This window comes from Streptococcus sp. CF8-6, from assembly GCF_024295845.1.
Classification (GTDB): Bacteria; Bacillota; Bacilli; order Lactobacillales; family Streptococcaceae; genus Streptococcus; species Streptococcus oralis_BO.
In genome coordinates this window covers 1-103,028 of the sequence record NZ_JANCOF010000006.1, presented here as the reverse complement: position 1 = coordinate 103,028, position 103,028 = coordinate 1, and the positions used below count along the sequence as shown (strand labels likewise).

General features: G+C 40.0%; 87 protein-coding genes, 4 tRNA genes, 3 pseudogenes and 1 riboswitch. Of the genes and pseudogenes, 65 read left to right on the top strand and 29 right to left on the bottom strand.

The window, feature by feature from the left end; translation table 11 throughout:
• Positions 1 to 181 precede the first annotated feature (181 nt).
• From NML69_RS08905 to NML69_RS08825, 17 genes and pseudogenes are all read right to left on the bottom strand, one after another.
• A tRNA-Glu gene (locus NML69_RS08905) sits at positions 182 to 253 on the bottom strand.
• A gap of 67 nt (positions 254 to 320) precedes the next feature.
• A pseudogene (locus tag NML69_RS08900) lies at positions 321 to 557 on the bottom strand (23S rRNA (uracil-5-)-methyltransferase RumA); the annotation flags it as partial.
• Between the two features lie 54 nt (positions 558 to 611).
• On the bottom strand, positions 612 to 2,570 hold the full coding sequence (ftsH, locus tag NML69_RS08895; RefSeq protein ID WP_084856359.1) for an ATP-dependent zinc metalloprotease FtsH: 1,959 nt from the start codon (positions 2,568 to 2,570) through the stop codon (positions 612 to 614).
• A 15-nt stretch (positions 2,571 to 2,585) separates the two neighbouring features.
• Positions 2,586 to 3,128, bottom strand: a complete 543-nt coding sequence (gene hpt / locus NML69_RS08890) for a hypoxanthine phosphoribosyltransferase (protein WP_254726423.1) — start codon at positions 3,126 to 3,128, stop codon at positions 2,586 to 2,588.
• A 4-nt stretch (positions 3,129 to 3,132) separates the two neighbouring features.
• Positions 3,133 to 4,410 (bottom strand): tRNA lysidine(34) synthetase TilS, encoded by a 1,278-nt coding sequence (gene tilS, locus NML69_RS08885; protein ID WP_254726422.1) that lies wholly within the window; start codon positions 4,408 to 4,410, stop codon positions 3,133 to 3,135.
• Positions 4,407 to 5,675 carry a serine hydrolase gene (locus tag NML69_RS08880; protein WP_254726419.1) on the bottom strand — a complete coding sequence of 423 codons (1,269 nt, stop codon included), beginning with the start codon at positions 5,673 to 5,675 and terminating at the stop codon, positions 4,407 to 4,409. Before NML69_RS08880 ends, tilS begins: the two co-directional genes overlap by 4 nt.
• Positions 5,668 to 5,790, bottom strand: coding sequence for an SP_0009 family protein (locus NML69_RS08875; protein WP_000429344.1), 123 nt, complete (start codon positions 5,788 to 5,790; stop codon positions 5,668 to 5,670). Before NML69_RS08875 ends, NML69_RS08880 begins: the two co-directional genes overlap by 8 nt.
• 4 nt (positions 5,791 to 5,794) lie before the next feature.
• Positions 5,795 to 6,163, bottom strand: coding sequence for a septum formation initiator family protein (locus NML69_RS08870; protein WP_000041922.1), 369 nt, complete (start codon positions 6,161 to 6,163; stop codon positions 5,795 to 5,797).
• The gene (locus NML69_RS08865) at positions 6,156 to 6,422 is read right to left on the bottom strand and encodes an RNA-binding S4 domain-containing protein (RefSeq protein WP_001234975.1); all 267 of its coding nucleotides are present in this window, start codon (positions 6,420 to 6,422) and stop codon (positions 6,156 to 6,158) included. Before NML69_RS08865 ends, NML69_RS08870 begins: the two co-directional genes overlap by 8 nt.
• 57 nt (positions 6,423 to 6,479) lie before the next feature.
• Entirely contained in the window at positions 6,480 to 9,983 is a 3,504-nt protein-coding gene (gene mfd, locus NML69_RS08860) for a transcription-repair coupling factor (RefSeq protein WP_254726416.1), read from the bottom strand.
• Positions 9,984 to 10,553, bottom strand: coding sequence for an aminoacyl-tRNA hydrolase (gene pth / locus NML69_RS08855; protein WP_254726413.1), 570 nt, complete (start codon positions 10,551 to 10,553; stop codon positions 9,984 to 9,986).
• A 72-nt stretch (positions 10,554 to 10,625) separates the two neighbouring features.
• Entirely contained in the window at positions 10,626 to 11,741 is a 1,116-nt protein-coding gene (gene ychF, locus NML69_RS08850) for a redox-regulated ATPase YchF (RefSeq protein WP_198459025.1), read from the bottom strand.
• An 84-nt stretch (positions 11,742 to 11,825) separates the two neighbouring features.
• A complete protein-coding gene (locus NML69_RS08845; RefSeq protein WP_198459026.1) occupies positions 11,826 to 12,020 on the bottom strand; it encodes a DUF951 domain-containing protein in 195 nt (64 codons plus the stop codon).
• Between the two features lie 64 nt (positions 12,021 to 12,084).
• Positions 12,085 to 13,221, bottom strand: a complete 1,137-nt coding sequence (gene dnaN / locus NML69_RS08840) for a DNA polymerase III subunit beta (protein ID WP_198459027.1) — start codon at positions 13,219 to 13,221, stop codon at positions 12,085 to 12,087.
• A 158-nt stretch (positions 13,222 to 13,379) separates the two neighbouring features.
• On the bottom strand, positions 13,380 to 14,741 hold the full coding sequence (dnaA, locus tag NML69_RS08835; RefSeq protein WP_000660625.1) for a chromosomal replication initiator protein DnaA: 1,362 nt from the start codon (positions 14,739 to 14,741) through the stop codon (positions 13,380 to 13,382).
• A 216-nt stretch (positions 14,742 to 14,957) separates the two neighbouring features.
• Positions 14,958 to 15,716, bottom strand: coding sequence for a ParB/RepB/Spo0J family partition protein (locus tag NML69_RS08830; RefSeq protein ID WP_254726411.1), 759 nt, complete (start codon positions 15,714 to 15,716; stop codon positions 14,958 to 14,960).
• A 57-nt stretch (positions 15,717 to 15,773) separates the two neighbouring features.
• Positions 15,774 to 16,970: a S1C family serine protease gene (locus NML69_RS08825; protein WP_254726409.1), complete on the bottom strand. Its 1,197-nt coding sequence runs from the start codon at positions 16,968 to 16,970 to the stop codon at positions 15,774 to 15,776.
• 185 nt (positions 16,971 to 17,155) lie between these two features.
• Between NML69_RS08825 and rlmH the strand changes: the two genes are divergently transcribed.
• The 7 genes from rlmH (at position 17,156) to NML69_RS08790 (ending at position 20,333) form a co-directional block, all read left to right on the top strand.
• Positions 17,156 to 17,635, top strand: a complete 480-nt coding sequence (rlmH, locus tag NML69_RS08820) for a 23S rRNA (pseudouridine(1915)-N(3))-methyltransferase RlmH (RefSeq protein WP_254726408.1) — start codon at positions 17,156 to 17,158, stop codon at positions 17,633 to 17,635.
• A 43-nt stretch (positions 17,636 to 17,678) separates the two neighbouring features.
• Positions 17,679 to 17,752, top strand: a tRNA-Arg gene (locus NML69_RS08815).
• Between the two features lie 164 nt (positions 17,753 to 17,916).
• Positions 17,917 to 18,042, top strand: coding sequence for a competence-stimulating peptide ComC (comC, locus tag NML69_RS08810; protein WP_254726406.1), 126 nt, complete (start codon positions 17,917 to 17,919; stop codon positions 18,040 to 18,042).
• 20 nt (positions 18,043 to 18,062) lie between these two features.
• A complete protein-coding gene (comD, locus tag NML69_RS08805) occupies positions 18,063 to 19,382 on the top strand; it encodes a competence system sensor histidine kinase ComD (protein WP_000362883.1) in 1,320 nt (439 codons plus the stop codon).
• Positions 19,379 to 20,131, top strand: a complete 753-nt coding sequence (comE, locus tag NML69_RS08800; protein WP_000866079.1) for a competence system response regulator transcription factor ComE — start codon at positions 19,379 to 19,381, stop codon at positions 20,129 to 20,131. The genes comD and comE overlap by 4 nt, the downstream gene beginning before the upstream one ends.
• 51 nt (positions 20,132 to 20,182) lie before the next feature.
• A tRNA-Glu gene (locus NML69_RS08795) sits at positions 20,183 to 20,254 on the top strand.
• A gap of 5 nt (positions 20,255 to 20,259) precedes the next feature.
• Positions 20,260 to 20,333: transfer RNA gene (locus NML69_RS08790), tRNA-Asn, on the top strand.
• Between the two features lie 34 nt (positions 20,334 to 20,367).
• Here NML69_RS08790 and NML69_RS08785 read toward each other — a convergent pair.
• Positions 20,368 to 20,910 (bottom strand): TetR/AcrR family transcriptional regulator, encoded by a 543-nt coding sequence (locus tag NML69_RS08785; protein WP_033630549.1) that lies wholly within the window; start codon positions 20,908 to 20,910, stop codon positions 20,368 to 20,370.
• 129 nt (positions 20,911 to 21,039) lie between these two features.
• Between NML69_RS08785 and NML69_RS08780 the strand changes: the two genes are divergently transcribed.
• Positions 21,040 to 23,694: a YhgE/Pip domain-containing protein gene (locus NML69_RS08780; protein WP_254726404.1), complete on the top strand. Its 2,655-nt coding sequence runs from the start codon at positions 21,040 to 21,042 to the stop codon at positions 23,692 to 23,694.
• A gap of 21 nt (positions 23,695 to 23,715) precedes the next feature.
• Here NML69_RS08780 and NML69_RS08775 read toward each other — a convergent pair whose 3' ends face one another.
• Both NML69_RS08775 and NML69_RS08770 read right to left on the bottom strand, forming a co-directional pair.
• Positions 23,716 to 26,268, bottom strand: a complete 2,553-nt coding sequence (locus tag NML69_RS08775) for a YfhO family protein (RefSeq protein WP_254726402.1) — start codon at positions 26,266 to 26,268, stop codon at positions 23,716 to 23,718.
• 61 nt (positions 26,269 to 26,329) lie between these two features.
• Positions 26,330 to 27,952: an ATP-binding cassette domain-containing protein gene (locus NML69_RS08770; RefSeq protein ID WP_254726400.1), complete on the bottom strand. Its 1,623-nt coding sequence runs from the start codon at positions 27,950 to 27,952 to the stop codon at positions 26,330 to 26,332.
• A gap of 195 nt (positions 27,953 to 28,147) precedes the next feature.
• Between NML69_RS08770 and trpS the strand changes: the two genes are divergently transcribed.
• Complete coding sequence (gene trpS, locus NML69_RS08765; RefSeq protein ID WP_254726398.1) at positions 28,148 to 29,173, top strand: tryptophan--tRNA ligase; 1,026 nt, start codon at positions 28,148 to 28,150, stop codon at positions 29,171 to 29,173.
• A gap of 162 nt (positions 29,174 to 29,335) precedes the next feature.
• On the top strand, positions 29,336 to 30,814 hold the full coding sequence (gene guaB / locus NML69_RS08760) for an IMP dehydrogenase (RefSeq protein WP_125412861.1): 1,479 nt from the start codon (positions 29,336 to 29,338) through the stop codon (positions 30,812 to 30,814).
• A gap of 52 nt (positions 30,815 to 30,866) precedes the next feature.
• On the opposite strand, the gene recF is transcribed toward guaB, so the two are convergent.
• On the bottom strand, positions 30,867 to 31,964 hold the full coding sequence (gene recF / locus NML69_RS08755) for a DNA replication/repair protein RecF (protein ID WP_254726397.1): 1,098 nt from the start codon (positions 31,962 to 31,964) through the stop codon (positions 30,867 to 30,869).
• Between the two features lie 2 nt (positions 31,965 to 31,966).
• Positions 31,967 to 32,335: a S4 domain-containing protein YaaA gene (gene yaaA, locus NML69_RS08750; RefSeq protein ID WP_198459036.1), complete on the bottom strand. Its 369-nt coding sequence runs from the start codon at positions 32,333 to 32,335 to the stop codon at positions 31,967 to 31,969.
• Positions 32,336 to 32,495: 160 nt separating this feature from the next.
• On the opposite strand from yaaA, the gene NML69_RS08745 reads away from it, so the two are divergent.
• The 12 genes from NML69_RS08745 (at position 32,496) to tsf (ending at position 43,672) form a co-directional block, all read left to right on the top strand.
• Positions 32,496 to 33,746, top strand: coding sequence for a pitrilysin family protein (locus tag NML69_RS08745; RefSeq protein WP_254726396.1), 1,251 nt, complete (start codon positions 32,496 to 32,498; stop codon positions 33,744 to 33,746).
• The gene (locus NML69_RS08740; protein ID WP_254726394.1) at positions 33,743 to 35,026 is read left to right on the top strand and encodes a pitrilysin family protein; all 1,284 of its coding nucleotides are present in this window, start codon (positions 33,743 to 33,745) and stop codon (positions 35,024 to 35,026) included. Before NML69_RS08745 ends, NML69_RS08740 begins: the two co-directional genes overlap by 4 nt.
• Before the next feature lie 35 nt (positions 35,027 to 35,061).
• Positions 35,062 to 35,883: a cytoskeleton protein RodZ gene (gene rodZ / locus NML69_RS08735; RefSeq protein WP_254726392.1), complete on the top strand. Its 822-nt coding sequence runs from the start codon at positions 35,062 to 35,064 to the stop codon at positions 35,881 to 35,883.
• Between the two features lie 10 nt (positions 35,884 to 35,893).
• Positions 35,894 to 36,439: a CDP-diacylglycerol--glycerol-3-phosphate 3-phosphatidyltransferase gene (gene pgsA / locus NML69_RS08730; protein WP_254726390.1), complete on the top strand. Its 546-nt coding sequence runs from the start codon at positions 35,894 to 35,896 to the stop codon at positions 36,437 to 36,439.
• Positions 36,436 to 37,263, top strand: coding sequence for an energy-coupling factor ABC transporter ATP-binding protein (locus NML69_RS08725; protein ID WP_254726388.1), 828 nt, complete (start codon positions 36,436 to 36,438; stop codon positions 37,261 to 37,263). The genes pgsA and NML69_RS08725 overlap by 4 nt, the downstream gene beginning before the upstream one ends.
• Positions 37,248 to 38,087 (top strand): energy-coupling factor transporter ATPase, encoded by an 840-nt coding sequence (locus tag NML69_RS08720; protein ID WP_254726386.1) that lies wholly within the window; start codon positions 37,248 to 37,250, stop codon positions 38,085 to 38,087. The genes NML69_RS08725 and NML69_RS08720 overlap by 16 nt, the downstream gene beginning before the upstream one ends.
• Positions 38,080 to 38,874 (top strand): energy-coupling factor transporter transmembrane protein EcfT, encoded by a 795-nt coding sequence (locus NML69_RS08715; protein ID WP_061452229.1) that lies wholly within the window; start codon positions 38,080 to 38,082, stop codon positions 38,872 to 38,874. The genes NML69_RS08720 and NML69_RS08715 overlap by 8 nt, the downstream gene beginning before the upstream one ends.
• A gap of 60 nt (positions 38,875 to 38,934) precedes the next feature.
• The gene (mreC, locus tag NML69_RS08710) at positions 38,935 to 39,750 is read left to right on the top strand and encodes a rod shape-determining protein MreC (RefSeq protein ID WP_254726384.1); all 816 of its coding nucleotides are present in this window, start codon (positions 38,935 to 38,937) and stop codon (positions 39,748 to 39,750) included.
• 2 nt (positions 39,751 to 39,752) lie between these two features.
• Complete coding sequence (mreD, locus tag NML69_RS08705) at positions 39,753 to 40,247, top strand: rod shape-determining protein MreD (protein ID WP_198459044.1); 495 nt, start codon at positions 39,753 to 39,755, stop codon at positions 40,245 to 40,247.
• Positions 40,248 to 40,340: 93 nt separating this feature from the next.
• Positions 40,341 to 41,549: a peptidoglycan hydrolase PcsB gene (pcsB, locus tag NML69_RS08700; RefSeq protein WP_000726991.1), complete on the top strand. Its 1,209-nt coding sequence runs from the start codon at positions 40,341 to 40,343 to the stop codon at positions 41,547 to 41,549.
• A 224-nt stretch (positions 41,550 to 41,773) separates the two neighbouring features.
• A complete protein-coding gene (gene rpsB, locus NML69_RS08695) occupies positions 41,774 to 42,553 on the top strand; it encodes a 30S ribosomal protein S2 (protein ID WP_000268477.1) in 780 nt (259 codons plus the stop codon).
• A gap of 78 nt (positions 42,554 to 42,631) precedes the next feature.
• Positions 42,632 to 43,672 carry a translation elongation factor Ts gene (gene tsf / locus NML69_RS08690; protein WP_254726382.1) on the top strand — a complete coding sequence of 347 codons (1,041 nt, stop codon included), beginning with the start codon at positions 42,632 to 42,634 and terminating at the stop codon, positions 43,670 to 43,672.
• 103 nt (positions 43,673 to 43,775) lie between these two features.
• Here the strand turns inward: tsf and cysK are convergent, their stop codons facing one another.
• The 3 genes from cysK to NML69_RS08675 all read right to left on the bottom strand — a co-directional run bounded on the left by cysK (position 43,776) and on the right by NML69_RS08675 (position 45,893).
• Positions 43,776 to 44,702: a cysteine synthase A gene (gene cysK / locus NML69_RS08685; protein WP_001029449.1), complete on the bottom strand. Its 927-nt coding sequence runs from the start codon at positions 44,700 to 44,702 to the stop codon at positions 43,776 to 43,778.
• A gap of 96 nt (positions 44,703 to 44,798) precedes the next feature.
• Positions 44,799 to 45,242 carry a PH domain-containing protein gene (locus tag NML69_RS08680; RefSeq protein ID WP_254726380.1) on the bottom strand — a complete coding sequence of 148 codons (444 nt, stop codon included), beginning with the start codon at positions 45,240 to 45,242 and terminating at the stop codon, positions 44,799 to 44,801.
• 15 nt (positions 45,243 to 45,257) lie between these two features.
• On the bottom strand, positions 45,258 to 45,893 hold the full coding sequence (locus NML69_RS08675) for a YigZ family protein (RefSeq protein ID WP_254726378.1): 636 nt from the start codon (positions 45,891 to 45,893) through the stop codon (positions 45,258 to 45,260).
• 56 nt (positions 45,894 to 45,949) lie between these two features.
• Between NML69_RS08675 and NML69_RS08670 the strand changes: the two genes are divergently transcribed.
• The 22 genes from NML69_RS08670 to NML69_RS08570 all read left to right on the top strand — a co-directional run bounded on the left by NML69_RS08670 (position 45,950) and on the right by NML69_RS08570 (position 72,752).
• Positions 45,950 to 47,248: a DEAD/DEAH box helicase gene (locus tag NML69_RS08670; RefSeq protein ID WP_254726376.1), complete on the top strand. Its 1,299-nt coding sequence runs from the start codon at positions 45,950 to 45,952 to the stop codon at positions 47,246 to 47,248.
• Positions 47,245 to 47,907: a ComF family protein gene (locus tag NML69_RS08665; RefSeq protein ID WP_254726374.1), complete on the top strand. Its 663-nt coding sequence runs from the start codon at positions 47,245 to 47,247 to the stop codon at positions 47,905 to 47,907. Before NML69_RS08670 ends, NML69_RS08665 begins: the two co-directional genes overlap by 4 nt.
• Before the next feature lie 79 nt (positions 47,908 to 47,986).
• Entirely contained in the window at positions 47,987 to 48,535 is a 549-nt protein-coding gene (gene raiA, locus NML69_RS08660) for a ribosome-associated translation inhibitor RaiA (protein WP_000599111.1), read from the top strand.
• 81 nt (positions 48,536 to 48,616) lie between these two features.
• Positions 48,617 to 49,795, top strand: a complete 1,179-nt coding sequence (locus tag NML69_RS08655; RefSeq protein ID WP_198460230.1) for an acetyl-CoA C-acetyltransferase — start codon at positions 48,617 to 48,619, stop codon at positions 49,793 to 49,795.
• A 146-nt stretch (positions 49,796 to 49,941) separates the two neighbouring features.
• Entirely contained in the window at positions 49,942 to 51,915 is a 1,974-nt protein-coding gene (locus tag NML69_RS08650) for a DHH family phosphoesterase (RefSeq protein WP_254726372.1), read from the top strand.
• Positions 51,912 to 52,364: a 50S ribosomal protein L9 gene (gene rplI / locus NML69_RS08645; RefSeq protein ID WP_000864211.1), complete on the top strand. Its 453-nt coding sequence runs from the start codon at positions 51,912 to 51,914 to the stop codon at positions 52,362 to 52,364. The genes NML69_RS08650 and rplI overlap by 4 nt, the downstream gene beginning before the upstream one ends.
• Before the next feature lie 43 nt (positions 52,365 to 52,407).
• Positions 52,408 to 53,760, top strand: a complete 1,353-nt coding sequence (dnaB, locus tag NML69_RS08640) for a replicative DNA helicase (protein WP_096421437.1) — start codon at positions 52,408 to 52,410, stop codon at positions 53,758 to 53,760.
• Position 53,761: 1 nt separating this feature from the next.
• Positions 53,762 to 54,037, top strand: a complete 276-nt coding sequence (locus NML69_RS08635; protein WP_001278166.1) for a Veg family protein — start codon at positions 53,762 to 53,764, stop codon at positions 54,035 to 54,037.
• Between the two features lie 90 nt (positions 54,038 to 54,127).
• On the top strand, positions 54,128 to 55,249 hold the full coding sequence (locus tag NML69_RS08630; protein WP_254726370.1) for a CHAP domain-containing protein: 1,122 nt from the start codon (positions 54,128 to 54,130) through the stop codon (positions 55,247 to 55,249).
• Positions 55,250 to 55,365: 116 nt separating this feature from the next.
• A complete protein-coding gene (locus NML69_RS08625; protein ID WP_254726368.1) occupies positions 55,366 to 57,435 on the top strand; it encodes an SIALI-17 repeat-containing surface protein in 2,070 nt (689 codons plus the stop codon).
• Between the two features lie 129 nt (positions 57,436 to 57,564).
• The gene (gene polA, locus NML69_RS08620) at positions 57,565 to 60,198 is read left to right on the top strand and encodes a DNA polymerase I (protein WP_254726366.1); all 2,634 of its coding nucleotides are present in this window, start codon (positions 57,565 to 57,567) and stop codon (positions 60,196 to 60,198) included.
• 103 nt (positions 60,199 to 60,301) lie between these two features.
• A riboswitch (TPP riboswitch) is annotated at positions 60,302 to 60,404 on the top strand.
• A 69-nt stretch (positions 60,405 to 60,473) separates the two neighbouring features.
• Positions 60,474 to 60,764, top strand: a complete 291-nt coding sequence (locus tag NML69_RS08615; RefSeq protein WP_198459053.1) for a thiamine-binding protein — start codon at positions 60,474 to 60,476, stop codon at positions 60,762 to 60,764.
• Positions 60,727 to 61,485, top strand: a complete 759-nt coding sequence (locus NML69_RS08610) for an ABC transporter permease (protein WP_254726364.1) — start codon at positions 60,727 to 60,729, stop codon at positions 61,483 to 61,485. Before NML69_RS08615 ends, NML69_RS08610 begins: the two co-directional genes overlap by 38 nt.
• Before the next feature lie 36 nt (positions 61,486 to 61,521).
• On the top strand, positions 61,522 to 62,529 hold the full coding sequence (locus NML69_RS08605; RefSeq protein ID WP_049520566.1) for an ABC transporter substrate-binding protein: 1,008 nt from the start codon (positions 61,522 to 61,524) through the stop codon (positions 62,527 to 62,529).
• Complete coding sequence (locus NML69_RS08600; RefSeq protein WP_254726362.1) at positions 62,529 to 63,257, top strand: ABC transporter ATP-binding protein; 729 nt, start codon at positions 62,529 to 62,531, stop codon at positions 63,255 to 63,257. Before NML69_RS08605 ends, NML69_RS08600 begins: the two co-directional genes overlap by 1 nt.
• A gap of 203 nt (positions 63,258 to 63,460) precedes the next feature.
• Complete coding sequence (locus NML69_RS09920) at positions 63,461 to 63,808, top strand: hypothetical protein (RefSeq protein ID WP_302851716.1); 348 nt, start codon at positions 63,461 to 63,463, stop codon at positions 63,806 to 63,808.
• On the top strand, positions 63,783 to 66,920 hold the full coding sequence (locus NML69_RS08595) for an FctA domain-containing protein (protein ID WP_302851715.1): 3,138 nt from the start codon (positions 63,783 to 63,785) through the stop codon (positions 66,918 to 66,920). Before NML69_RS09920 ends, NML69_RS08595 begins: the two co-directional genes overlap by 26 nt.
• A 171-nt stretch (positions 66,921 to 67,091) precedes the next feature.
• Entirely contained in the window at positions 67,092 to 67,550 is a 459-nt protein-coding gene (locus tag NML69_RS08590; RefSeq protein WP_001211263.1) for a CtsR family transcriptional regulator, read from the top strand.
• Position 67,551: 1 nt separating this feature from the next.
• Positions 67,552 to 69,984 (top strand): ATP-dependent Clp protease ATP-binding subunit, encoded by a 2,433-nt coding sequence (locus NML69_RS08585; RefSeq protein ID WP_254726360.1) that lies wholly within the window; start codon positions 67,552 to 67,554, stop codon positions 69,982 to 69,984.
• A 145-nt stretch (positions 69,985 to 70,129) separates the two neighbouring features.
• On the top strand, positions 70,130 to 71,188 hold the full coding sequence (locus tag NML69_RS08580; protein ID WP_254726358.1) for an AAA family ATPase: 1,059 nt from the start codon (positions 70,130 to 70,132) through the stop codon (positions 71,186 to 71,188).
• A 9-nt stretch (positions 71,189 to 71,197) separates the two neighbouring features.
• Positions 71,198 to 71,977, top strand: a complete 780-nt coding sequence (pnuC, locus tag NML69_RS08575) for a nicotinamide riboside transporter PnuC (protein ID WP_000860150.1) — start codon at positions 71,198 to 71,200, stop codon at positions 71,975 to 71,977.
• A 1-nt stretch (position 71,978) separates the two neighbouring features.
• A complete protein-coding gene (locus tag NML69_RS08570) occupies positions 71,979 to 72,752 on the top strand; it encodes an NUDIX hydrolase (RefSeq protein WP_254726356.1) in 774 nt (257 codons plus the stop codon).
• 49 nt (positions 72,753 to 72,801) lie between these two features.
• Here the strand turns inward: NML69_RS08570 and NML69_RS08565 are convergent, their stop codons facing one another.
• Positions 72,802 to 73,032, bottom strand: coding sequence for a hypothetical protein (locus NML69_RS08565; protein ID WP_049520563.1), 231 nt, complete (start codon positions 73,030 to 73,032; stop codon positions 72,802 to 72,804).
• A gap of 265 nt (positions 73,033 to 73,297) precedes the next feature.
• Here NML69_RS08565 and NML69_RS08560 point away from each other — a divergent pair, with 265 nt between their 5' ends.
• Positions 73,298 to 73,981, top strand: a complete 684-nt coding sequence (locus NML69_RS08560; protein ID WP_049520562.1) for a hypothetical protein — start codon at positions 73,298 to 73,300, stop codon at positions 73,979 to 73,981.
• Positions 73,982 to 74,046: 65 nt separating this feature from the next.
• On the opposite strand, the gene dusB is transcribed toward NML69_RS08560, so the two are convergent.
• Together dusB and hslO are read right to left on the bottom strand one after the other, a co-directional pair.
• Positions 74,047 to 75,027 (bottom strand): tRNA dihydrouridine synthase DusB, encoded by a 981-nt coding sequence (gene dusB, locus NML69_RS08555; protein WP_000183318.1) that lies wholly within the window; start codon positions 75,025 to 75,027, stop codon positions 74,047 to 74,049.
• Positions 75,014 to 75,886 carry an Hsp33 family molecular chaperone HslO gene (hslO, locus tag NML69_RS08550; protein WP_125397991.1) on the bottom strand — a complete coding sequence of 291 codons (873 nt, stop codon included), beginning with the start codon at positions 75,884 to 75,886 and terminating at the stop codon, positions 75,014 to 75,016. Before hslO ends, dusB begins: the two co-directional genes overlap by 14 nt.
• A gap of 288 nt (positions 75,887 to 76,174) precedes the next feature.
• Here hslO and NML69_RS08545 point away from each other — a divergent pair, with 288 nt between their 5' ends.
• From NML69_RS08545 to NML69_RS08495, 11 genes and pseudogenes are all read left to right on the top strand, one after another.
• On the top strand, positions 76,175 to 76,306 hold the full coding sequence (locus NML69_RS08545) for a teichoic acid D-Ala incorporation-associated protein DltX (protein ID WP_000730286.1): 132 nt from the start codon (positions 76,175 to 76,177) through the stop codon (positions 76,304 to 76,306).
• Positions 76,307 to 76,326: 20 nt separating this feature from the next.
• The gene (gene dltA, locus NML69_RS08540) at positions 76,327 to 77,877 is read left to right on the top strand and encodes a D-alanine--poly(phosphoribitol) ligase subunit DltA (RefSeq protein WP_254726354.1); all 1,551 of its coding nucleotides are present in this window, start codon (positions 76,327 to 76,329) and stop codon (positions 77,875 to 77,877) included.
• Positions 77,874 to 79,118, top strand: a complete 1,245-nt coding sequence (gene dltB / locus NML69_RS08535) for a D-alanyl-lipoteichoic acid biosynthesis protein DltB (protein ID WP_254726352.1) — start codon at positions 77,874 to 77,876, stop codon at positions 79,116 to 79,118. Before dltA ends, dltB begins: the two co-directional genes overlap by 4 nt.
• Before the next feature lie 13 nt (positions 79,119 to 79,131).
• Positions 79,132 to 79,371: a D-alanine--poly(phosphoribitol) ligase subunit DltC gene (gene dltC / locus NML69_RS08530; protein WP_000351968.1), complete on the top strand. Its 240-nt coding sequence runs from the start codon at positions 79,132 to 79,134 to the stop codon at positions 79,369 to 79,371.
• Positions 79,364 to 80,632, top strand: coding sequence for a D-alanyl-lipoteichoic acid biosynthesis protein DltD (gene dltD, locus NML69_RS08525; RefSeq protein WP_254726350.1), 1,269 nt, complete (start codon positions 79,364 to 79,366; stop codon positions 80,630 to 80,632). Before dltC ends, dltD begins: the two co-directional genes overlap by 8 nt.
• 143 nt (positions 80,633 to 80,775) lie before the next feature.
• The gene (nt5e, locus tag NML69_RS08520; protein WP_254726349.1) at positions 80,776 to 82,827 is read left to right on the top strand and encodes a cell surface ecto-5'-nucleotidase Nt5e; all 2,052 of its coding nucleotides are present in this window, start codon (positions 80,776 to 80,778) and stop codon (positions 82,825 to 82,827) included.
• A 149-nt stretch (positions 82,828 to 82,976) separates the two neighbouring features.
• Entirely contained in the window at positions 82,977 to 83,417 is a 441-nt protein-coding gene (gene adcR / locus NML69_RS08515) for a zinc-dependent transcriptional regulator AdcR (protein WP_235097510.1), read from the top strand.
• On the top strand, positions 83,417 to 84,121 hold the full coding sequence (locus NML69_RS08510) for a metal ABC transporter ATP-binding protein (protein ID WP_001269482.1): 705 nt from the start codon (positions 83,417 to 83,419) through the stop codon (positions 84,119 to 84,121). The genes adcR and NML69_RS08510 overlap by 1 nt, the downstream gene beginning before the upstream one ends.
• Entirely contained in the window at positions 84,114 to 84,920 is an 807-nt protein-coding gene (locus NML69_RS08505) for a metal ABC transporter permease (protein WP_084922180.1), read from the top strand. The genes NML69_RS08510 and NML69_RS08505 overlap by 8 nt, the downstream gene beginning before the upstream one ends.
• 9 nt (positions 84,921 to 84,929) lie before the next feature.
• Positions 84,930 to 86,435: a zinc ABC transporter substrate-binding lipoprotein AdcA gene (adcA, locus tag NML69_RS08500; RefSeq protein WP_254726347.1), complete on the top strand. Its 1,506-nt coding sequence runs from the start codon at positions 84,930 to 84,932 to the stop codon at positions 86,433 to 86,435.
• A gap of 520 nt (positions 86,436 to 86,955) precedes the next feature.
• Positions 86,956 to 88,584, top strand: a pseudogene (locus NML69_RS08495) (alpha-L-fucosidase); the annotation flags it as partial.
• Here the strand turns inward: NML69_RS08495 and NML69_RS08490 are convergent.
• The gene (locus NML69_RS08490) at positions 88,575 to 90,650 is read right to left on the bottom strand and encodes a GH92 family glycosyl hydrolase (RefSeq protein ID WP_254726346.1); all 2,076 of its coding nucleotides are present in this window, start codon (positions 90,648 to 90,650) and stop codon (positions 88,575 to 88,577) included. The pseudogene NML69_RS08495 and the gene NML69_RS08490 overlap by 10 nt on opposite strands.
• 158 nt (positions 90,651 to 90,808) lie before the next feature.
• Here NML69_RS08490 and NML69_RS08485 point away from each other — a divergent pair, with 158 nt between their 5' ends.
• From NML69_RS08485 to NML69_RS08445, 9 genes and pseudogenes are all read left to right on the top strand, one after another.
• Complete coding sequence (locus NML69_RS08485; RefSeq protein ID WP_254726344.1) at positions 90,809 to 92,167, top strand: hypothetical protein; 1,359 nt, start codon at positions 90,809 to 90,811, stop codon at positions 92,165 to 92,167.
• Between the two features lie 129 nt (positions 92,168 to 92,296).
• On the top strand, positions 92,297 to 93,577 hold the full coding sequence (locus NML69_RS08480; RefSeq protein ID WP_254726342.1) for a glycoside hydrolase family 125 protein: 1,281 nt from the start codon (positions 92,297 to 92,299) through the stop codon (positions 93,575 to 93,577).
• A gap of 56 nt (positions 93,578 to 93,633) precedes the next feature.
• Positions 93,634 to 96,279: an alpha-mannosidase gene (locus NML69_RS08475; protein ID WP_254726341.1), complete on the top strand. Its 2,646-nt coding sequence runs from the start codon at positions 93,634 to 93,636 to the stop codon at positions 96,277 to 96,279.
• Between the two features lie 99 nt (positions 96,280 to 96,378).
• Positions 96,379 to 97,248 carry an ROK family protein gene (locus NML69_RS08470; protein WP_084859689.1) on the top strand — a complete coding sequence of 290 codons (870 nt, stop codon included), beginning with the start codon at positions 96,379 to 96,381 and terminating at the stop codon, positions 97,246 to 97,248.
• Positions 97,242 to 99,122 carry a beta-N-acetylhexosaminidase gene (locus tag NML69_RS08465; RefSeq protein WP_254726339.1) on the top strand — a complete coding sequence of 627 codons (1,881 nt, stop codon included), beginning with the start codon at positions 97,242 to 97,244 and terminating at the stop codon, positions 99,120 to 99,122. Before NML69_RS08470 ends, NML69_RS08465 begins: the two co-directional genes overlap by 7 nt.
• Positions 99,123 to 99,322: 200 nt before the next feature.
• Positions 99,323 to 100,252 carry a sugar ABC transporter permease gene (locus NML69_RS08460; RefSeq protein WP_000714584.1) on the top strand — a complete coding sequence of 310 codons (930 nt, stop codon included), beginning with the start codon at positions 99,323 to 99,325 and terminating at the stop codon, positions 100,250 to 100,252.
• 13 nt (positions 100,253 to 100,265) lie between these two features.
• The gene (locus NML69_RS08455; protein ID WP_084859687.1) at positions 100,266 to 101,189 is read left to right on the top strand and encodes a carbohydrate ABC transporter permease; all 924 of its coding nucleotides are present in this window, start codon (positions 100,266 to 100,268) and stop codon (positions 101,187 to 101,189) included.
• Between the two features lie 108 nt (positions 101,190 to 101,297).
• The gene (locus tag NML69_RS08450; RefSeq protein WP_254726337.1) at positions 101,298 to 102,782 is read left to right on the top strand and encodes an ABC transporter substrate-binding protein; all 1,485 of its coding nucleotides are present in this window, start codon (positions 101,298 to 101,300) and stop codon (positions 102,780 to 102,782) included.
• A 160-nt stretch (positions 102,783 to 102,942) separates the two neighbouring features.
• A pseudogene (locus NML69_RS08445) lies at positions 102,943 to 103,028 on the top strand (CPBP family intramembrane glutamate endopeptidase); the annotation flags it as partial.

Genomic DNA, 103,028 nt, shown 5'->3' with positions numbered 1-103,028 from the left:
ATTGTTCAGTACTATAACCTTAGTTATAGTGCCCTGCACATTGGTTCGTCTTGTTCAGTTTTCAAAGGTCTTTGTCACTCATTCTCTCTCGAGCGACAACTATATTAGTATATCACAGCTACCTGCCTCTGTCAACAGATTTTTTAAACTTTTTTCAAGTTTTTTTAGCCGCAATACACCATAGTCCGTACGGGATTCGAACCCGTGTTACCGCCGTGAAAAGGCGGTGTCTTAACCCCTTGACCAACGGACCTTGAGCTTTTCAACTCTTTCTATTATACCTACTTTTCAAACTTTGTCAAGGACTTTTTTCAGTGAAGTTAATTTTTTCTTTTCTTCACTAACTTAACCACTGCTTCTGTCCGTGCAGTGTGGGGAAACATATCGACCGACTGGATATACTGGAGGTCATAAACTTTTACCAGCTTAACCAAATCTCGTGCCAAGGTTGAAACATTGTAGGATACATAGACCATTTTTTCTGGGACATAGGTCAGGATGGTATCCAGTAGCTTATCATCTAAGCCTGTACGAGGAGGGTCGACTATCAATGCATCTGCTCGGTAGCCATCACATTAGAACATAAAAAGAGAGGCTAAACCTCTCTAAATTTATTTTTCTTCACTCATTTTTGATTTCACTTCATCATAAGATAGTGCATGGGATTCCTCTTCTACGGTTTCAGGCATTTTTCCTGTTTCGTAAAGAGATTTAATCTGTGTACTATCTAATGTTTCGTATTTCAACAATGCTTCTGCAATCAGTTTGTGGGTTTCACGATTTGATTGGATAATTTCAGCTGCTTTGTTTCGTGCCTCATTTAATAATGAACGAACTTCCTCATCAATCTCATAGGCTGTTTGTTCTGAAATTGATTTTTGAGGACTTTGTGCACCAAACATAGCATGATTACCTTCGTATTGGACTGGGCCAAGTTTTTCACTCATACCATATTCAGTGACCATCGCACGCGCCATCTGTGTAGCTTGTTCAAAGTCATTTGAAGCTCCTGTCGTTTGGACATTAAAGATAATTTCTTCAGCTACACGACCACCCATCAAACCTGCTAATTGTTCTTTCATATCTTCTTTAGAAAGAAGCATTTGATCCTCTTTCGGAAGCGCAATCATGTAACCACCTGCACGTCCACGTGGTACAATGGTAACTTTATGAACAACACGGGCATTTGACAAGACTAAACCAACAATGGTATGTCCAGCCTCATGATAAGCAACCAATTCACGTTCTCTTTGTGATACTGTTTTATCTTTCTTAGATGGTCCAGCAATCACTCTGTCCTCTGCCTCATCAATATCTGAAGCATCAATGATTGATTTGTTGCGACGAGCAGCAACTAAGGCTGCTTCGTTTAGAACATTTTCTAAGTCAGCTCCCACAAAACCTGGAGTTTGTTGGGCAACTAGTTTCAAATCAACATCGTCTGCCAGAGGTTTATTTTTAGCGTGAACTTTCAAGATTGCTTCACGACCTTTAACATCAGGGCGACCAACCAAGACTTTTCTATCGAAACGTCCTGGGCGGAGAAGAGCTGGATCTAGAACATCTGAACGGTTCGTCGCAGCGATAACGATGATTCCTTCATTTCCTTCAAAACCATCCATTTCAATCAAGAGTTGGTTCAAGGTTTGTTCACGTTCATCATTTCCTCCACCGAGGCCGACACCACGTTGGCGACCAACAGCATCAATTTCATCGATAAAGATGATAGCTGGTGCTGCTTTTTTGGCATCTTCAAAAAGAGAACGAACACGACTAGCTCCAACTCCGACAAACATTTCTACAAAGTCAGAACCTGAGATACTAAAGAATGGAACACCAGCTTCTCCGGCTACTGCCTTAGCAAGCAAAGTTTTACCTGTTCCCGGAGGTCCCTCCAAAAGAACACCCGCAGGAATGCGCGCACCAAGTTTTGTAAATCGTTTTGGATCTTTTAGGAATTCAACAACTTCTACTAATTCTTGTTTTTCTTCCTCGGCACCAGCAACATCTGAGAACCGTACCTTGATATCTTCTTTGTTTGCAGCTTTAGCCTTGCTACGTCCAAAACTCATTGGATTTCGGCCACTATTTCCTCCCATATTTCCCATCATAGAGAATAGGAAGAAGAAGAGAATAGCAAATGGCACAACAGAGACAAGGATATTGATCCACATACCGCTTGAACTCTCATGTTTGACTGTTACTTCTGCCTGATGTTCAGAAGCAAGTTTTTGCAATTCTGAAACTGTTGAATCAGACGGAAGGATAGTACTTGAGAATCTTTCTACTGTTGTAGCTGTAGGAGGGAAAAATTGAATTCCTGTTTCTTCTTTACTAGTCTTAGGATTTTTATAAATACCAGACACTTCAATAATGCTACCATTTGGCTGATAGGTTAATTCTTTTACATTGTCTGCTGTAATTTCTTTTACCAATTCTGTATAGTTAATTTTTTCGCTTCGTCCAGCAGTATTTCCAGAGTAAAAATACTGGAATCCTGTCACAAGGAAGAAGATAATTAACAAGTAGAGAAATGGATTTCTAACTAAACCGTTATTTTGTTTTTTCATTAAAGATAGATCTTTCTAATTTGAATAAACTTCTTCTTTCAATACTCCGACATAAGGAAGGTTACGATAATTTTCCTTATAATCCAGACCATAACCTACTACAAACTCATTTGGAATAGTAAAACAAGTATAATCCGCTTCAATTTCAACAACACGTCCCTCTGGTTTGTCCAACAAAGTCGCGATTTTAACAGAAGCTGCTTCTCTTGCAATAAACATATCTCGCAAATTCTTCAAGGTTTGACCTGTATCGATGATATCCTCTACAAATAAAACATGTCTTCCTTTGATATCTTGAGTCACGTCTTGCTTGATATTGATGACACCACTACTTGCTGTTCCACCATGGTAACTAGATACCATCATGAAGTCCATCTCAATATGCGTATCAATATGTTTGACCAATTCAGCCATAAAAGGAATCGATCCTTTCAAAATTCCAATAAGAATTGGATTTTTCCCCTCATAGTCTCTGGTTAATTGTTCACCTAGCTTTTTAGCCGCTTCTGTAATTTCATCATGTGAAACGAGGATTTTTTTTATATCGTGTTCTAACATCTTTTTACCTATCTATTTTTTCTATATAAATTACAGTGTTCATTATATCATTTTTCGTGTTTTTACTCAAATCACTGGTCGCAATTCCTAAAATTGAGACAATTTCTCCAAATTGCTCAATAATAAGGGTTGTTTTTCGTTTTTCAATAGGGATTTTCAAATCTATAAATAAACGTCTCAGTTTCTTTCGATGACCATTTAGGATAATAACATCACCAGGTTTTCGACATCTAATATGTACAGATGTTTCCCGTGAAACCGTTACTTTTTGAACAAAATCCCCTTCAATAGGGATGCCAAAGGAAAATAAATAGCCCATATATCGAACTTGATTTTGATAGTGTAACACAAGTTCATCTTCCTTTTCATCAGCCTGTGGACTGATTTTGCAAACTCGAAAATTCTGATACTCCTTTATCAATTCATAACCATTTTTAAGAGAATGACGATACTGGCTTTTAGTTGCTAAAATCTGTTGAAGTTCAGCAAACTGAGCCTTTGTCAGATTTAAGTCTGGAAATTGATTAAGATAGTTCTGGAGCAAGATTCCTTGAGTTTGTTGAGAGTATGAAAATAGCTCATTCAAATCTTCCACATCAATTTGTTTAGAAAGCTCCGTTATTGTTGCTTGGTAATCTGAAATTTCCCTTCCTAAATCTAAAAGGGCGGATTTAAGACGAGGATTTTCTTTTTCAAGTTCTGGTAAATACCTATTCCGAATGCGATTGCGAAAATAGGTACTTTCTTGATTTGTTTGATCTTCGAAGTGAACAATTGGTGGAAAATCCTTTTTATGAAAATGCAACAAGGGACGGATGATTTCAATTCCATCAACTACTTGACTTTCTTTTATTCCTGTTAAATGACGTAGCCGACTTCCTCGAATCAAGCGCATCAAAATCGTTTCAACCTGATCATCTGCATGGTGGGCAGTAACCAAGGCAGTTGCTCCAACCTCTTTCATGATTTTCCTAAAAAAATCATAACGAAACTCTCGAGCACGCGCTTCTGAAAATTCTCCTGAAAAGCTTGTGATATAAATAGGAAGTTCAGCTGCATCAGCTAACTTCCTTAGTTCATTTTCCTCCCAATCAGACTCCCTTCTCTGCTTATGATTTACATATGCTAAAATCAACTCAATTCCCAACTCTTTTTGATAAGTAGACAATAGCTGGAATAAAAACATTGAATCCAGTCCACCAGATAAAGCTAACACGACTTTAGAATGTTTTTTGAAATACTCTTTTTGGAGAAAATGATTTAAAAAATCCCGTTCCCTCATTTTAGAACCTCATAGACATCCTTAGCTATCTTAGCAATAGTGTCATAATCAGAATTTTTGGTGAAAATGGAAAGAACGAAAGGAGAATCCGTATAGACAATGGCAGTGTCATGTTTAAACTCGTCGGCATCTCCAATTTTATGAGCTACCTTAACCGAAACACCTTTTGCTATTCGTTGGTTGTCAAAATCAGTCTTACCTAGAGACTCTAGGACAAAACCATTCTGATTATAAATAGCTTCCATGACCTTTCCAGCCATTTTTGAAGAAGTCAGTTTATCATTCACATCCCAATCTTCACCCATAATAGTGGACATTTTTTCTTTGAAAGCCCCATCAGATTGATTGGTCACATAATAACCTAAAATATTATGAGCAACATTATCTGACTCTTTTGTTACCTTGGTAATTAACTGTTGAAGACTGTATTCTTTGTTATCTTCTTTTTTAGGCAAGCTACCACTACCCTCTGGTTTATAGGACCCAGGAAAACTATTTACTTCCGGAACATACTTGAAGCTACTGTCTAACGTATACTCTCCTTGATTTATCTTATCTTGAGCATAATAAAGATAGGCTAGTTTCAAGATGCTGGCTGCATAAAGTTTGCTGTCTTCATTCACCCCAGCCTCTTTACCTGTACTCAGTTGTTTAACATAAATAGAATAATTTTCATTCTGATAGTTGTTTGATAAAACTTCTTGAACCTTCTGGATGCGATTGTCTTCTTCTGAGGTGAACTCTTTTGATACCCACCCAACTTGATCGATATGAAGAAATTCTTGTCCCTCAGCAAAGAGAGCTCTATCCACCGTTACGCGTTGATAGGGAGAGAGGGATGAAGAAATTTCTTTAGTGTCATACGGGCTGTTATAGATAACAAACCCTGGCTCCAACCATACTTGTCTATTTTGAGTTTGAACTTGACTTTGATCATAGACCAACCGCTTATCTGCAAGGATAAACTGGTGATTATCTAATTTAAAAACAGGAACACCTTGTCTATTCAAACGCCATTCTACGATTTTAAAGGCGTTTCCAGGAGTCAATTTACCAGACTCCCTGACAAGATCCTCATTAGCGTAGACAGCTGTTTCTCCGTATACCATTGGAGATTCCAGAGTTTCTTTATAGTAGAATCCATAATCAGACTCGGTTAGATAATAAATTTCTTGTGAAGAGTAAGGAAGCTGTTTTTCTGTGCTAACTACTCTTGAGGTTATGATAAAAGCAGGTAGCAATAAAACTACTAAGAACTTACGCATTCTTCTCTTCCCTTTCTTCTTGTAATCGTAATAAATGGTTTTTAGTTGCCAATTCCTCTAATTTTTCATCTGATAAACTTAGAAATTGCTCAACAACTTCCAATAAATTTTCCATGACATTACCTCGGAAGCAAATCAGGAATTGTGTAAATTGCTTCTCGTTTCTTTGAGTAATAGTACTTGGCGCGTGCATATTTTGCTACATAGTCTTCATCTTTCAACTTTGCAGCAAAAGCAGATTCCTTATCCTTTTCGTCACTAAGAGTTTGGTACTGCTCTTTCAATTCTGTCAATTGCTGACGGCGTTGCAGTAACTGATCATAGCTTTGAGCCAAGTTATAAGTTGGTAAAATAAACAACAAGATCATCAAAATAAGGACCCAACCCATAAAACGATTTCGTTTTTGTCTCTCCTTCATCAGGTAACGACGACGTTGATGTTCATTTTGAATAAAAGAATTATTCATCTGTACAATATTTTTAGACATTTTCTTCTACCCGTGTTTCACTGAGAATTTCATACATACCTGCTGCGTCTTCTTTTTTTGTACTATCTTTCATTTCTAGTACTTTAACAAGCAACAACTTATTTCCAAAGCGAATTTCAACTTGGTCATCAACTTTCAAATCCGTTGAACTTTTGGCCAAGATTCCGTTCACCTTGATTCTACCTTTATCTGCTACTTCTTTTGCGACTGTGCGGCGCTTAATAATTCGTGATACTTTTAAATACTTGTCTAATCTCATTTTTATTACCTCAAATTATTATTGTACCATTTTTATCCTTTTTATAGAAGAAAAATGTTAAATGGGATTTGCTTCCTTTGATTCTTTTATCTCTAATAAACTTTCTCCAAAAATCAGCAAACCTTCTAAAATTTCATAATCCTTCTTGTTTCGGACATCGAATACAACTTCCATTAATACCTTATTCTCAGCTATGGCTGCTTTTAAGTTCGTTGCGGATAAAGCTTTAAAATAATCTTGAGCCAAGAATAGTCGTTGAGTGACTTTTTCAAATTGAACTGTAATCTTATTTTCTTTTCTTTCCACACGTTCTACAAATACCTTGTCAAAATATGACTTGACCAAACCAATCTCTAAAAGATATGCTACTACATCTGGGTATTCTCCAAAACGATCCATCAATTCTTCTTGTAGTTCTTCATAGTTTACACGATTGTCAATTTGACGAATTTTCTTGTAAATTTCAATCTTATGTCGTTGGTCAGAAATATAAGTGTCAGGAAGATAAGCATCAATTTGTAAAATCAACTCAGCATTTCCTTTGGTTCTTTTATTACTATTACCCTTCCGTTTAGCAATAGCTTCTTCTAATAACTGTGAATACAATTCAAAACCAACAGAATCAATGAAACCTGATTGGGATTTTCCTAGGAGATTTCCTGCTCCACGAATCGAAAGATCTCGCATCGCAATCTTAAATCCAGAGCCCAATTCTGTAAATCCTTTGATCGCTTCTAATCTCTTCTCAGAAACTTCACTGATTGATTTTTCTGGACGATACATGAGATAGGCATAAGCAATGCGATTGCTACGACCAACTCTTCCTCTTAATTGATACAAGGTTGACAAGCCCATATGGTCCGCATTTTCGATAAATAAGGTATTGGCGTTTGGAATATCTACCCCTGTCTCAATAATAGTAGTTGTCACCAAAATATCATATTGTCCTTCAATAAAGTCCAGTAGAGTATTTTCTAACTGAATTTCACTCATTTGTCCATGAACATACCCAATCGAAGCCTCTGGAATCAAATCCTGTAATTCTGAAACCTTCTGATCAATCGTGTCAACTTTATTGTAAAGATAGTAAACTTGACCTCCACGCTCCATTTCACGCAAAACAGCATCACGAATCACACTATCATTCTTCTCCAATACATAGGTTTGCACTGGATAGCGATTAGTTGGAGGAGTTTCAATAACAGACAAATCTCTGATTCCCAGCATAGACATGTGGAGAGTACGAGGGATTGGTGTTGCTGTTAAGGTTAGAACATCTACTTGTTTTTTCAGTTCTTTCAAAGTTTCCTTATGCTTAACACCAAATCGTTGTTCCTCATCAATAATCATCAATCCCAAATCTGAAAACACAACATCTTTTGACAAAACACGATGCGTTCCAATCAAAATATCGACTTGACCATTTTTTAATTTTTCAAGTGTCTCTGCCTGCTCTTTTTTACTTCTAAAGCGACTCAACACATCAATATTAACTGCAAAATTTTGGAATCTTTCCTTAAAATTCGTATAGTGTTGTTGTGCTAAAACCGTCGTCGGAACCAGAACGACCACCTGTTTGTGATCATTGACCGCCTTAAAGGCTGCACGCATTGCAACCTCAGTCTTCCCAAAACCAACATCTCCAACTAGAAGTCGATCCATGGGATGGGAATCCTGCATATCTCTCTTAATTTCCTCAATACTACGAAGTTGATCATCCGTTTCAACATAAGGGAATGCATCATCAAAAGCATGTTGATCATCATCATCATTTGAGAAAGCAAAACCCTTCAACTGACTACGCTCAGAATACAATTTGATTAAATCGTCAGCTATATCCTCTACCTGGTTCTTAACTTTTTGCTTGGCCTTTTTGAAATGACCATCATTTAATTTATTGAGTTTAGGAGGTTTCCCATCACTTGAAACATATTTAGACAGTAAATGAATCTGTTCTACTGGGATGGAGATTTGATCACCATTTTGGTATTGGACGCTGACATAATCACGGTGAATGCCTTGGATTTCAATTGTTTCGATTCCTAGATATTGGCCAATTCCATGGATATGGTGAACAACGTAGTCCCCTTTTTCAAGTTCATTATAATCTTTTAATCGCTCTGCATTTGACGTATGTTGTCTTCGAAAACGACGTTTTAATTTCTTTTGAAAAATCTCATGTTCAGTAATCAAGAGAATTTTTTCATCTACAAAATGAAAACCATGTCTTAGATTACCCTCAATCAAGTTTACAGATTCTTTACAGATACTTGACTTATCTCTGAAATCCAATTTGATCTGATATTCCTCTAAAACATCCTCCAATGTTTTACTTCCCATTGAATTGCTAGACTGCAAAACAATGGTGTAGTCCATTTTTTTGTATCGCTCAATTTCTTCTTTAAGAAATGAAAACTGATTGAAAAACTCCTGCATAGGATATTGATTAAATTGATAAATATGATCAAACTTGAGATTTCCTAAACCCTTTTGAAGATTGGAGAAAAAGGTAACTGGACTTTGTTTTTTATAGGTTTGCTCTGTATCTGCAAAATACTGCATCTCAGAAAATGATTTACTATTCTGTAAATCTTCTGTAAAGTATTGTGCTAATTCTCTTTCAAATGCTTCATACTGATTCATCAATTTTTGATAATCATCAAAGAATACTGGTGTATTTTTTTCAGTATAATCAAATATAGTCCATGTTTTTTCATAACATAAAGACAAAAACTTTCGACTATCTGAATGTACTTGTTTTTGATGAAAACTTGACAAAATTTCTTCTAGATAGGATTTCAAAATCGGTGATAGAGTCTTCGAAATTTGCTTTTCTAAAGCTGACTGTCCTCGTTGATAATCTTTTTCTCTCAAAAGTATGTCGCTAGCTGGAAAGATAGTGAGGTTTGTCTGATTTTCTTTCGATAATTGTGTTTCGACTTCAAAAGTACGAATACCATCTACTTCATCACCAAAAAACTCAATTCGGAAAGGTTCTAACTGAGACATCTCAAAAATATCTAAAATATCTCCTCGAATACTAAACTCACCTTGTGTCTGTACTTGAGTAACTTTTCGATATCCAATTTCCTTTAATTTGTGAAGTAGCTCGTGTTGGTCATATTCTTCACCAACCGCAATCCTTATAATACTTTCTTTAAATCTAGTCGGAGAGGGTAAGATCAACCGACTCGCTGCGATATTACAAACTAAAATCCCTTTCTTAGACGGATCACTCAAAAAACGCAAGGCATCAACCCGCGAAATGATTTTTTCTTGCGAAGACATCAAAAACTCTACCATAGGAGAGTCATCTACCAAAAAAGGATAGACAACTTCCTCTCCTAAGAGAGAAAGAAGATCACTGATAATTCGTTCTGCTTCTCCATAAGTTGAAGTCAGTAACACAATCTTATTTTCTTTTTCTAGACTGCTTGCAATTGCAAGAGCCTTGGTAGACGTTGATAAACCAAGTATTAGTTGTCTTTTCTTATTTATAAGATTTTGATGCCATTTTTTTATCTGGTCATTTTCTGAGAATAAATCTAATAAAGTCACCATTTATCCATTATACCTCTGCATTGTTTTCTCAAAGTTTTTCTCTTGTAAATAGTAGTTTACAGCATCGTCAACCTTGTCAATAGACTGTAAAATACCCACATAGTCATCCTGATCAAACTTACTTAAAACATGATGAAAAACCGACATGCCTTTTTTAGGTCTTCCAATACCTATTTTAACACGGTTAAATACTTGGGTTCCAATATGTTGAATAATAGACTTGATGCCATTATGACCACCTGCTGAACCCTTTGCTCTTAAACGAATTTTCCCAACTTCCATGTCAAGATCATCGTAAATGACGAGTAAATCTTCAATATCCAAACCATAGTAAGTCAATAAAGCATGAACCGCTTTTCCACTTTCATTCATAAATGTTGTTGGTTTGACGAGATAAATTTTTTCTCCATTTAAGAAAAAAGATGCTAGGTAAGCTTGAAATATCTTGTCATGTATAAAGGTGACATTTTGTTTTTTAGCTAGTTGGTCAATCAACATAAAGCCAACATTGTGCTTAGTTTCAAAATATTTATCCCCTGGATTTCCTAATCCAACAAGTAATTTAGTCATTTATTTTCCTTTCAAAAGCCAAAAGGGTTGGAATTTTTTTCCAACCTAATTGACACTATTTATTAAATGTTATTAAACGTTAAAGCGGAATTCCATGATATCGCCATCTTGAACGATATATTCTTTTCCTTCTTCACGCAAACGCCCAGCTTCTTTTACAGCCTTTTCAGATCCATATTTCACTAGATCCTCATATGACATGGTGACTGCACGAATAAACCCTTTTTCAAAGTCTGAGTGGATAATACCAGCTGCTTGAGGAGCTTTCATCCCTCGCTTAAAGGTCCAAGCACGGACTTCTTTTTCACCAGCTGTGAAGTAAGTTCCAAGCCCAAGCAAGTGATAGGCTGCACGAGTCAACTTGTCAACACCTGATTCTGTCAAGCCAAGTGCTTCAAGAAACTCTTGCTTATCTTCATCATCTAACTCAGAAATTTCTTCCTCAGCACGCGCAGAAATAACTACTACTTCAGCATTTTCTGTCGCTGCAAATTCACGAATTTGCTTCACATATTCGATAGAATCTGGATCTCCAACAACATCCTCATCCACATTAGCAACATAAAGAACTGGTTTAGTGGTCAAAAGGAAGAGATTTTTGACTACTTTTTGCTCTTCATCTGTAAATTCAATTGTACGAGCTGATTTTCCATCTTCAAGGACTGGTTTAATCTTTTGAAGAACGTTAAACTCTGCTACTGATTCCTTATCTTTTTGCGTACGTGCCATCTTTTCTACACGCGCATAGCGTTTATTAACTGATTCTAAGTCAGCAAGAATCAACTCCAGGTTAATGGTATCAATATCTGCAAGTGGATCCACAAAGGCGTCTTCACGTCCTTGCTCACGCATCACATTTTCATCATCAAAAGCACGAACTACGTGAACAATTGCGTCTACTTCACGGATATTGGCCAAGAATTTATTACCTAGACCTTCTCCTTTTGATGCTCCTTTTACAATCCCTGCAATATCTGTAAATTCAAAGGTTGTTGGGACTGTCTTTTTAGGTGTAATCATTTCTGTTAGTTTTTGTAGGCGTTCATCTGGAACTTCCACCATCCCAACGTTTGGATCAATAGTCGCAAATGGGTAGTTTGCCGCCTCTGCTCCTGCTTTTGTAATTGCATTAAAAAGGGTTGATTTACCAACGTTTGGCAAACCAACGATACCTGCTGTTAAAGCCATAGTTTCTCATTCTCCGTTCTCATTTCAATCCCTAACATTATAACACAAAAAGGGAAAACTTGCTAACCCTCTAACTAAGGGTTCTTAGTCAAGAATCTTATTCATTTTTCGTTCAAAATCATGGCGACTCATCATGACAAGGTGGTCACAATTGCTACATTTGATTTTAATATCTGCCCCTACACGTGTAATTTCCCAACGATTGGCTTTTTTACCAGTTGATTTAATTGTGCAAGCATGAGGCTTTTTCATCTCAACAAAATTTCCAACTTGATACATACTACTCTCCTTTTCTGTTTTGATTATATCATAAAAGAGGCGAGCTAGGCTCAACCTCTTTCACTTAATTTGTTCGAACTGGTGTAATAAGCTGCATGAAGTCCTCGTCAGTATCTGCTGGCACAAGAGTAAATGGACGAACAGCTGAGATAAAGCTAATAGTCACCTTTTCACTATTTAAAGCCTTGAGAGAATCAATCAAGTAAGTTGGGTTGAAACTAATAGTCAAATCATCACCAGTCACCTGCTCCGTATCGATTTCTTCGTTTACTTTACCAACTTCTGGAGAATGAACATGGGCGCTAACAACCCCGCCTTTAATTTCAAGCTTCACAGTACCATTTTGAGTCGCACTTGATAAGAGACGTGCACGCTCCATAGATTGACGTAAATTAACAACATCAAAAGTAATTGTAGTGTTAAAGTCTGTTGGAATCAAACGATCTGTATCAGGATAGTTTCCTTCTAGGAGACGAGTGTAGAAGCTAATATTTTCACTTCTAAAGAGGATTTGATTATTTGCAAAGAAAATCTCTACAGTTTCAATATCATCTGTAAATACCGCTGAAAATTCGCGTAGAGAGCGGCTAGGAATCACCACATCGAAATCATCTCCATTTTTTTCAAGAGTCAATTTCTTCTGGCTAAGGCGGTGTGAGTCTGTCGCAACTGTTTTTAGTTCCTTGTGTTTGTTCAATACAAAATGAACACCTGTTAAGATTGGACGACTTTCTTGCGTACTTGCAGCAAATGCTGTTTCATTGATAATTTTCTTGAGAAGTTTGGTTTCAAGAACCAAAGGTGTGCTTGCAGAAATTTCTTGGATTCGTGGGTACTGTTCGCTATCTTTTCCTTTTAGAGTAATTTCTGATTTGCCACTGGTTAAGACAATTTGTTTTTGTTCAATCTCTTTGAAATCTAGCGTTACATCTGGAAGACTAGATACCACATTGATAAAGAAAGAAGCTTCAAGAAGAATTGAACCCAAAGAAGTAATCAAGAGACCAGCATCTTCATTCTTTTGAGAAATGAAATTCTCAATAGAAATTTGACCGTTTGATCCAATTAAAGTAATTCCTTCATTGGTAACGTCAATTTTGATTGTTGATAAAATTGGAATAGCATTTTTAGAGCTTATTGCTCGTTTTGTGGTATTTAAGGCTTGTAGAAATAAATTTTTATTGATTGAAAAATGAATCATGGATTCTCCTTTATTTATTTTTAGTATTAGAAAGTTAATAGTAATAATAGAGTGTGTGAATTCTGTGGAAAACTGGGTACTATTTAGTAAACTTAAGCTTCTAAGCTTGTTTAAAAAATGTGGATAAAAAAGATAAGAAATAAAAAATTATCCACAAGCTACTTAATTTTCTTTTTGATTGCTTCTATTTCTAAACGTAAATTATCGTCTTCGTCAATCAATGATTTGATTTTAGCATGGGCATGAATAACGGTGGTGTGATCCTTTCCGCCAAATTCTTTTCCGATTTTTGGAAGACTGTTATCTGTCAGTTCTCTAGCTAGATACATAGCAACTTGACGCGCTAAAACGATGTTTTGAACTCGTCTCGTCCCCTTCATTTCTTTGACACTCACTCCATAAAAATTACCAACTTCAGTTTGGATTTTCTCAATTGGAATAACAAGTATCTGTCGGGCGTCTTGCTTACGTGCTCTAATAGCTTCTGCAGCAATATCAATGGTAATATCCTTAATTTTCTTTACTCTGGCAATTAAAGTGATATCGTTGATCGCTCCTTCCAATTCTCGAACATTTGAATCAAATTGGCCAGCCAAGTATTCCAAAGTATCACTTTGGAAATGGTAATCCAAGTGCTCTGTTTTACTTTGAAGAATGGCGATACGTGTCTCAAAGTCAGGAGGAGTGATATTTTGCGTCAATCCCCAGCTAAAGCGTGTGACAAGTCTCTCTTCAAGTCCTTCTAGGTGTTTAGGACTTCGATCACTGGTTAGGACAATCTGTTTCTGCTTATCATGAAGAGCATTGAAGGTATTAAAAAATTCTTCCTGGGTCGCGACTTTTTTGCCACTGAGAGATTGGATATCATCGATCAACAAGAGATCAAGACTACGGTAAGTCTTTTTGAACTTTTCCATTTCTCCAAGTCGCAAGTGTTCAAGAAAGTCATTGATAAAGCTTTCGGCAGGAATGTACTTGACACGCGCATCAGGAATATTTTTCAAAATCTCATTTCCAATCGCATTGAGCAAGTGAGTCTTTCCAAGACCAGGTCCTCCATAGATGAAAAGAGGATTATAGGTCAGAGCTAAATCTTCAGATACAGCTAGTGCAGCAGATACCGCCCAAACATTCCCATCACCTTGAATAAAGTTATCAAAGGTATATTTTTCTTTTAACCCTGTTTCGGAATAGGGAATCGTTGGTAGTGCAGGCGTGTAATCGTAAGTAGAGACACTATTCGTATCATTTACTTGAGGAGATTCTGTACTCTGAGGTTTAGTGAAAATATAGTGAGGTTTGATTTCAGAATCATAAATTTCAAAACCAGCAGCAATGATAATATCTTTTAATTGCTTTTCCCACACCATTTCCATCTCTGATCTCGGTAGAAATATAGTAGCTGTGTTTTCTTCTACTTTGATGAGTTCAGCAGGTGTAGCATAGAAATCATACATAGATCGAGTTAATCTTTCTTGAGCAAATTCTAAAATACGATTCCAAAATTGCTTTTCTTTCAACTATTTTTCCTCCTTTACTATGATTTTAGTAGTTTAGTGCTAGACTTATTTTACCATAGATAGTAGGATTTTTCCACAGATTGGGGAAAAGAATCCACAATGTTAGCAGTATTTATCCACAGGTTGGGGATAAATAGGAAAATCCTTGATTTAATAGGGTTTTTGATAAAAAAATTGGTGGATAAATTTGTGGGTTGAGAAAATAAAAGAACAGCCTTATTTCAGGCTGTTAATAATTCTATCGTATTCTTCTTGACTTGAAAAGGAGATAATAATCTTTCCAGTATCTTTTTTTGAAAGTTTAATTTCTACACTTAAACCGAGTAGTTTTTTTATTTTATCTTCTTCGTCTTTGATGAAAGAATCACTTTTTTTTTGCTTCTTTCGTTTTTTCTCTGTAAGAAGTGCTTCTAGCTTTCTCACAGAAATATCTTCATTTTTGATTAGTTGAAAGAAATAGTCTTGCTGCTCTTTGTCCAAACCAACTAGTGAACGTGCATGCGCTTGAGAAATTTTTCCATTTTCTACTTCAGCTAAGATATATTCTGGTAGGGAAAGTAAACGAATAAAATTAGTGATATAAGGACGAGATTTCCCCATTTTATCCGCTATCTCAGTGTGAGTAAATCCTTTTTCTACTAAAGATTCGTAGGCGCGTGCTTCTTCAATAGGATTTAAATTTTCTCTCTGCAAATTCTCAATGATAGACTGAATCATCATTTCCTGATCTGAGAGGTGCTTTACAACGGCTGGAATAGAGGTTAGACCAGCCAAGAGAGAAGCTCGATATCGTCTCTCTCCTGCAAGGATTTCATAACCAATTACAGGAGATTGACGAACGATAATTGGTTGAATGAGCCCATTTTCTTTGATTGACTGAGCTAATTCCTTTAGTTTATCTGTATCAAATTCTTTCCGAGGTTGGTAAGGATTCTTTTGTATTTCAGAGATAGAAATCATTTCAAATTTTTCCATGATTCTACACTAACATATCTTTTACTTTCTGTAAAGTTTTCTTTACACTGATGTCAATTAAGACTCTAAATCAGCAGAATTCTTATCTAGTTTTATAGAGGTTGTTTCCTCCTTACCGTTACGGTAGTAGGTTACTTTGATAGTATCTCCAATAGCATGATTGTAAAGAGCGTGTTGTAGGTCTGTTGATGAAGCAATCTCTTTGTCGTCAACTTTGGTAATGACATCGTATTTTTGAAGATGTCCATTTGCTGGCATATTATTTTGAACAGATCGAACAACTACACCTGAAGTGAGGCCACTTGGAATGTTAAGTTTTCTAAGATCACTAGCTCCAACATTTGACAGATTGACCATTTGAATTCCAAGAGCAGGACGAGTCACTTTACCATCACTTTCAAGCTGTTTAATGATATTTTGTGCATCGTTTGAAGGAATTGCAAAACCAAGACCTTCTACAGATGTTCCACCATTACTTGCAATTTTACTTGATGTAATACCAATTACTTGTCCTTGAATGTTTACAAGTGGACCACCAGAGTTACCAGGGTTAATGGCTGTATCTGTTTGAATGGCTTTTGTTGAAATAGCTTGACCATCTTCAGATTTTAGAGAAACATTTCGATTAAGACTTGAAATAATCCCCTGTGTAACTGTATTAGCATATTCTGAACCTAGAGGACTACCGATAGCAATCGCTGTTTCTCCAACACTAAGTTGACTTGAATCCCCAAATTCTGCTACTGTTGTAACTTTTTCTGAAGAAATTTTAACGACAGCAATATCAGAGAAGGTATCAGATCCGACAATTTCACCAGGAACCTTGGTACCATCTGCCAAGCGAATATCAACTTTTGAAGCTCCATTGATAACGTGAGTATTAGTTACAAGATAGGCATCCTTATCATCCTTTTTATAGATAACACCTGATCCCTCACTTGCGATTTGTTGATTGTCTGAATCAGAATTAGTGTCATCAGCGTTAAATACACTACTTTGTCTACTGCTAGAAGAAGAATAAGTAATGATTGAGACAACAGCATCCTTAACTTTATTTACTGCTTGAGTGGTTGAGTTTTCATTTTTATAGGATGTTTGAGTGACAGTGCCAGAATTATTATTCGTAGCTTGATTTCCTTGTTTTTGATAAAGTTGTAATGTTACGAAACTTCCTAAGGCACCACTTAAAAATCCTATTAGAATGATTACAAGAACTTTAACTCCTTTTTTGTAAAATTTTTGTAAGTGTTTCATAAACGCCTCCGTTTGTTATTTATTTACTCAGATTATAAACCTATTAACTTAATCCAAACTTAAAAGATTAAAGTTTTTCACAAGTTGTGGATAACTCGCTTTATTCTGTGAATTCACTAGTATTTTTGAATGATTTTTGTGTGTATAAGATGTGAAATGAAGTGTGGATATGATAGAATAGAAGAATGAAAATAAAAATTGTAACAGTAGGAAAAATAAAAGAAAAATACCTTAAAGATGGAATTGCTGAATATACCAAACGAATTTCACGTTTTGCCAAATTAGAAATGATTGAGCTCACTGATGAGAAGACACCTGACAAAGCCAGTGAATTAGAAAATCAAAAAATCTTGGAAACAGAAGGTGAAAGAATTCTTTCTAAGGTTGGAGAAAGAGACTTTGTCGTTGTACTAGCCATTGAAGGAAAAACATTCTCCTCAGAGGAATTTAGTAAGCAACTAGAGCAAGCTTATATAAAAGGATACTCAACGCTTACTTTTATCATTGGAGGAAGTTTGGGTCTAGCTCCTGTTGTAAAAAATAGGGCTAATCTTTCTGTTAGTTTTGGACGTCTGACATTACCACATCAGTTGATGAGATTGGTTTTAGTTGAACAAATTTACCGTGCTTTTACAATTCAGCAGGGTTCTCCTTACCACAAATAGAAGATTGACTTAGCTCTTGTTTTTTGATAGAATGGTCGTGTTAGGTCTCATAGCTCAGCTGGATAGAGCATTCGCCTTCTAAGCGAACGGTCGCAGGTTCGAATCCTGCTGGGATCAATTTTAGATGTGAAGCTGGGATAGATCCCAGCTTTTTTCTTAAAAAAGTGCATTTCAGGTGCAAAAATGCACAGTTGGGAAGAATTTTTTCTTACATGGTCTTCATTTTGTATAATAGGTGTGTAAGTTAACTTACAAGAAAAAATAATACAGGAGATTTCATTATGAAAAATACAGTAAAGTTGGAACAATTTAAAGAGGTAACAGAGTCAGAATTGCAGGAGATTCGGGGTGGAGATTGGAGAATTTCAGAAACAATTCGTAATCTTATTTTTCCAAGAAGAAAGTAATGAAATAAAGGTAGAGAGTAATGGATTTATTTGGATTAGGGATAGCTATTTTTTATTTTATCATTATTAGCAAAATTTATGAATGGATCTGTAAAATAAATAGAAAAGAACAAATTGTTTTTTTCTGTTATACATGCATCTCAGTTTTTATACTTGAAGAAATTATTACACTAGTATTTTCTAATAGTTTTGCTTTGTCTAAATTTTTATTTCCTTTGGTTGTGTACCTTTATTTAAGAAAGTTAAAGAAGTCTGAAAAATACAAAGCTATTTTTATCAGTTTACTATTATCTTTATTATATCACAGTACTCATACTTTTATATCCGTAACCTTATCTTCTATAACAGGAGATGAAGTAGTATTACACTATAAAAGTACATTCCTTTTCGTAGTATTGTTGATGACTTATTTTTCTATTCTAATAATAATTCGTTATTTTCATCTGGATATTAAATATTTTGATAAAGATTATCTGTACCCTTTTTTAAAAAAAGTAATAGTTGCTTTCTTTGGTTTGCATATCTTATTATTTATTTCAGATATAGTAAGTACAACTCATCATTTAAATAGTTTCGGAAGTATTTTATCAACCATTGTTTTTATTTGCTTGTTATTGATTTTCTTTGCAATGAATTCTCACAAGGTTCAAATTGAAAAAGAGATTGCTCTAAAACAAAAGAAATTTGAACAAAAACATTTACAGACTTATACTGACGAAATTGTGGAGTTGTATAATGAAATTCGAGGTTTTCGTCATGACTATGCAGGGATGCTTGTTAGCATGCAAATGGCGATTGACAGTGGAGATTTACAAGAAATTAACAGGGTTTACAATGAAGTCTTAGTAAAAGCAAATCAGAAATTGAGGTCAGAAAAATATACTTACTTTGATTTAAATAATATAGAAGATTCTGCTTTACGAAGTTTAATTGCTCAATCGATTGTCTATGCACGAAAAAATGATGTAGAGTTTACATTGGAAGTAAAGGATATCATTACTAGACTGTCAATAGATTTACTTGATCTTGTTCGTATCATGAGCATTTTATTAAACAATGCTGTTGAAGGTGCTGCAGATAGTTATTTGAAACAAATGGAAGTTGCAGTCATTAAAATGGATTTTGAAACAGTTATAGTTATCCAGAATTCATGCAAAATCACTATGACGCCTTCAGAGGACCTATTTGCCTTAGGTTTTTCTACCAAGGGAAGAAATAGAGGTCTAGGACTTAATAATGTCAAAGAGATTTTAGATAAGTATGACAACATTATTTTAGAAACAGAGATGGAAGACAACACATTTAGACAAATTATTAGATTTAAGAGGGAATTCGAATGAAAGTATTAATTTTAGAAGATGTTATTGAACATCAAGTGAGACTAGAGAGAATATTAAATGAAATCTCGGAAGAATCGAATATTCCTATTTCATATAAGACAACAGGAAAAGTTCGTGAGTTTAAGGAATATATCGAAAATGATGAAGTAAACCAGCTTTATTTCCTAGATATCGATATTCATGGAATCGAGAAAAAAGGCTTTGAAGTGGCTCAATTTATCCGTCATCACAATCCTTATGCTATTATTGTCTTTATTACCAGTAGATCTGAATTTGCTACCTTAACTTACAAATACCAGGTATCAGCCCTAGATTTTGTTGATAAAGATATCAATGATGAGTTGTTCAAAAAACGCATCGAGCAGAGTATTTTTTATACTAAGAGCATGCTGCTTGAAAACGAAGATGTTGTAGACTATTTTGATTACAACTATAAAGGAAATGATTTGAAAATTCCTTACCATGACATTTTGTATATCGAAACCACAGGAGTTTCTCATAAACTTCGGATTATTGGTAAGAATTTTGCAAAAGAATTCTATGGAACTATGACAGATATTCAGGAAAAGGACAAACATACCCAGCGATTTTATTGCTCCCATAAATCTTTCCTTGTCAATGTGGGAAATGTGAGAGAAATTGATCGAAAGAATTTAGAAGTTGTTTTTTATGAAGATCATCGTTGTCCAATTACTCGTTTAAAAGTCCGCAAACTAAAAGATATTCTAGAGAAAAAATCTAAAAAGTGATTGACAATTAGTAAGAAATTGATATAATGGTTATATCTGCTACAGATAGATGGTCCGTTGGTCAAGGGGTTAAGACACCGCCTTTTCACGGCGGTAACACGGGTTCGAATCCCGTACGGACTATTTTATCCGCCATAGCTCAGTTGGTAGTAGCGCATGACTGTTAATCATGATGTCGTAGGTTCGAGTCCTACTGGCGGAGTCAGATAAAAAAAGAACACCATTGGTGTTCTTTTTTAGTTAACATCACCTAACATTTTCATAAGGAAGTCTGTCATTTCTTGCGGACTTTCTTTTTTTCCGTGAGCAATCCAAGTCTGGCAAACACCAAATAGGGCATTTGTTAGATAAATACTGCTGTATTCTAATTCAATTGGAGTGAGTTGTAATTTCATAAAGCGTTTCTGAAGGTCGGTGCTAAGCATAATGTGAAGCTTATTTCTCAAGAAATTTTGGATTTCTTTTGTCCCATTTTCAGATAAGAGTGCAGCCAAGAGTGGCTCAGACTCTAAATATTCAAATACTTCTAAAATAGCATCTCTTTTGCGATGAGCATGTTTTTGGAAAATATACTCAAAGGTATGAAATAGCTTACTTTGGTAGAGTTCAATCATATCATACTTATCCTTGTAGTGAGTGTAAAAGCTGGAACGACTAATTCCGGCTTTTTCTGCTAACTTGACAGTAGAAATTTGATCAAAGGGCTGGTCCATCAATAATTGAACCATGGCATTTTCGATAATTCGTTTTGTTTTTAAACGTTTGTTACTTTCTTTCATAATTTCTCCTCGTATACAAAAATAGACTATGTGTCTAAAAAAGTAGTTTTTTATCTTGTAATTTGGATTTTTTGATGTATAATCTATTATATCAAAATTTTAGACAATATGTGTAAAAAAGGAGGAAACATGTTTAAAGAATGGAAAGCAATATTTAAAAAACCGACCTTTATCATTGTAATGATAGGGATTTCTCTCATTCCAGCTTTATACAACATTATATTTTTATCATCCATGTGGGATCCATATGGTCAAGTATCGGAGTTACCTGTGGCAGTTGTCAATAAAGATAAGGAAGCTTCTTATAATGGACAGACAATGACAATTGGTGAAGACATGGTGTCTAATTTAAAAGAAAATAAGGCTTTAGATTTTCACTTTGTTAATGAAGAGGAAGGGGAAAAAGGGCTAGAAGATGGTGACTACTACATGGTAGTAACTTTACCAAGTGACTTATCTGAAAAAGCTACTTCTATCCTAACGAATCATCCTGAACAGATGCAAATTGATTATCAGACGTCAAGTGGGCATAGCTTTATTGCAAGTAAGATGAGTGATTCTGCAATGACACAATTAAAACAAACCGTCTCTACTAATGTTACTGAAACGTACACTAAGGCTTTATTTCAAAAAATGAATGATTTGAAGTCTGGAATAAATAAAGCAGCTGAGGGAAGTGAACAATTGGCTAATGGAGCCAATCAGTTGGTGACGGGAAGTCAAACGTTGACAACAAATCTTAATACTCTAGCTAACTCAAGTGTAACTTTTTCAAATGGAGCGGATCAATTTACAAAAGGCTTATCTAGCTATGTGTCTGCTATAGAGCAATTACATATTGGTTTAGGAACTTTTAATAGTGGTTTACAAAGTTATACAAATGCTGTCTCACAAGTTGACACTGGACTTGGTCAATTAGCTTCAAAAACTCCTGAGTTGGTGACAGGTGTAAATCAGCTAAATACAGGTATAAAGTCTTATACAGGTGGCGTTTCACAACTGGATACAGGTCTCAATCAATTTTCAGTTGGTGTAAATGCTTATATAAGTAGTGTGAAAGAACTTTCTAACGGAACAAGTCAATTATCCAATCAATCAGATACACTAAGAGATGGAATGGAGCAATTAAATACTGGTATTAAAGAAATTTCAAGCCAATTAGAGTCCTCATCTCAACAAAGTGAAGAAATAGCGCAAATGGCAAAAAGATTAGGAGAACTAAATAAAACACTACAAGCTCTTACAATATCAGATAATACTCAACTGAAAAGTACATTGTCAGAAGCTTTGCCAAATCTAACAACTCTTGCTCAGGATATTGTGACCAAAAGTCAGACAGAACAAGAGAAAACTATTGCTAGCCTTCAATCAACAGCTACTTATCAATCTCTTACAGAGGAACAAAAGAAAGAACTGACAGAAGCTATTTCTAAAAATTCTAATTCTACTATTGAGTCAGCAAAAACAATTTTAACGACAGTAGGGGGATTAAAAGAAAGTATAGAGAATTCAGAACAACAAGTAACTAACCTATCTGATGTGCAGACGAAAGCAAATCAACTCTTACCTGCAGCATCTAGCTCCTTGACAACCTTGTCAAATGGATTTGCAACATTACAAACTTCTGTAGATAATCAGTTAGTTCCTGGAAGTCAGTCAATTGAAAAAGGAGTTGTAAACTATACTAAAGGACTGGATACTATTTCTATAGGTGCTAATCAACTAAGTGAAAAGAATGCAAGTTTAACAACTAGTCTAGATCAATTAGTTTCTGGATCAAGTAAGTTGACAGAAAATACATCAACCTTGACAGCTGGAGTAGATGCGTTAGCTGGAAAAGCTCCAGAATTAGTATCAGGTATAGAAAGCTTGTCAACAGGTTCTGCACAATTGAATAATAAGAACCCAGAGCTGATAGCAGGTATTACTACATTACAATTTGGCTCTGGTCAATTAACAGATAAATCAACACAGTTACTTTCTGCAGCATCTCAACTAGGAAGTGGCGCTATGAAGATTGCAGATGGTGCTGGAAAACTAGCAGATGGTGGAACAACCTTAACCTCTAGTCTTGAAGATTTACAGACAGGAGTTGATTCATTAGGACAAGGATTAGGCAATGCAAATACTCAACTTAAATCAGCTTCAACAGAATCTAAAAATGCAGAAACATTATCTGAACCTCTAGTTCTTTCAAAAACAGATAACGACCAAGTTCCTGTAAATGGGATTGCCATGGCTCCTTATATGATATCAGTTGCTCTTTTTGTTGCTGCTATATCTACCAATATGATTTTTGCTAAGTTACCTTCTGGACGTCATCCAGAGAGTCGTTGGGCTTGGTTGAAGTCTCGCTCTGAAATAAATGGGATTATAGCTGTCTTAGCAGGTGTTTTAGTTTATGGAGGTGTCCATCTTATTGGATTGACTGCGAACCATGAGATGAGGACCTTGATTCTAATTGTAATCACAAGTTTAGCTTTCATGTCTATGGTGACAGCTTTAACAACTTGGAATAGCCGTATAGGAGCTTTCTTCTCTCTTATTTTACTTTTATTACAATTAGCATCAAGTGCAGGGACCTATCCCCTTGCTTTGACAAATGATTTCTTCAAAGGTGTCAATCCTTGGTTACCAATGAGTTATTCTGTATCAGGCTTACGACAAACAATCTCTATGACAGGAAATATTCATCATCAAGTTATTTTCCTTATTATAACTCTAGCTTTCTTTACTGCTTTAGGTATGCTAGCTTATCAACCTAAGAAAATGGAAGAAGATTAAAAAGATTGGCCAAGAAATTGGTCAATCTTTTTCTGTCTTAGATAAATTTCGTCTGTGATTATAGATCCCAAAAAGAAGAAGGGCAGTTAGTGAGCAGGCTGCTCCAATAACAAAACCATTGGGGATAAAGGAAAGTGTAATGGTGCCTTTTCCCTTTGGAACATCAACTTTCATAAAACCAGTTTGAGCCTGCTTGATTTCAAGTTTTTTCCCATCCTGGTATGCAGACCAACCTTTGTCATAAGGAATAGTGAAGAAAATAGAGGTATCTTGTTTTACTTCATATGTAGCAAAGACTTTATTTTTAGAGGTGGATACTTCAACAGGTTGTTCTTTAATCTTTTGAATTGCCTCAGTAAGAGCCTGAGTATCTAAACGATAGAAGGTCGGAGATTCAAATGACACCTGAGAATTTCCAGGGAAACTAACACTGATATTGAAAGTTTTTTGTTCTTCAGTATAACCCAAATTAAAGAAATTAAATGCATTGTCAGTTGTAAAAGTCTTCTTTTCTCCATTGACAATGATGTCAACTTTCTTTTGTTTATCGTTTGTAAAATGAAGATTTGAAAAAGAGAGATAGACTTGGCTATTCTGAGGAACCTCAATTTGATAATCAATCTTTGCATCTTCATTAGCAGAACCTGTGATGCTCGTTAAACCATCTGAATTATCTGTTTTATCATATGCTATTTGGGAGAAGTAATCTAAGTTGAGATTAGCAAGCTGGTTTATAAATAAAGCCTGATTATCTAGAGTGTGATTGTTAAAGTTTACATCTGTGTAAATAGATTGAGTGGCAAAGGCAATGGGTAAAGAGAGTTGATTTTTATATAAGGTTAAATGATCCTTTTGATAAATCTCTTGAAAGCCATACTTATCAAGTGAAGTTTCAGAAATATTGTACTGGATTCCAAATAAACTGTCTGCTAAAAGACTGTTATTAGCATAACGGAGATTGAGGTTGGTTCCAGAGGATTTGAATCCCAGTTTATCCAAACTAGTGCTAGCTGAACGATTTCGTACAGACGAAAATTGAGAGATTCCATTGTAGTTAAATTTCATACTGTCATTCCCAGTCTGAATTTGCAGTTTTTCAGTACGTGTAAATGGATTGTCAATTTGGTTTAGAATGGATTCCATAGCGGTGATATCTCTATTATAGGCGCTACGAGAAGCAAAGGCCCATTCTTTAGCTATTCCTTCCATTTGAGATGAAGCATTTAAGCTTATCTCAGCTGTTATAAATAAAGACAAAAGAATTGCAAATAGATTTACAGAGATAAATTTTTTAATGACTGCAAGAAGTAAAAGAGCATAAACCAGTAGAAATTCAAGAGTGAGTAGGATATTCAAATCAGTTAAAAAAGAATAGTGTGATTTAAAATAGACAGTAGCCAAAAATCCTGTTAGTACAAGAAAAAGTGAGACAAATAGATTCCAGAGTTTCAGTTCTTTCAGGCGATTTAAGACTTCTGCTGCAGTATAAATTAACAGAGTAGAAAAGATCCAAGCATAGCGATGTAAAAACATATTTGGGGTATGCATCCCTTGCCAAAATAAATCGAGGGCCTCTATATAAAAGCTTGTTATTAAAAAAGTGAAAAAAATTGCATAGGTAAGTTTCACGTGAAACCTTATGGATTTTATTGTGAAAAATAGAATGGTCAAAATAAAAGGAAGCAATCCAACAAAAATCATTGGTATAGATCCATACTTAGTTGTATCAAAAGATCCAATGAATTGTTTTGCGAAAATATCCAGATACCAGCTACTATCTGTTTTTAATTTTGTGATGGCAGTTAACTTCTCCCCATGAGTTTGTAAATCAAACAGTGTAGGAAGAGTCATAATCAAACTAGCCATTCCAGCTAAAAAGGAGGTAACAACAAAATCAAGAAAAGATGATTTTCGAGTTTTAAAGTCCCAAGAAATTTGGCAGAGATACCAGAAAATAAGAAACAATGCTGTCATATACCCAAAATAATAATTTTGAATAAATAAGATTGACAAACTTGTAAAGTATAGTAGGCGCTTCTTTTGTGTTATAAGTAGGTGTAAACCAGTTATAATTAAAGGAATCAAGATAAAAACATCTAGCCAAGTTTTAATCTCTAACTGACTGATAGTGAAGCTCATTAAAGCATAGGAAGTAGATAAGGCAAGTTTTAAAAATTTTGGGATATCTTTAAATAATCTATTTAGACTAAAGAAGGTTGACAGACCAATCAATCCAAATTTTAATAGAGTGGTCAGATAAACAGCATCTGGCATATTCGACAGATTAAAAAAGTAAACCAGAGGTGAGAGAAAACTACCCAAGTAATAACTAGATAGAGCATAGAAATTCAGTCCGAGGCCACTTGTAAAGGTGTAAAACAAACTGCCATTTCCATGCAGAATATTTCGTAAAGCTACATCAAAAATAACGTATTGATGGAAACCGTCTCCTAATAGTGGAGATGCATCGCTGTTCCAGTAGATACCTTGAGTTAGGTATACTCCAGTCATAATTACTAAAGGAATGATGAAAGAAACAAAATAGGTCCAATATGTTTTAAAAAATGATTTCATGTTACCTCGTAGAATGATAGAAAACTCAGTTGGTTACCCCAACTGAGTTTTGAAGTCTTATTTAATCTTTCCAAAGTTCTTTAACTTTTGCTTGTACTTCTGCATTTTCTAGGAATTCATCGTAGGTTTCATCAATACGATCAATGACGCCATTCTTAGACAAAACAATGATATGGTTTGCCAAAGTTTGGATAAACTCGTGGTCATGACTGGCAAAGATGATTGATTCTTTAAAGTTTTTCAATCCATCGTTCAAGCTTGAGATAGATTCCAAGTCCAAGTGATTTGTTGGATCATCAAGTACAAGGACATTTGATTTCAAGAGCATGAGTTTTGAAAGCATGACACGTACTTTTTCTCCCCCTGACAAGACGTTTACAGGTTTGTTAACCTCATCACCAGAGAAGAGCATACGACCAAGGAAACCACGTAGGAAGGTATTGTCATCTTCTTCTTTACTTGCAAATTGACGCAACCAGTCAAGGATTGACTCTCCTCCTGCAAAATCAGCCGAGTTGTCTTTTGGCAAGTAAGAACGGCTAGTAGTAACTCCCCAATTGACAGTTCCTTCATAGTCGATGTCACCCATAATTGCACGAATTAATGCAGTTGTTTGGATGTCGTTTTGTCCAATAAGAGCTGTTTTATCACCTGGACGCAAGATGAAACTAATATTGTCTAGGATAGTTTCGCCATCAATCTTTACAGTTAAATTTTCTACTGTCAAGAGATCATTACCAATCTCACGTTCTGCTTTAAAGTTGATAAATGGGTATTTACGACTAGAAGGAACAATCTCTTCTAATTCAATCTTGTCAAGCATTTTTTTACGAGACGTTGCTTGTCTTGACTTAGAAGCGTTGGCAGAGAAGCGAGCAACGAATTCTTGCAATTGCTTAATTTTTTCTTCTGCCTTGGCATTACGGTCTGCTAGCAATTTAGCAGCGAGTTCAGAAGATTCCTTCCAGAAGTCATAGTTTCCGACATAGAGTTTGATTTTTCCAAAGTCAAGGTCGGCCATGTGTGTACATACTTTGTTTAAGAAGTGACGGTCGTGGGATACTACGATAACGGTGTTATCAAAGTCAATCAAGAAGTCTTCTAGCCAAGTAATAGATTGGATGTCCAACCCGTTGGTCGGCTCGTCCAAGAGAAGAACATCTGGTTTACCAAAAAGTGCTTTAGCAAGGAGAACCTTCACTTTTTCACCATTGGCCAATTCGCTCATGTTTTGATAGTGCAATTCTTCTGGAATGTTTAGGTTTTGAAGTAATTGGGATGCTTCACTTTCTGCTTCCCAACCTCCAAGCTCGGCAAATTCTCCTTCAAGTTCGGCTGCACGAACACCATCTTCATCTGAAAAATCTTCCTTCATATAAATGGCGTCTTTTTCTTTCATGATGGTGTAAAGTTTTTCATTTCCCATAATGACGACATCAATAACTCGCTCATCTTCATAGTCAAAATGATTTTGACGGAGAACAGAGAGACGTTCATCTGGACCAAGAGAGATGTGACCAGTTGTTGGCTCAATATCACCAGCTAAGATTTTTAAGAATGTAGACTTCCCAGCACCATTAGCACCAATTAATCCGTATGTATTTCCTTCTGTAAATTTGATATTGACATCATCAAAAAGTTTGCGATCACTAAAACGTAGTGAAACATCAGATACTGTAAGCAATGTTTTTCTCCTATAATATGTAATACATTTATTCTACTAGAAAAGAGAGAAATATTCAAATTTTTGTTTGTCAATTTTATGTCAATTAAGTTTACAGGTTTATTTACAACGAGTTAGTTGTTTGATTTAAATAATTTTCTGTTATTTTAACAAAAAAATGCTATAATTGAAGAGACCATTTCGAAGGAGAAAAAAATGACGAAACCCATTATTTTAACAGGAGATCGCCCAACAGGAAAACTGCATATTGGACATTATGTTGGGAGTCTTAAAAATAGAGTATTACTGCAAGAAGAAGACAAGTATGACATGTTTGTTTTTTTGGCGGACCAACAAGCATTGACAGATCACGCCAAAGACCCTCAAACGATTGTAGAATCGATTGGGAATGTTGCCTTAGATTACTTAGCAGTTGGATTGGATCCAAGTAAATCAACTATCTTTATTCAAAGTCAGATACCAGAGTTGGCTGAACTATCTATGTACTATATGAATTTGGTGTCACTAGCTCGTTTGGAACGGAATCCGACAGTAAAAACAGAGATTGCTCAAAAAGGTTTTGGAGAAAGTATTCCGACAGGATTTTTGGTTTATCCGATTGCGCAAGCAGCAGATATTACTGCCTTCAAGGCCAATTATGTTCCTGTTGGAACAGATCAGAAACCAATGATTGAGCAAACTCGTGAGATTGTTCGTTCCTTTAATCATGCTTATAATTGTGAGGTCTTGGTGGAACCGGAAGGTATTTATCCAGAAAATGAGAGAGCAGGACGTTTGCCTGGTTTAGATGGAAATTCTAAAATGTCTAAATCCCTTAATAATGGTATTTATCTAGCAGATGATGCGGATACTTTGCGTAAAAAAGTCATGAGTATGTATACTGATCCAGACCATATTCGGGTTGAGGATCCAGGTAAGATTGAAGGGAATATGGTTTTCCATTACCTAGATGTGTTTGGTCGTCCAGAAGATGCTCAAGAAATTGCGGATATGAAAGAACATTATCAACGTGGTGGTCTTGGTGATGTGAAGACGAAACGTTATCTACTTGAAATATTAGAACGCGAACTTGGCCCTATTCGTGAGCGCCGTATTGAATTTGCTAAGGATATGGGGGAAGTGTATAATATGCTTCAAAAAGGTAGTGAAAAAGCGCGTGAGGTTGCGGGGCAAACTTTATCTGAAGTTAAGAAAGCAATGGGACTAAATTATTTTAAATAATAGATAAAATATGAATCGTAAAACTATCTCTTCCATAGGTTCACAGGGATAGTTTTTTTATGATTTCTACCATAAATATAATTGACAAATTTTCATAGAATGGTATGATAGATACAATACAAAAAGAGTCAAGCTCAAAAAGAAAGAAAAGAGGAAACTTCAATGTCTAATTGGGATACTAAATTTTTAAAAAAAGGTTTTACCTTTGATGATGTATTGCTCATTCCAGCAGAAAGTCATGTGTTGCCTAATGATGCAGATTTAACAACAAAATTGGCAGATAATCTGACTTTAAATATCCCAATTATAACAGCCGCAATGGATACAGTCACAGAAAGTCAAATGGCTATTGCTATTGCTCGTGCAGGTGGTCTTGGAGTAATCCATAAAAATATGTCTATTGCGCAACAGGCAGATGAAGTTCGCAAGGTAAAACGTTCTGAAAATGGTGTTATTATTGATCCATTCTTCTTGACTCCAGAACACACTATTGCTGAAGCAGACGAACTGATGGGACGTTACCGTATCAGTGGTGTTCCAGTTGTAGAAACACTTGAAAATCGTAAATTGGTTGGTATTCTAACAAACCGAGATCTTCGCTTTATTTCAGATTACAATCAACCAATCTCAAACCATATGACCAGTGAAAATCTTGTCACTGCCCCTGTTGGTACAGATCTTGCAACAGCTGAACATATTCTTCAAGAACACCGTATTGAAAAACTTCCTTTGGTTGACGAAGAAGGCCGTCTTTCTGGCTTGATTACTATTAAGGATATTGAAAAAGTTATTGAGTTTCCAAATGCTGCCAAAGATGAATTTGGTCGTCTTCTAGTTGCTGGTGCGGTGGGTGTCACTTCAGATACATTTGAACGTGCAGAGGCTCTCTTTGAAGCAGGGGCTGACGCAATTGTTATTGATACTGCACATGGTCACTCTGCTGGGGTTCTACGTAAAATTGCTGAAATTCGTGCTCACTTCCCAGATCGCACTTTGATTGCTGGTAATATTGCAACTGCAGAAGGTGCGCGTGCTCTTTATGATGCGGGTGTGGATGTTGTCAAAGTTGGGATTGGACCAGGTTCTATCTGTACTACTCGTGTGATTGCAGGTGTGGGTGTCCCACAAGTGACAGCAATTTATGATGCGGCAGCAGTTGCGCGCGAATATGGAAAAACGATTATTGCTGATGGTGGAATCAAGTATTCTGGAGATATTGTAAAAGCCCTTGCTGCAGGTGGAAATGCGGTTATGCTTGGATCAATGTTCGCTGGAACAGACGAAGCACCAGGTGAAACGGAAATCTTCCAAGGACGTAAGTTTAAAACTTACCGTGGTATGGGATCCATCGCTGCAATGAAGAAAGGTTCAAGTGACCGTTACTTCCAAGGTTCTGTCAATGAAGCAAACAAACTTGTTCCAGAAGGAATTGAAGGACGTGTTGCCTATAAAGGCGCAGCAGCTGATATTGTCTTCCAAATGATTGGTGGTATTCGCTCTGGTATGGGTTACTGTGGTGCAGCTAACCTTAAAGAATTACACGACAACGCTCAATTTATTGAAATGTCTGGGGCTGGTCTAAAAGAAAGTCATCCTCATGATGTACAAATCACTAATGAAGCACCAAACTACTCTATGTAAGTAGTAAAAAAGAACTCCTGATTTTCAGGAGTTCTTTTTGTTTACAGTGTTGTCAATTTTGATTTACAGAAATTTTACCGTTTTGAATATTGAAAATACTAAGGTTTTCTGGCAAGTTTTGTAAGTGGTCTAAACTTGTTGTTGTAATAAAGGTTTGGATAGATTGAGAAATGGTTTCTAGTAATTTTAGTTGCCGTGTATTGTCAAGTTCGCTCATAACATCATCAAGCAGTAGTATTGGAGACTCATTGGTAATACTTTCCATTAGCTCAATTTCTGCCAGTTTGATAGAAAGAACAAGGCTGCGATGTTGACCTTGGCTTCCAAAACTAGCATCCATACCATTGATATAAAAAGAAATATCATCTCGATGAGGGCCAACTCCAGTATTCTTTTTAAATAAGTCTCTGGATCTGCTTTTCTCCAAAGCAATTTCAAAAGAACGTGTTAGCTGTTCTTCATCAGTGAAGTTGACAGATGATTGATAAGATATTGACAGCTCTTCTAATTTATTTGAAATTTCTAAGTGTTTTTTTTGACCAAATTTCTCTAAGTCTTTAATGAATTTTATCCGATGCTTTATAACCCGACAACCATACTCTACTAACTGATCATCTAAGACTGACAAAAATGTTTCATCAATCTTCTGGCTGGATTTTAGGTAGGTATTTCTCTGCTTGAGTATATGGTTGTAGTTTGACAAGTCTGACAAGTAGATTGGTTTAATTTGTCCTAGTTCGATGTCTATAAACTTTCGACGGACAGAGGGCGCTCCTTTAATTAGCTGGAGATCTTCAGGTGCGAAGAGGACAACATTCATATGTCCGATGTAGTCTGATAGGCGAGCTTGTTTTAAGTGATTGACCTTAGTCACACGCCCTTTTGGCGTTAAATCAATTTCTAGAGGGATAGAGCTTGTTTTTTTCTGTAGCAAGCCAGAAAGACGGAGTTGCTCGTCATCAAAATGAATGAGATTTTTATCTGTACGAGTCCGATGACTACGTGTCAAGGCTAAGAAATAGATTGCTTCTAGAATATTGGTTTTTCCTTGTGCATTTTGACCTAGAAAGACATTTAATTTTGGATTGAAATCAATTTTTGCCTCTTTGTAGTTTCGAAAGGTTTTAATTGTTAAATGTTGGAGCCACATGGTTATCTTCCTGGAAAACGTGGAGCTTGTTTGGTTTTAGGTGATGAAGAAGTTTTTTGTTTTTCTTTCTTGATACCTTTATTCATCTCTTTGACAAGTTTAGCAATTCGCTCTTTCTCAATCTTATCTGCTTGATATTCTTCTTGCTCTTTTAAACTTGGTTGTGTCAAGGTGATGTCAAGCTTTAAATCAGGAATGTCAATCGTATCTCCAACACGAATTTTCTTCCCACGTCTATTTTCTAATTCACCATTAAAGTAAACTTGATGCTCTATTAAAAAGGATTTGATAGCACCACCGCTTTGTATAATTCCAAGCTCTTTTAGGAGGGCTTGGAGCGTAATAAATTCTTCAAATAATTTGTATTCCATAATTCACCTCAATCTTTGGTATTATACCATATTTTCCTTGAAATAGCTGAAGGAAAGTTAGCTGAAATGAAAACGGTTTTACTCTTTAAAGCTATAAAGAGAACAAGAAAAATTTTGATTTTCGTGGTATAATAGAACTCTATATGTAAGGAGGTAAGGTATGGAATTAGTGCCTGGAATTTCAGCACATTTTGTTCAATCCAAAAAGTTTAAAACAAATAAAATCACTATTCGTTTTACTGCTCCCTTATCTCTTGAGACGATAGCAGGACGCATGTTAAGTGCAAGTATGTTGGAGACGGCAAATCAAGTTTACCCAACATCACAAGCATTTCGCAGATACTTGGCAAGTTTATATGGAACAGATATTTCCACAAGTGCTTATCGTAGAGGACAGGCACATATTCTTGACTTAACGTTTACCTATGTGAGGGATGATTTTTTAAGTAAAAAGAATGTCTTGACTTCTCGAATTTTGGAATTAGTAAAACAGACTTTATTTTCCCCCTTAGTTCAAGATGGTGCTTTTGAGCCAGCCTTGTTTGAAATTGAAAGAAAACAGTTATTGGCTAGTTTAGCTACTGATATGGATGATTCATTTTATTTTGCTCATAAGGAGTTGGATAGCTTGTTCTTCGATGATGAGCGTCTTCAATTGAGATACAGTGATTTACGAAATAGCATTTTAAATGAGTCTCCAGAAAGTAGCTACACTTGCTTTCAAGATACTCTGAAGAATGATCGTATTGATTTCTTTTTCTTAGGTGATTTTAATGAAGTAGAAATTGCAGAATCGCTGAAGTCATTACCCTTTACAGCTAGAGAGAATGGCGTCACTATCCAGTACCATCAATCTTATTCAAATGTCCTACGAGAAGGAATGGTTCAGAGGAATGTAGGACAATCTATTTTAGAATTAGGCTATCATTCTCCTGTAAAATACGGTGATGATGAACATTTGCCCATGCTTGTTATGAATGGTTTGTTGGGTGAATTTGCACATTCGAAACTTTTTACAAACGTTCGTGAAAATGCTGGAATAGCCTACACAGTCTCTAGTCAATTGGATTTGTTTAGTGGTCTGTTAAGGATGTATGCGGGGATTGATAGAGAAAATCGAAATCAGGCTAGAAAAATGATGAATCATCAATTGCTAGATTTGAAAAAGGGTAACTTTACAGATTTTGAACTTGAACAAACCAAGGAGATGATTCGACGATCTTTGTTGATGGCTCAAGATAATCAACAGACCCTATTTGAAAGAGTCTATTTGAATGCTCTATTGGGGAAATCAAGCTTTGACATTGATCGATTGGTGGCAAAATTAGAGAATGTTGATAAAGAAGCTGTATGTAAAGTTGCCAATGGTTTGAAGTTACAAGCGATTTACTTTATGGAAGGAGTAGAATGACAAAGGTTACTTTTGAAGAAAAATACTATCCTGCTGTAAAGGAAACAGTCTACAAAGCACAATTATCAAATTTATTGACAGTTTCTTTACTCCCTAAACAAGATTTCAATGAGGTTTATGGGATTGTAACGGTTCAATTTGGTTCTGTAGATGCAACTTATACAAGCCTGGACAAAGGTTTACGTCATCATCCAGCAGGAATTGCACATTTTCTTGAACATAAATTGTTTGAAAGAGAAAATTCTGAGGATATAATGGCTGCGTTTACTCGATTAGGTGCGGACAGTAATGCCTTTACAAGCTTTACTAAGACCAGCTATCTTTTTTCAACAATTGACCATCTATTAGAGAATTTAGATTTGCTAGATGAGTTAGTCGGAGATGTTCATTTTACAGAAGAGTCTGTTTTGAGGGAACAGGCTATTATCCAGCAAGAACGAGAAATGTACCAAGATGATCCAGACTCACGTTTGTTTTTTGCAACATTAGCCAACCTTTATCCTGATACTCCTTTAGCAACAGATATTGTTGGAAGTGAAAAATCAATTGCTGAGATTCAAGTTTCAAATTTAAAAGAGAACTTTACAGACTTTTACAAACCTGTCAACATGTCACTGTTTTTAGTTGGAAATATTGATGTGGAAGTTGTTGAGGAATACTTTTCGAAAAAGGAAAAGAAGACTCTAGAACAGTTTACAGTTACAAAAGAGCAACTACCCTTACAGCCTGTGAAGCAAACAGATAGTCTTCGAATGGAAGTTTCTTCACCCAAACTTGCTGTTGCGATTAGAGGTAATGGGCAAATAACTGAAGCTGAGTCTTATCGTTACAATATTTTATTGAAATTACTATTTACGATGATGTTTGGTTGGACTTCTGATCGTTTTCAAAGGTTATATGAGTCTGGGAAGTTAGATGCGTCATTGTCACTTGAGGTTGAAGTCAATAGTCGCTTTCATTTTGTGATATTGACAATGGATACCAAAGAGCCTGTTTCTCTGTCGCATCAATTTCGGAAAGCGATTCGTCAGTTTAGTAGTGATACGGATATTACAGAGGAACATTTAGATCTTATTAAGAGTGAGATGTTTGGGGAGTTTTTCAGTAGCATGAACTCCTTAGAATTTATCGCAACCCAATACGATCCGATGGATCGCGGAGAAACAATTTTTGATTTTCCGAAAATTCTACAGGAAATTACTTTGGAGGATGTTCTAGAAGCTGGACATCGTTTGATTAATAATGGTGATCTAGTTGATTTTACAATCTTTCCAGCTTAAAAAATGACTAATACTAGAAAGAAGGAATGGTACGTATGAGAAAAAAAACAATTGGCGAGGTTCTACGTTTAGCTAGAATTAACCAGGGATTGAGTCTGGAAGAATTACAGGAAAAAACTGAAATTCAGTTGAACTTTCTAGAAGCTATGGAGGCAGATGATTTTGATCAACTTCCTAGTACCTTCTATGCTCGTTCTTTTTTAAGAAAATATGCCTGGGCAGTAGAGTTAGATGAAAGAATTGTTTTGGATGCCTATGATTCAGGTAGTATGATTACTTATGAAGAGGTAGATGTCGATGAAGAAGACTTGTCTGGTCGCAGACGATCAAATAAGAAAAAAACGTCTTATCTCCCCTTGTTTTATTTCGTCCTATTTGCTTTGTCAATTTTAATTTTTGTGACTTACTATGTTTGGAACTACATCCAAACTCAGCCAAGTCCTTCTTCAGCTAATTATAGCGTTGTGAACTCAACTAGTTCCACAACCTCATCTAGTTCATCTTCTAGTAGTCAGACGTCTAGCTCGTCTTCTACTACGGAATCAACTATTACAGTGTCAGGCGAAGGAAACCGCATTGAAGCTCGGTATAAAACGAGTAAGGAAATCGCTACTGTTCAACTGGCAGTATCAGATGCAACTAGTTGGGTAAGTGTTTCAGGAAGTGAGCTGGAGGGTGGTGTGACACTATCCGCAGACAATAAGAATGCAAAAACAACAGTTTCAACTAAGAATCCCGTTACCATTACTTTAGGTGTAGTGAAGGGAGTTACTGTGACTGTGGACAATCAAACGATTGATACTTCGAAGCTGACAACTCAGACTGGAACTGTAACACTTACATTTACTACAGATTAAGGAAAAATCAATGAAAAAAGAACAAATTCCTAATGTATTAACTATTGGTAGAATTCTCTTTATACCTCTCTTTATTCTTATTTTGACTTTGGGTCATTCACAAGGCAGTCATTTGCTAGCAGCGATCATCTTTGCAGTTGCTAGTATAACGGATTATCTTGATGGCTACCTTGCTCGTAAATGGAATGTAGTCAGCAACTTTGGAAAGTTTGCTGATCCGATGGCCGATAAGCTGTTGGTTATGTCAGCTTTTATCATGTTGATTGAGTTAGGTATGGCTCCAGCTTGGGTTGTTGCTATTATCATCTCTCGTGAACTTGCGGTGACAGGCTTGCGCTTGTTGCTTGTTGAGACGGGAGGGACAGTTCTAGCAGCAGCGATGCCAGGGAAAATCAAGACCTTTAGTCAGATGTTTGCCATTATCTTTTTGCTCTTACATTGGAATTTAATTGGTCAGCTGTTGCTTTATATCGCTTTGTTTTTCACTATCTACTCTGGCTATGATTATTTCAAGGGTAGCGCTCATGTATTCAAAGGGACATTTGGTTCGAAATGAAATCGATTATTGAAGTAAAAAATCTGTCTTTTCGTTACAAGGAAGACCAGGAACATTATGACGTTAATAATGTCTCGTTTCACGTGAAACGGGGAGAATGGCTTTCGATTGTAGGTCATAATGGGAGTGGAAAATCGACAACTATCCGTTTGATTGATGGATTGCTTGAAGCAGAGTCTGGGGAAATCTGGATAGATGGGCAATTGCTGTCCTCTGAGAACGTTTGGGACTTACGCCGTCAAATTGGTATGGTTTTTCAAAATCCAGATAACCAATTTGTGGGGGCAACTGTTGAAGATGATGTCGCCTTTGGTTTAGAAAATCAGGGACTTCCTCGTGAAGAAATGAAGAAGAGAGTGACTGAATCTTTGGAGTTGGTGGGGATGCTGGACTTTAAGAAGAGAGAACCAGCTCGTTTATCTGGTGGCCAAAAACAACGTGTGGCCATTGCAGGAGTTGTTGCCCTGAGGCCAGCTATTTTAATTCTAGATGAGGCTACAAGTATGTTGGACCCCGAGGGACGAAGAGAACTGATTCAGACAGTTCAAGAGATTCGAAAAGACCATCAGATGACAGTCGTCTCCATTACACATGACTTGGAAGAAGTTGCGATGAGTGACCGTGTCTTGGTCATGAAAAAAGGCCAAGTGGAGTCAACCAGCAGCCCAAGAGAACTTTTTTCTCGGGATGACCTTGACCAGATAGGGTTGGATGAACCTTTTACTAATCAATTGAGAGAATCTTTGAGAGAGACTGGTTATCAGTTGCCGGATGGCTATTTGACAGAAGGAGAGCTAGAGGACAAGTTATGGGAATTACTCTAGAAAATGTGAGCTTTACCTATCAAGAGGGAACTCCCCTATCTTCATCAGCCTTGACTGATGTTTCTTTGACGATTGAGGATGGTTCCTATACAGCTTTAGTAGGGCACACAGGCAGTGGGAAATCAACGATTTTACAGCTTTTAAATGGCCTATTGGTACCAAGTAAGGGTTCTGTTCGAGTTTTCGATACCGTCATTACCCCTACATCAACCAATAAAGAAATTCGTCAGATTCGAAAGCAAGTTGGTCTAGTGTTTCAATTTGCTGAAAATCAGATTTTCGAAGAGACTGTTCTGAAAGATGTTGCATTTGGACCGCAAAATTTTGGAGTTTCTGAGGAAGAGGCCAAGAAAATTGCGCGTGAAAAGTTAGCCTTGGTAGGCATCGATGAGTCACTCTTTGAGCGCAGTCCTTTTGAACTTTCAGGTGGCCAGATGAGACGTGTGGCTATAGCAGGTATGCTAGCCATGGAGCCAACTGTCTTGGTTTTGGATGAGCCAACAGCAGGGCTAGATCCTCTGGGCAGAAAAGAATTAATGACCCTGTTTAAAAAACTTCACCTTTCTGGAATGACAATCGTTTTGGTAACACATTTAATGGATGACGTAGCTACGTATGCTGATCAGGTCTATGTTATGGAAAAGGGGCGTTTAGTCAAAAGTGGCAAACCGAGTGATGTTTTCCAAGATGTAGCCTCTATGGAAAAAGTTCAGTTAGGTGTGCCTAAAATCACAGCCTTTTGTAAACGTTTGGCAGATAGGGGTGTAGTTTTTAAAAAACTGCCAATCAAGATAGAGGAGTTTAAGGAGTCGCTAAATGGATAGTATGATTTTAGGGCGTTATATACCGGGGGATTCCATCATTCATCGCTTGGATCCACGTAGTAAATTGCTTGCTATGATCCTGTTAATTTTGATTGTATTTTGGGCCAATAATCCTCTCACCAATCTCATTCTGTTTATAGCGACAGGTATATTTATCGCTTTGTCAGGCGTTTCTCTCTCATTTTTCGTTCAGGGATTAAAATCCATGTTCTTTCTGATTGCTTTTACGACTCTTTTTCAGCTCTTTTTCATTTCAAGTGGAAATGTCCTATTTGAGTTTTCTTTTATAAAAATAACGGATTATGCTTTGCAACAAGCTGGAATCATTTTCTGTCGTTTTGTGCTGATTATTTTCTTTTCAACCTTGCTAACCTTAACGACCATGCCCTTGAGTCTGGCAGCTGCAGTTGAAGCTCTTTTAGCACCGCTGAAACGCGTGAAAGTTCCTGTTCATGAAATTGGTCTGATGTTATCAATGAGTTTGCGTTTTGTTCCAACCTTGATGGATGACACGACGAGAATTATGAATGCTCAAAAAGCTCGTGGAGTTGACTTTGGCGAAGGTAGCATCGTTCAAAAAGTAAAGGCTATGATTCCAATTTTAATTCCTCTTTTTGCGACGAGCTTAAAGCGTGCAGATTCATTGGCAATAGCCATGGAAGCGCGTGGTTATCAGGGAGGAAAGGGTAGAAGTCAGTATAGACAGTTGAGATGGAGTCAAAAGGATACACTGGCAATTCTTGTGATTTTGGTACTGGGATGTTTCTTATTTTTCTTAAAATCTTAGCAGGTTTGTAGGATTGATAAGAAGCTCACAGTAGCAGGTTTTTAGTATAAAGGTAGGAATATGAATCGTTTTAAAAAATCAAAATATCTAATCATCGTTTTTGTCACAGTTCTGGCTGTTTCTGTACTATTAGTGACAACCTATTCAAGCTCTATTGTGACGAAACTAGGAGATGGGATTTCCTTAGTAGATAGAATTGTCCAAAAACCCTTTCAGTGGTTTGATACTTTCAAATCAGATTTGGGACATTTGACGCAGACTTACAATGAAAACGAAAGTCTAAAAAAACAGCTCTATCAACTAGAGGTAGAATCTAATCAATCAGAAAGTTTAAAAAATGAAAATGAACAACTACGTCAGTTGCTGGATATGAAGTCAAAATTGCAGGCTACAAAAAACTTAGCAGCAGATGTGATTACGCGCTCACCGGTATTTTGGAAGCAAGAGTTAACGATAGATGCAGGAAGTTCAAAGGGTGCTTCTGAAAATATGTTGGCCATTGCAAACGGGGGCTTGATTGGCAGTGTTTCAAAAGTGGAGGATCATTCAACAACGATCAACCTATTGACAAACACCGAAAATTCAGACAAAATTTCCGTTAAAATCTTGCATGGTTCTACTGAAATTTACGGAATTATCGTTGGTTATGACAAAGAAACCGAACTTCTTAAAATTAGTCAATTAAACAGTAACAACGACATTAGTGCCGGAGATAGGGTGACTACAGGGGGGCTTGGAAACTTTAATGTTAAGGATATTCCTGTTGGAGAGGTTGTTGCTACAACTCATAGCAGTGATTATCTGACACGAGAGGTAACAGTAAAGTTAAGTGCTGATACTAAAGATCTTCATGTGGTAGAGTTAGTGGGGAATTAGCAATGAGACTGTTAAAACAAATTGGTATTTTCTTTTTACTCCCTTTTGTTGTATTAATTGATGCACATATTGGACAATTAGCGGGATCCTTCTTCCCTCACTTTCATTTAGTAAGTCATTTTCTGTTTTTATTTCTCTTGTTTGAGACAATTGAGGTTTCAGAATATCTCTATCTAGCTTATTGCGGTATAGTGGGTTTAGTGTACGATATCTATTTTTTCCACTTGATAGGAATTGCAACACTTCTATTTATCTTGATAGGAGCTTCGCTCCATAAATTTAATAGTGTAATTTTGCTAAACCGTTGGACAAGAATGTTAACAATAGTTGTGATGAGTTTCCTATTTGATATGGGGAGTTATCTCCTTGCCCTTGCTATGGGATTGACAGTAGAATCGATGCCAGTTTTTATTGTCTACAGCCTTGTCCCATCAATGATTTTAAACTTTTTATGGATGCTTATTTTCCAATATATTTTTGAAAAATGTTATCTATAAGAAAGAAATAAAAATGTAACAAAGGCGTAATATTTATTATGTCTTTTTTTGGTATACTAGTAATGTCTTAAATAGAAGGAGTATCTACACAATATGAAGAAAAAAATCTTAGCGTCACTTTTATTAAGTACAGTATTAGTGTCTCAAGCGGCAGTATTGACAACTGTCCACGCTGAAACAACTGATGAAAAGATTGCTGCTCAAGATAGTAAGATTAGTAATTTGACATCTCAACAAAAAGAAGCTCAAAAACAAGTAGATGAAATCCAAACGCAAGTTACAGCTATCCAAACTCAACAAACGAACTTGGAAGCTGAGAATGAAACTCTACAAGCTGAATCTAAAAAACTTGAAGGAGAAATTACAGAGCTCTCTAAGAACATTGTTGCTCGTAATGAATCTTTGGAAAAACAAGCACGTAGCGCACAAACTAACGGTGCAGCAACTAGCTACATCAATACAATTGTAAACTCAAAATCAATTACGGAAGCTATTTCACGTGTTGCAGCCATGAGCGAGATCGTATCAGCTAACAACAAAATGTTGGAACAACAGAAAGCTGATAAGAAATCTATCGCTGAAAAACAGGTTGCAAATAATGAAGCAATCAACACTGTAATTGCGAACCAACAAACGCTTGCTGACGATGCACAAGCATTGACGACAAAACAAGCAGAGTTGAAAGTTGCTGAGTTAAACCTTGCAGCAGAGAAAGCTACTGCAGAAAGCGACAAAGCTACTTTGTTGGAACAAAAAGCAGCAGCAGAGGCAGAAGCAAAAGCAGCAGCTGAAGCAGAAGCGGCTTATAAAGCACGTCAAACAAGCCAACAACAATCAGTTGTTGCTTCTGGAAATACAACACTTTCAGATCAAGTGCAAGCAACTTCAAGCTCTTCATCAGATGATGATTCAAGCTACACTCCGGCACCTGCACCAACTCCAACAAGACAGCGTCCAACATACAGTACAAATGCTTCAAGTTATCCAACTGGAGAATGTACTTGGGGAGCTAAAACATTAGCACCTTGGGCTGGAGATTACTGGGGTAACGGAGCGCAGTGGGCTACAAGTGCAGCAGCTGCAGGATTCCGTACTGGATCAACTCCACAAGTTGGTGCGATTGCATGTTGGAATGACGGTGGATATGGACACGTAGCGGTTGTTACAGCGGTTTCATCATCAACTAGCATTCAAGTATCAGAATCAAACTATGGTGGAGATCGTACAATCGGTAACAAGCGTGGATGGTTCAACCCAACTACAACTTCTGAAGGTTACGTAACATATATCTATCCAAACTAATGAATGAAACGAAGAGGCTCGATTCGAGTCTCTTTTATTATTTTTTATCGAAAGCAAGGCCGAAATCTATCAAAACTACTTGAAAATATGGCTAAAATGTGATAAAATGAAACTTGTCGTGTAAACGATAATACTCATTCTTGATGAATTGTGAAACTGTTGCCCTCGGGTCGTTTTGCAAGTTGAAGTCGAGGAGAGGAAAAAAACAAAAAGGAGAAATACTCATGGCAGTAATTTCAATGAAACAACTTCTTGAGGCTGGTGTACACTTTGGTCACCAAACTCGTCGCTGGAACCCTAAGATGGCTAAGTACATCTTCACTGAGCGTAACGGAATCCACGTTATCGACTTGCAACAAACTGTAAAATACGCTGACCAAGCATACGACTTTATGCGTGATGCAGCAGCTAACGATGCAGTTGTATTGTTTGTTGGTACTAAAAAACAAGCTGCTGACGCTGTTAAAGAAGAAGCAGAACGTTCAGGTCAATACTACATCAACCACCGTTGGTTGGGTGGAACTCTTACTAACTGGGGAACTATCCAAAAACGTATTGCTCGTTTAAAAGAAATCAAACGTATGGAAGAAGAAGGAATCTTCGACGTTCTTCCTAAGAAAGAAGTTGCACTTCTTAACAAACAACGTGCACGTCTTGAAAAATTCTTGGGTGGTATCGAAGACATGCCTCGTATCCCTGATGTAATGTACGTAGTTGACCCACATAAAGAACAAATCGCTGTTAAAGAAGCTAAAAAATTGGGTATCCCAGTTGTAGCGATGGTTGACACAAACACTGATCCAGACGATATCGATGTAATCATCCCAGCTAACGATGACGCTATCCGCGCTGTTAAATTGATCACAGCTAAATTGGCTGACGCTATCATCGAAGGACGTCAAGGTGAGGACGCAACAGCAGTTGAAGCTGAATTTGCAGCTTCAGAAGCTCAAGCTGACTCAATCGAAGAAATCGTTGAAGTTGTAGAAGGCGACAACGCTTAATTCAATAAGTAATCATTACCTAGGAGGGCAGGGGGCTTAGCCCGGCTCTCCTATTTTAAAAAATATAGGAGAATCAAAATGGCAGAAATTACAGCTAAACTTGTTAAAGAGTTGCGTGAAAAATCTGGTGCTGGTGTTATGGACGCTAAGAAAGCATTGGTTGAAGTTGAAGGTGATATCGAAAAAGCGATTGAATTGCTTCGCGAAAAAGGTATGGCAAAAGCAGCTAAGAAAGCTGACCGTGTTGCAGCTGAAGGTTTGACTGGTGTATTTGTTAATGGTAACGTTGCAGCAGTAGTTGAAGTAAATGCTGAAACTGACTTTGTTGCGAAAAACGCTCAATTCGTTGACTTGGTAAACGCAACGGCTAAAGTAATTGCTGAAGGAAAACCAGCGAACAACGAAGAAGCTCTTGCTTTGACAATGCCTTCAGGTGAAACTCTTGAAGCTGCATATGTATCTGCAACAGCTACAATCGGTGAAAAAATCTCATTCCGTCGTTTTGCTTTGCTTGAAAAAACAGATGCGCAACACTTTGGAGCTTACCAACACAACGGTGGCCGTATCGGTGTTATCTCAGTTATCGAAGGTGGAGACGAAGCGCTTGCTAAACAAATCTCAATGCACATTGCTGCGATGAAACCAACAGTTCTTTCTTACAAAGAATTGGATGAACAATTTGTTAAAGCTGAGTTGGCACAATTGAACCACGTAATCGACCAAGATAACGAAAGCCGTGCAATGGTTGGTAAACCAGCTCTTCCACACTTGAAGTATGGATCAAAAGCACAATTGACTGATGAAGTGATTGCTCAAGCTGAAGCTGACATCAAAGCTGAGTTGGCTGCAGAAGGCAAACCAGAAAAAATCTGGGACAAAATCATCCCAGGTAAAATGGACCGCTTCATGCTTGACAACACTAAAGTTGACCAAGCATACACACTTCTTGCACAAGTATACATCATGGATGACAGCAAGACAGTTGAAGCTTACCTTGAATCAGTAAATGCTTCAGTAGTTGAGTTCGCTCGCTTTGAAGTTGGTGAAGGTATTGAGAAAGCTGCAAACGACTTTGAAGCAGAAGTTGCAGCTACAATGGCAGCAGCCTTGAATAACTAATAGAAAAGGAAGCAACTTGCTTCCTTTTTCTTTTTGTCTAGAGAGTAGAGTCTTTATGAGTAAACAAAAAGCCCTTTAATAAGGGCTAAGTGCATTTAGGAGGCTACACTTCAAACTCATAGAGTGCTGTAGACAAATAACGTTCGCCGTTATCTGGTGCTAAAGCAAGGACTTTCTTACCTGTACCTAATTTCTTGGCAACCTCAATTGCCCCGTAAATCGCTGCAGCTGAAGAAATCCCAACAAGGAATCCTTCTTTTCCACCAATTTCACGGCCAAGCGCTAGAGCATCATCTGACGTTACGCGGACGATACCATCATAGGCTTTTGTATCAAGTGTTTCAGGAATAAATCCAGCTGAGATGCCTTGAATTTTGTGAGGTCCTGGTTTTTCACCAGACAAGATAGCTGACTCGTCTGCCTCAACTGCATAAACTTGAATGTTTGAATTTGCTGCTTTAAGAGCGTGAGAAACACCTGAGATCGTTCCGCCGGTGCCAACACCACCCACAAAAGCATCTAGTCCATCAGAACCGAAAGCAGCCAGTATTTCAGCTCCTGTTGTTCTTTCGTGCACTTCTGGATTAGCTGGATTATTAAATTGGAGGGGAAGGAAGCCGTCACGTTCAGCGGCGATTTCCTGAGCTTTGGCAATAGCCCCTTTCATTCCTTCGCTACCAGGAGTAAGGACGAGTTCAGCACCATAGGCTTGGATAATCTTGCGTCGTTCCACACTCATCGTTTCAGGCATGACGATAACAACTTTATATCCTTTAGCGGCACCAACCCATGAAAGACCGATACCAGTGTTTCCACTCGTTGCTTCAACAATGGTAGCACCCGGTTTTAGAATACCATCTTGTTCCGCTTTTTCAATCATGCTAAGGGCAATGCGGTCTTTTACTGACGATCCAGGGTTAAAAGCTTCTAGTTTAACATAGACGTCTGCAGCACCCTCTGGAACAATGTTGTTAAGTTTAACAATCGGTGTTTGTCCGATTAGTTCAGTGATATTGTTATAAATAGCCATAGATATACCTCTTTGTATAAGATGATACTAGTATAACGCGCTTAAGGCTATTTGTAAAATATAGAAATCCTATCAAAGTGATAGGATTTTTTTATATCAATGGTCTAAGCCATTAATTTTTAATCGATTGTGATAAGCCAATTCTAATAGATAGGTGTAAAGAGGGAGGATATCTGTTTTTTTGGGGAATTCAAATTTATGGAAACTCAGATGCTCATTATGTGCTTTTAGAAAGACATTTTCTAAATAAGTAATCGTAATCTCACTATCATCTATACCTGTTCCAGCAGTTTCCATTTCAACGTTTACAATGTTCATCAAAAAGAGTGACTTAACAGATACCTTGCGACCAGTGGCACCTTGCTTATCTGTAAAAATAATACGGATATTTGTAAAGATAATTGAATCGCGAATAAGTTTATATCCACTTTGAATTTCTTCATTCTCTAGTAGATATTGTCCATATTCTTTGATAAGAGTCTCTTTGTTTTCCTCGCTGAAGTTACCAGCAAGTCCTTGAATAAATTTTCCAAACGCCATGTATTTCTCCTTTGTTTACACTAAGTCTACAGGAACTTCAACTTCTCGTAAACCTTGATCCGTTAAAGTAACCTTTCCATTAAAAAACTCTACAAGAGCAGACTTGATATTTTCTTTCTCTTCCTTATCAACATAAATCATTGTATCAACTTGATCTGTAAAGTTTGTATCCAGCTCCATGAGATGATGTTCTTTAAGAAAATTGCTATATTCTTGATACTGGGCGTAAGACATCTGAATGGCTATGCCAGCCTGCTCTTTGATTTCAATAATGCCAATTTCTTTAACAGCCAAGGCCACACTACCTGCATAAGCACGGATCAAACCACCAACTCCTAGCTTAATTCCCCCAAAGTAGCGTGTCACTACCACACAGAGATTGGTAAGATTATGATTTTCTAAGACTCCGAGCATAGGGACTCCAGCAGTACCACTAGGTTCGCCATCATCACTCGTACGCTTGATTTCACTGCGTTCCCCAATAATAAAGGCAGAGCAGTTATGGGTGGCTTTGTAGTGTTCTTTTTTGATGGCAGTGATAAAATCACGAGCCTCATCTTCACTATAGACACGCTTGGCATGACAGATAAAGCGCGATTTTTTGATTTCTTCTTGGACTTGCCCATCCTCTTTAATTGTTCTAAATTCCATGATTTAATTGTACTAAAAAAACACCTAAAGCGCTATATTTTTACGAATAAAGAAGTATGAAAGTAAATCCAAATTACCTCGGTCGCTTGTTTACTGAGAAAGAATTAACAAAAGAAGAATGTCAGATGGCTGAGAAACTTCCAGCAATGAGAAAAGAGAAGGGGAAACTGTTTTGTCAACGCTGTGATAGTACGATTCTAGAAGAATGGTATTTGCCTATTGGTGCCTACTATTGTAGAGAGTGTTTGCTGATGAAGCGAGTCAGGAGTGATCAAGCCTTATACTATTTTTCGCAGGAAGATTTTCCAAAGCAAGATGTTCTCAAATGGCGTGGTCAGTTAACCCCTTTTCAGGAAAAGGTATCAGAGGGGTTGATTCGAGCAGTCGAAAAGAAAGAACCGACTTTAGTTCATGCTGTGACAGGAGCTGGAAAGACAGAGATGATCTATCAAGTTGTTGCCAAAGTGATTGATGATGGTGGTGCAGTTTGTTTGGCCAGTCCTCGAATTGATGTGTGTTTAGAACTGTATAAGCGACTGCAGAATGACTTTGCTTGCGATATAGCGCTACTCCATGGCGAATCAGAGCCCTATTTTCGGACTCCCTTAGTAGTTGCAACAACTCATCAGTTATTAAAATTCTATCATGCCTTTGATTTGTTGATAGTAGATGAGGTAGATGCCTTTCCTTATGTTGACAACTCTATGCTTTACTATGCTGTAAAGAATAGTGTAAAGGAGGATGGATTGAGGATATTCCTTACAGCAACTTCTACAGATGAGTTGGATAAGAAGATTCGCACAGGAGAATTAAAACGATTAAGCTTGCCGAGACGGTTTCATGGAAATCCTTTGATTATTCCTAAGCCAGTCTGGCTATCAGATTTTAATCGCTGTTTAGAGAAAAGTCAGTTGTCAACTAAGTTAAAGACCTATATTGAGAAACAGAGAAGAACAGGTTATCCCTTACTGATTTTTGCATCAGAGATTAAAAAAGGCGAGAAACTAAAAGAATTATTGCAGGAGCAATACCCGAATGAAACTATCGGCTTTGTGTGCTCTGTCACAGAAAATCGATTAGAGCAGGTGCAAGCTTTTCGAGATAGAGAGTTGACGATACTCATCAGTACGACAATTTTGGAGCGTGGAGTTACCTTCCCTTGTGTGGATGTTTTCGTAGTAGAAGCTAATCATCGTCTCTTTACCAAGTCTAGCTTGATTCAGATTGGAGGGCGTGTTGGGCGTAGTATGGACAGACCAACTGGTGAGTTGCTCTTTTTTCATGATGGATTAAATGCTTCCATAAAGAAGGCAATCAAGGAAATCAAGCAGATGAACAAGGAGGCGGGATTATGAATTGTTTACTATGTGGCCAGACTACAAAGGGTGAGCTTACTTTTAGTAGTCTCTTCCTTTTGAAGGATGACTGCAGTTATCTTTGTTCAGATTGTGCTTCTAGTTTTGAGAAGATTGGTGAGAATTATTGCCCAAACTGTATGAAAACAGGCATGTCAACTAAGTGTCAAGATTGTAAACTTTGGTGTAAAGAAGGAGTTCGGGTTGATCATAAGGCGATCTTTACCTATAATCAAGCCATGAAAGACTTTTTCAGTAGATATAAGTTTGATGGCGATTTTTTGCTTAGAAAAGTTTTTGCGTCCGTTCTTGCTGAGGAGCTGAAAAAGTATAGAGGTTATCAATTTATTGTAATTCCCCTAAGCCCTGAAAGATTGCTTGAGAGGGGGTTTAACCAGGTTGAAGGTTTGGTTGAGGCAGCAGGCTTTTCTTTTAAAGATATATTAGGAAAAAGAGAAGAGAGCGCCAGTTCCTCTAAAAGCCGTTTGGAAAGGTTGGCTACTGAAATTCCATTTTTTATTAAAGATGGCATCTCACTTCCTAAGAAGATTTTGCTGATTGATGACATCTATACAACAGGGGCAACTGTGAATCGAGTGAAACGACTTTTGGAAGAAGCAGGTGCTTTGGAAGTTAAAACTTTTTCCCTTGTAAGATGAGGAAAAAATTTGCAAAATGAAAATGAAAGCGTTATAATATAATTAGAAAAACAAAAATGTTTAGAAAGAAGGTACTTATATGATTAAATATAGTATCCGTGGTGAAAACCTAGAAGTAACAGAAGCAATTCGTGATTATGTAGTTTCTAAACTCGAAAAGATCGAAAAGTATTTTCAACCTGAGCAGGAGTTGGATGCACGTGTGAACTTGAAAGTTTACCGTGAAAAAACAGCAAAGGTTGAAGTAACAATTCCACTTGGATCTATTACTCTTCGTGCGGAAGATATTTCTCAAGATATGTATGGTTCTATCGATCTTGTAACAGATAAAATTGAACGTCAGATTCGTAAAAATAAAACTAAAATCGAACGTAAAAATAAAAATAAAGTTGCGACAAGTCAACTCTTTACGGATGCTCTGGTTGAAGATGCAAATGTTGTGCAACCAAAAGTCGTTCGTTCAAAACAAATTGATTTGAAGCCGATGGATTTAGAAGAAGCCCTTCTTCAAATGGATTTATTGGGACATGATTTCTTTATCTATGTAGATGTAGAAGATCAAACAACTAATGTTTTGTATCGCCGTGAAGATGGTGAAGTTGGTTTGTTAGAAGTGAAAGAATCATAAAATAGAATTTTTAAAGTGGTTTACACCAGTGTAAACCACTTTTGTATTGCATTATTATAAAAGGTATAAATGGGGGTAGTTATGAAAGACGTGGTGATTGTTTCAGCAGTGCGAACTCCAATAGGCTCCTTTGGAGGAAGTTTGAAGAATGTTTCAGCTGTTGATTTGGGAGCTTTGGTTATTAAGAGTGCTTTGGAAAAAGCCAATGTCAAATCAGAGCAGGTAGACGAAGTGATTATGGGGAATGTCCTAGGCGCAGGTTTAGGCCAAAATGTAGCCCGCCAAATGAGTATTCATGCTGGACTTTCTGAATTTACACCAGCCTTTACCATCAATAAGGTTTGTGGTTCCAGTTTGAAGGCAGTGCAGTTGGCTGCTCAAGCGATTCGATGTGGCGATGCAGATATTATGGTAGCTGGTGGTGCAGAAAACATGAGTCAGGCACCATACGTTTTGCCAAGTTTCCGTTGGGGTGGTCGTATGGGCGATTCGAAAGTAGTAGATACCATGATTAAGGACGGTTTGTCTGACGCCTTTAACGAATACCATATGGGGATTACAGCTGAGAGTGTAGCTGAAGAATATGGCATCAGTCGAGAAGAGCAAGATGCTCTTGCTTTGGAATCACAAAAACGAGCAGTTGCAGCTATAGAATCTGGACGCTTTAAAGAAGAGATAGTGCCAGTGGTCATTCCTCAACGCAAAGGCGATCCTATCGTTTTTGATACAGATGAATATCCTAGAAAAGATGCTAGCTTGGAGAGCCTGTCTAAGCTAGGTCCGGTTTTCAAAAAAGACGGTTCTGTCACAGCGGGAAATGCTTCCGGTATCAATGACGGGGCAGCAGCTGTCTTGGTCATGAGTGCTGAAAAAGCTGAAGAATTAGGACTTTCAGTGATTGCCCACATTCGTTCGTATGCAAGTGCAGGTTTGGATCCTAAGATGATGGGATGTGGACCGATTTATGCGACTCGCAAAGCTCTTGAAAAAGGCAATTTGACAGTTGATGCTCTTGACTTGATCGAGTCAAATGAAGCCTTTGCTGCTCAGGCTTGTGCGGTTGGGAAAACACTTGGTTTCAACACAGATATTGTCAATGTCAATGGTGGCGCCATTGCTCTTGGTCACCCAATTGGGGCTTCCGGTTGCCGTATCCTAGTAACACTGGTACATGAGATGATGAAACGTGATGTTAAAACTGGGTTAGCAACTCTCTGTATCGGAGGAGGGATGGGAACAGCCCTTATCGTGGAACGTTAGGTGTTGGTAATCTGAACATGTGGGCTAGGAGGGTGATGATTCCCTCCTCTTTTTGTGTCTGAAGTTAGAGAAATGAAGGGCTTGCATCTTTTAAAAGGTCGCTTTTTAAGGGTTTTTGTGATATAATAATGCGCAAGAGGTTTAGAATGAAAAAAAATAATTTAATCCCGTTTTCTGCGGTCTGGCTAGGACTTGCTACTTTCGGAATCTTAACTTTGCTGATTATTTTTTCACATAATCTTGCTGTAACAATCACTGTTTTGTTTTTATTTGTACTTCTTTATCTGCTTTTATTTGTATGGCAAAAAAAACAGTATGAAAAGAGCGAAATTGAACAAATCCAATATGTAAATCACCAAGCCGAAAATAGCTTGAGTACTTTGCTTGATCAAATGCCGGTGGGAGTCCTAAAATTAGATTTATCAAGTGGAGAAGTGGAATGGTTTAATCCTTATGCTGAGCTGATTTTGACTACTGAAGAAGGCGAAATTGATGTTGAGTTAATTCAAATCATCATCAAGGCTTCTGTTGGGAATCCAGGTTCGTATGCTACCTTGGGTGAAACACGATATGCGGTTCATATGGACAAGGCTTCAGGTGTTTTGTATTTCTTTGATGTTTCTGGGGAGTACGAAGCAACTGTTGAATTAGTAACTAGTCGTCCAGTCATTGGAGTCATCTCAGTAGATAACTATGATGATTTGGAGGATGCAACATCTGACTCCGATATCAGTCATATCAATAGTTTTGTAGCCAATTTTGTTTCAGAATTTGCTAGTAAGTATGCTATGTTCTCTCGCCGTGTGGGGATGGATCGTTTTTATGTATTCACAGATTACACAGTACTCGAGGAATTGATGAATGATAAATTCTCTGTTATTGATACTTTCCGAGAAGAATCAAAACAGAGGCAGCTACCCCTAACCTTAAGTATGGGATTTTCTTATGGTGATGGAAATCATGAAGAGATAGGGAAAATTGCCTTGCTCAACTTGAACTTAGCAGAAGTTCGCGGTGGTGACCAGGTGGTGGTCAAGGAAAATGATGAAACCAAGAATCCAGTCTACTTCGGTGGAGGAACTGCTGCATCTATCAAACGTACTCGTACACGTACGAGAGCCATGATGACAGCCATTTCTGATAAGATTCGAAGTGTTGACCAAGTTTTTGTAGTCGGTCATAAAAATCTAGATATGGATGCCTTGGGTTCTGCTGTCGGTATGCAGTTGTTTGCAAGTAATATTATCGAGAACAGTTATGCTGTCTATGATGCAGACCGGATGCCAGCAGATATCGAACGTGCTATCCAACTCTTGAAGAAGGAAGATGTCACGAAACTTTTATCTCTTACAGATGCGATGAAGCTAGTTACAAACCGTTCATTATTGGTTCTGGTGGATCATTCCAAGACGGCTCTGACCTTGTCAAAAGATTTTTATGATTTGTTCACTCAAACTATTGTTATTGACCATCATAGACGTGATCAGGATTTCCCTGAGAATGCAGTCATCACCTATATTGAAAGTGGAGCAAGTAGTGCCAGTGAGTTGGTCACAGAATTGATTCAGTTCCAAAATTCTAAGAAGAATCGTTTGAGTCGTATGCAGGCCAGTGTTTTGATGGCTGGTATGATGCTGGATACCAAGAATTTCACATCTCGCGTGACGAGCCGAACCTTTGATGTGGCTAGCTACCTGAGAACACGGGGAAGTGACAGTATTGCTATCCAGGAGATTGCTGCGACAGATTTTGAAGAGTACCGTGAGGTAAATGAACTCATTTTACAAGGTCGTAAGTTAGGTTCAGATATCTTGATTGCTCAAGCTAAGGACTCAATTTCTTATGACACAGTTGTTATCAGTAAGGCTGCCGATGCTATGTTAGCTATGTCTGGCATTGAAGCCAGCTTCGTTCTGGCAAAAAATACACAAGGATTTATTTCTATCTCAGCTCGAAGTCGTAGTAAAATCAATGTGCAACGCATTATGGAAGAGCTGGGTGGTGGAGGTCACTTTAATCTAGCAGCTGCGCAAATCGAGGATATGAGTTTGTCAGAAGCAGGAGAAAAATTGACTCAACTAATCTTGGATGAACTAAAGGAAAAGGAGAAAGAAGAATGAAAGTAATCTTTTTAGCAGATGTTAAAGGAAAAGGAAAAAAAGGCGAAATCAAGGAAGTGCCAACAGGCTATGCTCAAAACTTCCTGATTAAAAAGAATTTGGCCAAGGAAGCGACTGCTCAAGCAGTGGGTGAGTTGCGTGGAAAACAAAAATCAGAAGAAAAGGCTCATGCTGAAATGATTGCTGAAGCAAAAGCCATCAAAGCTAAGCTTGAAGCAGAAGAAACAGTTGTAGAATTTGTTGAAAAGGTTGGACCAGATGGCCGTACATTTGGCTCCATCACTAACAAGAAAATTGCAGAAGAATTGCAAAAGCAATTTGGTATCAAGATTGACAAACGCAATATTCAAGTGCAAGCACCAATTCGAGCAGTAGGTTTGATTGATGTACCAGTGAAGATCTATCAAGATGTTACAAGTGTCATCAATCTTCGTGTAAAAGAAGGTTAAGTTTACAACTTCTTGACAAGATTGTAAAAGGAAGGAAAGTCGGATGGCAGAAGTAGAGGAACTGCGAGTTCAACCTCAGGATATTTTAGCAGAACAATCTGTTTTGGGGGCTATTTTTATAGATGAGAGTAAGCTCGTTTTTGTCCGAGAATACATTGATTCTCGTGACTTCTTTAAGTATGCTCATCGGTTGATTTTCCAAGCGATGATAGACTTGTCAGATCGTGGGGAAGCGATTGATGCGACGACAGTTCGGACGATTTTGGATAGCCAAGGAGATCTCCAAAATATTGGTGGCTTGTCCTATCTTGTTGAAATTGTCAACTCTGTACCAACTTCAGCTAATGCGGAATATTATGCTAAAATTGTAGCTGAAAAGGCTATGCTACGTCGCTTGATTTCCAAGTTGACAGAGTCTGTCAACCAAGCCTATGAAGCTTCTAAACCTGCAGATGAAATCATTGCTCAGGCTGAAAAGGGGCTTATTGATGTTAGCGAAAATGCCAATCGTAGTGGGTTCAAGAACATCCGAGATATTCTAAATATCAACTTTGGAAACCTAGAAGTTCGGTCACAACAAACAACGGATATCACTGGTATTGCAACGGGCTATCGTGATTTGGACCATATGACGACAGGTCTCCATGAGGAGGAGTTAATTATCCTAGCAGCTCGTCCGGCGGTTGGTAAGACAGCCTTTGCCTTGAATATTGCTCAGAATATTGGGACTAAGTTAGACAAAACGGTTGCTATCTTTTCGCTGGAAATGGGTGCGGAAAGTCTAGTAGACCGTATGTTGGCGGCCGAAGGCTTGGTGGAGTCTCATTCTATCCGTACGGGTCAATTGACTGATGAGGAGTGGCAAAAATATACCATTGCTCAAGGGAACCTAGCCAACGCGAGTATCTATATCGATGATACACCAGGGATTCGGATCACGGAAATTCGTTCGCGCTCACGTAAACTGGCTCAAGAAACGGGCAATCTAGGCTTGATTTTGATTGACTACCTACAGCTTATCACAGGGACTGGTCGCGAGAACCGCCAACAAGAAGTTTCTGAAATTTCCCGTCAGTTGAAAATTCTAGCTAAAGAGCTAAAGGTTCCAGTCATTGCTCTTAGTCAGTTATCTCGTGGAGTGGAGCAGCGTCAGGATAAGAGACCAGTCTTGTCTGATATTCGTGAATCGGGTTCTATCGAGCAGGATGCGGATATCGTAGCCTTTCTATACCGTGACGACTACTATGATCGTGCGGGTGAAGAAGAGGAAGGAATTCCAAATAATAAGGTTGAGGTTATCATCGAGAAAAACCGTAGTGGAGCTCGAGGAACGGTGGAATTGATTTTCCAAAAAGAATACAATAAATTTTCAAGTATCTCAAAGAGGGAGGCATAAGATGTCAGATGCATTTACAGATGTAGCCAAGATGAAAAAAATCAAAGAAGAGATCAAGGCGCATGAGGGACAAGTCGTTGAAATGACTTTGGAAAATGGCCGTAAGCGCCAAAAAAATAGATTGGGTAAGCTAATTGAGGTGTATCCATCTCTATTTATCGTTGAATTTGGGGATGTTGAGGGAGACAAACAAGCTAATGTTTACGTTGAATCCTTCACCTACTCAGATATCTTGACAGAAAAGAACTTGATTCGCTATCTGGACCAAGAATCCTAAAATGAAGTGAGCTTTGCTCACTTTTTTCTTTTTCTCCCGAATAGTATAAACGAGGGTAACCTCGGAAATTTATATCATTAAGGAGAATGAATGACGTTTTTAAAATCAGGAGTTAAGAAGAGTAGATGTACTCAGTTGAGTGTAGGGCTGGCTACTTTGTTTGTTACAAGTACCTTTTTGTTTGGTGGAGAATTGGTTCAGGCCGATAGTGTAGCGCGTGGAGATGACTATCCGCTTCACTACAAAAATGGTAGTGTTGAAATCGATCAGTGGCGGATGTATTCTCGTCAGTGTACCTCTTTTGCAGCCTTCCGTTTGAGTAGTGTAAATGGCTTTGAGATTCCTCCTGCTTACGGAAATGCAAATGAGTGGGGACATCGTGCAAGGCGAGAAGGCTACCGTGTGGATACTAAGCCAGAAGTTGGGGCTATTGCATGGTCAACAGAAGGTTATTATGGGCACGTGGCCTGGGTATCAAATGTATCAGGGGATACGATTGAGATTGAAGAGTATAATTATGGGGTTCGAGAAAAGTATAACCGTCGAAAAGTCAAGGCTAGTTCGATGACAGGTTTTATTCATTTCAAGGATTTATCTACTAGCCATAGTGCGGGTGAGAATGCTCGTAGCTCAGAGCTTCCGTCTAGTGGGACAATGGTATTCACGGGGAAATCGCCTATTATGGACCAACCATCAAGTACAGGACAGGTTATTGACTACTATTATGCTGGTGAGAGTGTAAGCTATGACCAGGTTATTGAAAAGGACGGTTATAAGTGGCTCGGTTATTTGTCTTATAGCGGTTCTAGAAGATATGTGCAGTATGCAAAGTTAAGCAATACAGAGAAAGGCTGGAAAAAAGAAGGAGGGAGTTGGTATTACCAAGAGAATGGTAAGCTAGCAACAGGATGGAAAAAAGTTAACAGCAATTGGTATCATTTAAAAGAAAATGGGGCCATGTCAACTGGATGGATTAAGGATGGCTCTCACTGGTATTATCTAAAGGCTTCGGGTGAGATGCAGACGGGATGGCTTAAAGACAAGGGAACTTGGTATTACTTAGAGGAATCTGGCCGGATGAAAGCTAGTCAATGGTTCCAAGTCTCGGGTAAACATTACTATGTTGATGTTTCGGGAGCCTTAGCTGTTAATACGATTATTGATGGCTACAGACTCGACAGTGATGGGGTAAGAACAGGAAGTGTTTCTTAATCATCATACAGGCTTTCTTCTTGTTTATAAAAATTTTAAAAGCTATAACAAATTAGTTGACGTTCGTTAAGCAATATAATATAATAACATTAAAAACTATAAAGGGGCATTGTCTAATGGACAAGAAGAAAGTTATTTTAACAAGTTTAGCAAGTGCAGCTGTATTGGGTGCTAGTGTACTCGTTTCACAGCCTTCAGTAGTTAAGGCAGATGAAGGGAAAACAGAAGAGCAGGCAGTTGTTCCTGCACAACCACAAGCTGCCACAGAAGGGGAGAGCAGTGCTCAAACTGAAAAGGAATCAGAAAACCCTAGTCCAGCTAATCCTGACGCAACGAATCCAGCTAAGATGACCAAAGAAGAGTTGATGAAGGCTTTGGATGAACTTGAGGAACAGGCTATTAGTGATATTGAGGATAAGGAAGCAATTGAGGACAAAGAGGGTGCAGCTGAAGCTGTGAAGGAATATATCGGTAAGATGTATATTTCAGATACTCTTGAGTCTGGAGAGCTCAGCTTAGATAATATCATCGCTGAATTACCAGAGGGTGCAGAGGATAAACCAGTGGTGACAGGTCCTGAAGTTCAAACTAATAAAAAATTATCTACTGAGGAGAAGGCCTTACTAGACCAGGCTGAAAAAGATGCCAAAGAACAAGTGTCTCAAGCGACGGATGCTCTGGTTCAAGCCCTAGAATCTCTAGAAAATGCTGTAATTGAAGATATTAAAAAAGACGCTTCAATCACCGATAAAGAAGCGGCTATCAAAGAAGCCAAAGAAGAGATTGGTAAAGAAGATCTTTTGAAGGCTATCGCAGATGAGGATTTGGAGATTGGTGATGTTATTGTAGACTGGCCAGCAGATACGAGCGAGCACAAAACAGTAGCTGAACCTGTATCAGAATTCACAGATGAGGACCAAGCTAAGTTAGACGAAGCTGATAAAGAGGCTCAGGTTGATGCAGCAAAAGTTCGCTCAGATTTAATCGCTACCTTAGAAAAAATTGAAAAATCAACCATCGACGACATCAACAAGGATGCCACTATCACTGATAAGGAAGCGGCGATTAAGGCAGCTAAAGAAGTGATTGGCAAGGACGGCATCTTGAAAGCTATCGAAGAAGGTGACATTGATGCCTCAGACTTGTTAGATGATTTCTTGGCCGAAGACAGTGAACAAGTCACACCGGCCGAAGCGATGAGCCAAGAAGATTTCTCAAGCCAAGACCAAGCAAAACTCGCCGCAGCAGATAAGGAAGCAGCAGAAGAAAATAGTAATGCGAAAAAACTTGAGCTAAGTAAATTAGAAGAGCAAGTTGCTAAGATTAAAGCGCAATTATCAAGTTTACAAGTTTCTGGTGACAAGAATAGTCAAGTCAAAGACTTGCAACAAGCTTTAGCAGACTATGAGGATGCTATTAAGACTCTAAGCAGTGTCATGTCGGCTGTTCTTGAAATTGAAGACTTTAAAGGTGGGGTGAACGCAGTAGAAGCTGCAACTGCAGAGTTGCCAGAATACAACAAAGGTGCAAATGCGGTAGAAGCTGCTGTAAATGAACTCCCAGCCTATGGCGAAAGTGGCGCTCCAGCCGTAGCGAATGTTCCAGCTTATGGAGAAAGTGGTTCCCCAGCCGTAGCGAATGTTCCAGTTTATGGAGAAAGCGGTGCTCCGGCAGTAGCGAGTGTTCCAGCCTATGCAGAAAGCGGTGCTCCAGCAGTAGCGAATGTCCCAGTTTATGGAGAAAGCGGTGCTCCGGCAGTAGCGAGTGTTCCAGCCTATGCAGAAAGCGGTGCTCCAGCAGTAGCGAATGTCCCAGTTTATGGAGAAAACGGTGCTCCAGCAGTAGCGAATGTTCCAGTTTATGGAGAAAGCGGTGCTCCGGCAGTAGCGAATGTTCCAGTTTATGGAGAAAGTGGTTCCCCAGCAGTAGCCAATATTCCAGCCTACGCTGAAAAGATTGAACCAGCAGTAAACGAAGTTCCAGAATATACTAGCAGTGTAGCTCCTTTGGCTACAAATCCTACTCTCGGAACGAAACAAGATCGTACCTACAAAGCGCCTGCAGCAACGGATGAACAACTCCTTCCAGATACAGGAAGCCAAGATGCTTCAGCAGTCGCATCGCTAGGATTTATTGGTCTCCTTCTTGGTTTGCTACCATTTGCAAAGAGAAAATTGAACAAATAAATCGCATGAAATCAATAAAAGAAAAGGATTTGAATAGTCCTTTTCTTTTTTATGGTGAAATAGGGATAAGTCCAAGTCATTTGGCTCTTTCCGATGGTATTTTTCCTTGCTTTCCTTTATAATGGGTGTATGGACAAGAAAAAATTATTATTAATTGATGGATCTTCTGTTGCCTTTCGAGCTTTTTTTGCGCTTTATCAGCAACTAGATCGGTTTAAAAATGCTAATGGTCTTCATACCAATGCAATATATGGCTTTCAACTTATGTTGAATCATGTCTTGGAGCGAGTTGAACCTAGCCATGTTTTGGTAGCTTTTGATGCAGGTAAGACGACTTTCCGTACAGAGATGTATGCAGACTACAAGGGTGGTCGCGCTAAAACTCCAGATGAGTTTCGTGAACAATTCCCCTTCATTCGTGAGTTGTTAGACCATCTTGGGATTCGCCATTATGAGTTGGCCCAGTATGAAGCCGATGATATCATTGGGACCCTAGGTCGCTTGGCTGAGAAGGATTCCTTCGATGTGACAATCGTCAGCGGGGACAAGGATTTGATCCAGTTGACAGATGAGCATACGGTGGTCGAGATTTCCAAGAAAGGTGTGGCTGAGTTTGAGGCCTTTACGCCAGACTATCTCATGGAAAAGATGGGCCTCACACCAGCTCAGTTCATTGATCTTAAGGCCCTCATGGGGGATAAGTCTGATAATATTCCTGGTGTCACGAAAATCGGTGAAAAGACGGGTATTAAGCTTTTGCTGGAATATGGCTCGCTCGAGGGTATTTATGAAAATATCGATGGGATGAAGGCTTCTAAGATGAAGGAAAATCTCATCAATGACAAGGAACAAGCCTTTTTGTCTAAAACCTTGGCAACCATTGAGACTCAGGCACCAATTGAGATTGGACTAGACGATTTGATCTATAATGGCCCAGATGTGGAAAATCTCGGGAAATTCTACGATGAGATGGGCTTCAAACAGCTCAAACAAGCTTTAAATATTTCGTCAACGGATGCGCCTGAAAGTTTGGATTTCACTATCGTTGACCAAGTCAGTCAAGACATGCTGAGTGCCGACTCTATCTTCCACTTTGAACTCTTTGGTGAGAACTACCATACAGATGATTTGGTTGGTTTTGCCTGGTCCTGTGGGGATAAACTTTACGCTACTGACAAACTTGAACTCTTGCAGGAGCCGATTTTCAAGGATTTTCTAGAAAAAACACCTCTAAAAGTGTATGACTTTAAAAAAGCGAAGGTTCTTTTAAATCGCTTGGGCTTGAACTTGCAGGCACCTGCTTTTGACAGCCGTTTGGCAAAATACTTACTCTCTACTGTCGAGAACAATGAAATCTCAACCATTGCGAATCTCTATGGTCAGACTTATCTGGCTGATGATGAGACTTTCTACGGTAAGGGTGTCAAGAAAGCTATCCCTGAGAGAGAGAAATTCTTGGAGCACTTGGCTCGCAAGGTTGCTGTATTGGTTGAGACGGAGCCGGTTTTACTTGAAAAACTCAGTGAACATGGGCAGTTAGATCTCCTCTATGACATGGAGCAACCTCTGGCTTTTGTCCTTGCCAAGATGGAAATTGCTGGGATCAAGGTTAAAAAAGAAACCCTGCTTGAGATGCAGGCTGAAAATGAGGTCGTCATTGAGCAGCTCACTCAAGAAATCTACGAGTTGGCTGGTGAGGAGTTTAATATCAATTCCCCTAAGCAGTTGGGCGTGCTTCTCTTTGAAAAACTCGGTCTTCCTCTAGAATACACTAAGAAAACCAAGACAGGTTACTCGACAGCCGTGGATGTGCTGGAGCGCCTAGCTCCTATTGCGCCGATTGTTAAAAAAATCTTGGATTACCGTCAGATTGCTAAGATTCAATCTACCTATGTGAATGGCTTGCAGGATTGGATTTTGGATGATGGCAAGATCCACACGCGCTATGTGCAGGATTTGACTCAGACTGGGCGTTTGTCTAGTGTGGATCCAAACTTGCAAAATATCCCTGTTCGCTTGGAACAAGGCCGTCTCATTCGTAAGGCTTTTGTGCCTGAGTGGGAGGATAGCGTGCTACTTAGCTCGGACTATTCGCAGATTGAATTGCGCGTTTTGGCTCATATTTCTAAAGATGAGCACTTGATTAAGGCCTTTCAAGAGGGAGTAGATATCCATACTTCCACGGCCATGCGTGTCTTTGGCATTGAACGTCCTGAGGATGTGACTCCAAACGACCGTCGTAATGCCAAGGCGGTAAACTTTGGAGTGGTTTACGGGATTTCAGACTTTGGCTTGTCTAATAATCTGGGCATCAGCCGTAAGGAAGCAAAAGCCTACATTGACACTTACTTTGAACGCTTCCCAGGTATTAAAAACTACATGGATGAAGTGGTGCGTGAGGCGCGTGATAAGGGCTATGTAGAGACTCTCTTCAAGCGTCGTCGTGAGTTGCCAGATATCAATTCGCGTAACTTCAACATTCGTGGTTTTGCAGAGCGGACAGCAATCAACTCTCCTATTCAGGGTTCGGCAGCAGATATCCTTAAGATTGCTATGATCCAGCTAGACAAGGCTCTAGTTGAAGGTGGTTATCAGACCAAGATGCTGTTGCAAGTGCACGATGAAATCGTCCTTGAGGTTCCGAAATCGGAACTAGCAGCCGTTAAAGATCTAGTGAAACAAACCATGGAAGAAGCTATCCAGCTCAGTGTTCCCCTTATCGCAGATGAGAATGAAGGAGCAACCTGGTACGAGGCTAAATAAGAAAGCTATGATAGAGTTTGAAGCATTTATCTTCAAACTCTTTTTCAAGATTTTCTGTAAGCAGTTTCCTTGACATCTTACTTGTTTTGCGCTATCATATGTCCATATAATATATGGGAGTCTGTGTACAGTCTGAGAGGAAGTGTTAAACTTCGACCGCACCTGATCTGGGTAATGCCAGCGTAGGGAACGATACTTAGCCGAATTCTGACCTTTTCCATATATGGAAGGGGTTTTCTTTTTATCAAAAGGAAACCTGAGAAAAGGAGGTTTTTATGAAAGCAAGCATTGCCTTGCAAGTCTTGCCCCTATCGCAGGGGGTTAACCGAGTCGCTATTATCGATCAGGTGATTGCTTATCTGCAAGCTCAGTCCGTGACCATGGTGGTGACACCCTTTGAAACGGTCTTGGAAGGGGAGTTGGATGAGCTTATGCGCATTCTCAAAGAAGCGCTAGAAGTGGCAGGGCAGGAGGCAGATAATGTCTTTGCCAATGTCAAAATAAATGTAGGAGAGATTTTGAGCATTGATGAGAAACTTGAAAAGTATACTGAGACGACACATTAGTCTATTGGGTTTTCTAGGAGTCTTGTCAATCTGGCAGTTAGCAGGAATATTCAAACTTTTACCCAAGTTTATCCTACCAACTCCTTTTGAAATTCTCCAGGCCTTTGCTCGTGACAGAGAATTTCTCTGGCACCATAGCTGGGCGACCTTGAGAGTGGCTTTACTAGGTCTAGTCTTGGGAGTCTTGATTGCCTGTCTCATGGCGGTGCTTATGGACAGTCTGACTTGGCTCAATGATTTGATCTACCCTATGATGGTGGTTGTTCAGACCATTCCGACCATTGCGATAGCTCCTATTCTAGTCTTGTGGCTAGGCTATGGAATTTTACCCAAGATTGTCTTGATTATCCTGACGACAACCTTCCCTATCATCGTCAGTATTTTGGATGGATTTAGGCACTGTGACAAGGATATGCTGACCTTGTTTAGTCTGATGCGAGCCAAGCCTTGGCAAATCCTTTGGCATTTTAAAATCCCTGTCAGCCTGCCTTACTTTTATGCAGGTCTGAGGGTCAGTGTCTCCTACGCTTTTATCACAACAGTGGTATCTGAGTGGTTGGGAGGCTTTGAAGGACTAGGTGTCTACATGATTCAGTCCAAGAAACTGTTTCAGTATGATACTATGTTCGCCATTATTATTCTGGTGTCGATTATCAGCCTTTTGGGTATGAAGTTGGTCGATATTAGTGAAAAATATGTTATTAAATGGAAACGTACTTAAAAAGAGCGTTTTAGAAAAAGAAAAGAGGAAATCAAAATGAAAAAAACATGGAAAGTGTTTTTAACGCTTGTAACGGCTCTTGTAGCTGTTGTGCTTGTGGCCTGTGGTCAAGGAACTGCTTCTAAGGACAACAAAGAAGCAGAACTTAAGAAAATTGACTTTATCCTAGACTGGACGCCAAATACTAACCACACAGGGCTTTATGTTGCTAAGGAAAAAGGTTATTTCAAAGAAGCTGGAGTGGATGTTGATTTGAAATTGCCGCCTGAAGAAAGCTCGTCTGACTTGGTGATTAATGGCAAGGCACCATTTGCCATCTATTTCCAAGACTACATGGCTAAAAAATTGGAAAAAGGTGCAGGAATTACTGCCGTTGCCGCTATCGTTGAGCACAATACATCAGGAATCATCTCACGTAAGTCTGACAATGTCAGCAGTCCAAAGGACTTGGTTGGCAAAAAATACGGAACCTGGAATGACCCAACGGAGCTTGCTATGTTGAAAACCTTGGTAGAATCACAAGGCGGAGACTTTGAGAAGGTCGAAAAAGTACCAAACAACGACTCAAACTCCATCACACCGATTGCCAATGGCGTCTTTGACACTGCTTGGATCTACTACGGTTGGGATGGTATCCTTGCCAAATCTCAAGGCGTAGATGCTAACTTTATGTACTTAAAAGACTATGTTAAGGAGTTTGACTACTACTCACCCGTTATCATCGCAAACAACGACTATCTAAAAGACAACAAGGAAGAAGCTCGCAAAGTCATCCAAGCGATCAAAAAAGGTTACCAATACGCTATGGAACACCCAGAAGAAGCAGCGGATATCCTCATCAAGAATGCGCCTGAACTCAAAGAAAAACGTGACTTTGTCATCGAATCTCAAAAATACTTGTCAAAAGAATATGCAAGCGACAAGGAAAAATGGGGACAATTTGACGCTGACCGCTGGAATGCTTTCTACAAATGGGATAAAGAACATGGTATCCTCAAAGAAGACTTGACTGACAAGGGCTTCACTAACGAATTTGTAAAATAATGACAGAAATTAGACTAGAACACGTCAGCTATGCCTATGGCGATGAAAAGATTTTAGAAGATATCAACCTGCAGGTGAAGTCAGGTGAAGTAGTTTCTATCCTGGGACCTAGTGGTGTTGGAAAGACCACCCTCTTTAACCTAATCGCTGGGATTTTAGAAGTCCAGTCTGGGCGAATTGTCCTTGACGGCGAGGAAAATCCTAAGGGGCGCGTGAGTTATATGTTGCAAAAGGATCTCCTCTTGGAGCACAAAACGGTGCTTGGCAATATCATCCTGCCCCTCTTGATTCAAAAGGTTGATAAGGCAGAGGCTATTGCCCGAGCGGATGACATCCTTGCGACCTTCCAGCTGACAACCGTACGGGATAAGTATCCTCACGAACTCAGCGGAGGGATGCGCCAGCGTGTAGCCTTGCTTCGGACCTATCTTTTTGGACACAAGCTCTTTCTTTTAGATGAGGCTTTTAGCGCCTTGGATGAGATGACCAAGATGGAACTCCACGCTTGGTATCTGGAGATTCACAAACAGCTGCAGCTGACGACCCTCATCATCACGCATAGTATTGAAGAGGCCCTCAATCTCAGCGACCGCATCTATATCTTGAAAAATCGTCCTGGGCAGATTGTTTCAGAAATTAAACTAGATTGGTCTGAAGGTGAGGACAAGGAAGTCCAAAAGATTGCCTATAAGCGTCAAATATTAGCAGAATTGGGATTAAATACGTAGCCTTTTAAAAAATTAGTATATATTAAATACAAGCGAAATCCTTGCTTGTATTTTTTGTTTCAAAGCTGATGAACATGCATGATTGGGCTTATTATTTAAAGAAATGGTAAGTTAATATAAAAATAAATAAATTTTAGTTGACATTTTGTAATGGAACTGTATAATATAATTGAACTATTATAGACAATAAGGAGGATAATGTGGTGAAAAAGAGAACTAGCAAACTCTTTCATGGCTTGATGGCCTTGCTACTGGTTGTGTCGGTCTTTTTGCCTGCACTTAAAGTTAGCAATGTTGTTAAAGCGGAGGAACTACCAGCGAGCAGTTACACAATGAAAACTGTTTCAAAAATCAACAATAACAAACTTGTTGATGGCGCTAAGTACGGGGAAGGTAAATTCTATCTTCAACCAACTTATAGTTTCCCAAATGATGTAACCCTCAAAGATGGGGATTACATGGTGTATCATGTTCCAAACGAATTTAAAATTGAAAAAGATTATACTACGGAATTGAAAGCACCAGATGGGCAAGCAAACAACTATTGCTGAATTGACAACTAGTAGAGCAGATAACACAGCTACTGTCAAAGTGACAAATGCTGCTTACTTTGCTAATTTGTCAGAGAACAAGGAGATTACTGCCCTGTTTACAGTCGTTTGGGCAGATAGTGTTAAATTAAACACTCCTTATCAAATTGATATCCCAGGTGACCAAGTTTATACTTTGACTCGTATCGTCCCAGATGATGACCCAACTGGATTTACTAAATGGGGAGTTCAAGACTCAGACGATCCTAACTATGTAAACTGGCGTATCCGTGTTAACCGCTATGCAAAATCTTACACAGGGGTTAAACTAGAAGATACTATTCCAGAAGGACAAGTTCTTGCGAGTGAAATTACTGGTTACTACTTTACTGAGTGGAACAAAGCTGAAGCTCGTCCAAAACTAGAAGCTGCCCATATCAACGTTGTTGATGGAAATCACTTTACAATCACTCCAAACGGTGATGGTACAATGGACGGACAAGGTCTCTATATCCTATATAAAACTCGTCTAACTGCTCCAGTTGACAATGCAACTAAAAAAGCATTTAACGATGTAAAAGCGACAACCGATCAAGAAACATTTGATGTTCATGGATTTGCTCCTTTGACAACTACAGAAGGTATCGGTTCAGGTGCGAAGTCTGATGAGGTTGAATTCCAAGTTAAGAAAAAACTTGAAGGAAAAACTCTTGAGGCAGATGCATTTACTTTCCAATTGATTGCTCCAGATGGTTCTGTAACTGAAGCTAAAAACGATGCTGAAGGAAATGTTAAATTCCCAGCAGTTAAATTCTCTAATGAAGGTACATTCAAATACCAAATTAAAGAAGTAAATGACAACAAACCTGGCTATACATACGATGATTCAGTGCTTGAAGCAGAAGTTACTGTAGCAAACGTGTATGGTCAAAAGATTGCAAGTGTTAAATATAAAGATTCTAAGAAAGAATTTACAAACACATACGCTGCTAAAGAAGCAAAACTTCAACTTGAAGCTAAGAAAGTCTTGAACGGTAAAGCTATCGAGGCTGGCCAATTTGAATTTGAGTTGAAAGAAAACGGAACAGTTCTCCACACTGTTTCAAACGATGCAAACGGTAAGATTCAATTCCCAGAACTTACGTTCACAAAAGAAGAAACTCGTACATTCACTATCGCTGAAAAAGCAGGTGATGTAGCCGGAGTTGAATACGATCCAAATGCTTATGAAGTAAAAGTAGTCGTTAAAGATAACGGTCAAGGTCAACTTGTCGCAACTGCAACAGGTGCTGAAAACCTTACTTTCACGAACGTTTATAAAGCTAAACCAGCAAAAGCTACCATCACAGCTACTAAAGTCTTGAATGGTAAAGAGCTTGAAGCTGATAAATACGAATTCGAACTTAAAGAAGGTGACAAAGTCGTTGCGACAGCTAAAAACGCTGCAGACGGTACTGTGACTTTCAAAGACATTGAGTACGCAGCAGTAGAAAACCACACTTACACTATCTCTGAAAAAGCAGGTAGCGAAGGGGGTGTGACATACGACACTGCTAAACACGAAGTTAAGGTAGCAGTTACAGATAACGGTCAAGGTCAACTTGTTGCAACTGTTACAGGTAACAACCCAACCTTCACCAATACCTATAAAGCAGCTCCAGCAAAAGCTACTATCACAGCTACTAAAGTCTTGGATGGTAAAGCTCTTGAAGCTGATAAATACGAATTCGAACTTAAAGAAGGTGACAAAGTCGTTGCAACAGCTAAAAACGCTGCAGATGGAACTGTTACTTTCAAAGAAATCGAATACAATGAAGCAGGCGACCACACTTACACTATCTCTGAAAAAGTAGGTAGCGAAGCAGGTGTAGAGTACGATAAATCTACTCACAATGTAACAGTAAAAGTTACAGATGATGGACAAGGTAAACTTGTTGCAGATGTAAAAGACAACAACCCAACCTTCACTAACACTTATAAAGCAACTTCAACAACAGTTACTATCACGGCTACTAAAGTCTTGAATGGTAAAGCCCTTGAAGCTGATAAGTATGAATTTGAACTTAAAGAAGGTGACAAAGTCGTTGCGACAGCTAAAAACGCTGCAGACGGTACTGTTACTTTCGAAGCTATCGAGTACACAGCAGCAGGCGACCACACTTACACTATCTCAGAAAAAGCAGGTAGTGAAGCAGGTGTGACATACGACACTGCTAAACACGAAGTTAAGGTGAACGTTAAAGATGACGGTGCGGGTCAACTTGTTGCGACTGTAACTGACAACAACCCAACCTTCACCAACACATATAAAGCAGCTTCAACAACTGTAAATATCACGGCTACTAAAGTCTTGAATGGTAAAGCACTTGAAGCTGGTAAATATGAGTTTGAACTTAAAGAAGGTGACAAAGTAATCGGAACAGCTACAAACGCTGCAGACGGTAAAGTTGCTTTCGAAGGTATCGAATACAAAGAAGCAGGTAGCCACACTTACACTATCTCAGAAAAAGCAGGTAACGAAGCAGGTGTGACATATGACACTGCTACACATGAAGTAACAGTAAAAGTTACAGATAATGGTCAAGGCAAACTTGTTGCGACTGTAACTGACAACAACCCAACTTTCACCAACACTTATGTTGCATCTTCAACAAAAGTAACCTTCACAGCTAAGAAAGTCTTGGAAGGTAAAGAACTTGTAAAAGATCAGTTTAAGTTTGAACTTAAAGAAGGTGACACAGTCGTTGCGACAGCTACAAATGCTGCAGACGGTACTGTTACTTTCAAAGCTATTGAGTACGCAACAGCAGGTAAGCACACTTACACTATTACTGAAGTAGATAGTAAGGAAGAAAATGTGACATACGATCATGCTAAACACGAAGTGACAGTTGAAGTTGTTGATAATGGTGCAGGTCAACTTGTAACAACAGTTACAGGTAACAACCCAACCTTCACTAACAAGTATACTGAACCGAAAAAAGAAGAACCTAAGGAAGATCCTAAGGGTGAACAGCCTAAGGGAGATTTGCCAAATACTGGTGGAGCAGACTTTACAGTATTCTCTACTATTCTTGGTCTAGTTCTTGCAGCTTTGGCAGGACTTGTATACCATGCTAAAAAAGTTGACTAATCTCAACTTTGAATAACTAAAAAAGATGGCGACTGTTTTACAGTCCCATCTTTTTGTGTTGGATAGTTTATAATAATCTTCGCAACTCGTTCCCTTTTCCTTTAAAAAAATCAAAAATTTCGGTATAATAGTCAAAGATAGTCAAGGTTCAAAGAAGGAGTTTGATTTACTATGAGATTTAAAAATACATCAGATCATATCGAAGCCTATATCAAGGCGATTTTAGACCAATCTGGTATCGTGGAATTGCAGCGGAGCCAGTTGGCAGATACCTTTCAGGTTGTACCGAGTCAGATCAACTATGTCATCAAGACTCGTTTTACTGAAAGTAGAGGTTACTTAGTTGAGAGCAAGCGTGGTGGTGGAGGCTACATTCGCATAGGGCGGATTGAATTTTCCAGTCATCATGAGATGCTCCGCGATTTGCTTTACTCGATTGGTGAGCGAGTTAGTCAGGAGATCTATGAGGATATCCTCCAGCTTTTGGTGGAGCAGGACTTGATGACCAAGCAGGAAATGACCTTGCTGACTTCTGTAGCAACAGATCGTGTCCTAGGGGAAGAATCCTCAGTTGTCCGTGCCAATATGCTCCGACAGCTATTACAAGAGGTAGATAGAAAAGAGAAGTAAGATGAACTATTCAAAAGCATTGAATGAATGTATCGAAAGTGCCTACATGGTTGCGAGCCATTTTAGAGCTCGTTACCTAGAGTCTTGGCATTTATTGATTGCCATGTCCAATCACAGTTACAGTGTGGCAGGTGCGACTCTAAATGATTATCCTTATGAAATGGACCGTTTAGAAGAGGTTGCGTTGGAACTGACTGAAACCGACTATAGCCAAGATGAAACCTTTACGGAATTACCCTTTTCCCATCGTTTGGAGGTCCTCTTTGCGGAAGCAGAGTATGTAGCCTCAGTGGTCCACGCAAAGGTGCTAGGGACAGAGCATGTTCTCTATGCGATTTTGCATGACGGCAATGCCTTGGCAACTCGCATCTTGGAGAGAGCGGGCTTCTCTTATGAAGACCAGAAAGATCAGGTCAGAATTGCTGCTCTTCGTCGCAATCTAGAAGAGCGTGCAGGTTGGACTAGAGAAGATCTCAAGGCTTTGCGTCAACGTCATCGCACAGTAACTGACAAGCAAAATTCCATGGCCAATATGATGGGTATGCCACAAGCTCAAAGTGGCGGTTTAGAGGATTATACTCATGACCTGACGGAGCAAGCACGATCTGGCAAGTTAGAACCAGTTATCGGTCGTGACAAGGAAATCTCGCGTATGATTCAGATCTTGAGTCGGAAGACCAAGAACAATCCTGTCTTGGTTGGAGATGCGGGTGTCGGGAAAACGGCTCTGGCACTTGGACTTGCTCAGCGTATTGCTAGTGGGGATGTACCTGCGGAAATGGCAAAGATGCGCGTTCTAGAGCTTGATTTGATGAATGTCGTTGCGGGAACACGTTTTCGTGGTGACTTTGAAGAGCGCATGAACAATATCATCAAGGATATCGAGGAAGATGGCAAAGTAATCCTCTTTATCGATGAACTCCACACTATCATGGGTTCTGGGAGCGGTATTGACTCGACTCTGGATGCGGCAAATATCTTGAAACCAGCCTTGGCGCGTGGAACTTTGAGAACGGTTGGGGCAACCACTCAGGAAGAATACCAAAAACACATCGAAAAAGATGCAGCCCTTTCTCGTCGTTTTGCCAAAGTGACGATTGAAGAGCCAAGTCTAGCTGACAGTATGACTATTTTGCAAGGTTTGAAAGCTACCTATGAGAAACACCACCGTGTGCAAATCACAGATGAAGCTGTCGAAACAGCTGTTAAGATGGCGCATCGTTACTTGACCAGTCGTCACTTACCAGACTCTGCCATCGATCTTTTAGATGAAGCAGCAGCAACCGTTCAAAACAAATCCAAGCATGTGAAAGCAGTCGAATCCGACTTGAGTCCAGCTGACAAGGCCTTGATGGATGGCAAGTGGAAACAAGCTGCCCAGCTAATCGCAAAAGAGCAGGAAGTCCCAGTCTACAAAGACTTGGTGACAGAGTCTGATATTTTGACCACCTTGAGTCGCTTGTCAGGGATTCCAGTTCAAAAACTGACACAAACGGATGCTAAGAAGTATCTAAATCTTGAAGCTGAACTACACAAACGTGTCATCGGTCAAGATCAAGCTGTTTCAAGTATTAGCCGAGCGATTCGCCGCAATCAGTCAGGGATTCGCAGTCACAAGCGTCCGATTGGTTCCTTTATGTTCCTAGGACCAACGGGTGTCGGTAAGACCGAATTGGCCAAGGCTCTGGCAGAAGTTCTCTTTGATGACGAATCAGCCCTTATCCGCTTTGATATGAGTGAGTATATGGAGAAATTTGCGGCTAGTCGTCTCAATGGAGCTCCTCCGGGCTATGTGGGCTACGAAGAAGGTGGGGAGTTGACTGAGAAGGTTCGCAACAAACCTTACTCAGTGCTTCTCTTTGATGAGGTAGAGAAGGCCCACCCAGATATCTTTAATGTCCTCTTGCAGGTTCTGGACGACGGTGTCTTGACAGATAGCAAGGGGCGCAAGGTTGATTTTTCAAATACCATTATCATCATGACGTCAAACCTTGGCGCGACGGCTCTTCGTGATGACAAGACGGTTGGCTTTGGAGCCAAAGACATTCGTTTTGACCAAGAAAATATGGAAAAACGAATCTTTGAAGAGTTGAAAAAAGCTTATCGACCAGAGTTTATCAACCGTATTGATGAAAAGGTGGTCTTCCATAGCTTAGATAGCGAACACATGCAGGAAATTGTCAAGATTATGGTCAAACCATTGATTGCTAGCCTCGCTGAGAAGGGCATTGACTTGAAACTGCAAGCTTCAGCCCTGAAGTTGCTAGCTAGCCAAGGTTATAATCCAGAAATGGGAGCCCGTCCACTTCGCAGAACCCTGCAAACAGAAGTGGAAGACAAGTTGGCAGAACTCCTTCTTAAGGGGGAACTGGTAGCAGGCAAGACCCTCAAGATTGGTGTCAAAGCAGGTCAGTTAAAATTTGATATTGCTTAAAAATGGAGAATCAGGAGCAATCCTGATTCTTTTTTGCTACTTTTTTATAAAAAATGATAAAAAAGTATTGACAAAATAAAAATATAGTATATAATAAAAACATAGAAAACAAAAATATCGAAAATTATAAAAAGGTAAAACATTTATGAAAAAGAAAACAGCAGTGGTATTTGGGACCTTTGCCCCTCTCCATCAAGGGCATATCGATCTGATCCAGCGAGCGAAGCGTCAGTGTGACCAGGTCTGGGTAGTCGTTTCAGGATACGAGGGAGACCGAGGGGAGCAGATAGGCTTAACTCTTCAAAAAAGGTTTCGCTATATCAGAGAGGCTTTTCGTGACGATGAGTTGACCTCTGTCTGCAAGCTGGATGAGACCAACCTTCCCCGTTACCCTATGGGTTGGCAGGAGTGGTTGGACCAGATGTTAGCGGAGATTTCCTATGATGAAACCCAGCAAGAATTGACTTTTTTTGTGGGAGAAGAAGACTACCAGCAAGAATTAGCTAAACGTGGCTTTGGCACTGTCTTGCAAGAAAGAAAGTTTGGTATCTCAGCGACTATGATTCGAGAAAATCCAAGCAAATATTGGAAATACATCGCTCAGCCCTTCCGTCGTCAGTTTACCAAGAAAGTCTTGATCATGGGAAGTGCCAGTAATGGGAAGACCACTCTAGCCAAGGATTTGGCAAGGTATTACGATGCGCCCGTTAGTCTGGAATACGCGCGTGAGTACCAGATCAAAAACAATGTCCGCGACGATGAATTGACCCCAAAGGATTATTATTATCTCCTTTTAGGGCAGTATGACCAGACCTCAAAACTAATCGATAGCAATGCCAATCGAGGCCTAGTGATAGCCGATACCAACTCCTTGGTAACTAAGGGCTACTATGACTATTACATGGAGACAGAGGACCAAGGGGACTTATCAGGAGAAACCTTTGACAATCTCTTTGTTTCGATCTTAGCCAAGGAAAAATGGGATTTGATTCTCTTTGTGCAACCTGTCGGTTCCTATGTCAATGACGGATTTAGAGATATGACCATGGCGGAAGACCATATTCGCTACAGTTTTTCCCAGCATTTGGACCAGATGAGGGAGCGATACTTAACCACCATTCCACTAGTTTATCTAGCGGAGGATTATCTAGGCAATTATGAAGCAGCAAAAGTGGCTATCGATGCCATTTACCAAGCAGATTAGGAGAAAATTATGAAAACAGTAACTAAAAAAATCACACAATTTATCGAAAACTTTAAAAATGTCCATGCCGAAGCTCGCAAGATTGGTTTTGCAGGAACCATGCGTTTGCTCTGGAAAGATCTCTTTGTCGGCCGTAGTCTTTTCCAGTGGTTGTATCTCATCGCCTTGTCGAGTGTTCCCTTGATTTTGGAATTTACGCAAAATACGGAAAGTCATGATTGGCTGAGCTTATTTGCATCTTGGACTGGGATTGTCTGTGTTATCTTGGTAGCAGAAGGGCGTGCAAGCAATTATCTCTTTGGAGCCATTAACTCGGCTATCTATTTGATCTTGGCCATGAATGCGACTTTTTACGGAGAAGTTTTAACGACTGTTTACTTCTTTGTCATGCAGCCGATTGGTCTCTATGCTTGGCTGTCCAACCGTATCAATGACCAAGGAAAACCAGAAGAATCCCACTTTGAAGCTAAGAAATTATCTGTTCTTGACTGGCTCAAGTACTTGGCCTTGACTGCCATTATCTGGATTGGTATGGGCTTGGCTTACCAAAGTATCAATAGCGCTCGCCCTTTCCGTGATAGTGTTACTGATGCGACCAATGGTGTTGGTCAGCTCTTGATGACACGTCTCTACCGTGAGCAATGGATTTTCTGGATTGCAACCAATCTCTTTAGTATTTATCTCTGGTGGGGTGAAAATATCCACATTCAAGGGATGTACTGGGTTTACACACTCAACAGTCTAGTGGGTTGGTACCAATGGACCAAGGCAGTTCGAAAGGAGGCATAAGATGGCAGATACGATGATTCCAGCCGGGATGACGGAAAAAGAATATTATGAAATCCATGCCAGTCAGGAGGAGTTTTTAGACTGGTACTACAAGCAGGAACTCCCTCAATATGAAAAACCAAGTGTGACAGTAGATATGGTGGCTTACTGCTTTGTCGAAGGAAAGATCAAGCTCTTACTAATCCGTCGCAAGGCCCACCCTTATCAAAACTGTTTGGCTCTGGTTGGAGGCTTTATGGATAAGGGAGAAGATGCTGCACATGCCTGCCAGCGTGAGGTGAGAGAAGAAGTCAATCTCGATCTACCTTTGGAGAAAATCGAGCAATTGATGACGGTATCGACCCCCGGTCGTGATCCACGGGGCTGGACAGTGACCATTGCCCACTTAGTGTACCTACCTAGTCGTGCCTTAGACCTCGTTCAGGCAGGTGACGATGCCAAGGATGTGGTTTTTGTAGATGTCGATTTTCAGATAGGCAAATTCTACCTAGATGGAGTCGAGCTGGAGGAGCAAGCCTTCGCCTTTGACCATTATGCCATTATCCAAGAATCCATCAAACGAATCCAAGGCCGTCTCGACTGGAATCCGACCTTCCTCTATCTGCTGGAGGAGGAGTTCACTGTCTACGAGGGGACTGAACTGGTTAATCTCATCAACCCTGGTCGCCCAATTGTCAGCAATAACTTTCTCGTAAAATACGGAGAATATGTAGAAGAAGTCGGACTCAAACGAGTACCCAAAAAGAAACCAAGAAAAACCTATCGATTGAAATAAAAAGTGAGGTCGGGACAAAGTTCCCGACCTCTTTATTTATCATCATTTTTTATGAATGGCTATCTTTCTTAGGATTACTCAACATGTGAGTAAAGAAGTCTTTATATCGATACTTGAGATAGTTCTCATGTAAAAATAACAAAGCGATATAAACAATCATAAAGATTGTAGTCAGATAGAAGACATCAAATGCAGTTCGCGCATAGTAAGTGGCTGTTTGATAAGAGCCAATAGCTCCCAAAATCAACCAAGGAAGATACTTGTAATACTTATTTAGCATAAGAGTGCACCTCCTATATTCTATTTCAATGTTATTATATTCCTTTGTCTAATGCAATGCAAGCGATTACACAAAGGTGATGTAAAAAATAGGACTCTTATCTAAAAAATTTTCTATTTTTTTGTTTCAATTACGAATAGAAATAGTAGAGAGAAATTTTCTAAAATAGTTTCTCTAAATAGTTGACAGATTTAAAGTCTAATGTTACAATTATATTACAAAAAGATTTCTTAACATTTCAAAAATGTTACAAAGGAGTAGAAAAATGAAAAAGAAAACCTATATCAAATTGATGGCAGCGACTGTATTGGCTTCTACCTTGCTACTAGGAGCTTGTGGAAATAAAAACGAAACCACTCAAACCAGTAGCTCTGTAAAGACAAGTCAATCATCAAGCTCTAAAGCAGCTTCTTCTAGCAAAGAAAGTAAGACTCAAAAATCTTCAAGCTCAGCTTCATCTGAAAAGGCTCAGGCATCTTCTGGTCAGTCTTCTACAACGGCAGATCAGTCACAAGCGAAACCAGCACCTGAATCAAGACAAGAACAAGCGGCTCCTAGTCAACAAGCCCCATCTCAGGCACCTTCAACTCAGCAAGGTTCTCAAGCCCAGTCTAGCCAGTCAGGCTATGATCCAACAACTGACCGCCAACTTCAAGACAAGCAAGCCGAACACAACAAACGCTACAAGGGTGTTTTAACCATGGTCGATGGTGATTTCTCAGCAGCTGCAGGCAACTGGAAGGGAGCGAATGGAGAAACTATTACGGTTTCATCAGGAGGTCAATTTACAGTAGAAACTGCAGATGGAAAGAAAGAAAACTATTCTATCAGAGGCTACTCTTACACTCTTGATGATGGCAAGTATAATGCTAAAATCGGAGGAGGAAAAATCATCCAAATTACAACAGGTGCGGATGGTAAAGTTTCAAGCGTTGCCTTGATTCAATAATAGTATCTAGGTTTTCCTAGGAGCTAAAAAACCGTAAACTCAAGCGAGTTACGGTTTTTTGTGTATTATGCTTTGTCTAATTGCAAGAGAGTTTCAATCTCTGCTAGGGTACTAGCTTGTGAAATGGCTCCACGAAGTTTGGCAGCGCCAGATGTCCCCCGGAGGTAGTGAGGAGCGAGGCCGCGGAATTCACGAACGGCTACGTTTTCTCCTTTGAGGTTAATCAAGCGTTTCAAATGTTCGTAGGCGATTTTCATCTTGTCTTCAAATGTCAAGTCAGGGAGAATTTCTCCAGTTTCAAAGTAGTGGTTGATCTGGTTGAAGAGGTAGGGATTACCCATGGCTGCGCGACCAATCATAACCGCGTCAGCCCCGACTTCTTCGATACGCTGTTTGGCTTCTTGGACCGTACGGATGTCACCATTGGCGATAAATGGAATCTTGGTCAGAGCTTGAGCGACCTTGTGAAGAGTCTCAAGGTCTGCGTGACCTGTGTACATTTGTTCACGGGTACGGCCGTGCATAGCGAGGGCAGAGACACCTGCAGCCTCAGCAGCGAGGGCATTCTCCACGGCTAAGGATGGATCAGACCAGCCTGTACGCATTTTGACAGTGAGGGGGATATCAAGGACAGATTGGACCTTGTTGATAATAGAGTAGATCTTGTCTGGATCCTTGAGCCACATAGCGCCAGCTTCGTTTTTCACGATTTTGTTAACTGGGCAGCCCATGTTGATATCGACGATATCAGTCTTGGTGTTTTCCTGGATGAATTCTGCTGCGCGTGCGAGGCTGTCTTCATCGCTACCAAAAAGTTGGATAGAAACAGGGTTCTCTCCTTCATCGATATGAAGCATATGCAGGGTTTTTTCATTGTTGTATTGGATTCCCTTGTCAGAGACCATTTCCATCACAACGAGTCCAGCCCCGAGCTCTTTTGCGATGGTACGAAAGGCTGAGTTGGTGACACCAGCCATGGGTGCTAAAACGGTACGATTGGGAATCTCAACATTGCCAATCATAAAAGGTGTATTAAGATTTGTCACGAATGAGTTCCTCCAAGTCGTTTTCATCAAAGTTATAAGTTGTTTGGCAGAATTGGCAAGTGATTTCTGCCCCGTGGTCTTCCTCTTTCATTTCTTCAAGGTCTGAGCTTGGAAGGCTGGCAAGAGCGTTCATAAAACGATCTTTACTGCAGTCACATTGGAAACGGATTTCTTCTTCAGATAGACGTTTGTAAGATTCGTCACCATAGATGGCCTTGAGAAGGGCTTCGATATGGTCATCGCTTTCCAGAAGGGTTGAGATGGCTGGCATTTCTTGAATGCGTTTTTCAAAGCGAGCAATCTCTTCTTCCTTGGCCCCTGGCAATACTTGGAGAAGGAAACCTCCGGCAACTTTAACCTTGTCGTCTTTATCCAAAAGAACATTGAGGCCGACTGCTGAAGGGGTTTGTTGGCTTTCAGTCAGGTAATAGGCCAAGTCTTCACCGATTTCCCCAGAAATGAGAGGAGTCATGGAGTTGTAAGGATTTCCAGTACCGTAGTCTGTGATAACGAGAAATTGGCCATTGCCGACAAAAGGTCCGACAAGGACTTCACCAGTTGCAGTCTTTTTAATGTCAACACCTGGATTTTGAACGTAGCCTTTGACGTTTCCCTTGGTATCTGCGACCGTGATGATGGCACCGAGAGAGCTTGTTCCAAGAACTTTAACCGTTAGTTTGGTATTTCCTTTTTCATTAGCTGCGAGAATTTGGCTAGCGATAAGGGTACGGCCAAGTGCAACAGTTGAACTGGCTTGAGTTTGATGTTTTTCTTGAGCAGTGCGGACGGTTTCAGTGCTATCAAGGACAAAAGCACGAAAGGCTCCGCTTTCTGATATTGTTTTAATAATTTTATCCATAGCTACTATTTTAGCATAAAAAAGCTCAAAGGGGGAGCCGTGTGTTTGCTGTTAATTTTTAAACTGTTTAATTTGTGATAACTAGTATAGGGGATTTATAGTAATGGGAATTTTTATTGACGTCAAACATTAATATTTTAACTTATCTTAAAATAAGCTAAAACCAACTTTTAAGTTATGGTAAACAGTTGAAAAAAAGGTTGATAAAGTGGTAAAATGTTAGGAAGATAAGATAGTAATTGCTGATTTGCATAGCTTTTCTGAAAATTTACAAAAAAGAAGTCGAATATGAAAAAAAAGAGAACATTTTATATTTTTTGTGCTCAAACATTTCTGTATTTCGTTATTTTGCTTGGTTTGCTTTATTTTTTTAGTTACCTTGGACAGGGGCAAGGTGGCTTTATCTATAACGAATTTTAACTCAAAGGAGAAAACCTATTGTGTCAAATAAATCCATAGTTGATATGATTGAAACGATTGAGCACTTTGCTCAGACACAAGCCAGTTATCCAGTTTACAATGTTTTGGGGCAAGAGCATACTTATGGTGATTTGAAGGCTGATTCGGATAGTTTGGCTGTAGCTATCGACCAACTAGGCTTGCCTGAGAAATCTCCAGTCGTCGTTTTTGGTGGTCAGGAATATGAGATGTTGGCTGCCTTTGTAGCGCTGACTAAGTCAGGTCATGCCTACATTCCAATTGACAGCCATTCGGCCTTGGAACGAGTTTCTGCTATCGTAGAAGTTGCAGAGCCAAGCTTGATTATTGCCATCTCAGATTTTCCATTAGAGCAAACTAGCACACCGATGCTGAATTTAGAGCAAGTCCATGAAGCTTTTGCTCAAACTTCCAGCTACGAGATGACCCATCCAGTCAAGGGGGATGACAACTACTACATCATCTTTACTTCTGGTACGACTGGTAAGCCTAAGGGAGTGCAGATTTCCCATGATAATCTCCTCAGCTTTACCAACTGGATGATTACAGATAAGGAATTTGCGACGCCAAGTCGTCCACAAATGCTGGCTCAGCCCCCTTATTCTTTTGACCTATCTGTCATGTACTGGGCGCCAACCTTGGCACTGGGTGGCACGCTTTTCGCTCTTCCTTCAGCCATTACTCAGGACTTCAAAAAACTCTTTGCGACCATCTTTTCACTGCCGATTGCTATCTGGACCTCAACACCGTCCTTTGCAGATATGGCCATGTTGTCAGAAGACTTTAACAGTGAGAAAATGCCAGGAATCACGCATTTCTACTTTGATGGAGAAGAATTGACGGTTAAAACAGCTCAAAAACTACGTGAGCGATTCCCAAATGCTCGTATTATCAATGCCTACGGTCCAACAGAAGCGACAGTAGCTTTGTCAGCAGTTGCTGTAACAGACGAGATGTTGAAGACTCTTAAACGCCTGCCAATCGGCTATACCAAGGCGGATTCTCCGACCTTTATCATTGATGAGGAAGGTAAGAAAGTTCCAAATGGTAAACAGGGAGAAATCATCGTTTCTGGGCCAGCTGTTTCAAAAGGCTATATGAATAATCCTGAAAAAACGGCAGAAGCTTTCTTTGAGTTCGAAGGTCTTCCGGCCTACCATACAGGAGATGTAGGAACCATGACGGATGAAGGTTTGCTTCTCTATGGTGGACGCATGGATTTCCAGATTAAGTTTAATGGTTATCGCATTGAGCTTGAAGATGTCTCTCAAAACCTCAACAAGTCTCGCTTTATCGAGTCTGCTGTTGCGGTCCCACGTTATAACAAGGATCATAAGGTGCAAAATCTACTGGCCTATGTCATCCTAAAGGACGGCGTTCGCGAGCAGTTTGAGCGTGATATCGATATTACCAAGGCTATCAAGGAAGACTTGGCAGATATCATGATGTCTTATATGATGCCATCGAAATTCCTTTATCGGAACAGCCTACCGCTGACTCCTAATGGTAAGATTGACATCAAAGGCTTGATCAATGAGGTAAACAGCCGATGATGGAATTTTTCAAACAGTTTCCTCATTTGGAACCTTATGGTGACCTTCAGTACTTTTTATACGTAATTGTTGCGACTTTACCTATCTTCATCGGTCTTTTTTTCAAGAAACGTTTTACCTTGTACGAGGTACTCGTAAGTCTCTTCTTTATCATCACCATGTTGATCGGTGGAAAGACGAATCAAATAAGCGCTCTTATCCTTTATGTTATCTGGCAAGTACTTCTTGTATCTTTCTACAAAAGGTACAGGAAAAAGCGGGATAGTAAATGGATATTTTACCTGGTTAGCTTTTTATCTCTATTGCCAATCGTCTTTGTGAAAGTATCTCCTGCTATTCATGGACCTCAATCTTTGTTTGGCTTTTTAGGGATTTCTTACTTGACCTTTCGTGCAGTTGGGATTATCGTTGAACTGAGAGATGGTGTCATCAAGGATTTAACCGTCTGGCAATTCTTGCGTTTTCTTCTCTTTATGCCGACTTTCTCGAGTGGTCCCATTGATCGTTTTAAACGCTTCAATGAAAATTACGAGACCATTCCTGAACGGGATGAGTTGATGGACATGCTAGAAGAGGCTGTCAAATATATCATGCTGGGCTTCCTCTACAAGTTTATCTTGGCTCACATTTTAGGAGAGACATTATTGCCTCCGTTGAAAAATTTGGCCTTGCAGACAGGTGGTTTCTTTAACCTCTACGCTTTAGCGGTCATGTACACCTTTGGTCTGGAGCTCTTCTTTGACTTTGCGGGCTACTCTATGTTTGCCTTAGCTATTTCAAACTTGATGGGTATTCATAGTCCGATGAACTTTAACAAGCCCTTTTTGTCAAGGGATTTAAAAGAGTTTTGGAATCGCTGGCACATGAGTCTGTCTTTCTGGTTCCGTGACTTTGTCTTTATGCGGATGGTCATGGTGTTGACCAGAAAGAAGGTCTTTAAAAATCGCAATGTGACCTCAAGTGTAGCCTATATTCTCAATATGCTGATTATGGGATTTTGGCATGGTGTGACCTGGTACTATATCGCCTACGGACTTTTTCATGGGGTTGGGCTGGTCATCAATGACGCTTGGGTTCGTAAGAAAAAAGCGCTCAATAAAGAACGGAAAAAAGCTGGAAAGGGTTCCTTACCTGAGAATCGCTGGATTCAGTTGCTTGGCATGGTTGTCACCTTCCATGTCGTGATGGTTTCATTCTTAATCTTTTCTGGATTTTTGAATGATTTATGGTTTAAAAAATAAAAGGATATGAAAAATGGATATCAAATCAGAAGTTATTGAAATTATTGATGAGTTGTTTATGGAAGATGTTTCTGACATGATGGATGAAGATCTTTTTGATGCCGGTGTCTTGGATAGCATGGGAACGGTTGAATTGATTGTTGAGATTGAAAACCGTTTTGACATTCGTGTTCCAGTGACGGAGTTCGGTCGTGATGACTGGAATACGGCTAATAAAATCGTAGCAGGTATTACGGAGTTGAAGAATGCTTAAACGCTTGTGGCTGATCTTCGGGCCTCTGCTTCTTGCTAGCTTTCTTGTCTTCTTACTAATCTTTTTCTATCCAAACAATCCAAGTCATAATTTGACTGAAGAAAAATATTCCGCAGCAGCGATTAGTTCGGAAAGTTTTAAAGAGAGAAGTCAGAAAGTAAGAGCTCTTTCAGAACCCAATATGCGCTTTATTCCCTTTTTTGGCTCAAGTGAGTGGATTCGTTTTGATAGCATGCACCCAGCTGTTTTAGCGGAAAAATACCATCGTCCCTATCGTCCTTACTTTCTAGGTCAAGCAGGAGCAGCCTCTCTAAATCAATATTTTGGTCTACAGCAAATTTTGCCAGAAATAGAGGAAAAGCAGGCGGTATTTGTCATTTCGCCTCAGTGGTTTACAGAGGAGGACTATGAGCCAGCATTCTTCCAAAACTACTTTAACAACGATCAGTTGACAGCCTTTCTAGAAAATCAATCGGGAGATATAGCAGCCAAACATGCGGCTAAACGTCTCTTAAAGCAAAATCCAGGAGTCTCTATGAAGGGGATCGTTGAGAAGCTGTCAAAGGGTGAGGAATTATCAGAGATCGACCATGCTATTATCAAGGCTTTTGCGCGTTTTAATGAGCGTCAGGCCTCTCTATTTGGGCAATTTTCCATTCGAGGAAAACTCAAGTACAAGGAACACGTGGAGAACTATTTAAAAGATCTTCCGGATCAATTTTCTTATGAAGAGTTAGAAAAAATTGCTCGAAAGGATGCAGAAGCCAATACCAATAACAATGATATGGGAATTGAAAATCAATTTTATAAGACCCAGGTGAAAGACTACCTCGAGAAATATAAGGGCTATCAAAAGAATTATAATTTCCTCAAGTCCTCTGAGTACAATGATTTGCAGTTGGTCCTTAATCAATTTGCCAAATCAAAGGTCAATGTGCTCTTTGTTATTCAGCCTGTCAATAAAAAATGGATGGCCCATACAGAGCTCAGTGAGGAAATGTACCAACATGCTGTGGAAAAAATTCGTTACCAGTTAGAAAGTCAAGGTTTCACCAACATTGCTGACTTTTCTAAAAAAGGCGGAGATCCGTACTTTGTCAAGGACACCATTCATATTGGTTGGTTGGGTTGGCTGGCTTTTGATAAGGTTGTCAATCCTTTCTTGACGGATCCGACTCCAGCTCCAGACTACAAGATGAATGACCGCTTCTTTAGCAAGGACTGGGCGACCTATGATGGGAATATCAAAGATTTCCAATAAATCAGGATAAAAGTTTGGGATTTGAACCCAAGCTTTTTTTGTTTAAATGGCGAATATTTAAGATGCAAATAGGCCAAAAGTTTCAAAATTTTTAGAAATAGCGTATAATGTAATAGAGAAAAAGAAAAGAAAGGGATTTTAAAATGAACAAACGTTCTTTGTTACCTGTCTTATCGACAGCCCTGTTAGCTCCAGCCTTCTTAGCTGGACAAGTATACGCTGAAGAAGCGACAACTCCTGCAGAAAGTTCAGCTGTCGTAGCGACTCCTGCTACGTCGGCGACTCCAGCTCCTGTTGAGAGCCCTGCGGTACCGGAAACTTCAGCAACTTCAGAGGCGGTTGCACCTGCAGAAACTCCGTCAGCTCCTGCTGAATCTACTAAAAGCGAAGAAAAGGGCACCGTTATCTTACACACCAATGATGTCCATGGTCGTATTGTAGAGGAAAAAGGAGTAATTGGAGATGCCAAGTTAGCGACTGTCATTGAGCAGGAACGTGCGAAATCAAATCAAAATACTCTAGTTGTTGATGCGGGAGACGCTTTCCAAGGTTTACCGATTTCCAACTCTACTAAGGGTGAAGCACGCGCTGAAATTCTCAATCAGATGCAGTATGATGCCATGGCAGTAGGAAACCATGAGTTTGACTTTGGTCTTGATGAAGTTAAAAAATACAAGGAAATCTTGAAATTCCCATTACTTAGCTCAAATACCTATGTCAATGGAACTCGTCTTTTTGAAGCTTCTACAATTGTTGATAAAGATAAGACTGTGGAAGGTGATGAATTTGTTGTAATCGGTGTGACAACACCTGAAACTGCTACAAAAACCCACCCTAAAAACATTAAAGGGGTAACTTTTACAGATCCAATCTCTGAGGTCAATAAGGTCATCGAAGAAGTTCAAGCCAAGGCGCGTGCAGAAGGTAAGGACTACAAACACTATGTTGTGCTTGCTCACTTGGGTGTAGATACCACAACTCCAGTCGAGTGGCGTGGTTCAACTTTGGCAGAAGCCTTGTCTAAAAATCCTCGTTTGAAAGGGAAACGCGTAACAGTAATCGACGGTCACTCTCATACAGTGGCTTCCACAACTTATGGAGACAATGTTACCTATAACCAAACAGGAAGTTATCTTCATAATGTTGGGAAGGTTATCTACAAATCACGTCAGCTTTTGGGTAATCCTACGTTGATTGCAGCTGCTGACGCCAAGAAACTAACTGCAAATCCAACAGTTGAAAAACTAGTCAAAGACATTAAACAAAAATACGATGCTGAAAATGCTGTTGAAGTCGTTTCAAACAGCCCTGTAGAACTAAACGGTGATCGTGAAAATGTTCGGGTTCGTGAAACCAACCTCGGAAACGTCGTAGCGGACTCCCTCTATCAGTATGGTCAAACAGGATTTAGCCATCCGACAGACATCGCTGTGACAAATGGTGGTGGCTTGCGTGAAACCATTGCAAAAGGAAAACCAATCACTAAAGGAGATGTCATTGCTGTTCTTCCGTTTGGAAATACCATCTCACAAATCCAAGTGACTGGGCAACAAGTATTGGATATGTTTGAAAAATCACTCGGATCTATCTTGCAGGTCGATAAGGATGGCAAGAAGGTCTTGGATGAGAACGGGCAACCATTGTTGGAGCCAAGTGGTGGTTTCTTGCAAGTTTCAGGTGTGAAGGTCTACTATGATACCAACCTACCATCAGGCAAACGTGTCTTGGCCATCCAGGTCAAAAACCGCACGACTGGTCGTTATGATCTTCTAGACCTCGCAAAAACCTACTATCTTGCAACCAATGATTTCCTAGCTGCAGGTGGCGATGGCTACACGATGTTAGGTGGTGCGCGAGAAGAAGGTCCTTCTATGGATGCAGCCTTTGAAGAGTATCTGAAAACCGCTGATTTGACCCAGTATGAAAAGATCAATCCGAACTCACGGACGATTTCTGTGGATTCTAAAAACTTTAGTCTACCAGTAGAAACGCCTCAAACGAATGCGGCTGCTAACGATGCGACTACAAATGTGCCATTGACTTATGAGGTGGCAGGTCAATTTAGCAAGAAGGCGGTTGTCTCAGAAAAAGCCCTCCCAAATACAGGAAGTGAACAGTCCATCTTCTTGCTCTTGATGGGAATGGTAGCTGGTTTGGCAGGTATCTTATCGAGTCGAAAACCAAAGCAAAAATAGGTTAAATTTTACATCTAGAAGAGTCTAGGGAAACGTTTTTACGCCTTTTTCCCTTGACTCTTTTTTGGTTTATGATATAATTAACCAGTAAAGAATCGGTGGCTATCTATGTTTTTTTACGAAAAAGATAGCTAGGGAAGGAGTAACACATGAGACAGCTTGCACAGGAAATCGATAACTTTTTAAACGAGGTGATCTTGAGATCTGAGAACCAGCATGAAATTCTAATCGGGCATTGCACGAGTGACGTTGCCTTGACCAATACTCAGGAACACATCCTCATGCTCTTGTCCGAAGAATCCCTAACCAACTCGGAGTTGGCCCGTCGTCTCAATGTCAGTCAGGCGGCAGTGACCAAGGCTATCAAGTCTTTAGTAAAAGAGGGTATGTTAGAGACATCCAGAGATCCCAAGGATGCGCGTGTGATCTTTTATAAACTGACAGAGCTAGCTCGACCAGTAGCGGCAGAACACCACCATCATCATGAACACACGCTCTTAGCCTATGAACAAGTGGCAAGTCAGTTTACTCCAAATGAACAAGAAGTTATCCAGCGGTTTTTAACTGCTTTAGTAGGAGAAATCAAATAATGCGGTATATTACAGTAGAGGACTTGTCTTTCTATTATGACAAAGAGCCTGTCCTCGAGCACATCAACTACAGTGTTGATAGTGGGGAGTTTGTCACCCTGACTGGTGAAAATGGGGCTGCCAAGACGACGCTTATCAAGGCAAGTCTAGGCATTTTGCAACCAAGATTTGGTAAGGTAACCATCTCAAAGACAAATACTCATGGGAAAAAGCTTAGGATAGCCTATCTTCCCCAGCAGATAGCCAGTTTTAATGCTGGCTTTCCAAGTACAGTTTATGAATTTGTCAAGTCGGGTCGCTATCCTAGAAAGGGCTGGTTCCGTCGTTTGAACGCCCATGATGAGGAACATATCAAGGCCAGTCTAGACTCAGTTGGTATGTGGGAACACCGTGACAAACGGATTGGTTCCCTCTCTGGTGGGCAAAAGCAACGGGCGGTTATTGCACGGATGTTTGCTTCTGACCCAGATATCTTTGTCCTGGATGAGCCGACGACAGGGATGGATGCAGGGAGCAAAAATGAATTTTACGAACTCATGCACCATAGTGCCCACCATCATGGCAAGGCTGTTTTGATGATTACCCATGATCCTGAGGAGGTCAAGGACTATGCGGATCGCAATATCCATCTAGTGCGCAATCAAGACTCGCCATGGCGTTGTTTCAACGTTCATGAAAGCGACCAGGAGGTGGACCATGCTTAGTTTGTTATCTTATGACTTCATGCAGCGTGCCTTCTTGGCGGTCATTGCCATGAGTCTCTTTTCTCCAGTTCTTGGGACCTTCCTTATCTTACGTCGTCAGAGTCTCATGAGTGATACCCTCAGTCACGTTTCTCTATCAGGTGTAGCCTTTGGTCTGGTTTTGGGGATTTCTCCAACTATTTCAACCATTGCTATTGTCTTGATTGCTGCGGTCTTTCTGGAGTATCTCCGTACGGTTTACAAGAACTTTATGGAAATCGGGACAGCCATCCTCATGTCTACAGGGCTTGCAGTGTCACTTATCGTCATGAGTAAGGGTAAAAGTTCGAGTTCCATGAGTTTGGACCAATATCTCTTTGGTTCGATTGTGACCATTAGCCAGGAGCAGGTAATTTTCCTCTTTGTCATTGCTGCGGTCGTTTTACTCTTGACTTTCTTGTTCTTGCGACCAATGTATATCCTGACTTTTGATGAGGATACGGCCTTTGTGGATGGCTTGCCCGTTCGTACTATGTCTATCCTCTTTAACATGGTGACAGGGGTGGCGATTGCTCTCATGATTCCAGCAGCAGGAGCCCTATTGGTGTCGACCATTATGGTCTTGCCAGCTAGTATTGCCCTTCGTCTGGGGAAAAACTTCAAATCCGTTATGTTACTAGCCAGCGCTATTGGCTTTTTGGGAATGGTGGCAGGACTTTATATTTCCTACTATGCGGAAACCCCTGCCAGCGCTAGTATCACCATTATCTTTGTAGCTGTCTTTTTGTTAGTCAGTCTACTGAAACGTTTTATCAAATAGGAGAATGAAATGAAAAAACTGAGCTTACTACTAGCTAGTCTATGTGCCCTGTTTTTAGTGGCTTGTTCCAATCAAAAACAGGCAGATGGGAAGCTAAATATCGTAACAACCTTTTACCCTGTCTACGAATTTACCAAGCAAGTCGCAGGAGATACTGCTAATGTAGAACTTCTAATCGGTGCTGGTACAGAACCTCACGAATACGAACCGTCTGCCAAGGCAGTTGCCAAAATCCAAGACGCGGATACCTTTGTCTATGAAAATGAAAATATGGAAACTTGGGTTCCAAAATTGCTAGAATCCTTGGATAAGAAAAAAGTGAAAACCATCAAGGCGACAGGTGATATGCTCCTCTTGCCAGGTGGTGAGGAAGAAGAGGAAGGGCATGATCATGGTGGTGAAGGTCACCATCACGACTACGATCCCCACGTTTGGCTTTCTCCAGCACGCGCCATCAAACTGGTAGAGCATATTCGTGACAGTTTGTCAGCAGACTATCCTGATAAAAAAGAGACTTTTGAGAAGAATGCTGCTGCCTATATTGAAAAATTGCAAGCCTTGGATAAGGCCTATACAGATGGTTTGTCTCAAGCCAAACAAAAGAGCTTTGTGACCCAGCACGCTGCCTTTAACTACCTTGCCTTGGACTATGGACTTAAACAAGTCGCCATCTCAGGTCTCTCTCCAGATGCAGAACCGTCAGCTGCTCGTCTGGCAGAATTGACAGAGTATATCAAGAAAAACAAGATTTCTTATATCTACTTTGAAGAAAATGCCTCACAAGCTCTTGCTAATACACTCTCAAAAGAGGCAGGTGTCAAAACAGATGTCCTCAATCCTTTAGAAAGCCTGACAGAAGAGGACACCAAGGCGGGAGAAAATTACATCTCTATCATGGAGAAAAACCTCAAGGCTTTGAAACAGACAACGGACCAAGAAGGACCAGAAATCGAGCCAGAGAAGGAAGAGAACACCAAGACAGTTCACAATGGTTACTTTGAGGATGCAGATGTCAAAGACCGTACCTTGAGTGACTATGCTGGAAACTGGCAGTCTGTCTATCCTTTCCTTGAGGACGGAACCTTCGATCAAGTCTTTGACTACAAGGCTAAGTTGACTGGCAAGATGACCAAGGCTGAGTACAAGGCCTACTATAGAAAAGGCTACCAGACAGATGTGACCAAGATCAACATTACTGATAATACTATGGAATTTGTTCAAGGTGGACAAAGTAAGAAATTCACCTACAAGTATGTCGGAAAGAAAATCTTGACTTACAAAAAAGGCAATCGTGGCGTGCGCTTCCTCTTTGAAGCGACAGATGCGGACGCTGGACAGTTCAAGTATGTTCAGTTTAGTGACCACAATATCGCCCCAGTTAAAGCAGAACATTTCCATATCTTCTTTGGAGGTACTAGCCAAGAAGCCCTCTTTGAAGAGATGGATAACTGGCCAACCTACTACCCAGATAACCTATCTGGACAAGAAATCGCCCAAGAAATGTTGGCGCATTGATGCAAGAGAGAATCCCGCAAATCTGCGGGATTTTTTGCTAGAAACGATTATCTGAGTAGGCTGTGGGTGTTATAGTACCACAGTTGTGCTGTTCACGATGTGATAAAGCAGTCATTTTCTACTTGCTGATTCTCACTAGCTGGCGAATACAAAAGCTACGATTGTACAAACTATAGAATCTTTTCAGGGGATTTAGGAAGTCATCTTAGTCATATTGACGCTGCTATCGCTTTTTGTTATAGTCAAGGAGAGAACAGTCTGGAACAATAGTTTATTCACAGTCTGTGGATAAGTCTAGGGGGAAATGACATATAACTCAGGGTGTTGAAGTATCCTGATAATAGTTCCGTATATTAGTTTCTTTCTGGAAAGCTAGTAGAAATCCTAGTACAGAGCTATTTGACAAAGGTATGTTTAGGGCGACAGGTGAGCTAGAGACTGAAAAAACTAGTTTTTAGGAATGTTTTCTTATCCACAAGTTGTGGATAATTTTGTGAACAAGAGAAAGAGATGTGAGATGATGACGAAAATAAAACCGCATGGACCATTACCAAGCCAGGCCCAGTTGGATTATTTAGAGGATGAACTAGCTGCCTTTATCCATTTTGGCCCCAATACCTTTTATGACCAGGAATGGGGAAGTGGGCAAGAGGATCCTATGCGTTTTAACCCGACCAAGTTGGATGCGCGTGAATGGGTTCGGGTACTCAAAGAAACGGGTTTTAAAAAGCTGATTTTGGTGGTGAAGCACCATGATGGTTTTGTGCTCTACCCGACAGCACATACAGATTATTCGGTCAAGGCTAGCCCTTGGAGGGATGGAAAGGGGGACTTGCTCCTTGAGGTTTCCCAAGCTGCGACTGAGTTTGACATGGACATGGGAGTGTATTTGTCTCCTTGGGATGCTCACAGTCCCCTCTATCACGTGGGCCGAGAAGCAGACTACAATGTCTACTATCTGGCTCAATTGAAGGAAATCTTGTCAAATCCTGCCTATAGGAATGCCGGTAAGTTCACTGAGGTGTGGATGGATGGTGCTCGAGGGGAAGGGGCCCAGCAAGTCAACTATGAGTTTGAGACTTGGTTTGAAACCATTCGTGACTTGCAGGGCGATTGTTTGATTTTCTCAACTGAAGAGACCAGTATTCGCTGGATTGGAAATGAACGAGGCTATGCAGGGGATCCCTTGTGGCAAAAAGTCAAGCCAGACCAGTTGGGGACAGAGGCGGAATTAGATTATCTACAGCACGGAGACCCCTTTGGGACGCTATTTTCAATCGGTGAGGCAGATGTTTCTCTTCGGCCGGGCTGGTTTTACCATGAGGATCAGGACCCCAAGTCTCTCGAGGAATTGGTCGAAATCTACTTTCACTCGGTGGGTCGGGGTACACCTCTCTTACTCAATATTCCGCCAAACCAAGATGGACTCTTTGACGAAAAGGATATCCGGCGACTGTATGAATTTGCTGCCTACCGTGACGAGCTATATAAAGAAGATTTGGCTTTGGGAGCCACGGTATCTGGCCCTGCTCTATCACCAGACTTTGCCTGTTCTCATCTGACAGATGGACGGAAGACCAGTTCTTGGGCAAGTGATGCAGAGTTGCCAATCCAATTAGAGCTCGATTTAGGGGCACCTAAAACTTTTGATGTGATCGAGCTGAGAGAAGATTTGAAGCTGGGGCAACGCATCGCTGCTTTCCATGTTCAGGTAGAGTTGGATGGTGTCTGGCAGGAGTTTGGTTCTGGCTATACTGTTGGCTACAAACGTCTCTTACGAGGATCAGTCGTTGAGGCGCAGAAGATACGTGTGACCATTACAGAGGCGCAGACTTTGCCTTTGTTGACCAAGATTTCGCTCTATAAAACACCTACCTTGTCGAAAAAAGAAGCTGTTCAGCAACTAGAGTTCTCAGAAAAAAGTCTGGCTGTGACCAAGGGAGAAAATGTCCACTTTACAGTGAAGCGAAGAAAATCTAGCAGTCCTTTGGAAGCTAAGATTTCGATTCAACCAGGGACAGGTGTGCATGGTGTCGCTTATCGGGACGAGATTCAAGTCCTTGCGTTTCAAGTTGGCGAGACTCAAAAAAGGCTGACGCTACCAACCTTGTATTTTGCAGGAGATAAAACCTTGGACTTTTATCTGAATTTGAGGGTGAAGGTCAGTTGCTCAGCTTTCAAGAGGTCTTGGTGTTGGATGCTAGATACTGGGGTCTTGTCCAGTCGGCATTCTTTGACAAAGTTGAAATGGCTGTGGTTTTGCTCAGTATGAATATCCAACCATTTATTTTCCTTAGCCAGGTAGATACGGAGGTGGTCAAAGAGAGGGATTCCGAGATCATAGCTGGGTTTGCCCGGACAGATCGGGTAGAATCCAAGAGCTGACCAGATGTACCAGGCTGAGAGACTGCCATTGTCTTCATCGCCAGGATAGGCTTGCCAGCTTGGGTGAAAGGCTTTCTGACGCAAGGTTTTGATGAGTATAGCAGTGTAGTCAGGGTAGTCGCTGTAGCGAAAGAGATATGGAATGTGGAAGCTAGGCTGGTTAGAGATGGCGAGTTGTCCAAAGGGAGCTGTTGCCATCTCGCTCATTTCATGAATCTCGTAACCATAACCAGTCGTCTCAAAGAGGGGAGCATCCTGATAGGCTTTCAAAAGATAGTTGCTAAAGGCTTCTTTTCCGCCCATAAGTTGTCGCAAACCTGGGATGTCGTGGAGGACCCCTAAAGTTGCTTGAATGGCTGAGCATTCGGCGTAGTCGCGTCCCCAACTATAAGGAGAGAAGTCAGGGCGAAAGTTTCCTTGATTGTCTCGCGCTCGCATGTAGCCCGTTTCAGTGTCAAATAGATGGTGGTAATTTTGGGACGAAGTTCTATAAGTTTCCGCGATGTCATTCTGACCAAGCTTTTCGGCACAGCTGGCGATACAAAAGTCGCTATAGGCATAGTCTAGGGTGTGGCTGACGCTTTCGTGGTGGTCGGTAGAGAGGTAGCCCAGCTCTTGGTATTGGGCTAGTCCGTGACGACCATTGATCCTCAGAGGGTCGGACTTAGTGGCTGTTTTAAGCATAGCCTGGAGGAGTTCTTTCTCTAAATCGGGAGCCATGTCCTTGCAGGCGCTATCTGCGATAACGCCATCTAGCAGAGTACCAGGCATCATGCCACGTTCATCTGGAGCTAGCCACTTTGGAAGAAATCCGGTATTGCGGTAGCTATTGAGGAAACCTTCTAAAAAGCGGTGATAGTGTTCTGGTATGACAAGGGCAAAGAGGGGGAAGGTGGTGCGGAAGGTATCCCAGAAACCATTGTTGCTAAAGAGGACACCGGGCTTGACAGTACCAGTAGCCAGATCCACGTGGATGGCTTTCCCTGATTCATCAACCTCATAAAAAGTCTGCGGGAAGAGGAAGAGTCTGTAAAGGCAGTGGTCAAAGAAGGTTCGGTCAGCCTCTCCAGTCTCGATAACGTCAAAACGATGGAGGAGTTCTTCCCAATCTGCTTTTGCACTTGCTTTACAGCTATCAAAATCTTCTTGAGGTAGATTAAGCAGAGCTTGAGAAGGCGAGATGAAAGAAGTTGCTAGCTGGATCTCAGCATGACTGTCTGCTAAGTCAATTCGCCAGTCTCCACCTTCTTGGCTGACAGCAAGAATATCCGTGTTCATTTGTAGGGCAGTAAACAGTATCAGCGGATTTTTGTTGGTCTCTGTTTTTCCCTCTTGACGCAGAGCAAGAGTCCGCTTATCTATTTGTTCTACTGTCAGTTCATCTGCTGCGTGAAGATAGAGGGAGAGGGCTTTGCCTTGCTTTTGCTCTAAACGAATAGAAGCACCATAGCAAGTCGGTGTCAGCTGGGTTTCAATCTGATAGCGCAGAGAAAAGAGTTTCAAATAGTGAGGCTGGAAGCAAGCTTTATCTATATCATAAGAAGACTGGCGGTGAAAGAGACTGTTTCCCCCAGGCTGACCTGTGACAGGTGTCAGAAGGAACCATGAGTAGTCCCCAATCCAAGGGCTGGGCTGGTGGGTTAAGCGAATCCCCTGAAAAATGGGCATATGTGGATCAAAGAACCAAGCTCCCTCCTGGTCACTAGTCTGGGGAACAAAATAATTCATCCCAAAAGGAACGCCCGTGTAAGGCAGGGTATTCCCCCGAGAAAAGGCATGTTTGCTGGCAGTTCCAAAGCGGGTATCGATGGTTTCAAGTAGTGGTTTCATAAAAAAGCTTTCTGTAGAGGTTTTTGTTTAGTATAACATGAAATTGCCAATAACCGAATTTTAAAAAGTAAATGCCCCTATAAATTTCGGTTAATAATTTACAAATATTCATTCTTTTGTTAGAATGGAGACAATAAAAAAGAAAAGGGGATTTTTTTATGAGTGATTCGGTAAATAATGTGAATAACGAAGAATCTGTAGAGAAGGTTGAAAACACGCCTGTAGAGGATGTGGAGTCAGTTGATACTCAAGAACCAGAAACTGTGGAAGAAACGGCTTCTGAGCAAGCAAAAGATGACCAATCTGAAGAAGTGGTGGAAGAGAAAGATTCTAAGCCAGAACAGAAAGAAGATGCAAAAGCTTCAGCTGAGGCTTCGGCTCAACAAGTCGTTGAAAAAACCAAAGGATTGTTTGCAACGAAACGCAAAGAAATCATTGCAGCTCTTGTGGCAGTAGCCGTTATTATTGTGGCATTTGTGGGATACAATGTTATCCAGTCACAACCAAAAAGCTTAATTGGCGACGTCAAAGTTGAGTTTTCAGGTTATGAAGAATCTGGAACGGTAACTTATAATAGTCAAGATATTGCTGAGAAAGTAGCAGAAATAGCATACCAAAAAGTAGGCTTTAATAAGGATCAGGCAGCTGGTTTGGCTAAAAAAGACCCTATTATTTACGCAGAAGTGTCAAGAGATGGCAAGTTGGCGTCTAAATTGATGCAAGCAGAAGCGATGATTAGTAGTGTCCATTATGAATTTGACAAAACAAATGGTCTCAAAAATGGGGACGAAGTTACATTCACCGTAACAACAAGCTCAAAGAACTCACCATTTAAAGCTGAAAAGAAAACTTTCAAAGTTGAAAACTTGAAAGAATATGAGAAGGTATCAACGGCTGATTTGCTCAAAGAAACTCCTGTGACATTTACTGGATTTAATGGGTATGGTATAGCGTCTATTACAGAAAATCCTAATAAAGACGACTATTTCAACTTTGAAGATAACAAACGTCCGACAAACTTGAAGAACGGAGATACAGTTACTCTTACTGTTAGTGCGACCTATATCAATGAGTTAAAATCAAAAGGAAAAGTTGTTGACAACAATAAGGTCGAGGTGACTGTTGAAGGGTTGAAAGACTTAAAAGATGTGAAGAACTTTGCGGATCTTCTGAAAAAGAATGATGACTACAGCAAGTCTGAAAATCAAAATAGTTCCTTTAGCACCTACACTTTAGAGTCACAAGGCAGTTATTTGAAAGTCATCCCAGAAGAGAATAAAAAATCAAATGGGAAAGTTTCGTTGATAACAGTTTATAAAGTAACTTGGTCAAGTGGCAATTCAAAAGAAGTTCGTTACAAATACTATGGTTATCAAGCTTACCTTTTGAAGGACAATAATCTTGATCTTGATGCTGCTTCTAAAGTATCAAGTTGGGGATCAAAAGATTTAGAAGGTCTAAAAGCTGAACTGGCTACCGAAGGTTATAAGGTTTACGAAGAAAAGAAAAGTGAATAGAAAAGTTGGGGAGAGCCCCAACTTTTTTTTCATAAGTTTGTTTCAAAACGCCTTTAGTTTGTGTATATCTTTTGGAGGCGTTTTTTTTTATACTGAACATGAAACTTGTTTGAAAGAGGAAAAAATACTATGGTTTATTCGAAAGAAATTGTTAGAGAATGGCTAGACCAAGTAGCGGAGCGGGCTAAGGACCATCCCGAGTGGGTGGATGTCTTTGAGCGTTGCTATACAGACACCTTGGACAATACGGTCGAGATTCTAGAAGATGGCTCAACTTTTGTCTTGACAGGGGATATTCCTGCTATGTGGCTTCGGGATTCGACAGCCCAACTCAGACCCTACCTGCACGTGGCTAAAAGAGATCCTCTCTTGCGTCAGACCATTGCAGGTTTGGTCAAGCGTCAGATGACTTTGGTGCTCAAGGATCCTTATGCCAATTCCTTCAATATTGAGGAAAACTGGAAGGGTCACCATGAGACTGACCACACAGACCTTAATGGCTGGATTTGGGAGCGTAAGTATGAAGTAGACTCGCTTTGCTATCCTTTGCAGTTGGCTTATCTCCTCTGGAAAGAGACTGGCGAGACCAGTCAATTTGATGAGACTTTTGTCGCAGCGACCAAGGAAATTCTTCATCTCTGGACAGTGGAACAAGACCACAAGAACTCACCTTATCGTTTTGTCCGCGACACAGATCGAAAAGAAGACACCTTGGTAAATGATGGATTTGGACCTGACTTTGCAGTGACAGGTATGACCTGGTCAGCTTTCCGACCGAGTGATGACTGCTGCCAGTATAGCTACTTGATTCCGTCCAATATGTTTGCAGTAGTTGTCTTGGGCTATGTGCAAGAAATCTTTGAAGAACTGGATATAGCTGATAGCCAAAACATCATGGTAGACGCTGAGCGTCTCCAGTCTGAAATCCAAGAAGGCATCGAAAATTACGCTTACACAACTAACAGCAAGGGTGAAAAGATTTACGCCTTTGAAGTGGATGGTCTAGGAAATGCTAGCATCATGGATGATCCAAACGTACCAAGTTTGTTGGCTGCGCCTTATCTGGGTTATTGCGACATTGAAGACGAAGTGTATCAAGCCACTCGTCGTACCATTTTGAGCCCAGAAAATCCATATTTCTACCAAGGAGAATACGCTAGTGGTCTCGGAAGTTCCCATACCTTTTATCGCTATATTTGGCCTATTGCCCTTTCTATCCAAGGCTTGACAACAAGAGATAAGGCAGAGAAGAAATTCTTGCTGGATCAGCTGGTTGCTTGCGATGGTGGTACAGGTGTTATGCACGAAAGCTTCCACGTGGATGACCCAACGCTCTACTCTCGTGAATGGTTCTCTTGGGCCAACATGATGTTCTGTGAATTAGTCTTGGATTATCTAGATATTCGCTAGTCAGTTCTTTAGTTAGATAGAAATAAAAATTTAAATTTAGAATGAGGTTTTACTTCATGGAAAATGTTGTTGTACATATTATCTCACACAGTCACTGGGACCGTGAGTGGTACTTACCTTTTGAAAGCCACCGTATGCAGTTGGTGGAATTATTTGACAATCTTTTTGACCTTTTTGAAAATGATCCTGAGTTCAAGAGCTTCCACTTGGATGGTCAAACCATTGTCCTTGATGACTACTTAGAAATTCGTCCTGAAAATCGCGACAAAGTCCAAGGTTACATCGACCAAGGCAAACTCAAAATTGGTCCCTTTTACATCTTGCAGGATGACTACTTGATTTCCAGCGAAGCCAATGTTCGCAATACCTTGATAGGTCAAGCAGAATGTGCAAAATGGGGCAAATCAACCCAGGTTGGTTACTTCCCAGATACCTTTGGAAATATGGGACAAGCTCCTCAAATCCTTCAAAAATCAGGCATTCACGTGGCAGCCTTTGGCCGTGGTGTCAAGCCGATTGGATTTGACAACCAAGTCCTCGAGGATGAGCAGTTTACTTCTCAGTTTTCAGAGATGTACTGGCAGGGTGCAGACGGAAGTCGTGTCCTCGGTATCCTCTTTGCCAACTGGTATAGTAATGGGAATGAAATCCCAGTTGACAAGGATGAAGCCCTGGCCTTCTGGAAACAAAAATTGTCAGACGTGCGTGACTACGCTTCGACCAATCAATGGTTGATGATGAACGGATGTGACCACCAGCCTGTACAGAGGAATCTGAGTGAAGCCATTCGTGTGGCCAATGAACTCTTCCCAGATGTGACCTTTGTGCATAGTTCCTTTGATGACTATGTCCACGCAGTAGAAAGTGCTCTACCAGAGCAGCTATCAACGGTTACAGGTGAGTTGACAAGTCAGGAAACAGATGGTTGGTACACGCTTGCTAATACTTCTTCATCACGCATTTACCTCAAACAAGCCTTCCAAGAAAATAGCAACCTCCTAGAGCAAGTGGTGGAGCCATTGACTGTCATCACTGGCGGCCACAACCACAAGGACCAGTTGACCTATGCTTGGAAAGTGCTTCTACAAAATGCTCCCCATGATAGTATCTGTGGCTGTAGTGTTGACGAAGTTCACCGCGAGATGGAGACACGTTTTGCTAAGGTCAACCAAGTCGTAAACTTCGTTAAGACCAATCTTCTCAACGAGTGGAAGGGCAAAATCGCAACCCACGAAGCCCAAAGCGATCATCTCTTTACGGTCATCAACACAGGCTTGCACGACAAGGTTGACACTGTCAGCACCGTGATTGATGTGGCGGTTTGTGATTTCAAAGAATTGCACCCAACAGAAGGCTATAAGAAGATGGCAGCTTTGACCTTGCCAAGCTACCGTGTCGAAGACTTGGAGGGGCATGCTGTAGAAGCGAAAATCGAAGATCTGGGAGCTAACTTTGAGTATGATTTGCCAAAAGACAAGTTCCGCCAAGCTCGTATCGCTCGACAAGTGCGCGTAACAGTACCTGTTCACCTGGCACCACTTTCTTGGACAACCTTCCAATTGCTTGAAGGAGAACAAGAACACCGTGACGGTATTTACCAAAACGGAGTGATTGATACGCCATTTGTAACGGTCAGTGTGGATGAAACTATCACAGTCTACGACAAGACAACTCATGAAGCTTATGAAGATGTTATTCGCTTTGAAGACCGTGGTGATATCGGAAATGAGTATATCTACTTCCAACCAAAAGGAACAGAGCCTATCTACGCCGAGCTAAAAGGCTGTGAAGTCTTGGAAAATACAGCTCGTTTTACCAAGATCTTGCTCAAGCATGAATTGACAATTCCAGTAAGTGCAGACGAAAAACTGGATGCAGAACAAAGAGGCATCATCGAGTTTATGACGCGTGAAGCTGGGCGCTCAGAAGAATTGACAACCCTTCCTCTGGAAACAGAGATGACCGTCTTTGTTGACAATCCACAAATCCGCTTTAAGACTCGCTTTACCAACACCGCTAAGGACCACCGTATCCGTCTCTTGGTCAAGACTCATAATACGTGTCCAAGCAATGATTCGGAAAGCATTTATGAGGTGGTGACACGACCAAACAAACCAGCTGCTTCTTGGGAAAATCCTGAAAATCCTCAACACCAACAAGCCTTCGTCAGCCTGTATGATGATGAAAAAGGGGTGACAGTGGCCAATAAAGGACTGCACGAGTATGAAATCCTTGGAGACGATACCATTGCTGTGACCATTCTTCGTGCCTCAGGTGAGCTAGGTGACTGGGGTTACTTCCCAACACCAGAAGCTCAGTGCTTGCGCGAGTTTGAAGTCGAGTTTGCTCTCGAATGCCACCAAGCAGGGGAACGCTTCTCAGCCTTCCGTCGTGCCAAAGCCTTCCAAACACCATTCACTAGTCTTCAAGTTGCTAAACAAGAAGGAAGTGTTGCTGCTACTGGTAGCCTCTTGAGTCATGCGACACTCAGCTTACCACAAGTTTGCCCAACAGCCTTTAAAGTGGCGGAAAATGAAGAAGGATATGTCCTCCGTTACTACAATATGAGTCAAGAAAATGTTCGCATATCAGAACACCAACAAACCATTTTGAACTTACTTGAGCGACCATATCCCGTTCATTCAGGACTCTTAGCACCACAAGAAATTCGCACAGAATTGATTAAAAAAGAAGACATTTAACAGTTTTGAAGTGTTTGATAACTAATACTATGAGATAGAAAGGAGGGGCGAAAGAGTAAGGACTAACTGCTGATTCGCCCCTTTTTACGGTAAAGAACAATGACCATTGCAACCATTGATATCGGAGGGACTGGAATTAAGTTTGCCAGTCTGACTTCTGATGGAAAAATACTAGATAAGACAAGTACTCCGACGCCAGAAAGTTTGGAGGATTTACTAGCTTGGCTAGACCAACGCTTGGCAGAGCAAGATTATAGTGGAATCGCCATGAGCGTTCCAGGCGCGGTCAATCAAGAAACAGGTGTGATTGAGGGAATTAGTGCTGTACCTTATATCCACGGTTTTTCTTGGTATGAGGCCCTTGCTCATCATCAGCTACCTGTCCATCTAGAAAATGATGCCAACTGTGTTGGACTTAGTGAACTGTTGGCTCACCCAGAAATTGAAAATGCAGCCTGTGTCGTGATTGGGACTGGAATCGGTGGTGCCATGATTATCAATGGCAAACTTCACCGAGGTCGCCACGGCTTGGGGGGAGAGTTTGGCTACATGACAACCATTACACCTGCTGAAAAACTCAACAACTGGTCGCAACTAGCGTCAACTGGAAATATGGTGCGATACGTGATTGAAAAATCTGGTCAGACTGACTGGGACGGACGCAAGGTTTACCAAGAGGCCGAAGCTGGTAATGCTCTTTGTCAAGAAGCTATTTTACGCATGAACCGCAATCTGGCGCAAGGTTTGCTCAATATCCAGTATCTCATCGATCCAGATGTCATTAGTCTGGGAGGCTCCATCAGTCAAAACCCAGACTTTATCCAAGGGGTCAAAAAAGCTGTCGATGAATTTGTCGAAACCTACGAAGAATACACGGTCGCACCTGTTATCCAGGCCTGCACCTATCATGCAGATGCCAATCTCTACGGTGCCCTTGTCAACTGGCTACAGGAGGAAAATCAGTGGTAACATTTACAGGACTTAGTCCCAAGCAAACTCAGGCAATCGACTTGCTGACAAAACATATCTCTTTACCAGATGTGGAAGTTGCAGTCGCTCAGTCTGATCAAGCCTCTATCTCTATCAAGGGTGAAAGTGGACAGTATCACCTGACTTATGACAAACCTCACCAACTCTATCGCGCCTTGTCCTTGTTAGCAACAGCTCTAGTAGAAGGTGACAAAGTAGCGATTGAGGAGCAGGCAGCTTATGAAGAGTTGGCCTACATGGCAGACTGTTCCCGAAATGCGGTGCTGAATGTGGCTTCTGCCAAGCAGATGATTGAGGTCTTGGCTCTCATGGGTTATTCAACCTTTGAGCTTTACATGGAAGACACCTACCAGATTGAGGGGCAGTCTTATTTTGGGTACTTCCGCGGAGCCTATTCAGCAGAGGAGTTGCAGGAAATCGAAGCCTATGCCCAGCGGTTTGATATGACCTTTGTCCCATGCATCCAGACCTTGGCTCACTTATCAGCCTTTGTCAAATGGGGTGTCAAAGAAGTGCAAGAACTCCGTGATGTAGAGGACATTCTCCTTATCGGCGAAGAAAAGGTTTATGACCTGATTGATGGCATGTTTGCCACTCTGTCTAAACTGCAGACTCGCAAGGTCAATATCGGTATGGACGAAGCCCACTTGGTTGGTTTGGGACGCTACTTGATATTGAACGGTGTTGTGGACCGTAGTCTCCTCATGTGCCAACACTTGGAGCGCGTGCTGGATATTGCCGATAAGTATGGTTTCCACTGCCAAATGTGGAGTGACATGTTTTTCAAACTCATGTCAGCAGATGGCCAGTACGACCGTGATGTGGAAATTCCTGAGGAAACTCGCGTGTACCTAGATCGTCTCAAAGACCGTGTGACCTTGGTTTACTGGGACTATTATCAGGATAGCGAGGAAAAATACAACCGCAATTTCCGCAACCATCACAAGATTAGCCAAGATATTGCCTTTGCAGGTGGTGCTTGGAAGTGGATTGGATTCACACCCAACAACCATTTCAGCTGTCTCATCGCTATTGAGGCCAATAAAGCCTGTCGTGCCAATGACATCAAAGAAGTCATCGTGACGGGTTGGGGGGATAATGGTGGCGAGACAGCCCAGTTCTCTATCCTACCCAGCTTGCAAATCTGGGCAGAACTAAGCTACCGCAATGACCTAGATCGTTTGTCTGCTCACTTCAAGACCAATACAGGTCTTTCGGTTGAGGACTTTATGCAGATTGACCTAGCTAATCTCTTGCCAGACCTACCAGGCAATCTCAGCGGGATCAATCCCAACCGCTACGTCTTTTATCAGGATGTTCTTTGCCCGATTCTTGACCAGCACATGACACCTGAACAGGACAAGCCGCACTTCGCTCAGGCTGCTGAGACGCTTGCTGAAATCAAAGAAAAAGCTGGCGCCTACTCTTATCTCTTTGAAACTCAGGCCCAGTTGAACCAGATTTTAAGTAGTAAAGTGGATGTGGGACGACGCATTCGTCAGGCCTACCAAGCGGGTGATAAAGAAAGTTTGAAAGAAATCGCAAGACAAGAATTACCAAAACTTAGAAGCCAAATCGAACATTTCCATACCCTCTTTAGCCGTCAATGGTTGAAAGAAAACAAGGTCTTTGGTTTGGATACGGTTGATATCCGTATGGGCGGACTCTTGCAACGCATCAAACGCGCAGAAAGCCGCATCGAGGCTTATCTGGCAAGACAAATTGAGCGCATTGACGAGCTAGAAGTTGAAATCCTACCATTTACTGACTTCTACGCAGACAAGGATTTCGCAGCCACCACAGCTAACCAGTGGCACACCATTGCGACAGCTTCAACGATTTATACGACTTAAAGGCATCTTTTCCGAGTCAGAGTGTTTCTCGTGAAACCCATTTCTTATAAAAAACTTCTCCACATAAAATAATTTGTGGAGTTTTTTCTATAATTAGTAGTTTAACCTAGCCATCAATTAGGAGTATACTAATAATGTAATCGTTATCAAACCTAAAAATTCGATGAAATCAGTTTTTAGGAATAAAAAGGGAGGAAAGTATGAAAAAGTTTTCAAAGACCTTGAGAGATAACTGGATCTTTCTCTTGATGGTTTTACCAGGGGCACTCTGGTTGATTCTATTCTTTTACATTCCAGTATTTGGGAATGTGGTCGCCTTTAAAGACTACCATATGACCAGTAATGGTTTCATAGATAGTATTGTGAATAGTAAATGGGTCGGGTTAGATAATTTCAGATTCTTGTTTAGTTCAAAAGATGCCTTTATCATCACTCGAAATACCGTTCTTTACAATCTCGGCTTTATCTTTATCGGTTTGATTGTATCAGTAGGGATTGCCATCATCCTCAGCGAGCTTCGCTCTAAGAGAATGGTTAAGATTTTCCAAACGTCTATGTTGTTCCCTTACTTCCTGTCATGGGTTATCATCAGTTTCTTTACAGATGCCTTCCTAAACATTGACAAAGGGGTCTTCAACCATTTTCTAACATCCATTGGCATGAAGGAAGTCAACTTCTACGCTGACTTAGGCATTTGGCCATACCTTCTCCTTTTCCTAGGTATTTGGAAAGGCTTTGGATATAGCAGTGTCATGTACTATGCGACGATCATGGGGATTGACCCAACCTACTACGAAGCAGCAACAGTGGACGGGGCTAGCAAGTGGCAACGCATTCGCAACGTAACCATTCCTCAGTTGACTCCGCTTGTAACTGTATTGACCATCCTTGCAGTTGGAAATATCTTCCGCGCAGACTTCGGTCTCTTCTATCAAATCCCACACAATGCTGGTCAGCTTTACAATGTAACTAACGTTTTGGATGTATATGTCTTTAATGGTTTGACTCAGACAGCAGATATCGGTATGGCTTCAGCAGCCGGTCTTTACCAATCCGTAGTCGGTTTGATTCTGGTTATCCTATCAAACTTGCTTGCAAGACGAGTCGATCCAAACTCAGCTTTGTTCTAGAAAGGAGGAGAATATGGCAGAAAAGAAAATTAAAAAAGAAAAAATCGATAATGTCGGCATTCACTCCTTCAGTAAGAAAGCAGATATCTTCTTTAGTATCATCTCTGGTTTGGTCGCTCTTTCTTGTATCTTGCCCTTTATCTTCGTTATCATCATTTCGGTGACAGACGAAAAGAGCATTCTCCAGTATGGATATAGCTTTTTCCCTTCGAAATTTGGTGTAGATGGATTCCAGTTCTTAGCTCAGTTTAAAGATAAGATCCTCCAAGCACTCTTCATCTCAGTTTTTGTAACCGTAGTCGGAACAGTGACCAACGTCTTCATCACGACAACTTATGCCTACGCCATCTCACGGACAACCTTTAAGTACCGCAGATTCTTTACAATCTTTGCTCTTCTTAGTATGTTGTTCAATGCTGGTTTGGTACCAGGCTATATCGTGGTCACTCGCCTGCTTCAACTGGGTGATACCGTTTGGGCCTTGATTGTTCCAATGCTCCTCTCACCATTCAACATCATCTTGATGCGTTCCTTCTTCAAGAAGACCATTCCAGAAGCCATTCTCGAATCTGCTCGTATCGATGGTGCCAGTGAAGCCCGGATCTTCTTCCAGATCTGTTTGCCATTGTCACTTCCAGGTATCGCAACCATCACGCTTTTGACAGCTCTTGGTTTCTGGAACGACTGGTTCAACGCCCTTCTTTACATCAAGAGTGACAACTTGTATCCATTGCAATATTTGCTCATGCAAATCCAGCAAAATATGGACTACATTGCAAAAGCAGTCGGCCTATCTGGTCAACTGGGAGTTGCTCTACCGAAAGAAACAGGTCGTATGGCCATGGTTGTGGTTGCAACCCTTCCAATCGCGATTCTCTATCCTTTCTTCCAACGCTACTTTGTTAAAGGGTTGACAATCGGTGGTGTGAAAGAATAGCACTTGCTGAGAAACACTGTTTCTCTCTTCCCAACTTCATCATAGCGATTGAAGTTACAAATCATTAAATCGTTTATAAGTTTAAAAATAAAAAAAGGAGTTTTTATCATGAAAAACTGGAAAAAATATGCTTTTGCATCTGCTAGCGTAGTCGCTTTGGCTGCTGGTCTTGCTGCTTGTGGAAACCTTACAGGTAACAACAAAAAAGCTGCAGATACTACTTCAGGTGAAAAACCTGTAATCAAAATGTACCAAATCGGTGACAAACCAGACAACTTGGATGAATTGCTAGAAAATGCAAACAAAATCATCGAAGAAAAAGTCGGTGCTAAATTGGATATCCAATACCTTGGATGGGGTGACTATGATAAGAAAATGTCTGTTATCACATCATCTGGTGAAAACTATGATATCGCATTTGCATCTAACTATGTCGTAAATGCTCAAAAAGGTGCTTATGCTGACTTGACAGAATTGTATAAAAAAGAAGGAGCAGAGCTTTACAAAGCACTTGACCCAGCTTACATCAAAGGGAACACTGTAAACGGTAAGATCTATGCAGTACCAGTTGCAGCTAACGTTGCATCATCTCAAAACTTTGCCTTCAACGGAACTCTTCTTGAAAAATATGGTATTGACATTTCAGGTGTCACTTCATACGAAACACTTGAACCAGTCTTGAAACAAATCAAAGAAAAAGCTCCAGACGTAGTACCATTTGCGGTTACGAAGAACTTTATCCCATCTGATAACTTTGACTACCCAGTACCAAACGGACTTCCATTTGTTATCGACCTTGAAGGAGACACTACTAAGATCGTAAACCGTTACGAAGTACCTCGTTTCGTAGAACACTTGAAGACTCTTCACAAATTCTATGAAGCTGGATACATTCCAAAAGACGTAGCAACAAGCGACACTTCATTTGACCTTCAACAAGATACTTGGTTCGTTCGTGAAGAAACAGTAGGACCAGCTGACTACGGTAACAGCTTGCTCTCACGTGTTGCTAACAAAGATATCCAAATCAAACCAATCACTAACTTTATCAAGAAAAACCAAACAACACAAGTTGCTAACTTTGTCATCTCAAACAACTCTAAGAACAAAGAAAAATCAATGGAAGTGTTGAATCTCTTGAACACAAACCCAGAACTCTTGAACGGCCTTGTTTACGGTCCAGAAGGCAAGAACTGGGAAAAAGTTGAAGGTAAAGAAAACCGTGTACGCGTCCTTGATGCCTACAAAGGAAACACTCACATGTCAGGTTGGAACACTGGTAACAACTGGATTCTTTACATCAACGAAAACGTTACAGACCAACAAATCGACGATTCTAAGAAACAATTGGCAGAAGCTAAAGAATCTCCAGCACTTGGATTCATCTTTAACACTGACAATGTGAAATCTGAAATCTCAGCAATTTCTAACACAATGCAACAATTCGATACAGCTATCAACACTGGTACTGTAGACCCAGATAAAGCTATTCCAGAATTGATGGAAAAATTGAAATCTGAAGGTGCCTACGAAAAAGTATTGAACGAAATGCAAAAACAATACGACGAATTCTTGAAAAACAAAAAATCATAAGATCGATTGATTTCGTGTATTCATTCCTAATTCCTAAAAATGTGATCACTGCCTTCCTTAGTTCTCTAGGGGAGGTAGTGATTTTTAGGATGTAAACATGAAAAGAGTGGTTCTGAGGGTTTATGCGATGTGATACACATACATCTATAGAGGATTTATTATGAAAAAATATCGCCTTTTTTTCAAAATGAGTGCTGTCTTCTCTTACCTATTTTTCGTATTTGGCCTTTCTCAGCTGACGCTTAT

Coding starts and splice junctions, on each gene's coding strand:
- pth (WP_254726413.1), bottom strand. CDS start 10,553: ATGACTAAATTACTTGTTGGATTAGGAAATCCAGGGGATAAATATTTT.
- NML69_RS08615 (WP_198459053.1), top strand. CDS start 60,474: ATGAAAGCAAGCATTGCCTTGCAAGTCTTGCCCCTATCGCAGGGGGTT.
- NML69_RS08715 (WP_061452229.1), top strand. CDS start 38,080: ATGGATAGTATGATTTTAGGGCGTTATATACCGGGGGATTCCATCATT.
- comC (WP_254726406.1), top strand. CDS start 17,917: ATGAAAAATACAGTAAAGTTGGAACAATTTAAAGAGGTAACAGAGTCA.
- NML69_RS08600 (WP_254726362.1), top strand. CDS start 62,529: ATGACAGAAATTAGACTAGAACACGTCAGCTATGCCTATGGCGATGAA.
- dnaB (WP_096421437.1), top strand. CDS start 52,408: ATGGCAGAAGTAGAGGAACTGCGAGTTCAACCTCAGGATATTTTAGCA.
- NML69_RS08675 (WP_254726378.1), bottom strand. CDS start 45,893: ATGGAATTTAGAACAATTAAAGAGGATGGGCAAGTCCAAGAAGAAATC.
- NML69_RS08880 (WP_254726419.1), bottom strand. CDS start 5,675: ATGCGTAAGTTCTTAGTAGTTTTATTGCTACCTGCTTTTATCATAACC.
- raiA (WP_000599111.1), top strand. CDS start 47,987: ATGATTAAATATAGTATCCGTGGTGAAAACCTAGAAGTAACAGAAGCA.
- NML69_RS08610 (WP_254726364.1), top strand. CDS start 60,727: ATGAGAAACTTGAAAAGTATACTGAGACGACACATTAGTCTATTGGGT.
- ftsH (WP_084856359.1), bottom strand. CDS start 2,570: ATGAAAAAACAAAATAACGGTTTAGTTAGAAATCCATTTCTCTACTTG.
- mfd (WP_254726416.1), bottom strand. CDS start 9,983: ATGGTGACTTTATTAGATTTATTCTCAGAAAATGACCAGATAAAAAAA.
- ychF (WP_198459025.1), bottom strand. CDS start 11,741: ATGGCTTTAACAGCAGGTATCGTTGGTTTGCCAAACGTTGGTAAATCA.
- NML69_RS08510 (WP_001269482.1), top strand. CDS start 83,417: ATGCGGTATATTACAGTAGAGGACTTGTCTTTCTATTATGACAAAGAG.
- NML69_RS08870 (WP_000041922.1), bottom strand. CDS start 6,163: ATGTCTAAAAATATTGTACAGATGAATAATTCTTTTATTCAAAATGAA.
- guaB (WP_125412861.1), top strand. CDS start 29,336: ATGTCTAATTGGGATACTAAATTTTTAAAAAAAGGTTTTACCTTTGAT.
- NML69_RS08470 (WP_084859689.1), top strand. CDS start 96,379: ATGACCATTGCAACCATTGATATCGGAGGGACTGGAATTAAGTTTGCC.
- polA (WP_254726366.1), top strand. CDS start 57,565: ATGGACAAGAAAAAATTATTATTAATTGATGGATCTTCTGTTGCCTTT.
- pcsB (WP_000726991.1), top strand. CDS start 40,341: ATGAAGAAAAAAATCTTAGCGTCACTTTTATTAAGTACAGTATTAGTG.
- cysK (WP_001029449.1), bottom strand. CDS start 44,702: ATGGCTATTTATAACAATATCACTGAACTAATCGGACAAACACCGATT.
- NML69_RS08450 (WP_254726337.1), top strand. CDS start 101,298: ATGAAAAACTGGAAAAAATATGCTTTTGCATCTGCTAGCGTAGTCGCT.
- hpt (WP_254726423.1), bottom strand. CDS start 3,128: ATGTTAGAACACGATATAAAAAAAATCCTCGTTTCACATGATGAAATT.
- NML69_RS08865 (WP_001234975.1), bottom strand. CDS start 6,422: ATGAGATTAGACAAGTATTTAAAAGTATCACGAATTATTAAGCGCCGC.
- NML69_RS08505 (WP_084922180.1), top strand. CDS start 84,114: ATGCTTAGTTTGTTATCTTATGACTTCATGCAGCGTGCCTTCTTGGCG.
- recF (WP_254726397.1), bottom strand. CDS start 31,964: ATGTGGCTCCAACATTTAACAATTAAAACCTTTCGAAACTACAAAGAG.
- NML69_RS08665 (WP_254726374.1), top strand. CDS start 47,245: ATGAATTGTTTACTATGTGGCCAGACTACAAAGGGTGAGCTTACTTTT.
- NML69_RS08570 (WP_254726356.1), top strand. CDS start 71,979: ATGGCAGATACGATGATTCCAGCCGGGATGACGGAAAAAGAATATTAT.
- NML69_RS08480 (WP_254726342.1), top strand. CDS start 92,297: ATGGTTTATTCGAAAGAAATTGTTAGAGAATGGCTAGACCAAGTAGCG.
- NML69_RS08625 (WP_254726368.1), top strand. CDS start 55,366: ATGGACAAGAAGAAAGTTATTTTAACAAGTTTAGCAAGTGCAGCTGTA.
- NML69_RS08455 (WP_084859687.1), top strand. CDS start 100,266: ATGGCAGAAAAGAAAATTAAAAAAGAAAAAATCGATAATGTCGGCATT.
- NML69_RS08670 (WP_254726376.1), top strand. CDS start 45,950: ATGAAAGTAAATCCAAATTACCTCGGTCGCTTGTTTACTGAGAAAGAA.
- NML69_RS08595 (WP_302851715.1), top strand. CDS start 63,783: ATGGGCAAGCAAACAACTATTGCTGAATTGACAACTAGTAGAGCAGAT.
- tilS (WP_254726422.1), bottom strand. CDS start 4,410: ATGAGGGAACGGGATTTTTTAAATCATTTTCTCCAAAAAGAGTATTTC.
- comD (WP_000362883.1), top strand. CDS start 18,063: ATGGATTTATTTGGATTAGGGATAGCTATTTTTTATTTTATCATTATT.
- NML69_RS08740 (WP_254726394.1), top strand. CDS start 33,743: ATGACAAAGGTTACTTTTGAAGAAAAATACTATCCTGCTGTAAAGGAA.
- trpS (WP_254726398.1), top strand. CDS start 28,148: ATGACGAAACCCATTATTTTAACAGGAGATCGCCCAACAGGAAAACTG.
- dnaN (WP_198459027.1), bottom strand. CDS start 13,221: ATGATTCATTTTTCAATCAATAAAAATTTATTTCTACAAGCCTTAAAT.
- NML69_RS08875 (WP_000429344.1), bottom strand. CDS start 5,790: ATGGAAAATTTATTGGAAGTTGTTGAGCAATTTCTAAGTTTATCAGAT.
- pgsA (WP_254726390.1), top strand. CDS start 35,894: ATGAAAAAAGAACAAATTCCTAATGTATTAACTATTGGTAGAATTCTC.
- adcA (WP_254726347.1), top strand. CDS start 84,930: ATGAAAAAACTGAGCTTACTACTAGCTAGTCTATGTGCCCTGTTTTTA.
- NML69_RS08605 (WP_049520566.1), top strand. CDS start 61,522: ATGAAAAAAACATGGAAAGTGTTTTTAACGCTTGTAACGGCTCTTGTA.
- dltD (WP_254726350.1), top strand. CDS start 79,364: ATGCTTAAACGCTTGTGGCTGATCTTCGGGCCTCTGCTTCTTGCTAGC.
- NML69_RS08825 (WP_254726409.1), bottom strand. CDS start 16,970: ATGAAACACTTACAAAAATTTTACAAAAAAGGAGTTAAAGTTCTTGTA.
- NML69_RS08655 (WP_198460230.1), top strand. CDS start 48,617: ATGAAAGACGTGGTGATTGTTTCAGCAGTGCGAACTCCAATAGGCTCC.
- mreD (WP_198459044.1), top strand. CDS start 39,753: ATGAGACTGTTAAAACAAATTGGTATTTTCTTTTTACTCCCTTTTGTT.
- NML69_RS08485 (WP_254726344.1), top strand. CDS start 90,809: ATGAGTGATTCGGTAAATAATGTGAATAACGAAGAATCTGTAGAGAAG.
- NML69_RS08680 (WP_254726380.1), bottom strand. CDS start 45,242: ATGGCGTTTGGAAAATTTATTCAAGGACTTGCTGGTAACTTCAGCGAG.
- pnuC (WP_000860150.1), top strand. CDS start 71,198: ATGAAAACAGTAACTAAAAAAATCACACAATTTATCGAAAACTTTAAA.
- rpsB (WP_000268477.1), top strand. CDS start 41,774: ATGGCAGTAATTTCAATGAAACAACTTCTTGAGGCTGGTGTACACTTT.
- NML69_RS08580 (WP_254726358.1), top strand. CDS start 70,130: ATGAAAAAGAAAACAGCAGTGGTATTTGGGACCTTTGCCCCTCTCCAT.
- NML69_RS08650 (WP_254726372.1), top strand. CDS start 49,942: ATGAAAAAAAATAATTTAATCCCGTTTTCTGCGGTCTGGCTAGGACTT.
- NML69_RS08785 (WP_033630549.1), bottom strand. CDS start 20,910: ATGAAAGAAAGTAACAAACGTTTAAAAACAAAACGAATTATCGAAAAT.
- rplI (WP_000864211.1), top strand. CDS start 51,912: ATGAAAGTAATCTTTTTAGCAGATGTTAAAGGAAAAGGAAAAAAAGGC.
- NML69_RS08560 (WP_049520562.1), top strand. CDS start 73,298: ATGAAAAAGAAAACCTATATCAAATTGATGGCAGCGACTGTATTGGCT.
- NML69_RS08590 (WP_001211263.1), top strand. CDS start 67,092: ATGAGATTTAAAAATACATCAGATCATATCGAAGCCTATATCAAGGCG.
- NML69_RS08475 (WP_254726341.1), top strand. CDS start 93,634: ATGGAAAATGTTGTTGTACATATTATCTCACACAGTCACTGGGACCGT.
- tsf (WP_254726382.1), top strand. CDS start 42,632: ATGGCAGAAATTACAGCTAAACTTGTTAAAGAGTTGCGTGAAAAATCT.
- NML69_RS08745 (WP_254726396.1), top strand. CDS start 32,496: ATGGAATTAGTGCCTGGAATTTCAGCACATTTTGTTCAATCCAAAAAG.
- rodZ (WP_254726392.1), top strand. CDS start 35,062: ATGAGAAAAAAAACAATTGGCGAGGTTCTACGTTTAGCTAGAATTAAC.
- yaaA (WP_198459036.1), bottom strand. CDS start 32,335: ATGGAATACAAATTATTTGAAGAATTTATTACGCTCCAAGCCCTCCTA.
- rlmH (WP_254726408.1), top strand. CDS start 17,156: ATGAAAATAAAAATTGTAACAGTAGGAAAAATAAAAGAAAAATACCTT.
- dltC (WP_000351968.1), top strand. CDS start 79,132: ATGGATATCAAATCAGAAGTTATTGAAATTATTGATGAGTTGTTTATG.
- dltB (WP_254726352.1), top strand. CDS start 77,874: ATGATGGAATTTTTCAAACAGTTTCCTCATTTGGAACCTTATGGTGAC.
- NML69_RS08545 (WP_000730286.1), top strand. CDS start 76,175: ATGAAAAAAAAGAGAACATTTTATATTTTTTGTGCTCAAACATTTCTG.
- NML69_RS08720 (WP_254726386.1), top strand. CDS start 37,248: ATGGGAATTACTCTAGAAAATGTGAGCTTTACCTATCAAGAGGGAACT.
- comE (WP_000866079.1), top strand. CDS start 19,379: ATGAAAGTATTAATTTTAGAAGATGTTATTGAACATCAAGTGAGACTA.
- mreC (WP_254726384.1), top strand. CDS start 38,935: ATGAATCGTTTTAAAAAATCAAAATATCTAATCATCGTTTTTGTCACA.
- NML69_RS08490 (WP_254726346.1), bottom strand. CDS start 90,650: ATGAAACCACTACTTGAAACCATCGATACCCGCTTTGGAACTGCCAGC.
- NML69_RS08725 (WP_254726388.1), top strand. CDS start 36,436: ATGAAATCGATTATTGAAGTAAAAAATCTGTCTTTTCGTTACAAGGAA.
- adcR (WP_235097510.1), top strand. CDS start 82,977: ATGAGACAGCTTGCACAGGAAATCGATAACTTTTTAAACGAGGTGATC.
- NML69_RS08460 (WP_000714584.1), top strand. CDS start 99,323: ATGAAAAAGTTTTCAAAGACCTTGAGAGATAACTGGATCTTTCTCTTG.
- nt5e (WP_254726349.1), top strand. CDS start 80,776: ATGAACAAACGTTCTTTGTTACCTGTCTTATCGACAGCCCTGTTAGCT.
- NML69_RS08635 (WP_001278166.1), top strand. CDS start 53,762: ATGTCAGATGCATTTACAGATGTAGCCAAGATGAAAAAAATCAAAGAA.
- NML69_RS08845 (WP_198459026.1), bottom strand. CDS start 12,020: ATGTATCAAGTTGGAAATTTTGTTGAGATGAAAAAGCCTCATGCTTGC.
- hslO (WP_125397991.1), bottom strand. CDS start 75,886: ATGGATAAAATTATTAAAACAATATCAGAAAGCGGAGCCTTTCGTGCT.
- NML69_RS08780 (WP_254726404.1), top strand. CDS start 21,040: ATGTTTAAAGAATGGAAAGCAATATTTAAAAAACCGACCTTTATCATT.
- NML69_RS08830 (WP_254726411.1), bottom strand. CDS start 15,716: ATGGAAAAATTTGAAATGATTTCTATCTCTGAAATACAAAAGAATCCT.
- NML69_RS08630 (WP_254726370.1), top strand. CDS start 54,128: ATGACGTTTTTAAAATCAGGAGTTAAGAAGAGTAGATGTACTCAGTTG.
- NML69_RS08775 (WP_254726402.1), bottom strand. CDS start 26,268: ATGAAATCATTTTTTAAAACATATTGGACCTATTTTGTTTCTTTCATC.
- NML69_RS08585 (WP_254726360.1), top strand. CDS start 67,552: ATGAACTATTCAAAAGCATTGAATGAATGTATCGAAAGTGCCTACATG.
- NML69_RS08565 (WP_049520563.1), bottom strand. CDS start 73,032: ATGCTAAATAAGTATTACAAGTATCTTCCTTGGTTGATTTTGGGAGCT.